This is a genomic window from Terribacillus sp. DMT04, assembly GCF_019056395.1.
GTDB lineage: Bacteria > Bacillota > Bacilli > Bacillales > Amphibacillaceae > Terribacillus > Terribacillus aidingensis_A.
Genome location: NZ_CP077639.1, coordinates 212,501 through 327,843, shown reverse-complemented (window position 1 = coordinate 327,843; position 115,343 = coordinate 212,501). Strand labels below are relative to the sequence as shown.

114 protein-coding genes, 11 tRNA genes, 2 rRNA genes and 3 riboswitches (1 of these 130 cut by a window edge) are annotated in these 115,343 nt (G+C 40.5%); of the genes, 38 read left to right on the top strand and 89 right to left on the bottom strand.

All coding sequences use genetic code 11. The features are described from left to right. Positions 1–51 precede the first annotated feature (51 nt). The 9 genes from KS242_RS01820 to KS242_RS01780 form a co-directional block, all read right to left on the bottom strand. Positions 52–1,239: a Gfo/Idh/MocA family protein gene (locus tag KS242_RS01820; protein ID WP_217322750.1), complete on the bottom strand. Its 1,188-nt coding sequence runs from the start codon at positions 1,237–1,239 to the stop codon at positions 52–54. Beyond that, positions 1,239–2,327 carry a Gfo/Idh/MocA family protein gene (locus KS242_RS01815; protein WP_254391775.1) on the bottom strand — a complete coding sequence of 363 codons (1,089 nt, stop codon included), beginning with the start codon at positions 2,325–2,327 and terminating at the stop codon, positions 1,239–1,241. The genes KS242_RS01820 and KS242_RS01815 overlap by 1 nt, the downstream gene beginning before the upstream one ends. Before the next feature lie 14 nt (positions 2,328–2,341). Continuing rightward, positions 2,342–3,160, bottom strand: coding sequence for a sugar phosphate isomerase/epimerase family protein (locus KS242_RS01810; RefSeq protein WP_217322749.1), 819 nt, complete (start codon positions 3,158–3,160; stop codon positions 2,342–2,344). After that, on the bottom strand, positions 3,157–4,332 hold the full coding sequence (locus KS242_RS01805) for a dihydrodipicolinate synthase family protein (protein ID WP_217322748.1): 1,176 nt from the start codon (positions 4,330–4,332) through the stop codon (positions 3,157–3,159). The genes KS242_RS01810 and KS242_RS01805 overlap by 4 nt, the downstream gene beginning before the upstream one ends. Positions 4,333–4,345: 13 nt before the next feature. Then, positions 4,346–5,497, bottom strand: coding sequence for a Gfo/Idh/MocA family protein (locus tag KS242_RS01800; protein ID WP_217322747.1), 1,152 nt, complete (start codon positions 5,495–5,497; stop codon positions 4,346–4,348). Between the two features lie 80 nt (positions 5,498–5,577). After that, positions 5,578–6,384 (bottom strand): helix-turn-helix domain-containing protein, encoded by an 807-nt coding sequence (locus KS242_RS01795; RefSeq protein WP_254391774.1) that lies wholly within the window; start codon positions 6,382–6,384, stop codon positions 5,578–5,580. 71 nt (positions 6,385–6,455) lie between these two features. After that, positions 6,456–7,784 carry a hemolysin family protein gene (locus KS242_RS01790; RefSeq protein ID WP_217322746.1) on the bottom strand — a complete coding sequence of 443 codons (1,329 nt, stop codon included), beginning with the start codon at positions 7,782–7,784 and terminating at the stop codon, positions 6,456–6,458. Between the two features lie 176 nt (positions 7,785–7,960). Then, complete coding sequence (locus tag KS242_RS01785) at positions 7,961–8,350, bottom strand: sporulation protein (RefSeq protein WP_179637139.1); 390 nt, start codon at positions 8,348–8,350, stop codon at positions 7,961–7,963. Between the two features lie 256 nt (positions 8,351–8,606). Next, a complete protein-coding gene (locus tag KS242_RS01780) occupies positions 8,607–9,149 on the bottom strand; it encodes a DinB family protein (RefSeq protein ID WP_217322745.1) in 543 nt (180 codons plus the stop codon). A gap of 220 nt (positions 9,150–9,369) precedes the next feature. On the opposite strand from KS242_RS01780, the gene KS242_RS01775 reads away from it, so the two are divergent. Together KS242_RS01775 and KS242_RS01770 are read left to right on the top strand one after the other, a co-directional pair. Continuing rightward, complete coding sequence (locus KS242_RS01775) at positions 9,370–10,008, top strand: protein kinase family protein (RefSeq protein WP_217322744.1); 639 nt, start codon at positions 9,370–9,372, stop codon at positions 10,006–10,008. 12 nt (positions 10,009–10,020) lie between these two features. After that, complete coding sequence (locus KS242_RS01770; RefSeq protein WP_217322743.1) at positions 10,021–10,431, top strand: hypothetical protein; 411 nt, start codon at positions 10,021–10,023, stop codon at positions 10,429–10,431. 48 nt (positions 10,432–10,479) lie between these two features. Here KS242_RS01770 and KS242_RS01765 read toward each other — a convergent pair whose 3' ends face one another. From KS242_RS01765 to KS242_RS01720, 10 genes are all read right to left on the bottom strand, one after another. Then, positions 10,480–10,752, bottom strand: coding sequence for an HU family DNA-binding protein (locus tag KS242_RS01765; RefSeq protein WP_077305575.1), 273 nt, complete (start codon positions 10,750–10,752; stop codon positions 10,480–10,482). Positions 10,753–10,995: 243 nt separating this feature from the next. Further along, positions 10,996–12,465, bottom strand: a complete 1,470-nt coding sequence (locus KS242_RS01760; protein ID WP_217322742.1) for a nicotinate phosphoribosyltransferase — start codon at positions 12,463–12,465, stop codon at positions 10,996–10,998. 162 nt (positions 12,466–12,627) lie between these two features. Then, positions 12,628–12,810 carry a YolD-like family protein gene (locus tag KS242_RS01755; RefSeq protein ID WP_217322741.1) on the bottom strand — a complete coding sequence of 61 codons (183 nt, stop codon included), beginning with the start codon at positions 12,808–12,810 and terminating at the stop codon, positions 12,628–12,630. A gap of 261 nt (positions 12,811–13,071) precedes the next feature. Next, positions 13,072–13,377 (bottom strand): DUF3219 family protein, encoded by a 306-nt coding sequence (locus KS242_RS01750; RefSeq protein ID WP_254391773.1) that lies wholly within the window; start codon positions 13,375–13,377, stop codon positions 13,072–13,074. Positions 13,378–13,445: 68 nt separating this feature from the next. Further along, positions 13,446–14,207 carry a MerR family transcriptional regulator gene (locus tag KS242_RS01745; RefSeq protein ID WP_217322740.1) on the bottom strand — a complete coding sequence of 254 codons (762 nt, stop codon included), beginning with the start codon at positions 14,205–14,207 and terminating at the stop codon, positions 13,446–13,448. Between the two features lie 89 nt (positions 14,208–14,296). After that, positions 14,297–14,731, bottom strand: a complete 435-nt coding sequence (locus tag KS242_RS01740; RefSeq protein ID WP_217322739.1) for an NUDIX domain-containing protein — start codon at positions 14,729–14,731, stop codon at positions 14,297–14,299. 15 nt (positions 14,732–14,746) lie between these two features. Beyond that, on the bottom strand, positions 14,747–15,898 hold the full coding sequence (gene eis, locus KS242_RS01735) for a GNAT family N-acetyltransferase (protein ID WP_217322738.1): 1,152 nt from the start codon (positions 15,896–15,898) through the stop codon (positions 14,747–14,749). Between the two features lie 199 nt (positions 15,899–16,097). Next, on the bottom strand, positions 16,098–16,982 hold the full coding sequence (locus KS242_RS01730) for a DMT family transporter (RefSeq protein ID WP_217322737.1): 885 nt from the start codon (positions 16,980–16,982) through the stop codon (positions 16,098–16,100). A 368-nt stretch (positions 16,983–17,350) separates the two neighbouring features. Continuing rightward, complete coding sequence (locus tag KS242_RS01725; protein ID WP_217322736.1) at positions 17,351–18,175, bottom strand: aldo/keto reductase; 825 nt, start codon at positions 18,173–18,175, stop codon at positions 17,351–17,353. 78 nt (positions 18,176–18,253) lie between these two features. Continuing rightward, positions 18,254–19,096, bottom strand: coding sequence for an aldo/keto reductase (locus tag KS242_RS01720; RefSeq protein ID WP_217322735.1), 843 nt, complete (start codon positions 19,094–19,096; stop codon positions 18,254–18,256). 181 nt (positions 19,097–19,277) lie between these two features. Here KS242_RS01720 and KS242_RS01715 point away from each other — a divergent pair, with 181 nt between their 5' ends. From KS242_RS01715 to KS242_RS01700, 4 genes are read left to right on the top strand one after another with little or no spacing between them, the layout of a single operon-like run. After that, entirely contained in the window at positions 19,278–19,727 is a 450-nt protein-coding gene (locus KS242_RS01715; RefSeq protein ID WP_217322734.1) for a LytTR family DNA-binding domain-containing protein, read from the top strand. A 4-nt stretch (positions 19,728–19,731) separates the two neighbouring features. Beyond that, complete coding sequence (locus KS242_RS01710; protein WP_217322733.1) at positions 19,732–20,172, top strand: DUF3021 family protein; 441 nt, start codon at positions 19,732–19,734, stop codon at positions 20,170–20,172. Beyond that, complete coding sequence (locus KS242_RS01705) at positions 20,159–21,088, top strand: ABC transporter ATP-binding protein (protein ID WP_217322732.1); 930 nt, start codon at positions 20,159–20,161, stop codon at positions 21,086–21,088. Before KS242_RS01710 ends, KS242_RS01705 begins: the two co-directional genes overlap by 14 nt. Further along, complete coding sequence (locus tag KS242_RS01700) at positions 21,067–21,939, top strand: ABC transporter permease (RefSeq protein ID WP_217322731.1); 873 nt, start codon at positions 21,067–21,069, stop codon at positions 21,937–21,939. Before KS242_RS01705 ends, KS242_RS01700 begins: the two co-directional genes overlap by 22 nt. Before the next feature lie 55 nt (positions 21,940–21,994). On the opposite strand, the gene KS242_RS01695 is transcribed toward KS242_RS01700, so the two are convergent. Beyond that, a complete protein-coding gene (locus KS242_RS01695) occupies positions 21,995–22,750 on the bottom strand; it encodes an SDR family NAD(P)-dependent oxidoreductase (RefSeq protein ID WP_217322730.1) in 756 nt (251 codons plus the stop codon). 542 nt (positions 22,751–23,292) lie between these two features. On the opposite strand from KS242_RS01695, the gene KS242_RS01690 reads away from it, so the two are divergent. Beyond that, on the top strand, positions 23,293–23,712 hold the full coding sequence (locus KS242_RS01690) for a universal stress protein (protein ID WP_217322729.1): 420 nt from the start codon (positions 23,293–23,295) through the stop codon (positions 23,710–23,712). A 68-nt stretch (positions 23,713–23,780) separates the two neighbouring features. Further along, positions 23,781–24,191: a GNAT family N-acetyltransferase gene (locus KS242_RS01685; RefSeq protein WP_217322728.1), complete on the top strand. Its 411-nt coding sequence runs from the start codon at positions 23,781–23,783 to the stop codon at positions 24,189–24,191. Positions 24,192–24,292: 101 nt separating this feature from the next. Here KS242_RS01685 and KS242_RS01680 read toward each other — a convergent pair whose 3' ends face one another. The 14 genes from KS242_RS01680 to KS242_RS01620 all read right to left on the bottom strand — a co-directional run bounded on the left by KS242_RS01680 (position 24,293) and on the right by KS242_RS01620 (position 35,823). Beyond that, the gene (locus tag KS242_RS01680) at positions 24,293–25,171 is read right to left on the bottom strand and encodes a sugar phosphate isomerase/epimerase family protein (RefSeq protein ID WP_217322727.1); all 879 of its coding nucleotides are present in this window, start codon (positions 25,169–25,171) and stop codon (positions 24,293–24,295) included. A gap of 184 nt (positions 25,172–25,355) precedes the next feature. Then, a complete protein-coding gene (locus tag KS242_RS17975) occupies positions 25,356–25,706 on the bottom strand; it encodes a hypothetical protein (protein WP_254391772.1) in 351 nt (116 codons plus the stop codon). Then, entirely contained in the window at positions 25,703–26,476 is a 774-nt protein-coding gene (locus KS242_RS01675) for a homoserine dehydrogenase (RefSeq protein WP_254391771.1), read from the bottom strand. The genes KS242_RS17975 and KS242_RS01675 overlap by 4 nt, the downstream gene beginning before the upstream one ends. A gap of 81 nt (positions 26,477–26,557) precedes the next feature. Then, positions 26,558–26,652: riboswitch (SAM riboswitch) on the bottom strand. A gap of 67 nt (positions 26,653–26,719) precedes the next feature. Continuing rightward, positions 26,720–27,727 (bottom strand): ThiF family adenylyltransferase, encoded by a 1,008-nt coding sequence (locus KS242_RS01670; protein WP_217322726.1) that lies wholly within the window; start codon positions 27,725–27,727, stop codon positions 26,720–26,722. Beyond that, positions 27,727–28,491, bottom strand: a complete 765-nt coding sequence (locus KS242_RS01665; protein WP_217322725.1) for a thiazole synthase — start codon at positions 28,489–28,491, stop codon at positions 27,727–27,729. Before KS242_RS01665 ends, KS242_RS01670 begins: the two co-directional genes overlap by 1 nt. A 3-nt stretch (positions 28,492–28,494) precedes the next feature. Then, entirely contained in the window at positions 28,495–28,698 is a 204-nt protein-coding gene (thiS, locus tag KS242_RS01660; protein WP_217322724.1) for a sulfur carrier protein ThiS, read from the bottom strand. Then, positions 28,695–29,813 (bottom strand): glycine oxidase ThiO, encoded by a 1,119-nt coding sequence (gene thiO, locus KS242_RS01655; RefSeq protein ID WP_217322723.1) that lies wholly within the window; start codon positions 29,811–29,813, stop codon positions 28,695–28,697. The genes thiS and thiO overlap by 4 nt, the downstream gene beginning before the upstream one ends. Beyond that, entirely contained in the window at positions 29,800–30,450 is a 651-nt protein-coding gene (locus KS242_RS01650) for a thiamine phosphate synthase (protein ID WP_254391770.1), read from the bottom strand. Before KS242_RS01650 ends, thiO begins: the two co-directional genes overlap by 14 nt. Positions 30,451–30,520: 70 nt before the next feature. Beyond that, positions 30,521–30,632, bottom strand: a riboswitch (TPP riboswitch). Positions 30,633–30,730: 98 nt separating this feature from the next. After that, positions 30,731–31,513, bottom strand: a complete 783-nt coding sequence (locus KS242_RS01645) for an SDR family oxidoreductase (RefSeq protein WP_217322722.1) — start codon at positions 31,511–31,513, stop codon at positions 30,731–30,733. Next, positions 31,500–32,288, bottom strand: coding sequence for an SDR family NAD(P)-dependent oxidoreductase (locus tag KS242_RS01640; protein WP_254391769.1), 789 nt, complete (start codon positions 32,286–32,288; stop codon positions 31,500–31,502). Before KS242_RS01640 ends, KS242_RS01645 begins: the two co-directional genes overlap by 14 nt. Before the next feature lie 110 nt (positions 32,289–32,398). Then, positions 32,399–32,947 (bottom strand): DinB family protein, encoded by a 549-nt coding sequence (locus tag KS242_RS01635; protein WP_254391768.1) that lies wholly within the window; start codon positions 32,945–32,947, stop codon positions 32,399–32,401. Further along, a complete protein-coding gene (locus KS242_RS01630) occupies positions 32,941–33,435 on the bottom strand; it encodes an NUDIX hydrolase (RefSeq protein WP_217322720.1) in 495 nt (164 codons plus the stop codon). The genes KS242_RS01635 and KS242_RS01630 overlap by 7 nt, the downstream gene beginning before the upstream one ends. Before the next feature lie 6 nt (positions 33,436–33,441). Next, complete coding sequence (locus tag KS242_RS01625; protein WP_371747580.1) at positions 33,442–34,449, bottom strand: serine hydrolase domain-containing protein; 1,008 nt, start codon at positions 34,447–34,449, stop codon at positions 33,442–33,444. Between the two features lie 213 nt (positions 34,450–34,662). Next, positions 34,663–35,823, bottom strand: coding sequence for an MFS transporter (locus tag KS242_RS01620; protein ID WP_217322718.1), 1,161 nt, complete (start codon positions 35,821–35,823; stop codon positions 34,663–34,665). Between the two features lie 77 nt (positions 35,824–35,900). After that, positions 35,901–36,000, bottom strand: a riboswitch (purine riboswitch). 137 nt (positions 36,001–36,137) lie between these two features. Between KS242_RS01620 and KS242_RS01615 the strand changes: the two genes are divergently transcribed. Continuing rightward, positions 36,138–36,452, top strand: coding sequence for an ArsR/SmtB family transcription factor (locus tag KS242_RS01615; protein WP_217322717.1), 315 nt, complete (start codon positions 36,138–36,140; stop codon positions 36,450–36,452). Between the two features lie 93 nt (positions 36,453–36,545). Further along, entirely contained in the window at positions 36,546–37,715 is a 1,170-nt protein-coding gene (locus KS242_RS01610) for an MFS transporter (RefSeq protein ID WP_254391767.1), read from the top strand. A 23-nt stretch (positions 37,716–37,738) separates the two neighbouring features. Here KS242_RS01610 and KS242_RS01605 read toward each other — a convergent pair whose 3' ends face one another. From KS242_RS01605 to KS242_RS01595, 3 genes are all read right to left on the bottom strand, one after another. After that, complete coding sequence (locus KS242_RS01605; RefSeq protein ID WP_217322715.1) at positions 37,739–38,317, bottom strand: GNAT family N-acetyltransferase; 579 nt, start codon at positions 38,315–38,317, stop codon at positions 37,739–37,741. 147 nt (positions 38,318–38,464) lie between these two features. Further along, positions 38,465–40,594, bottom strand: coding sequence for an EAL domain-containing protein (locus KS242_RS01600; protein WP_217322714.1), 2,130 nt, complete (start codon positions 40,592–40,594; stop codon positions 38,465–38,467). A gap of 255 nt (positions 40,595–40,849) precedes the next feature. Next, positions 40,850–41,098, bottom strand: a complete 249-nt coding sequence (locus KS242_RS01595; protein WP_217322713.1) for a DUF2188 domain-containing protein — start codon at positions 41,096–41,098, stop codon at positions 40,850–40,852. A gap of 199 nt (positions 41,099–41,297) precedes the next feature. Here KS242_RS01595 and KS242_RS01590 point away from each other — a divergent pair, with 199 nt between their 5' ends. After that, a complete protein-coding gene (locus KS242_RS01590; RefSeq protein WP_217322712.1) occupies positions 41,298–41,867 on the top strand; it encodes a DUF4256 domain-containing protein in 570 nt (189 codons plus the stop codon). 68 nt (positions 41,868–41,935) lie between these two features. On the opposite strand, the gene KS242_RS01585 is transcribed toward KS242_RS01590, so the two are convergent. Both KS242_RS01585 and KS242_RS01580 read right to left on the bottom strand, forming a co-directional pair. Continuing rightward, positions 41,936–42,262 (bottom strand): hypothetical protein, encoded by a 327-nt coding sequence (locus tag KS242_RS01585; RefSeq protein ID WP_217322711.1) that lies wholly within the window; start codon positions 42,260–42,262, stop codon positions 41,936–41,938. A 24-nt stretch (positions 42,263–42,286) separates the two neighbouring features. Then, positions 42,287–43,684 (bottom strand): Tle-like phospholipase domain-containing protein, encoded by a 1,398-nt coding sequence (locus tag KS242_RS01580; RefSeq protein WP_217322710.1) that lies wholly within the window; start codon positions 43,682–43,684, stop codon positions 42,287–42,289. Positions 43,685–43,795: 111 nt separating this feature from the next. On the opposite strand from KS242_RS01580, the gene KS242_RS01575 reads away from it, so the two are divergent. The 11 genes from KS242_RS01575 to KS242_RS01525 all read left to right on the top strand — a co-directional run bounded on the left by KS242_RS01575 (position 43,796) and on the right by KS242_RS01525 (position 49,200). Next, the gene (locus KS242_RS01575) at positions 43,796–44,065 is read left to right on the top strand and encodes a hypothetical protein (RefSeq protein WP_217322709.1); all 270 of its coding nucleotides are present in this window, start codon (positions 43,796–43,798) and stop codon (positions 44,063–44,065) included. 347 nt (positions 44,066–44,412) lie between these two features. Then, a complete protein-coding gene (locus tag KS242_RS01570; RefSeq protein ID WP_217322708.1) occupies positions 44,413–44,694 on the top strand; it encodes a hypothetical protein in 282 nt (93 codons plus the stop codon). A 121-nt stretch (positions 44,695–44,815) separates the two neighbouring features. Next, positions 44,816–45,112 carry a hypothetical protein gene (locus KS242_RS01565; RefSeq protein WP_217322707.1) on the top strand — a complete coding sequence of 99 codons (297 nt, stop codon included), beginning with the start codon at positions 44,816–44,818 and terminating at the stop codon, positions 45,110–45,112. 151 nt (positions 45,113–45,263) lie between these two features. After that, on the top strand, positions 45,264–45,608 hold the full coding sequence (locus KS242_RS01560; RefSeq protein ID WP_217322706.1) for a DUF1433 domain-containing protein: 345 nt from the start codon (positions 45,264–45,266) through the stop codon (positions 45,606–45,608). 150 nt (positions 45,609–45,758) lie between these two features. Beyond that, positions 45,759–46,025 (top strand): hypothetical protein, encoded by a 267-nt coding sequence (locus KS242_RS01555; protein ID WP_217322705.1) that lies wholly within the window; start codon positions 45,759–45,761, stop codon positions 46,023–46,025. Positions 46,026–46,088: 63 nt separating this feature from the next. Continuing rightward, on the top strand, positions 46,089–46,412 hold the full coding sequence (locus tag KS242_RS01550) for a hypothetical protein (RefSeq protein ID WP_179106462.1): 324 nt from the start codon (positions 46,089–46,091) through the stop codon (positions 46,410–46,412). A gap of 79 nt (positions 46,413–46,491) precedes the next feature. After that, positions 46,492–46,761 (top strand): hypothetical protein, encoded by a 270-nt coding sequence (locus KS242_RS01545; protein WP_217322704.1) that lies wholly within the window; start codon positions 46,492–46,494, stop codon positions 46,759–46,761. A gap of 330 nt (positions 46,762–47,091) precedes the next feature. Next, entirely contained in the window at positions 47,092–47,418 is a 327-nt protein-coding gene (locus KS242_RS01540; RefSeq protein WP_217322703.1) for a hypothetical protein, read from the top strand. Positions 47,419–47,528: 110 nt separating this feature from the next. Beyond that, positions 47,529–47,726 carry a hypothetical protein gene (locus tag KS242_RS01535; RefSeq protein ID WP_217322702.1) on the top strand — a complete coding sequence of 66 codons (198 nt, stop codon included), beginning with the start codon at positions 47,529–47,531 and terminating at the stop codon, positions 47,724–47,726. A gap of 158 nt (positions 47,727–47,884) precedes the next feature. Beyond that, positions 47,885–48,148, top strand: coding sequence for a hypothetical protein (locus tag KS242_RS01530; protein ID WP_217322701.1), 264 nt, complete (start codon positions 47,885–47,887; stop codon positions 48,146–48,148). Positions 48,149–48,390: 242 nt separating this feature from the next. Further along, entirely contained in the window at positions 48,391–49,200 is an 810-nt protein-coding gene (locus KS242_RS01525) for a sugar phosphate isomerase/epimerase family protein (protein WP_217322700.1), read from the top strand. 50 nt (positions 49,201–49,250) lie between these two features. Here the strand turns inward: KS242_RS01525 and KS242_RS01520 are convergent, their stop codons facing one another. Further along, positions 49,251–51,596, bottom strand: a complete 2,346-nt coding sequence (locus tag KS242_RS01520; RefSeq protein WP_254391766.1) for an arabinan endo-1,5-alpha-L-arabinosidase AbnB — start codon at positions 51,594–51,596, stop codon at positions 49,251–49,253. A gap of 307 nt (positions 51,597–51,903) precedes the next feature. Next, positions 51,904–52,323: a hypothetical protein gene (locus KS242_RS01515; RefSeq protein WP_217322699.1), complete on the bottom strand. Its 420-nt coding sequence runs from the start codon at positions 52,321–52,323 to the stop codon at positions 51,904–51,906. Between the two features lie 378 nt (positions 52,324–52,701). Between KS242_RS01515 and KS242_RS01510 the strand changes: the two genes are divergently transcribed. Further along, positions 52,702–53,919 carry an IS110 family RNA-guided transposase gene (locus tag KS242_RS01510; RefSeq protein WP_217321481.1) on the top strand — a complete coding sequence of 406 codons (1,218 nt, stop codon included), beginning with the start codon at positions 52,702–52,704 and terminating at the stop codon, positions 53,917–53,919. 159 nt (positions 53,920–54,078) lie between these two features. On the opposite strand, the gene KS242_RS01505 is transcribed toward KS242_RS01510, so the two are convergent. The 26 genes from KS242_RS01505 to sigW form a co-directional block, all read right to left on the bottom strand. Beyond that, positions 54,079–55,176, bottom strand: a complete 1,098-nt coding sequence (locus tag KS242_RS01505) for an ABC transporter permease (RefSeq protein WP_217322698.1) — start codon at positions 55,174–55,176, stop codon at positions 54,079–54,081. Continuing rightward, entirely contained in the window at positions 55,173–56,441 is a 1,269-nt protein-coding gene (locus KS242_RS01500; RefSeq protein ID WP_217322697.1) for an ABC transporter permease, read from the bottom strand. The genes KS242_RS01505 and KS242_RS01500 overlap by 4 nt, the downstream gene beginning before the upstream one ends. Positions 56,442–56,453: 12 nt before the next feature. Next, a complete protein-coding gene (locus tag KS242_RS01495; RefSeq protein ID WP_217322696.1) occupies positions 56,454–57,386 on the bottom strand; it encodes an ABC transporter ATP-binding protein in 933 nt (310 codons plus the stop codon). Between the two features lie 107 nt (positions 57,387–57,493). Next, entirely contained in the window at positions 57,494–58,126 is a 633-nt protein-coding gene (locus tag KS242_RS01490; protein WP_217322695.1) for a response regulator, read from the bottom strand. Next, positions 58,119–59,258 carry a sensor histidine kinase gene (locus tag KS242_RS01485; protein WP_217322694.1) on the bottom strand — a complete coding sequence of 380 codons (1,140 nt, stop codon included), beginning with the start codon at positions 59,256–59,258 and terminating at the stop codon, positions 58,119–58,121. The genes KS242_RS01490 and KS242_RS01485 overlap by 8 nt, the downstream gene beginning before the upstream one ends. A 55-nt stretch (positions 59,259–59,313) precedes the next feature. Then, on the bottom strand, positions 59,314–60,324 hold the full coding sequence (locus KS242_RS01480; protein ID WP_217322693.1) for a phage exclusion protein Lit family protein: 1,011 nt from the start codon (positions 60,322–60,324) through the stop codon (positions 59,314–59,316). Between the two features lie 47 nt (positions 60,325–60,371). Beyond that, a complete protein-coding gene (locus KS242_RS01475) occupies positions 60,372–62,147 on the bottom strand; it encodes a UvrD-helicase domain-containing protein (protein ID WP_217322692.1) in 1,776 nt (591 codons plus the stop codon). A gap of 6 nt (positions 62,148–62,153) precedes the next feature. Next, the gene (locus KS242_RS01470) at positions 62,154–64,295 is read right to left on the bottom strand and encodes an AAA family ATPase (protein ID WP_217322691.1); all 2,142 of its coding nucleotides are present in this window, start codon (positions 64,293–64,295) and stop codon (positions 62,154–62,156) included. Between the two features lie 720 nt (positions 64,296–65,015). Next, entirely contained in the window at positions 65,016–65,672 is a 657-nt protein-coding gene (locus tag KS242_RS01465; protein WP_217322690.1) for a GAP family protein, read from the bottom strand. A 381-nt stretch (positions 65,673–66,053) separates the two neighbouring features. After that, the gene (locus KS242_RS01460) at positions 66,054–66,203 is read right to left on the bottom strand and encodes a hypothetical protein (RefSeq protein ID WP_217322689.1); all 150 of its coding nucleotides are present in this window, start codon (positions 66,201–66,203) and stop codon (positions 66,054–66,056) included. Positions 66,204–66,352: 149 nt separating this feature from the next. After that, entirely contained in the window at positions 66,353–66,859 is a 507-nt protein-coding gene (locus KS242_RS01455) for a PadR family transcriptional regulator (RefSeq protein WP_217322688.1), read from the bottom strand. A gap of 4 nt (positions 66,860–66,863) precedes the next feature. Then, the gene (locus KS242_RS01450; protein ID WP_217322687.1) at positions 66,864–69,326 is read right to left on the bottom strand and encodes an ABC transporter permease; all 2,463 of its coding nucleotides are present in this window, start codon (positions 69,324–69,326) and stop codon (positions 66,864–66,866) included. Next, a complete protein-coding gene (locus tag KS242_RS01445; RefSeq protein ID WP_217322686.1) occupies positions 69,295–70,014 on the bottom strand; it encodes an ABC transporter ATP-binding protein in 720 nt (239 codons plus the stop codon). Before KS242_RS01445 ends, KS242_RS01450 begins: the two co-directional genes overlap by 32 nt. A 195-nt stretch (positions 70,015–70,209) precedes the next feature. Beyond that, a complete protein-coding gene (locus tag KS242_RS01440; protein ID WP_217322685.1) occupies positions 70,210–70,521 on the bottom strand; it encodes a hypothetical protein in 312 nt (103 codons plus the stop codon). Next, positions 70,509–72,851 (bottom strand): AAA family ATPase, encoded by a 2,343-nt coding sequence (locus KS242_RS01435; protein WP_217322684.1) that lies wholly within the window; start codon positions 72,849–72,851, stop codon positions 70,509–70,511. The genes KS242_RS01440 and KS242_RS01435 overlap by 13 nt, the downstream gene beginning before the upstream one ends. A 129-nt stretch (positions 72,852–72,980) precedes the next feature. Then, positions 72,981–74,513, bottom strand: coding sequence for a Tn7-like element transposition protein TnsE (locus tag KS242_RS01430; RefSeq protein ID WP_217322683.1), 1,533 nt, complete (start codon positions 74,511–74,513; stop codon positions 72,981–72,983). Beyond that, positions 74,494–76,362, bottom strand: coding sequence for a TnsD family Tn7-like transposition protein (locus tag KS242_RS01425; protein WP_217322682.1), 1,869 nt, complete (start codon positions 76,360–76,362; stop codon positions 74,494–74,496). The genes KS242_RS01430 and KS242_RS01425 overlap by 20 nt, the downstream gene beginning before the upstream one ends. A gap of 11 nt (positions 76,363–76,373) precedes the next feature. After that, on the bottom strand, positions 76,374–78,068 hold the full coding sequence (locus tag KS242_RS01420) for an ATP-binding protein (RefSeq protein WP_254391765.1): 1,695 nt from the start codon (positions 78,066–78,068) through the stop codon (positions 76,374–76,376). Beyond that, a complete protein-coding gene (locus tag KS242_RS01415) occupies positions 78,043–80,199 on the bottom strand; it encodes a Mu transposase C-terminal domain-containing protein (RefSeq protein ID WP_217322681.1) in 2,157 nt (718 codons plus the stop codon). Before KS242_RS01415 ends, KS242_RS01420 begins: the two co-directional genes overlap by 26 nt. After that, on the bottom strand, positions 80,196–81,035 hold the full coding sequence (locus tag KS242_RS01410; protein ID WP_217322680.1) for a TnsA endonuclease N-terminal domain-containing protein: 840 nt from the start codon (positions 81,033–81,035) through the stop codon (positions 80,196–80,198). The genes KS242_RS01415 and KS242_RS01410 overlap by 4 nt, the downstream gene beginning before the upstream one ends. Before the next feature lie 151 nt (positions 81,036–81,186). Beyond that, the gene (glmS, locus tag KS242_RS01405) at positions 81,187–82,989 is read right to left on the bottom strand and encodes a glutamine--fructose-6-phosphate transaminase (isomerizing) (protein WP_097043487.1); all 1,803 of its coding nucleotides are present in this window, start codon (positions 82,987–82,989) and stop codon (positions 81,187–81,189) included. A gap of 411 nt (positions 82,990–83,400) precedes the next feature. After that, positions 83,401–84,750 (bottom strand): phosphoglucosamine mutase, encoded by a 1,350-nt coding sequence (glmM, locus tag KS242_RS01400; protein WP_217322679.1) that lies wholly within the window; start codon positions 84,748–84,750, stop codon positions 83,401–83,403. 29 nt (positions 84,751–84,779) lie between these two features. Further along, positions 84,780–86,105 carry a CdaR family protein gene (locus KS242_RS01395; protein WP_217322678.1) on the bottom strand — a complete coding sequence of 442 codons (1,326 nt, stop codon included), beginning with the start codon at positions 86,103–86,105 and terminating at the stop codon, positions 84,780–84,782. Continuing rightward, a complete protein-coding gene (cdaA, locus tag KS242_RS01390; protein WP_217322677.1) occupies positions 86,098–86,922 on the bottom strand; it encodes a diadenylate cyclase CdaA in 825 nt (274 codons plus the stop codon). Before cdaA ends, KS242_RS01395 begins: the two co-directional genes overlap by 8 nt. Before the next feature lie 199 nt (positions 86,923–87,121). Then, positions 87,122–87,739: an anti-sigma factor family protein gene (locus tag KS242_RS01385; RefSeq protein WP_217322676.1), complete on the bottom strand. Its 618-nt coding sequence runs from the start codon at positions 87,737–87,739 to the stop codon at positions 87,122–87,124. 13 nt (positions 87,740–87,752) lie between these two features. Further along, entirely contained in the window at positions 87,753–88,316 is a 564-nt protein-coding gene (sigW, locus tag KS242_RS01380) for an RNA polymerase sigma factor SigW (RefSeq protein WP_217322675.1), read from the bottom strand. A 212-nt stretch (positions 88,317–88,528) separates the two neighbouring features. Here sigW and KS242_RS01375 point away from each other — a divergent pair, with 212 nt between their 5' ends. Next, on the top strand, positions 88,529–88,690 hold the full coding sequence (locus KS242_RS01375) for an aspartyl-phosphate phosphatase Spo0E family protein (protein ID WP_254391764.1): 162 nt from the start codon (positions 88,529–88,531) through the stop codon (positions 88,688–88,690). Between the two features lie 77 nt (positions 88,691–88,767). Here the strand turns inward: KS242_RS01375 and KS242_RS01370 are convergent, their stop codons facing one another. From KS242_RS01370 to KS242_RS01310, 13 genes are all read right to left on the bottom strand, one after another. Further along, positions 88,768–89,259: a hypothetical protein gene (locus KS242_RS01370; protein WP_217322673.1), complete on the bottom strand. Its 492-nt coding sequence runs from the start codon at positions 89,257–89,259 to the stop codon at positions 88,768–88,770. A 58-nt stretch (positions 89,260–89,317) separates the two neighbouring features. Beyond that, positions 89,318–90,541, bottom strand: coding sequence for an MFS transporter (locus KS242_RS01365; protein WP_217322672.1), 1,224 nt, complete (start codon positions 90,539–90,541; stop codon positions 89,318–89,320). Positions 90,542–90,779: 238 nt separating this feature from the next. Further along, positions 90,780–91,544, bottom strand: coding sequence for a cytochrome c oxidase assembly protein (locus KS242_RS01360; protein ID WP_217322671.1), 765 nt, complete (start codon positions 91,542–91,544; stop codon positions 90,780–90,782). Continuing rightward, positions 91,534–91,992, bottom strand: coding sequence for a DUF2243 domain-containing protein (locus KS242_RS01355; RefSeq protein WP_217322670.1), 459 nt, complete (start codon positions 91,990–91,992; stop codon positions 91,534–91,536). The genes KS242_RS01360 and KS242_RS01355 overlap by 11 nt, the downstream gene beginning before the upstream one ends. Positions 91,993–92,119: 127 nt before the next feature. Continuing rightward, positions 92,120–92,192 (bottom strand) — tRNA-Ala (locus tag KS242_RS01350). Between the two features lie 3 nt (positions 92,193–92,195). Continuing rightward, positions 92,196–92,270 (bottom strand) — tRNA-Gly (locus KS242_RS01345). A 19-nt stretch (positions 92,271–92,289) separates the two neighbouring features. After that, positions 92,290–92,369: transfer RNA gene (locus KS242_RS01340), tRNA-Leu, on the bottom strand. A 35-nt stretch (positions 92,370–92,404) separates the two neighbouring features. Then, positions 92,405–92,477 (bottom strand) — tRNA-Lys (locus KS242_RS01335). A 29-nt stretch (positions 92,478–92,506) separates the two neighbouring features. Continuing rightward, a tRNA-Gln gene (locus KS242_RS01330) sits at positions 92,507–92,580 on the bottom strand. A gap of 7 nt (positions 92,581–92,587) precedes the next feature. Then, a tRNA-Tyr gene (locus KS242_RS01325) sits at positions 92,588–92,673 on the bottom strand. Positions 92,674–92,681: 8 nt separating this feature from the next. Continuing rightward, positions 92,682–92,757 (bottom strand) — tRNA-Thr (locus KS242_RS01320). Between the two features lie 99 nt (positions 92,758–92,856). After that, positions 92,857–92,932: transfer RNA gene (locus tag KS242_RS01315), tRNA-Val, on the bottom strand. A 7-nt stretch (positions 92,933–92,939) separates the two neighbouring features. Then, positions 92,940–93,011 (bottom strand) — tRNA-Glu (locus tag KS242_RS01310). A 317-nt stretch (positions 93,012–93,328) separates the two neighbouring features. On the opposite strand from KS242_RS01310, the gene KS242_RS01305 reads away from it, so the two are divergent. Next, the gene (locus KS242_RS01305) at positions 93,329–94,717 is read left to right on the top strand and encodes an NAD-dependent succinate-semialdehyde dehydrogenase (RefSeq protein WP_217322669.1); all 1,389 of its coding nucleotides are present in this window, start codon (positions 93,329–93,331) and stop codon (positions 94,715–94,717) included. A gap of 37 nt (positions 94,718–94,754) precedes the next feature. Here the strand turns inward: KS242_RS01305 and KS242_RS01300 are convergent, their stop codons facing one another. Beyond that, positions 94,755–99,080, bottom strand: a complete 4,326-nt coding sequence (locus KS242_RS01300) for a S8 family serine peptidase (RefSeq protein ID WP_217322668.1) — start codon at positions 99,078–99,080, stop codon at positions 94,755–94,757. 564 nt (positions 99,081–99,644) lie between these two features. Then, on the bottom strand, positions 99,645–100,361 hold the full coding sequence (locus tag KS242_RS01295) for a YebC/PmpR family DNA-binding transcriptional regulator (RefSeq protein ID WP_217322667.1): 717 nt from the start codon (positions 100,359–100,361) through the stop codon (positions 99,645–99,647). Between the two features lie 182 nt (positions 100,362–100,543). On the opposite strand from KS242_RS01295, the gene KS242_RS01290 reads away from it, so the two are divergent. Then, positions 100,544–101,740 (top strand): cation:proton antiporter, encoded by a 1,197-nt coding sequence (locus KS242_RS01290; protein WP_217322666.1) that lies wholly within the window; start codon positions 100,544–100,546, stop codon positions 101,738–101,740. Here the strand turns inward: KS242_RS01290 and KS242_RS01285 are convergent. Continuing rightward, on the bottom strand, positions 101,735–101,947 hold the full coding sequence (locus KS242_RS01285) for a hypothetical protein (protein WP_217322665.1): 213 nt from the start codon (positions 101,945–101,947) through the stop codon (positions 101,735–101,737). The genes KS242_RS01290 and KS242_RS01285 overlap by 6 nt on opposite strands. Positions 101,948–102,083: 136 nt before the next feature. On the opposite strand from KS242_RS01285, the gene KS242_RS01280 reads away from it, so the two are divergent. Genes KS242_RS01280 through KS242_RS01270 form a run of 3 tightly spaced genes read left to right on the top strand, consistent with a single transcriptional unit; the run spans position 102,084 to position 105,393 of the window. Continuing rightward, complete coding sequence (locus KS242_RS01280; RefSeq protein WP_217322664.1) at positions 102,084–102,431, top strand: ArsR/SmtB family transcription factor; 348 nt, start codon at positions 102,084–102,086, stop codon at positions 102,429–102,431. Between the two features lie 13 nt (positions 102,432–102,444). Beyond that, a complete protein-coding gene (locus KS242_RS01275) occupies positions 102,445–103,743 on the top strand; it encodes an arsenic transporter (protein WP_217322663.1) in 1,299 nt (432 codons plus the stop codon). Positions 103,744–103,755: 12 nt separating this feature from the next. Beyond that, positions 103,756–105,393, top strand: coding sequence for an FAD-dependent oxidoreductase (locus tag KS242_RS01270; RefSeq protein WP_217322662.1), 1,638 nt, complete (start codon positions 103,756–103,758; stop codon positions 105,391–105,393). Positions 105,394–106,141: 748 nt separating this feature from the next. Here KS242_RS01270 and KS242_RS01265 read toward each other — a convergent pair. Further along, on the bottom strand, positions 106,142–107,380 hold the full coding sequence (locus KS242_RS01265; RefSeq protein ID WP_217322661.1) for a hypothetical protein: 1,239 nt from the start codon (positions 107,378–107,380) through the stop codon (positions 106,142–106,144). Between the two features lie 320 nt (positions 107,381–107,700). Between KS242_RS01265 and KS242_RS01260 the strand changes: the two genes are divergently transcribed. After that, positions 107,701–108,393, top strand: coding sequence for an AbiTii domain-containing protein (locus KS242_RS01260; protein WP_217322660.1), 693 nt, complete (start codon positions 107,701–107,703; stop codon positions 108,391–108,393). Between the two features lie 320 nt (positions 108,394–108,713). On the opposite strand, the gene KS242_RS01255 is transcribed toward KS242_RS01260, so the two are convergent. After that, positions 108,714–109,316, bottom strand: coding sequence for a hypothetical protein (locus KS242_RS01255; protein WP_217322659.1), 603 nt, complete (start codon positions 109,314–109,316; stop codon positions 108,714–108,716). 168 nt (positions 109,317–109,484) lie between these two features. On the opposite strand from KS242_RS01255, the gene KS242_RS01250 reads away from it, so the two are divergent. From KS242_RS01250 to KS242_RS01215, 8 genes are all read left to right on the top strand, one after another. Continuing rightward, positions 109,485–109,832, top strand: coding sequence for a hypothetical protein (locus KS242_RS01250; RefSeq protein ID WP_217322658.1), 348 nt, complete (start codon positions 109,485–109,487; stop codon positions 109,830–109,832). A 95-nt stretch (positions 109,833–109,927) separates the two neighbouring features. Then, on the top strand, positions 109,928–111,229 hold the full coding sequence (locus tag KS242_RS01245) for a helicase HerA domain-containing protein (RefSeq protein ID WP_217322657.1): 1,302 nt from the start codon (positions 109,928–109,930) through the stop codon (positions 111,227–111,229). A gap of 228 nt (positions 111,230–111,457) precedes the next feature. Further along, positions 111,458–111,949, top strand: a complete 492-nt coding sequence (locus KS242_RS01240; protein WP_217322656.1) for a hypothetical protein — start codon at positions 111,458–111,460, stop codon at positions 111,947–111,949. Then, on the top strand, positions 111,936–112,130 hold the full coding sequence (locus tag KS242_RS01235) for a hypothetical protein (RefSeq protein ID WP_095233735.1): 195 nt from the start codon (positions 111,936–111,938) through the stop codon (positions 112,128–112,130). Before KS242_RS01240 ends, KS242_RS01235 begins: the two co-directional genes overlap by 14 nt. After that, complete coding sequence (locus KS242_RS01230; RefSeq protein ID WP_217322655.1) at positions 112,127–112,630, top strand: replication initiation factor domain-containing protein; 504 nt, start codon at positions 112,127–112,129, stop codon at positions 112,628–112,630. Before KS242_RS01235 ends, KS242_RS01230 begins: the two co-directional genes overlap by 4 nt. Then, positions 112,620–112,841, top strand: a complete 222-nt coding sequence (locus KS242_RS01225; RefSeq protein ID WP_217322654.1) for a hypothetical protein — start codon at positions 112,620–112,622, stop codon at positions 112,839–112,841. Before KS242_RS01230 ends, KS242_RS01225 begins: the two co-directional genes overlap by 11 nt. Next, complete coding sequence (locus tag KS242_RS01220) at positions 112,838–113,128, top strand: hypothetical protein (RefSeq protein ID WP_217322653.1); 291 nt, start codon at positions 112,838–112,840, stop codon at positions 113,126–113,128. The genes KS242_RS01225 and KS242_RS01220 overlap by 4 nt, the downstream gene beginning before the upstream one ends. 82 nt (positions 113,129–113,210) lie before the next feature. Beyond that, entirely contained in the window at positions 113,211–114,281 is a 1,071-nt protein-coding gene (locus tag KS242_RS01215; RefSeq protein WP_217322652.1) for a tyrosine-type recombinase/integrase, read from the top strand. A 149-nt stretch (positions 114,282–114,430) separates the two neighbouring features. Here KS242_RS01215 and KS242_RS01210 read toward each other — a convergent pair. From KS242_RS01210 to KS242_RS01195, 4 genes are all read right to left on the bottom strand, one after another. Continuing rightward, positions 114,431–114,503, bottom strand: a tRNA-Thr gene (locus tag KS242_RS01210). 3 nt (positions 114,504–114,506) lie between these two features. Then, positions 114,507–114,581: transfer RNA gene (locus tag KS242_RS01205), tRNA-Asn, on the bottom strand. 28 nt (positions 114,582–114,609) lie between these two features. Continuing rightward, positions 114,610–114,722 (bottom strand): 5S ribosomal RNA (rrf, locus tag KS242_RS01200). A gap of 252 nt (positions 114,723–114,974) precedes the next feature. Next, positions 114,975–115,343 (bottom strand): 23S ribosomal RNA (locus tag KS242_RS01195) (it continues 2,556 nt past the right edge of the window).

Here is a 115,343-nt window from a genome sequence, read left to right as displayed (position 1 = left end):
CCACACTATAGTATAAAGCGCTTACAAAATACTGCATGTGACAGACCCGAATTAGGGGCTGCCTTTTTGCATTGTTGTGACTACATCTGCCTGTTGGGCAGGTCTGCTCCACGGAATCTGCAATTCGTTTGGCAGCTTCCCTTTTACAAAACACGTATGCAATTCTTCCTCTAACCCAGCAACCGTTCTTCTCTTACCAGTCAACTGCTGTATTTCTGCTGGAAACGTGTGACTCTGCGGTACTGCCTTATGCACAGCTTCAATAACTGCCGCATGACCGATTGCTGTTTCAAAGGTACACGGAATGTCTCTGCCATCTGTCAGAGCACCAATACAATAATCTAATTTATCAAGATGATTTGCTTGCGGATTTCCATAGACCTTCTCCTGCCCATCTTCTGTATAAGCAGTGATAACACCTTGGTCAAGATTGCAATCATATACAATATGACCTTTTTCAAACGTATACATAAATTGCGGCCCTTGTTCTTTTTCTGTTGCATGCGATCCAAGAAAGAGCATCTCACAGCCACCCTCTGTTTCTAAACGGATAGCACAAGTATCAAATGTTTCAATATTGTTTGCTCGGTAAAGTTCTGCTTCCAGACGGTCAACTTGCACGGTACGCTGCAATTCTTCTCCTAATACAAACAACATATTATGAATAAAGTGTGCAGCAGCATTATTCGCTACACTGTCACGAATCAGCTTTCCATTAGCAGATGCCAGCCTCCCTGACCATGCTGAACGAGCAAAGTAATCTTCATCCCGCGGCCACAATACTAACGTTTTCAGCTGTTTGGGTTTTCCATAGATACCTCGGCGGATGTCTTCCTTCAACTCTAGAATAGGTGCCGTGAACGACCAGTTAAAACCAACAGCTGCCCACTTGCCAGATTCTGCAATTGCCTGCTCCCATTGGTAACGATCCTGCATATCAGCAAATATCGGTTTCTCACAAAGCACATTTGATTCATGCTGAAGGGCACATATCGCCTGCTCTGTATGCAAGTGAATAGGTGTAGCGATGATTGCTAAATCAGCCTGATTCTGCTGATAGAAGGCTTCTAGCGTTGTAAATATTGGAATCTTCAGCTGCTTCACTTTTTCTAAAAATGCGCTTTTCTCCGGATGAATTTCTACAATACCAACGAAGACGACATCTTCTCGAGTCAATAGCGCTTCTAAGTAATGCTCGCCATATCCGTTCATCCCAATTAAAACGATTTTTTGTTTCATCACTTCTCCCCTGCCTTCGTCAGACTGATGGCTTTTTCCTGTGCTTGAATTGCCAAAGCCGCCGCCCGAAATGTATGTTCCTGGCTCATCGCCACTTCCGTCCCATACACACAATCACCAATCAACTGGCTGAAATAAGGGATTCCAACCTTCCCCTTTACCGGAAAGTACAATTCTTCGTGATCTGTCACAATATACAAATGCTCTCCCTCAGCAGAACGCGCAACATCTGTATACTTGCGTAACTCGATAAAACCATTCGTACCATGTAATACCGTACGGCCGTCTCCCCAGACCCGAAGTCCAGCAGGTGTGAACCAGTCAACACGGAAATACTGGCTGATACCAGAGTCTGTCACTAGCGTCGCATCGCCAAAATCCTGCCACGCTCCGTATTCAGGATGCGCATAGTTCGCTACCTTGCTGTGCAGGACGTTTGCTTCTAAAGTTCTGCTGTAATGCAGCAGCTGCTCCATCTGATGACTGCCGATATCACAGAGTATCCCCCCGTTTTTCGATGGATCGAAAAACCATTCAGGCCGCGTGCCTGCTTGCAGTCGATGCGGCCCCGACCCAGTTAGCTGGAATAGATCACCGATCAAGCCGTACTGCACAATCTCATCCGCGAGCAGTGCAGCTTCAACTGCTAAACGCTCACTATAGAAGACAGCCCACTTCTTCCCTGTCCGGCGTACAGCTTCTTTTGCTGCAAGCAGCTGATCCATTGTCGTAAAAGGAGCTTTCGCCGACAGAAAATGCTTATCATGCTCCAGCACTTGAATACCTAAATCGCATCGTTCAGATGGCACAATACTTGTCGCTACCAAATCCACTTCACTATGCAGAATATGAGACAACTCCGAAACAACTTCTCCCGTACGAAATTTCTCCACAAATGCCTTCGACTGGTCTATGTTCTTGTCATAAACATGTACAAGCTGTGCGCCTGCATCCAGCAACCCTTGTGTCATGCTGTAAATATGCGGGTGATCCAGCCCTGCCACCGAAAAAGTGAAAGGTACCGGCATCTTTTTGTCAGAAGCAGCGATATTGTGGGCTAATTCCTCTAGCTGATGCAGCAGTGCCATTTCACAACTCTCCTTTACACATGTGCCTGGTAGCATTGCTTCATTTGATGAAGGACGTCATCACCTGGCTGATCCCAGATCTCCTGATTGATAATCTCCACTTCAATTGGTCCATGATAGCCAGCTTCCTCTACCATGCTGCGCATCCCGCGCAAATCAATTACACCATCACCCATCATCGCACGGCCTTTAAACATATCCCGCATTGGCACCTTCCAGTCAGAAACATGGAAGCCCAATAACTTCCCTTTTGCGCGAGCTATCTGGTGTTCCAGCTCAGGATCCCACCAGATGTGGAAGGCATCCGCCACAACACCAAGATGATCGGATTGCAGACGCTCTGTCAGTGTATTTGCCTGCCCCAATGTATTAATAACAGAGCGGTCGGCAGCGTACATCGGATGCAGTGGTTCAATACCAAGCTTCACACCGAGTTCTTCAGCATATGGAAGAATCGCTTCGATTCCTGCCTCGACCCAATGACGAGCCTGTTTGATATTCTTGTCGGGCGCCGGTCCACATACGAGCACAAGCACATCTGTCCCCAACGCCTTTGCATCCTCAATTGCGCGCTTATTGTCGTCAATGCGCTGCTGTCTTTCCCGCTCCGTCGCTGCTGGGAACATACCGCCGCGGCAAAGACTGGATACTTGCACACCGTATTCCGTAAGCAGCTTTCTCGCTTCCTTTACGCCGAACTCCTCTAACTTATGCCGCCAAATAGAAATCCAGTGTATATCATGTCGCGCACATCCCTGAATCGCTTCCGAAAGCGACCAATTTTCTGTCGTAATCTGATTGAGACTGAGCAGCTGCAGATTTGCTTTTGTCATGTCGTCACCTTCTGTTCAATCCCAGCAATCTTTAATACGAGCTGCATACGCTCGACAGCGAGATCTGGATCTACCAGTACGCCAGCTTGATCCGCCAGTCGGAAGAGTTCGCTCAAGTGGAGAACAGACCGAGCTCCTTCTGCTCCGCCAATCATCCGGAAGTGTGATTGGTAGCCATTAAGATAGGCCAAGAAAACAACACCTGTTTTGTAAGCATAAGTCGGCGTCTCGAAAATATGCCGAGCAAGCGGTACAGTTTTATCAAAGATCTCTCGATACCCCTCTATATCATCTGCATCAAGTGCACGCAGCGCTTCGGATGCTGCCGGTGCAATTGCATCAAAGATACCAAGAAGTGCATGACTGTATTGCCCGCCGTCTCCCTGTATCAGCTCCGGATAATTAAAATCATCTCCTGTATACATACGAACAGATGCCGGCAGCTGCGCTCGCATCTCCACTTCTTTGTCTTTATCCAGCAGTGAGATTTTAATGCCATCTATTTTCGCTTTATTTTGATGTATCAGTTCCAAACAAGCATCCATCGCAGTGCTGATTGTTTCTGTTCCCCAATAGCCTGTAAGCTTTGGATCAAACATCGGACCCAGCCAGTGGAGGATAACGGGTTTGTTTACACCTTTTAGCACATGTCCATAAACGTCTTGATAGTCCGCTGCAGAACGGGCGCTTACAGCTAGGGCACGGCTTGCCATTAAAATGATACGGCTGCCGGTCCCTTCAACGAAGGCCGTCTGTTCCTCATACGCTTGCTTAATTTCAGCTAATGTATACGTCTTATCTGCCTCGAGATGGTCTGTGCCTGCACCAGAAGCAAGCAGTGCATTCTCCTTTTGCGCTTCTTGTGCACTAATCGAAATCAGTTCCTTTGCCATATCCCATGTAAGACCCATGCCTCGCTGCGCTGTATCCATTGCTTCTGCTACACCGAAACCGAGCTTCCACAGTGTTTTTCGATAAGCAAGCGTAGCATCCCAATCAATTGCTCCGCCAAGTATTGGATGTGCCGCCGACTTTGTGTCCGCCACAACATGCGCAGCGGAGTAAGCCGTCCGTTTACGGAAAGTACCTTCTGTCGGATAAGTAGAGGCGGAATGGATCATTGTGTACGGCTCCAAGGACCCCCCTTGCTTTGGTAAAAGAATTGTTGTCATGCTGCTTCCTCCTTTAGATTTCCAAGCTCGGTACAGTGACCCACTTCTTCTCATGCCACGCTTCTAACCCTAAATCAGACAGCTGGGTACCTTTCGCACCTTCAAGCAAGTCCCAAGGGAAAGCGGCATCTTCTTCTACATGTCGCAAAAACTGTTCCCACTGAATTTTGAATCCATTGTCATAGGTACGGTTTTCCGGCAGCGATTCCCACTGGGAACGGAAGTCGATCGTATTCGGAATATCAGGATTCCAAACCGGTTTTGGTGTTGATACACGATGCTGAACCTTACAATCACGCAACCCAGCGACTGCGCTGCCCAATGTGCCATCCACTTGGAATGTAACAAGGTCATCTCGATCTACTCTAGTCGTCCAAGAAGAATTGGCTTGCACCACAACACCGTTTTTCAAAGCGAAGATAGCATATGCAGCATCATCCGCTGTTGCTTTGTAGCGATTACCTGCTTCGTCAACTCGATAAGGAATATGTGTTGCTCCTATGCATGTCATGCTGTCAATCTCACCGAATAGATGGTCAATCACATAGCGCCAATGTGCAAACATATCGACGATAATACCGCCGCCATCTTCAGCCCGGTAATTCCAGCTTGGACGCTGCGCTTCCTGCCAGTCGCCTTCGAAGACCCAATAACCAAAGTCCAGCTTCACGGACAATATATCACCAAAGTAATTACTATCGATTAAATGCTTCAGCTTTAACAATCCTGGTAGGAAAAGTTTATCTTGCACCACGCCGTTCTTTACGCCGGCCTCGCGCGCCAATCTCGCTAATTCCAATGAACCCTCAAGACTAGTAGCTGTAGGCTTCTCACAATAGATATGTTTACCGGCTTGAATCGCTTGCTTAATACTCTTTTCTCTTCGATTTGTTGTTTGGGAATCAAAGTAGATAACGTTATAGTCATCTGCCAATGCAGCTTCCAGGTCAGTACTGTATCGCTCCACATTATTTTCTCTGGCAAGCTTGGAAAGCTTCTCTTCGTTTCTTCCAACTAAGATTGGATCCGGCAGAAGGCGCTCTCCATTTGAAAGAAGTACGCCGCCTTCTGCACGAATAGCTGCGATCGAACGAATTAAATGCTGGTTTGTCCCCATTCTTCCTGTTACACCGTTCATGATAATCCCAATTTTCTTTGCTGCCATCCTAACGCCCTCCTACTATTCTTTTAAGAACAGTATAAATAAAGCGTTTTCATTTATCTTATCAATCTTTTCCCAGATTCTCAATTTCGGAAGTCATCTGCCGTTCGCCGGTAAACATTTGGCGTAACGCCAACATATTTTTTAAACACCCGATAAAAGGTAGATACTGCTTCAAATCCAACTTCAAAGCAGATTGAAACAATCTCTCGGTCTGATTCTTGCAGCATTTTTTTTGCCTTTACCAGCCTCACTTCTGTGAGAAATTGATACGGCGTTGTATCATACATTTCTTTGAAAACCTGATTCATATAGCGGCTGCTCACTCCTGCTTTCGCTGCCAGTTCTTCCATACTTGCAATCTCAAAATATCGAGTTTCTAAATGGTTCTTCAGCCATTTTGCTCTTCTGGCATTCATATCCTGCGTCATATCTTCCTGCTGCATGATCGTCAGTTGATACAGAACTTGTGCCAACAATAGCTTTAAACCGATTGCATGAATAGGGTGAACTTGCGACTGCTCAAACAGCATCTTCCGCAGCAGCTGCCGAATCTCACTGCTTTCAAACAGGGAGAGATTCAACACGCGCGATACCGAGAAAACTGGCTCTACTAAATAAGCGTTAACATCCTCTGCAAGATGATGACTGTTAAACTCAAGTACAAGCACCGTCATTTTTGAAAGAGCGTGAATAGCATGCTCCGTATGCGGAGAAATGAGCACAATACAATCCCGCCGCAGCTCTCGGCTGCTATTATGCAGTTCACACCTGCCTTCTCCATCCAAAACATAAAGCAGCTGATGGGAGATATCATGCTGATGCCGGGCAACCTCATTTTTTTCTTGGTGCTTATTTTCGTAAAGTTTAATGGTATGCTTCTCACTCAACGTTTTTATACCTCCATATAAAAAGGCCAGGATGCACAGAGGCATCCCAGCCATTTTTCTTACTCATGTTTTCACGCTTCCATAACAGGAAGCTGTTTTTGTTCCAGGATGCGCAGTTCAATCATTAAGATTTGATGATTATCCATTTCGATAACCTCCCACTCATTTCCTGCTTCATCCACGACAGTTGTTTTATCCTCAACTTCATCACTCTTGACGAAAATCCAGCCGCCGATTGTATCCACATCGTTCCGATCATCGAATACAAACTCAAATTGATCTTCAAGATCGTCCAGCAGCACACGGCCATTGATATGATAAGTCAGGCCGTCGACTTCTTGAATATCCGGTACTTCATCGTCATCAAACTCGTCGTGAATTTCACCAACAATTTCTTCTAAGATGTCTTCCATTGTCAGAATACCTGCTGTACCGCCATACTCATCCACTACAAGCGCTATGTGCACACGTTCTGTCTGCATCTTAAGAAGGGCGCTCTGCAGCGAAGTTCCTTCATGAATAGTAGGCAGTTCATGGATGAAGTTAGGCAAGTTCTGCCTTCTGCCGGCAGCAAAATCTGTCAGCATCTCTTTCACGTTAACGAATCCGATAATATGGTCTTTATCTCCATCATCTGTCACTAGGTAACGGGTAAATTGATGTTCATCAATCACTTCAATTACTTCCGCAGCGGTCATGGATTTTTCCAATGTAACCACTTGTGTTCGCGGAACCATAATGTCTTTCGCTACACGTTCATCAAATGTAAAGATATTTTCCATATAACTAAGTTCTGTTTTGTTAATTTCACCACTTTGATAGCTCTGCGTCATGATAATACGCAGTTCTTCCTCCGAGTGTGCTGACTCATGAGCTGCCGGCTTCACACCAAACATTCTTAAAAACACACGCGCGGATCCGTTCAGCAAATAGATGAATGGTGCCATTAATTTACCAAACCAATACAACGGCGGTCCTAGAATTAATGTCAACTGCTCTGTATACTGAATCGCCAGTGTCTTTGGTGCCAGTTCTCCAATTACAACATGTAAGAATGTAACCGATGCAAAAGCAATTGCATACGAGAGAATGGTAGACAGGGATTCAGAGAGACCAAACTCATGGAACAGCGGATGCAGTATTTTCTCGACCGTAGGCTCACCTAATGCACCCAATACAAGGGCAGTGACCGTAATCCCCAACTGACACGCTGACAAGTAATAATCCAGGTTATCCACTAGTTTGCGGACAATAATTGCCCGTTTGTTCCCCTCAGCGACAAGCTGATCGATGCGCGACATACGCACTTTCACGACAGAAAATTCCGCACCTACGAAAAAGGCTGTAAAAATGATGAATAACACAACTAAACTTAAATTAATGACTATTGATGGGTCCAATTAGTTCCCTTCTAAACGAAGGGATTCACCTCACTTATTTGTTTGATAGTTTACAAGCAGATTAGTAAAACAGCTGCAGCACCTAGAAGAGGAGCAGCTCCAGTAAAACTTTTATTCTGTAATGAGGTTACCTTCAGCAAAGCCTTCCCAATGCAATCTCCCCTTTCATCATGTGTCTACGCTAAAATCCGAACTTGCCTATCATCGGTTGCGCATTTTTCATTTGCAAAAACAAGCTTGGTCTTCAGTTCATATCTAGTGGTTGTCGAGCTTGGTTCCAATTCTTCCGGCAAACGGAAGGTGAACGGCTTATTCAGCTGTTCATTGGATTTCAGCTGCTTTGACATAAAGATGCTAAGTACATTCTTTATATTCACTATTTTATCGTTTGCGCTGTTTTTTATAACCAAATCGCAATCTAATCTGTTTAAACTTTGGTCTTTCCAGCCGCCATGGAGCTGAAAATGCCCTTCAATTTTTTCGCCTGCTTGATAGCTTGCCTGGTCCAATACGAGCGTAATGGATGGCGCCCGCATCTGCATCATCTCTAAACACTTCTTCAACACGGCTTTGTTCCTCCATTTATCTGTACTAAATGAAAAGGACCTCCACATCATGAAGGTCCAGTCCGTAATCAGCCTTCACCAAATTGGCAAAGGTCTGGCAAACAACTTAACGTTGTCAGTTAAACCGGCGACAGCAAGCTATCACGTATTGTCGACTTAACTGGAAGCTACTCCCCTTTGGAGCAATCACAATCGTATTCTACTAATCTGAGATAAAGTCTACACCAGTTCTGTATCTCTGTCAATATACACCAGATTACATGCGATTTACGGGGTAGGTTGCGGAAGCGAAGTACCGTTCATGCAGAACATTATGGTGATGGCGCTCATGCCCAAGCAGGATATAAGCAAGCGCTCGAACAGAAGTGATGTAATTATTGGCCATGCCTTGTCTCGTCCAATCTTGGTCATTCAACGATTCTAGTAACGCAATAGTGGAAGCACGTACAGCCTTATACTGTGCCAGCAGGCTAGCAACGGTCATACCTGTAAAATCTGCCTGCTGCACGTAAGCATCTTCTTGAAAACCTGGCAGCGGCGTTACATCTCCACGGGCAATTGTCAGCAGCCGATAAGCAAGGATGCGCTCTGTATCGGTCAGATGTCCAGCAACTTCCTTAATCGTCCATTTATCTTTTTCATATGCAAAAGATGCTTGCTGATCCGTTAAGCCTTGCAGCAAATTTGTTGTCATGCGTTCTTGCTCCTTAAATAAAGCAACAATATTTCCCTCTGGCACTAGTTTCATGTAATCTTGATAATAAGCAGGGTATTCCGTTTTACTAGGTTTTTCTTGCATAACATCACCTTTTTCTTCATATAGTTTCTGCTAATGCTTTATAAATGACAATAAAGCTATTTTCCCTGAAGGTAAGGAATTCATGCCTGATTTCTGCGAAAATAGCTAGATAGCGGACTAGCTTTCTCATATTTTTATGCACCGATTTCTTGGTTTGTGCGTATAAATAAATACACTTCCTCCGTACAAGCCTTTGTTGCCTAGTAAAGGAGCGCTGAAAATGATTGATTTCAAACAGATTGCAGAACAGATTCAAATGACAGGGCCTGATTTCATGCCAAACCTGAAAGCATATCCACCTGTCCTTGAATTAATCGGGACCGGACGGAGCGCATTTGCATTTCGAATCTTGGAATCATCACTTGTAATTAAGGTATTCTTTCCAGCCTTCCAGCATATTGCAGACGAGGAAGCAGCAATCTACCAAACGTTAGCCGCAAGTTACTACTTCCCTGATCTGCACGACGCTGGTCAAAACTATTTAGTCATGGACTATATTCCCGGTCACACATTGTATGATTGCCTGCGTAAAGGTATATCAATCAAAGATAACCATATTGTGGCAATTGAGCATGCCTTGCGCTTTGCTGCTGCACAAGGATTGAATCCTTCAGACATACATCTGCGCAATATTATAATCACACCAACGGGAGACGTCCGACTGATTGATCCAGCTCGATTCCGGCAGCAGAAACAATGTACACAGTGGAAAGACTTGCACATTGCGTATGAAAAACTATACAAGAAAAAGATGTTCCCAAAGAAGATACCTAGCTTTGTCTTAGAACTGATAGCCTATTTGTACAAGAAACAAAAATCCTTCACATTTCAAGCACCGCCTAATAAAGCCATTCGATAAAGGAGACTGACGATGACCATTACTATCTCACAAGCAGAAGCATATCAAATTGAACGCATTATCCACAGCGGATTAGAACGCGGGCGAACAGCCGCACTAATTGAAGCCGGCGATATTACTGCAATTAAAACGAGCTATCCAGATGCCAACCCTGAAATACTAGAGACAAAAAAGGATAAATTAGCAGCTGCGCTCACAGAAGGCTACAGCATTTCGTTTCCTACTTTTAACGGCGTCCGCAACCTGCTTCAGCTGCGTTTCGGCAAGGAAGAAGGGAAGGATTATGTTACAGATAATAAGACCGTTCAGGGGCTGGAAACAGACGAGGCAACAGCAGCTATTTTACGCACCATGTTTGAGCCATTATGGAAAGTAGAGTCAGTTCTCGGTCAGCTAACTATTACACATATTAGTAAATTATAAAAAAACTTCCGACGCAGCGTTGCGTCGGAAGTTTTTTATACCTTATGCTTATTTTACAGCTTCTTTGAAGTCTTTACCTGCTTTGAAAGCTGGCGCTTTAGATGCAGGGATTGTGATTTCTTCACCAGTCTGCGGGTTACGGCCAGTACGTGCAGCACGCTCTCTCACTTCGAAAGTTCCGAAGCCGACTAGCTGTACTTTCTCATCGTTAGCAAGTGTTTCAGAGATTGTTTCCAGTAGTGCGTCTACTGCTTTGCTTGCTTCTTTTTTAGATAATTCTGCTTGTTGTGCTACTGCTTCTACTAATTCTGCTTTGTTCATGAAAAACACCTCATCTTATTAATTTATACAAAACCTTCACGATGATGTAAAAGCTGTATGTTCGTTTGTTTATATGGGGAAGCGAACAGTTCCCGTATTTCCTTATTATAGCATGTCTACTTGTCAGAGGAACTATTAAACTACATTCTTAACATTGCTGCAACAGCATTTTAACAGATTTTCCATGCAAAAGACAAGTAACCGATGATACAGTTATTCCCATTAACTTGATTTATAACCATATCAAATCGTTTGATTTAACGATTTCACATGCTCTTTTACTTTTTGGATATTCTCCATCTTGTTGTCCCAGCATTTCTGGCTGAGGTCTACTGGATATTCCTCTGGCGATTTTGGACGCTTGTATTCATCCCACAAAAGCGACAAATTAGCTTTCGCATATGTCTGGATATCTTCAATCTTCGGCAGCTCATACACAAGCTGGCCATCCCGGAAAATCGTTTGCTGCAAGTTCACTGCATCATAATCTGTTACAAACTTGCTCACGTACGTATGAACAGGATGGAACATCTTAAGATGATCTTCCTCCTGCGGATTCTCATCCTCCATGGCAATATAATCGCCCTCGGATTTCTTATTGATCCGATTGATAATTCGGTAGACCTTTTTCAAGCCGGGAGTAGATACTTTCTCCGGATTGCCGCTGATTTTGATTGTATCCTGCATGACACCGTTATCCTCAATGCTCACCATCTTGTACACCGCGCCTAGTGCTGGCTGATCGTACGCTGTAATCAGCTTTGTGCCAATGCCCCAAATATCTATTTTTGCACCTTGCGCTTTCAGGCTTAGAATTGTTTCCTCATCTAAGTCATTGGATGCAGAAATCTTTGTATCGGTAAATCCAGCCTCATCCAACGCTTGTCTTGCTTTCTTGGACAAATAAGCAAGGTCGCCGCTATCAAGTCTGATGGCAGTAAAGTTAATTTTGTCCCCCTGTTCCTTTGCAACGCGGATTGCATTCGGAATTCCAGAGCGAAGTGTATCGTATGTGTCGACAAGGAATGTACAATTCTTATGCCGCTCCGCATACTTTGTAAAAGCTATATACTCATCGCGATATGCTTGTATTAAAGAATGTGCGAGTGTGCCGGCTACCGGTATACCAAATTTCTTGCCAGCACGCACATTCGAGGTTGCCTCAAATCCGCCAATGTAGGCAGCTCTTGTTCCCCATACTGCTGCATCCAGTTCATGCGCCCGGCGGCTTCCCATTTCAAGCGCGATCTCTTCTCCGAGCAGCTGCTTGATTCGAGATGCCTTCGTTGCAATTAGCGTCTGGTAATTAACGATATTCAAAATTGCCGTTTCAACAAGCTGCGCTTCTGCTAATGGTGCTTCAATGCGCATAAGCGGTTCATTGCTGAACACAAGCTCACCTTCTACAACAGAATATACTGTTCCAGTAAAGCGTAAATCTTTCAGATAAGCTAGGAAATCGCCCCCGTATCCCAGCTCTTCCTTTAGATAAAGTAAATCACTTTCCGTAAACCGGAACTGCTGCAAGTACTCTATCACACGCTCCAGCCCTGCAAATACTGCAAAGCCATTGCCAAATGGCAGTTTCCGGAACGAGACCTCGAAAACCGCCTTTTTTTCGTGTATCCCATCATTCCAATAAGTCTCCGCCATATTAATTTGATACAGATCTGTATGTAAACTCAGTCCATCATCTGGATATTGCGAACTCATGCTTGAAACCTCCACTAATCAGCCCGTGCTTTTGACAGCTGTATTCCTGCATCCGTTTCCAAAGAACAGATAGCTTATTCGTTCCATCTATTGTACCGCAAAAGTTAAAAAAAACATAAAAAATTGCCGAAAAACACCGTAAGATGCTTTCGGCAGCTTCTATTAATGTATTTGCTGGATACCTGCGATATGAATTGTCATTTGTTTCTTCTCCTTATTTACCAGACAAAGCGTTTGGTCAAAGAGATTCAGATCATGATATCTTCCAGTAAACGTTTGGAGCATGCCGTTCTCATAGTAGGAGATCGTCATATCTCCATTTTCTTTTAACGCTTTTAAGATCAATCAGCTCATCTCCTTTCTGTATACCTCACACTTGCTACTGTTAGTATACAACATAAAGTAACCGCTTACACTAGACAGTGTGACCAATTTGTGAAGTTTTATACAAAAGGAAATGTATCTTTCATACAGAAGCTTTGCAGGTAAGAAATCTTTTAAATCAGCGCTGTTAGTGCGTTCTGTTCTTCCTTTTTTAAGCCTATCAGCAATAGGGGTTTATGTCGGCCTGACTACTGTCCGGGCAAAGCAATAGCTAAACGATATTCATCGCCCAGCTATTGCTTTCTCTTGCAGCACTAACACATATTCACCAACTTGGTCCGCTTCATATAAATTCGTAATGCTAGTACTGTACTGCTTAATTATTGCTTCAAATTCAATCCCATCTTCTGGTATTTCCACGTGAAAATCATTTTTGTACAAAAGCACAGCAACGTCATGATACGCTTCACTTGTCACGTGAAACTTAAAACGAATCTCCTGCTGGACGTTCCCATCCTTCGAAGCCACTTCACGCGTATAATCAAACGTATCCAGCTCCATGCCGTTTACAATTACTTTTCGGTTCATAAGATCTCTCCTTTTTCATTAAGTGTAGCACCACTTTATGTCCGAATACAAAAAGCTGAGCATATCGCTCAGCCTCTTGTGTAGTGTTGAATGCTGTCTCGCAAGAATTGGGCAGCACCTTTTTGAATATGGTTCTCATAGTAAGCAGTGAACCGCTCATCCTGGACATACATCTCAGCTAATCCGGCATGTGCTTCTTTTGAGTAAGAAGGCCAAGTAAAGGCAAGCCATTTATGATGCAGCTCTGCTGCTTGCAGCGCTTCCGTTCCGGCCGGATTTCCCGTCTGCATTGCTTCTTTTATCTTGAGAAATAACTGCTGTTCGGTTTTCTGCATATCTTTATACTGCTCTGCCGTTATATCGCGGAATTTTTGGTTAGCTGCGTATGCAGCTTCTTCCCCATGTGTTTCTCTAACTTCCTCCCCATACATCACTTCATTTTCCGCAAGCTTTTCTTCCTTAAAGCCTGCGAATTTCTCTTGATCTGACATATGTTCCTTCCTTTCTATCATTTGAATACTTTTCTCTACGTTACCGAGGAGTAAATCGATCTGCTGCTGTTTTGCTACCAACTGTTTTCGATGTTCTTCCAAAGCTTGCTTCCTGTCGAACTCCGGAGAATAGATAATCGACCTTATTGTATGAAGATCCACTCCCAATGCGCTATAAAAGAGAATTTGCTGCAGCAGATCCACCTCTTTCTCCGTATAAATGCGATACCCGCTCGCATTAAGTTCTGCTGGTTTGAGCAAGCCAATTTGATCATAATAACGGAGTGTACGCTTACTTACACCAGCAAGCGCAGCCAGCTTTTGAACGGTGTATGTCATCCTGTTTCCTCCCTTCTGTTTCTACGCTAAACGTTGACGCAACGTCAGCTGCAAGACTTTTCTCAAAGAAAAAGACAAACCGATAACCATCAGTTTGTCTTCAATGTACTCTGCCACACCGATACAGGTGGCTGTATGTGACGCAACACTTCTATTAAAGGATAAGGCTGCAAATCGAGTTGTTTAAATTCCTCTGGTTTTGCCCAAAAGAATTGTAAATGCGGCTCTTGGCTCTTAATTTCCTTGTCTTCAAGTACAACTTCAAACACATGCGTCAATTCAAAATGATCGGTGTCTGCGTGCTGCCAGCTATGCTCAAAATCACCGATAAAGCCTGTGATATTTCCCTTCACACCAAGCTCTTCCTGTAATTCTCGCAGCAAAGCCGCCTCTGCTCCCTCACCTATTTCCACATGGCCGCCTGGTAAAAAGCTGTTATGCCAGCCTTCTGCCTTGGCAAGTAAGATGCTGTCTCCTTGACGAATGACTGCCCGAGAAAGGCGATGGAATTCTCTCTTTTTCATAAACTGTTTGTCTCCTTAGAAGAAATCGTAGATGTAAGGAACACGTTTCGGGATGCTGTCCTCCAAGTTTTGGACCATCTCTTCAGGGCCCTTCAGTAAGCCTGCCTGCCAAAGTACAAGCGGACGTTTATATCCGAACATAATGGTAGATAGCAAATTAATAGATAGCTCAATTCCATTATCAGCAGCTGAAACAGTAGCTTTGCCGTCCTGGAACGTATACGTTTCGTTATTCTCGCGGATAACGGGATCTTTCACGTGCAACGTAATATTTTGAGGATCCTTTAACCACTCCATTTTCTCAAAGAAAGCTGGTATGTCTACAATTCGGGCCATAAAGTATGGATAATGCTTTACCTCAATCTGCGGGTCGGGCAGCATAAAAATGAGCGGATCATGCGGTGAAAGATCCAGTTTTACTTCCTCAAACATAGAATCATGCTGCGCAATGAAATTCCACAATCCTGCTCTTGCGTCAGCAGTCAGAGCAACGAATTCCGAGATATCCAGTTTGTCCGGTGTGCTGATCTCGTAAATGATATACCCTTGTGCTTTTCCTTTTGTATCACGGTAAAGTGCAATAAAATCATGTTCCCGATAAACACGCTGTGCCCACCAGTAATCCTGTCGTTCAAGCATTCCGCTGTAAAGAGACGCATAAGCAGCATAAACTTCTTCCATTTCCTGTCCGTGCCCGTCCTTTTTCACTCGCTCGATCGTTCCGTCAACTGGTGCCAACCTTACAAGATCCTTCTTCTTCAATGTATATATGGTACGATCCGTGAATATTTCATATCCAAAGCGGCGATAGAAGTCTACATAGAACGGGTGCAGCATGGAAACGGGCATACCTTGCTCGCGAATGTGGTAAAGTGTATCCGTTAGTATTTGCTTGATATACCCATTCCGACGGTATTCCGGATATGTTGTGACTCCGGCAATTCCGCCCATTGGAACTGTCTGCTTACCGAGTCTAATCGCAAGCGGCAGCAGCTGCAGCTTTGCGGCGAGCTTTCCATTCTCCTTGATTCCATAAAGCTGCTGGTGCTGTTCCAGCTGCTCAAGTCGAGCGTCCCTTTTCTCCTCAGGGATTCGGTACCGAAAAGCGTATTCTGACATTTGAACCGCTTCCTCCAAATCCTGTTTTCCCAAGCGTTCTGTCTGCAACTCAATCCCTCCTCTATTCCACTATAGCATACGCTTATGTACGACTGAATTAGTAAAAAAAGCTTCAGAATGAACATAGAAGTGTCCTATTACCTATAAAGAAACATCCACATAATCATTCTATGAACTGTTCTTTAACTCCTTCAAACAATACAAAATCAATCCCAAAAAGACATCCTTCTGCGATCTTCTGTCTGCACTATCCTGCCTTTCTGCTTACACTGCCCTGCTTCTTTCGCTTGGTTAGCAGCAAGATCGAAAACAGCACAATAACGGCACCAGTAACTTTTTGCCACGTTATCTCGACCGGAAAGAAAGGAAAAGATATAGCAGCGAGCAGAATCGGACTGAATGCACGAACTGTATTGGCAATCGAGAACCGCAAATATTTTAGTGCTTCATATAGAAATAGCGTTCCCACAAATCCCGTCAATAAGGACGACAAGGCAATCAATCCAATACCTGAGACAGGGTATCCTCCTTCGAACAGCTGGCCTGTACTAATCGCATAAATGGTAACAAAGATCAACGCAATGCAGTTATTCGTAAAAAGAATGGAATTCGAATCTTTATCTGCAGCTGTCGCTCTCTTTATGAACACATTTGAAAGCGCAAAACAGAATGTCTGAAGCAAGGCGCACACGCTTCCTATTAAACTAGCACCATACACATTGCCGGTATCAATAAATAGAAAAATGCCTACCATCGCAAATAGAATAAAGATCGTCTCATTCTTGGATAACCGCTCTTTTAGAAGCAGTAAAGACAGCAGAATAGCAAACACCGTGTAAAAACGTCCAATAAAGCCAATCTCTACCGGTGATAACAAATTGGTACTAATATACATTAGAATGACTCCGAGTGAGTTAAGCACACCTAAAACGATCATCGCTTTATCTTTGTAAAACGTCACTTTTTTCCTCTGCATTAATCCAAACAGATAACTTGCAGCAATAATCACCAATACATTAATGATAGCAGCCTTAGCCGGACTGATTTCCAGCACACCAAACTTAGCGAGTAGAGGCCCAATAGCCATCATGAGAATCGAAATAAAATTAAGGACGTGACCTTTTTTCTCCATAGAAGCCTCCCTCGAACTAGTAATGACGAAAATTCGAATTATGTAAATAATATCCTTTTTATTTCTGGAATTAAATAGTTAATGTTACATATCTCCATCTGTAAACCGGATAGAGCGGGCTCCTTCTGTATGTTTACCTTCCATCACGATGAAGCAGATTCAACAGTCAATAAGGAAGGAGGCGGTCCCTTGGGTATTTTCTAAGAAGTTTTTCCGCCAAATAAACTTTTTACGGGTACACCAATCCACGATTATAAAAATATGTGCTAATACATTCACCCTTCCTTCCTTAAACTTCATACTGCTTTTACACCTCAGATATAGCTGTAAACACAAAAAAGAGCGCCGTATCGGCACTCTTTTGTCTCTTATCGCTTATTCATTTCATTTGGATTTGGACCCTTGCGGCGTCCTGCATCCAATTTGTTGATTGCATCCATATCTTCAGCAGAAAGCTCAAAGTCGAATACTTCGAAGTTTTCTTTGATACGGGATGGTGTAACAGATTTTGGAATAACAATTGTGTCATTCTGAAGATGCCAGCGCAAGACAACTTGTGCAGCTGTTTTGCCAAGCTTATCTGCAATGTTTGTTACAACTTCATCTTTTAGTACGTCGCCGCCTTGATCAAGCGGGCTCCAAGCTTCCACAAAGATATCATGCTTCTTACAGAAGTCTTTTAGATCGTTTTGTGCCAAGTATGGGTGGCATTCTACTTGGTTCAGCACTGGTTTGATTTCTGTTTCTTTCATTAGACGTTCAAGATGCTCGATTTCGAAGTTACATACGCCAATTGCTTTCACGCGGCCGTCTTTATACAGCTTCTCCATCGCTTTGAACGTATCCACATACTCATCATATTCTGGTGTTGGCCAGTGGATAAGATAAAGATCCACATAATCCAAACCAAGGCGCTCCAGGCTTGCTTCAAAAGCAGCAATCGTGTTGTCATACCCTTGATCGGAATTCCATACTTTTGTTGTGATAAAGAGGTCTTCTCTGTTCACATTTGCTTCTTTAATTGCTTTGCCGACGCCTGCTTCATTTTTATAGATCATTGCAGTATCGATACTTGTATAACCGACCTCAAGCGCTTTTGCTACTGCTGCAGTTGCTTCTTCATCTCCAACTTGCCATACTCCAAAACCAAGCTGTGGCATTTTCAAGTCATTATTCAAAGTTACGTGGTTCATCTAAAGCACTCCTTTAGTCGTTTTCTTCTTTTAGTATATCGCTCTCAAAATAGGCTGTCATGCGAAATGCCTCTGCACTCACACTACCTCCAACGGTACTTTCGACGTCGGCGGCGGGAATTCCTTGTTTAATTTCTGCATATCTTCCTTCGTTAAGATTATATCTGCCGCTTTAGCATTTTCCATCACATGAGCTGCCTGTCCGGCTTTCGGAATGCTCAATACTTGACCCGACTGAATTGTCCAAGCAAGTGCAATCTGAGAAACTGACACATCATACATCCCAGCTAGTTCACGAACCACATCGTTCTGCAGAATTTCTTCCCTGTCACCTTGAGCTAATGGGCAATATGCCATAACGGGAACACCTTTGTCATGCAGCCACGGCATTAAATCATACTCAATGCCACGCACGGTAAGGTTGTAGAGTACTTGATTAACAGCACAGTTACGCCCGTTCTCTACCTCCCACAATTCTTTCATATCATCTGTATCAAAATTTGAAACACCCCACCGCTTTATCTTCCCTTGCCGCTTCAATTCTTCGAAAGCAGCAACAGTTTCTTGAAGTGGTATACTGCCGCGCCAATGCAGCAAATATAAGTCCAAATAGTCCGTACCTAGTCTATCTAAAGAACGATCACAAGCCGCCAATACATCATCAAAACTTGCATTCGTTGGCAATACTTTTGAGATGAGAAATACCTTCTCTCTCCGGTTAGCTATCGCCTCTTGCACTAGTCGTTCTGATTTCCCGTCTCCGTACATTTCGGCTGTATCTATAACCTGAAGGTTCTGGTCAATGCCAGTACGCAATGCTTGAATCTCGTCATGCCGCTTGGCATCCTCATCCCCCATATACCAAGTGCCTTGTCCAATTGCTGGCAACTTTGTTCCATCGGGTAGTGTAATCATCTTCATTACCGTCTCCTCCTTTATCGGTATTTTTCCCTTCACGCTCACTTAATCAAACGTTTGTTTTATAAGGTGGAGATGGCAGCTTACCTGCCTTTGTTGGCAAGATAGCGCATCTAGTCTTGTTTTTCTGTTTCTGAAAGCTAAACTGGAAATTACAAGCAGTACTTGAGAACTGAGGTGAGCTATGAAAATCACAATTCAAGAAGATGACAAATGTCAGGAAACAGAAGTTCAAATAATCTGCCGTCGGGCGGATGCTGATGTAGTAAAGCTCGTGAAGCTTTTGTCCGGGGCAAATCAGGAAAGGCTAACAGGTGAGCAGAATGGCGACCTGCATCTCCTTCATCCTGAGGATATTTATTACTTCGAATCAGTTGATAATACTGTGTTCCTTTATGACGCAAAAGCGGTCTATCGCAGCAGTCTCAAGCTTTATCAAATCGAAGAAGCTAATTTTAATCCTGACTTCATCCGTGTATCAAAATCCGTCATTGTTAACTTGTCCAAAGTAGAGAAACTCAAACCCGCTCTTGGGCGAAAGTTGATTGCTACACTCAACAATGCGGAAAAGGTGATGATTTCGCGGCAGTATGTCCCTGCTCTCAAGCAGAAACTAGGCATCAGAAAGGATTAAAGATATGAAAATCTTTGTAAATTTCATCCAAGCATGGGGCATCATGTTTATGTTCGCTCTTTTTGCTACTAGTATATATATTTATTATTTCATCGGGAACACAGAAATGGATATTGCGCTTGTCCCGCAAAACGCACTTATTACCTTTATCCTAACCTGGCTGATGGACTTTATGTTTAACCGCATCCGCATATCCAGCATCTTCGTTCGTTCTCTCTTATTCCTTGTCATTGTTCTAGTTGCCTTCACTGCAGCAGCTATCTTATTTAATTGGTTTGATACTGGCAATTGGAAGCTGCTCGGGTTATTGTTTGCACTTGTTTCATTTATTTATATGATCCTGTGGTCCATCTACCACCTTATATATACGTTTGAAGCAAAGCATCTGAATGAAGAACTGAAAAATTACAAAAGGAAGAAGCGTGACCCTAATGAAAATCATTGAGATAAAACATTTGTCCAAAACCTACGGAAAATCAAAAGCCGTTGATGATTTATCCTTTGATGTGGAAAAGGGACACCTCTTCGCATTTCTCGGTGTGAACGGTGCCGGCAAGTCAACGACTATCCACATGATTGCTACACGCCTGCAGCAAACAGCAGGCACGATCTGCGTTGACGGTTATACAGCAGGAAAAGATGATGCCGATATACGTCGGCGGATTGGACTGGTGTTTCAGGATAATGTGTTAGATGAAATGCTTACGGTTGAGGAAAATCTATACATGTGGGGGCGTTTCTACACCTTATCCAAAGCGGAAACAATAACAAGTATCACTTGGGTAACCGAAAATTTACAGTTAGAACCTATCTTGAAAAAGCAATTCCGTCACCTGTCCGGCGGCCAAAAACGGCGCGCCGAAATTGCTCGTGCCCTTCTTCACCGGCCAGCGGTTCTTTTCCTGGATGAACCAACAACTGGACTGGACCCTCAAACAAGAGTGGATGTTTGGAAAACAATCACAGAGCTGCAGCAGCAACTGCAAATGACTGTCTTCTTGACAACGCATTATATGGAAGAAGCAGCTCAAGCTGATCAAATTGTCATTATTGATAAAGGCAGGATGAAAGCACAAGGAACACCGGCCACACTTAAAAATCAGTATACTGCTGATATGCTGCGTCTGCTCGCAGATAAGCCAGAAATCGCTGCTTCCTATTTAACAGAGCAATCTTATAACTTTAACAAGAAACACGGTTATTTCCACATCTCCGTTTCGAACAGCAAGCAAGCGTACAGCATTCTTAAAAACTTAGAAGAGCATGTATTAGACTTTGAACTAATCAAAGGCAGCCTTGATGATGTATTTATTCATTTAGTAGAGGAGGATACCAAACAATGCACACAATCTGGCAGCTGACAAAGCGCTCTAATCGACTTTTTTTCCGTGACAAAACTGCTGTTTTCATGTCTTTGCTTTCTATCGGCATCATCATTATGCTTTACCTGCTGTTCTTAGCGGATGTGACAACAGAGACGGCACAGGAAGCAGCAACAGGTGCCAGCGGTATGAAGGCTCTGATACAAAGCTGGCTTTTGGCTGGAATCATTGTCGTCATTTCCCTAACAGTTACCTTATCCGTACTAGGAACGATGATCGAAGACGCTGCCAGCAATCAGCTGCATGCCCTGCTTATTACCCCTATTACACGAACGCAGCTTGTGGTCGGCTATTTGTTATCCGCTTGGTTTATTGCTGTACTCTTTTCAGTAAGTTCCCTGTTCCTGGCACAAGGATATTTTTGGCTGACCGATAAACCTACTGTAGCTTGGGATGGCTTGTTGACAGCTAGTGGTCTGATTATGCTAATTACCTTTAGTTCCGCTGCATTTCTGTTTGTTCTGCTTGCACCAATTAAATCAAGAAAGTCTTTTTCTTCCTTGGGAACCATCGTTGGAACGCTATCCGGATTTTTGCTGGGAATCTACATCCCTATCGGACAGCTGCCCAGTTTTGTCCAGGAGATTACGAAATTCTTCCCGCCAGCATATGGCGTTGCTGCACTTCGCGATGTCTTAATGACGCCGTCTATGACAGACACTTTTGCCGGCGCACCCGCTGCCGCATTAGACAGCTTTAAAGACACGTTCGGCGTGCATATCACCTTATTTAATTCGACCGCTCAACTGCCAGTCATATTGGGTATTCTGCTTCTGACAGGAATTATTTTCTTAAGTTTAGGCGTTTGGCTTCGATCCGCAAGAATGTAATTTTATCTTAAAAAGACAGTACACACATGGAATGTGCACTGTCTTTTTAGGTTCTTTATAATGCTCCCATACCGCCATCAACTAGATATTGTCCCCCTGTGAGGAAATCACTCTTATCATCTGCCAGGAATAAGACCATATTGGCAACATCTGAAGACTCAGCGTATCTGCCTAGCGGAATTGTCTTAGAAAGCGTGCCCTCATCTGTTCCCATACCGCCTTCTAGAGAACGCATCATTCTTGTATTCGCAGGAGAAGGATGTACACTATTTACCCTGACGTTATAAGGTGCAAATTCAACTGCAGTTGCCTTGGTCAAACCTACTACAGCGTGCTTGGATGCAATGTACGGTGTTACACCAGAACTGCCATGCAGACCTGCTACAGAGGATGTATTAATAACCGTGCCATACTTTTGTTCTTTCATAACAGCAAGCACATGCTTTAACCCTAAGAAAATACCACGTACATTAACCGCTAACACCTTGTCCAAATCCTCTGCTTTTTGTTCTGTGATTGGCGCCACCTTGCCCTCAATGCCTGCATTATTAAAGAAAACATCAATTTTTCCATAACGATCCACTGTTTCACGGACATATTTTTCTACATCAGTTTCATTTGTAACATCAGCTTGAATGGTATGAATCTCACCTCTGGATTGTAAATCTTCTTTCACCTCATCCAGCTGGTCTGCAGCTAAATCGACAATAACCACTTTCGCACCTTTAGCTAAAAACTCCTCAGCTGTAACTTTCCCTATAGCTCCTGCTCCTCCAGTTATAACGACTACTTTATCAGTAAAATGTGCCATGGTACTTCTCTCCTTCATTCCATATTTAATGCGCTTACATTTCAGATTCCACATAACCTGCCTATATAAACAAATAAGTCAAACTTTTCTAACAGGAAGAAATACCTGCAGGGCTGCATACATTCCTTCATTTTTTGTTTAAACAAACGTTTGATTACAAGCCAACTTCCGACATAATCTAACCTTAACGATAATGGCACAACATCGTCTTGCTACTGCCTGTTTCGTTATCGCTGTTAATTGTGCTTTCTTACTGCGGTGCCTATCAGTCGGTTTGGCTACATTGAGGAGCAGCTTGAATTCTGACAAATGTCGATTGTTCGCTTTGTCGAATTGGTGAAGGTATAAAACAACCAATACTTCCACAATCAAGATGACTCCGCAGTGGCAATGATTAACAAAATCATGCTAAAATTTAAAGAGAAGGGCACTTCCATTACTTTGGAGCGATCGAACAAACGCAGTGAAGCCCTTGCGAACAGATTGACAGCGCACGATTCAGCATATGTGAACGTATCAAACCATTAAAAGGCGGTGCACCCATGTATAAGAAAATCGTAGTAGCAATCGATGGTTCTGATCATAGCTTCCTTGCCACAGAGCATGCGATCGAGTTAGCAAAGCTGCAGCCGGCAACACAAGTGGAAGGCATACTTGTCCTTGAATATGAGAAGACAAAAGCAGATGTGCTTCACAGCAGTGATCCGATTCAGCTGCAAATGCAGCGAGAAGAGAAGCTCCAGCGTTTTCGTGATGCTTTTGAAAAAGCTGCTGTGCATTACAAACTAATCATGAAGCACGGCGATCCCGCTCCAATGATTCTAGAGCACGCACGCGATACCAGTGCAGATCTTATTATCATCGGCAGCCGCGGGTTGAACCCACTTCAGGAAATCGTTATGGGCAGCGTCAGCGGTCGTGTAGCTAAACGTGCAAAATGCCCCATCATGATTGTAAAATAATAAGCAGCAACAAAGGCTGCCGGCAAACACCGGCAGCCTTTTTATCTACTCAAAAAAGGAGAGATACGGTGAATATAAGAAAACTTCTTCCTTCCGAAACGCCTCCCATGGAGCTCCTGCTTGAAGCAGATCCATCCGAAACAAAGGTTAAAGGTTATCTGAGTGAAGGAAGCTGCTTCATTGCGGAAGAAAAAGAAGAAATTATGAACATAGTCGTTCAGGCCTCAAGCCGAGGAAAAGGAATCGGTAAACAACTTATAAGCCATGCCATTCATCAGGCCAACAAAGACGGCTTTCGTTCACTGGAGGTTGGCACAGGAAACTCCAGCATTGGCCAACTGGCTTTCTATCAGAAATGTGGCTTCCGTATAGCAGCCATTGAGCCTAATTTTTTCCTGCATCATTATGATATACCTATCTATGAAAATGGGATTCAATGCCGGGATATGATTCGGTTAGTTTACTCATTGTCCCCATAAACGTACATCACCATAGCTGTTTATGAATGAAGAGACTAGATTTTCCAAGTAGGTTATAACTCTAAGTCGAAAGATGATCATAGAGATGCGACAACCCATTTTCAACAGAGCTTTCTTTGTGCTTCATTCTCTGCTAGAAACCGTTTGACTGTCTCGATATTGTGTTTGATAGATTCCTTTGTAGGCAAAGACGTACTAAAGTCTTCCATGCCAATAAACCCTTCATAACCAACAGCTTGCAGGTCTAAGAGAACTTGCTTCCAATTCACAATCCCTTTTTCAATTAACGTCCACTGCACTGACCAATCTGCAGTCCCATCCGTATGCTGCTGTTTCTTTTGCCAGCCTGCATTTTTCACATGCACATGAGCAAGATAGTCTCCTAACAATTCCAATCCTATGCGATGATGCTCATATCCTTCATGCACCATATTGCCAGGATCATACAAAACACCAATGTTCGCTGGATCACATGAACAGACAAGCCGATGGGCTAAACTCGCACTAGGCGCAATCGTACCGTGATGTGTTTCAATTAAGCCTTTTACTTTGTATTGCTTGCACATTTGTTCTACCTCATTCAAGTAAGCAGTCGCAGCACGAAACAGGTCATTATAATGTTGAGACCGATCATAAGACGGTACACCAATACGTATCGTGGCAGCACCAAGCTTTTGCGCAACCTGCAATGTTTGTTCGGTAGCTTTTAAATCTCCAGTAGTTAAGTATGGAAGAACACTTAATATGTTAATTCCATTATGGTTCGCAGTGCTTTTTAAATTCTCAATCTCTTGATCCGTTATTGCTGGTGATATGGTACACAAGTTATTTCTCCAAAAGCTAGGTGCTTCCTGTCTTAACTCTGCTGCTGTGTCTTTGAACCGCCATTCTACAGCGGAGTAGCCAGTTTCTTTTAAATAACCAATAAGAGCTTCCGGCGTCATATCTGGTGCCATTACTGAATACAGAGAGAATTTCATGTTTTGCACTCCTTCTACTTATTCCAACAGATAATTAAGAGTAATACCTACCCCTTCATAAATATTCAACTATTATCTTTTAAACTCAGCCAATTCTGCATAACGAGAAATAAATCTACACAAAAAGGAACTAACATAGTCAGTTCCTTTTTAATCTTCTTAGACCGAAGCACTTGTCACATTGTCAGGCCTCCGCTACTAAACGTTCGGTTTTACCAACCACCCGATAGTAGTTCTCCTCCGCGGGTTTCTCTTGAACTACAACTTGGCCCGAAGGCAGATGCACGTACGGCGCAGCTTCCCTTTTCTCCGTGAATTGGAACTGTCGTTTTACACTGAGTTCCTTGCGCTGGTGCACAAGATTGGCTAAATCTTCTACGATGGCACTTGCAGTTGGCAGCGCACCAGCACCTGGCCCTTGCAGTTTCAGTTTTCCGACAAGATCACCCTCGATACAAACAGCATTATCTACTCCATCTACACTGTAAAGCGGGTGCGCAGCTGATAATACAACCGGCTCCACGTATACTGTCACTTCTCCCCCGTATTTTCGAGCGTCGCAACGTGTTTAATTTTCCATCCTCGTTCGGCAGCTGCATGAATATCCTGCGAGGAAACGGAACGGATGCCCTTGCGTGTCACTTTTTCCCAATCTGGCTGTGCTTCGAATAATAAATCACTTAGGACCATCAATTTATAAAATGCATCCCAGCCATCTACATCATTAGCTGGATCAGCTTCTGCAAAACCTGCTTCTTGCGCAAGCTGTAATGCCTCTTCAAACGAAATGTTTTTATCGGCCATTTCGCTCAAGATAAAATTTGATGTGCCATTTAAAATAGCCTCTACTTTAACAACATGGTTAATATGCAGCAGTTGTTTTAGCGTGCCAATAACTGGTACACCGCCTGCTACTGCTGCTTCATATTCGAGACGTACACCTTTTTCTTTCGCTAATGCCTTTAGCTCTGCTCCTTTAGAAGCAATCATTTCCTTATTGGCAGTGATAATGTGACAACCGCGAGATATAGCTTTCGTCAAATAGCTGTACGCAGGCTCGATGCCTACACTCGCTTCAATAACGACATCCAAATCTGTTCGTGCAAAGAATTCCTCTACATTATCTGTAAGCAGGACATCCTGTACTTCCTGTTCATATTTTTGTTTATCCCGGACTAACACACCTGCCACTTGTACTTCCTTACCGAATACTGTCTGCAGATTCTCCTGATGAGAACGAATTGTTCTGCCCACTGCACTGCCCACTGTGCCGTACCCTATTAATCCAACTCTTACTGCTGTCATTATTTTTGCCTCCTCGGATGATTTTCTGCATAAAAAAAGCCTCCCTGAGAGGACAGGGAGACGTAGGATCCGTACTGTGTCTTCTCATCTACAGGAATTAGCACCTTTACAAGTCAGATAAACTTGCAGGTTGCCGGGCATCGTCGGGCCAGTCCCTCCGCCGCTCTTGATAAGAATTTTATATTTGTTATGGAGAATTTTAACATTGCGTTACCAATGAGTCAACAGAAAATTCCAACACTATCAGCCGACAAGACTGTCATAAAGAGAGCGCGCTCGATTAATATCATCTATGCCGTGAATAATTGCTCGCCCGTCTGCAAACAGTACAACCCGATGTCCTCTGTGATGAAATGCCAGCAAGTATTCGTTGGCGGTTACGGGTTCCACTGCAGAAACCCATTGTTCAGATAAAGCTGTTAAATCCAGTGATTTCTTTGATCCTGGCCGTATGTGAACAGCTTCTCTGCCACAGAGTACATCCAGCTTTGTCTGCGTGGCTCCATTTAGATATGGCCGCTTAGCTTCTGTACTACAGCTTAGACAGTTCGGATCCTGAAGACGTTGCACGTTCACTGTTGTATAATCTCCCGTCCATATATCAAATGCGCGCAGCTCAGGTGCTACTTCCTGACGGCATAAAATCCGTAATGTCTGCGTCACTTGCATGGCTGCCACCCATTGTACAATTGGGCTGATAATTCCGGCTGTATCACATGTTTCACTTTGCTGCGGAAGCTGTTCCAGAAGACAATGCAGACATGGTGCATCCTTCGAAACAACGGGATATGTTACCCCATAGCTGCCAACGCATGCTCCATAGATGTATGGTATACCGTATTTTGTGGCTGCATCGTTAACAATCAGTCGCGTTTCAAAATTATCGGTAGCATCTAAAATCACATGCGCTCCCTCTACCAGTTGTTCGATATTATGATGATCTATGTTCTCAATCACAGCATGCAGCTTTACATGCTGATTGATTGCTTGCAACCGCTCCGCTGCCGCTAGCGCTTTCGGCAGATAAGCGGCAGCATCTTCTTCCGTATATAACTGCTGACGCTGCAGATTGTGTAGTTCTACATAATCCCGATCGATAAGCACGAGCTCCCCAATACCCGCACGCACAAGCATTTCTGCAGAAGCAGAGCCTAAAGCACCCATTCCGATTAAAACAATCTTACTGTTTTCTATCTGCATCTGGCCTTCTTTACCGATAAACAGCTCTTGTTTACGATAACGATCTTGCATTACGTAAACAACCCTTCACCCGGGCTGCTAGCTTCCGCGTAATTTTTCTCTGGAATTCTTCCTGCTTCAAAACCTAATCTGCCCGCTTCTATTGCTAGTTTCATAGCATGTGCCATCCGGACAGGATCAGCAGCCCCAGAGACCGCTGTGTTTAGCAGCACACCGTCAGCTCCAAGCTCCATCGCGTACGCTGCATCCTTCGGTGAGCCAATGCCAGCATCAACAATGACGGGTACATTGCTTTGTTCAATGATCACGCGCAGATTGAAAGGATTTATGATTCCTTTTCCTGAACCAATAGGTGATGCTCCCGGCATGATAGCATGCACGCCCAAATCCACGAGACGTTTGGCTAATACAACATCATCTGACGTGTAAGGCAGGACAATGAACTCCTCTTCTAACAGCATTTCTGTTGCCCGTAACGTTTCAACTGGGTCTGGAAGCAATGTCTTATCACAGCCGATCACTTCTACCTTCACCATGTCACATAATCCAGACGCTTTAGCTAGCTTGGCAATACGGACAGCTTCTTCTGCTGTTTTTGCGCCTGCTGTATTTGGCAGCAACGTATACCGACTCAAATCCAGCTGTTCCAGAAAATTCGGCTGTGATGCCTCAAATATATCCATCCTCCGCACTGCGAATGTCAGTATTTCAGCATTTGATATATTTACTGCTTCCTTCTGTTCTTCAAATGATGGGTACTTGCCTGTTCCTAATAGCAAACGGGATGTAAATGACTTATCAGCAATTTGTAACATGTTTCATCCTCCTCCTACGAAATGGATTAATTCTACTTGATCGCCATCTTTTATCGGCTGGTCGGTATAAGCAGCCTTATTGATAATCTCTTTATTCAACTCCACAATTACTATTCTATTTTCTAGGGACAGTGACGCTAACAGCTGTGCAATTGTATGAATCTCACCAGATAATTTCTGCTGCCTGCCATTTAGTTGAATTGTCACACCAATACCTCCTCATTGGAATACGGCCGATCCACCCGAAACGCTTCCTTCCATTGATCCGAAACGTCATTGCCGCTTAGCAAGTCAGCAATCATTTTCCCAGTTGCTGGTGCAAGCAGAATACCATTGCGCTGATGTCCAGCAGCAATAAACAACCCCTTCATTTTCGGGTGTTCTCCGATGATCGGCTTCCCATCGAATGTTTGTGGTCGGAGCCCCGCCCAGCTTCTGAGAAAAGGCATCTCATCAATATCCGGCAGCATCTGTCTCGCTTTTTCCATAACTGCCTGTATACCTCCAAGTGTCGGCTTGGTGGACCAATCATTCTCGACTTTTGTCGCTCCGATGATTAGTTCGTTGTTGTTTCGAGGAACAATATAATGCTGATCATGGAATAAGCTGCATGTGAGCGGAGCTTGTGTATTGGTAACAGCAATGCATTCCCCCTTTACAGGAAAGATTGGTGACCCCAAGCCTGTTTGCTCCAAGATAGAATTACTCCAAACGCCACTAGCAATAACGACGCGCTCTGCCTGCCATTTTCCCATGGAAGTTTGTAACTGATAGTGCCCGCCTTCCCGCTCTATCTTCTCAACGCGCGTATGCGTGTGAATTTCGGCACCGAGTACTTGCGCTGCAGAATGAAATCCGCTGCAGGCGATTGCAGGCATGACGTGCACATCTTCTTGCATATGAACAGCACCTAGAACGGATGCTGCTAATCTAGGGGTTTTATCTGTTAAAGATGCACGATCCAGCCACGTTACCCCTTCTAAGGAACACAATTTTAACAGGCTCGCTCTTTCTTCTTCTGTGAAGACAAGCTTTAACAATCCACCTGTACGGCGCTCTATATCTATTCCTGCTAAGGAGCGAATTTCTGCTTCTGCTTCTTCGTATAACTTTTGACTTGTACGCGCAAATGGATAAAGCGAAGTACCGAATTCCTTGTATTCCGAATGAGCGCCAAGCATACCCGCAGCTGCCTGCGTGGAACCTGACCCAATCTCGCCTGCTTCAAGCACATCAACCTGGTAACCTGCTTTCACCAAATAATAAGCAATTGCACTGCCGATGATGCCCCCTCCAACGACCGCTACTTCAGATTGCTTCAAGACGCAAACACTCCTCTTTTAGTTTCTTTACAGCTTCTACTGGATCTTTTGCTGAAAAAATACCACTCATAACAGCAGCACCATCTAGTTCAAGCGCTTTCAATTCTGCTAGCCGGTCTACGGTAATTCCTCCAATTCCAAACAACGGAATAGCAACGCGTCGCTGAATTTCAGCTAAATCGGATAATGGCAGCGGGTCTTTGCCTTTTTTACTGGCTGTCGGAAAACAATGTCCGTATATACTGTACGCTGCTCCGGCAGCCTCCGCCTGAACAGCTTCCTGAAGAGAATGGACCGGTACACCGAACTGAAAACCAGGATATTGTTTTTGTAACTCGAATAACGGAAGTCCGTGTCCTGGTATATGCGCCTGTTGCAAACCAAGCAGCAACGCCACATCCACCCGATCATTAATCCATAACTTGTGACCTGGCAATCCTTCTTTTGCTAACTCTCTGCAAAGCTGATAAATCACGCCCGCAGGTTTGCTTTTCTCTCGAATCTGTACATAATCAACATACGGGTGCACCTTTAACAAGATTCGAAGCAAGCCAGCTGCATCGTGCGCACCATCCGTTACTGCCATCAGTTTGATTATCATCACTCCTTGAATAGGAACAAGACCGGATGCACACAAAAAAACCACTCCCCCGTAGGAAAGTGGTGTGATATCTGCGAATAAATACATACAGAATGCATGCATGTAAAATCGAATGTCGACACTTTCCTACGCAGGTCCGAACCTGTTCAGGTTATGAGGGTTTAAAGAGTCATTACTCTTTGTCTCAGCCCTTATGAAGGGCTCCCCTAGTGTGAAACTTATGAACTTATCCATATCGTAACATAACTAACATATTATGCAAGATGTTTAGCAGAAAAGCAGAGACCATCAAACCACTCTAATGGTCGTCATCTACTTAGTATTTATAAGACTGTCCGCCATCAATCGGAACAACAGTTGCATTGATGAAATCTGCCTGACTTGAAAGAAGGAAAGCAACTAGATAACCTACTTCTTCTGGCTTTCCGAAGCGTTTCATCGGGTTAACACTGACAAATTCTTTACCTGCTTCTTCCCAGTTATCTCCGCCAATCTGACGTAAGGAACCTTCGACCATTGGTGTCATAATTGCACCTGGCGCAATTGCTTTGATACTGACACCGAACTGGCCGTATTCAATACCAGAGTTACGAGTCAAACCAACAACACCATGCTTGCTCGCCGCATAACCAGACTGATTGCCGACACCGCGAATTCCGCCAACAGAAGCAGTGTTAACAACAGAACCATAGCCCTGTTCCTTCATCACTTTAAGGACATGCTGCATACCATAGAAGACACCATTCAAGTTGATGTTAACAACACGATCGAACTCTTCTGTACCGTATTCTTCTGTTAAATTCTGTTTTCCTTCTACACCTGCATTATTAAAGAAGCTATCGATCTTGCCAAATTGCTCTACCGTTTGTTTCACATAAGCCTCAACTTCTGACTCATTCGCACAGTTCGCCTCAATCGTGATGACTTCAGCCTCAGGCGCTGCTGCCAAAATAGCTTGCTTCGTTTCTTCCATTCCTTCTTTATTCAAATCAACAAGCGCAAGCTTCGCTCCTTCTTTTGCTACCTGCACTGCTGCCGCACGACCTAATCCAGATCCTCCACCTGTTATTAAGACAACTTTCTCTTCAAAACGCTTCATGAAAATCTCTCCTATTAGTTTTTTTGATTGCAGTAAATCCGCCATCAATTGGCACAACCACACCATTTATATAAGGTGCATTGCCTGTCAGTAAGAAAGTCACAAGCTCAGCCACTTCCTCCGGCTTGCCTAGGCGCTTCTGCGGAATAGGTTCTGATGCATTGACAAATGCATCAGGATTTTTCTCCTTATATGCACGTACCATCGGCGTTTCAGTCGTACCAGGTGCAATTGCATTCACTACAATACCTTGTGCCGCATATTCCGCAGCCAATGTCTTTGTAATGCCTACCATCGCATGCTTCGTCGCCGAATATGTACCAACAGTTTCCTGGCCAACTACACCTGCTGTCGAGGATGTATTAACAATACGCCCTCCGCCATTGGCAAGCATCACTTCTAACACATATTTCAAACCGTAAAGTGCACCATTAAGGTTAATACCAAGTACCATATCAATCTGTTCAATCGTATTTTCTGCAAATTTAACGCCAGGACCAGAAATTCCCGCATTATTGTAAAACATATCAATAGTTCCAAATTCCTCTATCGTTTTATCTACATAAGCTTTCACTTCTTCAGCTTTGCTGACGTCTGCTTTTACAAATATTGCTTTTGCACCTATTTCTTGAACGAGATGAACTGTCTCCTGTCCAGCGCCATTAGATATATCAACTACAACGATGGAAACGCCTTCTTTAGCAAGTCGTAATGCCACAGCTTGTCCAAGTCCGCTGCCGCCACCTGTAATAACCGCCACTTTCCTTTCACTCACTGACAATCCCCTCCCCAGCAATAAGTATTAGGTTTATTTACCTATCCTACTCATAAAGATTACACCTATTCTGAAAATATAGTCAAGTCATACCTTCTCACTAATCTATACTATTTGATTTTGTAGTACTTTTCGCAAAGATTAAAATGATGCTGTTCATGAATTCCAATTAAGTGAATGCTCTGGATTAAGTTGGGGTAATGCGCAAGTGGGTCAGGGTAGCGGATATGACCGGCAGTCTCATTATCTATACTGCCGACCATTCTTTCTAAGCGATTCGTTTCATGATGAAGGTCTTGCTTTAACTGTTGGAACTGCAGCTTCGTGTGTATATCTTTAGGTGGCAGTAAGATGGAAGGAGCTCTCATCGGTTTACCGTGTTTGTTCCGATAAGCTTGATAAATATCTGCTATTTCTGTTTTATAAGGCCTGCGTTTCCCGGTTCTGATGAATCGTTTTGCCAAGGGGATATACGCTAAGTTAAGCTGTCGAAACCGCTTAAGCAGTAGATACAGATGGTAATACGTCTCGCCGATTGACCATTTATCTGGTAAAGGCCGCACCCACTCTTGATGCTGTTCAGCAAGGGTATGACCTCCGAATGCTTCTCTCTGCCAGTAAATACTTTCGAAGTGTCTTTTCATATAACTGCTTAACATAAGCTTGCCTCCTGCGCTTCGCTTTCCTTATAAATCAGGTGCTCCGGTACTGTTGGCAGTTGCAGCAGTCTTTCTTGCAGAAAAGCTGGTTTCACAGTTAATTCCTTCATTTTTTCAATAGGAATCCATTCATATTGGAAATCTGCCTCTTGTGACGAAACGACTTCAGCAGTTCCCGTAAGCTTATCTTCTGTATCTTGAATCAAATATATAAAGCTGAATTCATGAAATTGACGAAACCGGTATGTGAAGAAATTTTCTACCATCCAAAGCAACCGTTCCGCCTTAACTGTAATGCCCAATTCTTCTTCAAATTCTCGCTCAACCGCCTGTGCGGAATCCTCACCCAGCTGGATGCGTCCGCCAATCAGCGTCCAGAATGAGTCCTTCTTATTTTTATGCAGCAGTATATGATTATCTTTTACGATAATGCCTGCTGTCCGGCAGTTTAACGTTTGTTCTCCCAACGCTATTGTCAGATCCTGCATGTTTGTTTACCCCCACTGTGCTTCTAATGCCTGCACGATATAATATGGACCTGCATCATGGTTGGATGACACAACTACTTTTTGTTCTGTGTCCGGGTAATAAGCGCTGTGAAAACTCACTCCTGGGTCAAATCCAACTACATAATATTTCTTGATTTTAGCAGCATTTCTTTTCATCCAAATACCATATCCATATGAACTCTCTTTATCTACTTCAACATGAGGATGCAGCAATTGCTCTGTAACCTCGGCAGACAGCAGCTTATGCTGGAACAGAGCGTCCCAGAAAAGCACCATATCCGACACACTAACGTACACACCGCCATCTGCCCCGCCTCTTACAGGCAGTGCATAAATGTTCGACCGATAACCATCTTCTTCTTTTATATAACCAATCGCTGTGTTTCCTGGTAATTTATCAAAGGAAAAGTAACCGGCATCCGGCATACCAGCCGGGTTGAAGATATGCTTTTGAACAAATGCAGCAAAAGACTCCCCTGACAGCTCCTCCACTACTAAACCCAAAACAATAAAAGCAGCATTGTTGTAATAGAACCGGTCACCAGGAAAGAATTTCATTGGCTTCTCTTGGAATAAAGGCAAGAAATCTGAACCTGATCTCACGCGGTACATAGGCAGCTGCTCCCACAATGTCTCATAATCATCCATCTCTTCCTCATCAAAATAATCCGGCATGCCAGAGGTGTGTGTCAGCAGGTGGTGAATTGTAATATTTGGATGAAAATTAGGAAACTCGACTGTTGCCAAACACTCTTTTAATTTCTTGTTAAATGTCAGTTTTCCTTGCTCCACTAACTTGGCAATCGCTACGGCTGTGAAAATCTTTGCTCCTGAAGCAATACCAAAGCGTGTATGCTTATCAAACAACAGCTTTTCTTGCCTATTTCGATATCCGTTTTGGAAGAACTCCTGCCCATGCACACTCTTTACATAAGCAGCTCCAGAAAAATCTACTTTCTCTGCCGTCTCTTGCAGCCAGTGCATCTCTTTCATCTGTCTCATCCTCTCCTACTTCCATGTCATGTTATCATAATTGGAAGTATATTCTGGATATAAAAATAATGAATGAGGTTGCTTTTATGCGTAAAAGGCTATGACATCTTAAAAGTACCTGATTGTCATAACATATTAAAATCTTTCACAGAAAATCACCTGCAATTATAGAGAAAAGCGGACAAATCACTTGTCCGCTTTTCTTATTATCTATTAACTTTGTACCGCTTTTCGAACCGTGCTTCGCAAGGACCATACCCCGAAAGCAAGGGAGATAATAACCAACAGGCTGCCAACGTGAGCTGTTGTCTGCATAGAATGGGTAGCTCCATTCACAATGCCGCCTACTAATGATCCGAGTGAAATACCAATTTGCAATGCTGAGTTGTTAAAACTCTGATGGATACCTGCTGATTCGGAATCTGTTTCAACAATATAATTCTGTAATGGCGGTGCCAAACTCCAACTTAATGCGGCCCAAATTATCATCACGACAATAAATAATGGGAATGATACCGTAGAGAACGGAAGTGCAAATAAAATGACGGCAAATGATGCGACAACTAGAATGATGCTGACTTTGGAACCAAAACGGTCTGCCAAACTGCCGCCAAAAGCTCCTCCGCCAACTGCTGCGATACCAAAGATAAAGTAGCAAATACTAATCCACTGTGTATTCAGCCCTAGCTCAGATTCGAGGAAAGGTGTGAAATACGCATAGATTGTGTAATGACCTGCCAGCATAAACAGCATCGTCAAATGAGCTGTCAGCATCTTTTTGTTGCGCAGTGCTTTCAGCTGTGACTTCAAGGACTGCACTTGTTCCACTTCAATACGCTCAAGCGTGAAAGCAATCAAAACCATAGACAATAATGCCATTAAACCAATAAATAGGAACAGCATGCGCCAGCCAAATGCATCACTGACAATAATTCCAATTGGCACGCCAAGTACGAGCGAAGAGCTGATCCCCATATAAATAAGTCCAATCGCTTTGGCACGATGCTTGGGCTGAACAATTTTCGCTGCAATCGTTAAAGAAAGCACAATAATCAATGCTGTACTCATCGCTGTCAGAACACGCGCAATCATGACAAACAAGAAAGACGGGCTAATGTAGGTAATGATATTTCCTAAAACAAATATACCTAACGTCAGCAGCAGAAGCTTCTTTCGTTCAATATTTGCTGTTAATGTATAAAGAATTGGACCAGATAGTGCATAGACCAAAGCAAATACCGTAATCAACTGACCTGCTTGTCCAATTGATACGTTCAGATCATCCGCAATAGTCGGCAAAATCCCTCCAACAATTAATTCAACTAACCCTACCGATATAACGGAAATAGCTAATATAAAGACTCTGAAATTCAATAGATCAATTCCTTTCTATACGGAATACGAAGACGAACATGTTAGTCGTTTGCCTTTTTACACACAAAAAACTCCCTCATAACAGATAAAAAATCTGTAATCAGGGAGTTATGGCTCCTGGTAGAAACCCTCAAACCAAATTATTGAGGTTATACAGTGCAAAACGAACATATTCCATTTTCTTAAGAAATTATAGCAAGATACAGACATAACTGCAAGATGAACTGAGCAGTTCAGAATACAACACACCTTTTCCATAAAGTGTATACGTTTTTTGTTTGCTTTATCGGAAAACCTCGATATACAATAGACTTATGGATACTATCGATCTATTCAAAGCTTTGTCTAATGAGAAACGGTTGCAAATATTGCATTGGCTGAAAGAACCGGAGAAGCATTTTCCGAAACAGCAGGCGCATCTGCCAAAGGAGGTTCATTACAAAGGCGGTGTCTGTGTCGGCGACATTCAAGAAAAGGTCCAAGCTTCTCAATCCACGGTCTCCCAATACCTTGCCATGATGCAGCGCGCTGGATTATTGGAATCTATTCGTTATAACCAATGGACGTATTACCGCAGAAATGAAGAAACAATTCAGAAGCTAGCTGCATACCTAAATGAAGAATTGTAATATATTCCAAGAGATCCTATAGGGATTTCTTTTCTTTCCACTTCGAATATCGTTTTATTCCGATATATAAATATTAGAAAATGGAGTGACATGATGACTTTAACTAAAAAACAAACGTTCTTAGCATTTACTTTAACATTACTGACATTCGTAATGGGAACCAGTGAATTCGTTATCGTTGGCTTACTGACAGAAGTAGCGTCTGACTTAAATGTAACTGTCGCATCTGCAGGAACACTTGTGTCAGGATTTGCTATTGCCTATGCAATTGGTACACCTCTTTTAACTAGCTGGGTTAGTCGGTTTCCGAAATATCCCTTAATGCTTACACTTATTGTTGTCTTTATTTTAGGAAATGTCATTAGTGCATTAACATCTTCCTTTGGCGTATTACTAGCAGCACGTATTGTCACAGCAGCAGCAAGTGGTGTCCTTACTGCACTAGCAATGACAGTAGCGAGTGATACAATGCCCGCAGCGAAGCGTTCTTCTGTTATTGCTCTTATCTTCGCCGGCTTCACAATTTCCAATGTCCTAGGTGTGCCGCTTGGAACATTCATCGGGCAATTAGGCTCTTGGCATCTGACATTCTGGACAACTGCATTACTCGGGGTCATTGCTTTTCTTATCAGTTTGTTCATTTTACCAAAGACCGCAGCAAGCGAGAAAAGTTCCATATGGAAGCAGCTTGTACTATTCAAGAATCCAAAAATCCTAGTCGGCTTCTTCATCCCGACGTTCAGTATCGCAGGAACTTATACAATCTACACGTATATTACGCCCATCATTGAGGATGAATTAGGCATTGCATCCAGTTCTGTCGGTCTCGTCTTGCTGGCATACGGCCTATTTTCCATCGGCAGTAACTTTTTAGCTGGTAAAATTGCCGGCAGAAACGGTATCGGTGATCTCCGTTATGCGTTCATCATCCAAGCAATCATCATTGGATCCTTATATGTGACAATGAACATGACAATTGCTGGGTTGATCAGCATTATGCTCATGGCCATCATGATTTACGTTATGAATGCAACCATTCAAATTTATCTTATGGACAAAGCGGCAGCCTATTCTTCCGCAGCCAGAGATTTTGCATCCTCGCTGACTCCTGTATCAGTCAATATCGGTATTACACTTGGTTCTGCGCTAGGCGGGTTGGTATTTGCCTACGGGACCCTTCCGAACCTTGCAATCGTAGGTGGAATATGTGCCCTTATTGCCTCTTTACTATCATTTATCAGTTATCGAATAGAGAGCGAATAACGAAAAGACAGGTTGAATTAACTTCAACCTGTCTTTTTTGTATGAAAGAAATCAGATTTCGTTATGGCGTACATCTTTACATCACGCTGCTTTCCTTTTAAATAAAGCAAACTGCGTAATGTACCTTCAACTAGCATACCGGCTTTCTGCATCACTTTTTCTGACCCTTCGTTTTCAACCATGCATTTCGCCTGGATTCGTTCTAACTCCATCTTTTCAAAGCCAAACCGAATGACTTCCTTCACCGCTTCCGTCATATAACCACTGCCCCAGTATGGGCGAGCCATCACATAACCAATTTCTCCGACATGATCTTTCTGGTTCCAAGACACATAATTAATAGTACCTATCAGACGCTTGTACTCCTTATGTTCAATTCCCCAAAAGACAGCCTGATGATTTTCATATAAACTCAAGATAATATTCAAAAACTGCTGCGTATCGTCAATCGATTGATGCGTATTCCAAGTCGTAAATTCCGAAACAGCAGGATCAGAGCCGTAAGTAAATATTGCATCCACATCAGTAGGTGTTACTTTACGCAGGCGCAGACGCTCGGTTTCAAGAGCTGGCAGGTCCTCTAGTATATGTTCCGTTGGCATAATGATTTGTCCCCTTCTAAATAGATAAACAAACAAGTCTTTTTTATCACCATGCCACGATATGGATAAACTTTCAATAGTTCTCTCCCCATACCAGCAAAAAACTTCCTATGCACAGATGCTTACTGTACACGGGAAGTTAGATTTTCATTTTAACTTCGCCCGATACCTATTCTTTCCATCCTTTTTGGCTTGGTACAAGGCTTCATCTGCCCGCAGCAGCAGTTCGCGTTCTTTTGTACCATTTGCCGGATAAAATGCTAAACCGATACTAGAGGTTGTCTTGAATCTGTCTCTCCCTATACACCATTCATCTTGTATAGAGGCAAGCATACATGCTGCCATGCGTATGGCATCTTGCTCCTCCTTGATTTCCGGCAATAAGATAGTAAATTCATCTCCTCCTTGTCGGGAAAACACATCACAAGACCGTACACACCCTTTCACTCGGCGTGTAAATTCGACCAACAGCTTATCTCCAATTTCGTGGCCAAATGTATCGTTAATAGATTTGAAGTTATCCAAATCCAGATACATCAGCGCCATTTTATTGCCGTTCCGCTTCGCTTCTTCCAGTGCTTGCTCTAGTTTCTCTTTAAACAGACGACGATTTGGCAAGCCTGTCAATGTATCATGATAAGCCATATGCGTTAGCTTCTCCTCATAAACCAAACGCTCCGTTATGTCTCTGGAGACAACAAGAAAGTGTTCAAATCTCCCATTTTCGTCAAAGATCGGATTAGCCTTCGCCTCCAGCCAAATCCAATCGCCACTTACATTTTTAAATCGAAACTGAAACACCCCTCCTTGTTTTGTCTGTACCATCTTTCCCAGCTGCTGCCGTACCTTTTGCCGATCATCTGCATGCATGAATACACTTGCATGCTGCCCCTCATATGCTTCAGACGGAAAACCAAGAACCGTCACATGGGATGGCGAGGCATATTTGAAATTGCCGTCCCAATCTATCAGGCAAACCAAGTCTGTCATGTTCTCCGCAATTAAACGATACCTAGCTTCACTCTGTCGCAATGCCTCTTCAGCCTTGTTACTCCGGGGAAACTCTTGCTGCACTTCATCTGTATCCGTTATATCAACAGAGCATCCGATTACTTCAACAACCTTTCCATTCTTTGAAATTGGCCGTAACGAAGTAATATATTGGATGCCGTCTACATCCGATTCATACGAAACATTTCTTTCCCCATTCCATGCGCGCTGATAATACGTTAACTTCCTGGCTGCTTCTTCAGCCGGGAGAAAGTCCTGCAACTCTCTTCCAACGAGCTGCTCTGGCGTGAACTGCATTCGGTAAAGAAGTTCACCTTCACTAAACGTATGAACAAACCGTCCATGATCATTTACATACTTAAAAATCATCCCTTGCTGCTTTCGCATCGCTTCCTGCAACTCAAGATTTGTTCTTTCTATTCCCCATTGGAACCACATCTGCCTGCTCGACTCTTCCGAAAGACCTTCTGATAAGATAATTCGTTCAAAAGTTTGCATGTTTTTGGCAAATCCGGCTGCAGAAACAGGTTTGCTAAAGAGATAGCCTTGCCCTTCATCACACAAGTTCTGCTGCAGAAAAATCAAATGATCCTTGGATTCCATGCCCTCTGCAATCACTTCCAGTTTCAGTTGATGCGCCATTGCAATAATTGTTTTTACAATCGTAGCGTCTTTGGCGTCGATGGTACAATTCCGCACAAACGAGCGGTCTATTTTAATAGTATCTATCGGAAACTCTTTCAAATGATACAGAGAACTATAGCCCGTACCAAAGTCATCGAGACTGATGCAGACTCCAATCTGCTTTAACTTATGCAGCATAGGCAGGACAAACTCCACATCCATCGTCATAGACTCTGTAATCTCGAGTTCTAAATATTCCGGTGCGAGCCCCGTTTCTTTTAGAATGTTCTCTACTTTTTCTGCTATATCACCTTGATACAGCTGACTAGCGGATAAGTTGACCGCCATAATCAACGGTTCAAGCCCCATCTCCTGCCACATCTTATTCTGTTTGCACGCTGAATGAAGCACCCATTCTCCAATCGGCCGAATCAAACCTGTTTCTTCAGCAAACGGAATGAATTCCAACGGCGATATTGTTCCCATAATAGGATGTTCCCAACGCAGCAACGCCTCTGCACCGATGACTTTGCCCGTCCGCAGCTGAAGCTTTGGCTGATATAGAAGATAAAACTCATCATTCTCAAGGGCCTGAAGCAGCGCCGCTTTTCTATCTGTTTCATTCATATTCGTTAAATCCACTATCGCGACACCTCATTCTGCTAAGTCTTTTTCTAATGATGCTGGTTTGCATTGCGATATGTTTTTGCTAACTAATACGGCTGATAGAGCCGCTATATTTCTAATGATTATACAATCTAATCCGACAATATACGATACTTTCTGCCATAACAAATAAAGGAATCAATAGAAATCCTACTGTATTTATACCCGATAATACGCCGTGAAATTCTATGTATGGAAAAACCGCCAGCATTCTATACTGACGGTTTCTCTTTACGATTCATAATTATGCTGTTCTTCAATCTGTCCATTATCATCATGGATAATCGCCATCGTACCAGCATCTTTTGCCCTCTTCTTCGCCTCTTTTACCACATCGGACTTGGAGCTGGCTGTATATTCATGATTGTCACTGTCTTCACGCTTTATTCCCCAGCCTTCATCTAAGCTTGGCACAACATGGTATCTTGCTTCATCAGAATTTGCTCTGTCTTCGAAGTATTGATCACTTTTCTCTGTCATGTGAAACGCCTCCTTTTGTTTTCTTTAGCTTATACAGTTCTTTACCCACTGAGCTTATATAGAAACGTTAGAGAAGTTTAATACACGGATACTAAAAGCCATTTTTCATTCTATCCTTTTCATCTTGCAGAGCTTGCGTTTATTCTATAATCTTAAAGTTAGACTTCCACCCTTAACTAAGTGAAAAAAGAAGAAGGGAATGAACTTAGCCGTTATGAAAAAGCTGACACCCGAACAAAGTGAAGAATTACTGCACATTTTAGAAGATCGCTTTGAAAAGAACATGCACCGCCATGAAGGACTTGACTGGTCAAACGTGCAAGCAAAGCTAGAGGCTGCGCCAGAAAAGCTTTGGTCGCTGCATCAAATGGAAGCAACCGACGGCGAACCCGATGTTGTTGCTCATGATCACGAGAAAGATGAATACATGTTTTGTGACTGTTCAACCGAAAGCCCTAAAGGCCGCAGAAGTGTTTGCTACGACCAAGCAGCATTGGAAGCAAGGAAGAAACACAAACCCGAAAACAGCGCTATCAACATGGCAGCTGCTATGGAAATCGAGTTACTGACAGAAGTACAATACCGAACGCTTCAACAACTAGAGAACTTTGATAAAAAAACGTCCAGCTGGATTCAGACACCCGCTGACATCAGAGAACTCGGCGGAGCTTTATTCTGCGACTATCGCTTTGGTCATGTGTTTGTCTATCATAATGGCGCAGATTCCTATTACGGTGCAAGAGGATTTCGAGGTGCACTGTTTGTCTAAGATATGTAAAAAGGGTTAGAGGTAATATCCCCCTAACCCTTTATGATTTTCCGTACTGTTTCGGCACTCTACCACCAGCCGCCGCTTTTCACCCTAATACTTTCTCTTAATAAGAAAAAGGAGTGGTTTACAGCTCGAAGCTTTATAATATTTTCATCCAACCTTAGCATTAACGCCTTACTAGCCTCTCCATCCGTACAATCCTTTAAGGCATCTTTAAGTTGTGTATGCTCTTCTGACAGTGATTTTGCATGATTATAGTGCTTCAAGTATTCTTTATATTGCTTCGCATCTTCTTCTAAGCTGTCTTTTATACTTCTCTCTAACTCTTTCTTTTGTCCTTGTCTTTCTAGGTATTCATCAAATTCATCCCACATATCTTGGAATATACTCACTGTTTTACCAGCCCTTCCTCCATATCAGAATTGCAGCCACCCTGCCAGCAATTTGTCCACCTTCTCAAAATCCTCACTCATCTTGTTCATGTTGTGCGCAATCTCACCTGTGTCTGACTGTACATCTTTTAACAAATGCATTAGTTCATCATAATATTCCATACCAAAAAGCATCGGTATTCCATCTACCGTCTCAACAGCAAGCTCGCGAAATACCTCATCCACATCAGCACTCGTCAGCTTATCAAAGCGCCCGAACCCTACTTGGCTTCTAAACTTTGCTCTAGAAGACTCCGCTGTCGCCATACAATCATCCAAGAATTGCATCATATCTTTTTTTGTCTTCGCGATAAGATCTTCACTTGCTTCTACTCTTCTAGCATAAGCTTTCATTAATTCTGTTTGAATAACAATTGGAAAATTGGAGACACCGCTGTTTTTTAAGAAGAGCGGCGAATCAGGTATAGCAGCCCGGAGTTTTTCATCATACAGTAAATCTGCTTTATAATACCCGTCCTCATTATAAAGACTAGCATCCGTGTAGTTCTTAATCCCATGGGATCCTAGCATGTCGGCCAATTGATCACCTGTACTATCCTTCCCCTCGGGATCCTCCATATAATAAAGCGACCCAATTGTCCGATCATGAAACATGGACACTGCATCAGTCGGGTACGCATATGTAATAATATTATCTTTGTACGCACCATTCTTGACATCCTTCTGCTGTTCTTCATTCAACAATCCATAAGCATCTGCCGCAGCGAATGTCACCGCATTGGAATCATACGTAACGGCACAATATTGAGCAAGTCCCCCACCAAGAGAATGTCCAGTAAATGTGATGTTCTTCGCCCCGTACTTGTCTACGTATTTCTTCACAGCAGCTTTTGCTTCTGTAAATTGATTCTTATTCGTAAAAGTAATCTTACCGTTATCATTCAGCTTTGCATTCCCCGTCTGTAGTGCCGCATCCTGAGAAGGTGTTGCCAAATAGTCTGTTGTGCCATACTCTTTTTTACTGTAATCGGCATCACCACCGACCACACCAAAAATATCCTCATAGGCGTCCTTAACGAAACCAGAATAATCAGCTTCTCTATCTTTATATATGAGTGCATCTCCTTTTTCCGTCACTCTGTCCCCGAGTTCTGCTTCAATCGCATTTTTCGTAGACTCACTCAGTCCTTTTAGTTCCGTTTCATTTGTGGTAAATTTAGGGGGTTCAGTGCCGCGGAAGCTGATGACGATTTCTTTGGTTTTGGGGTTTTCTAGTACATAACCGTATAGACCGGTTTCTTCGTCTTCAATAATATCCAAAGTCCCCCACCTAAGGCCTTTAATTCGAATGTTTGTTTGATCATCATCATAAGAAACATCAGAAATAGTACTTGCTTCAAAATCAGTAATTCCTCGACTCATTCTAAATTAATCCTTTCTTTGTTATAATAAAAAAGAGGTGTTTATGTGAAAATTTACAAGATAGGTTATATTTTAACTATTATTTCCATTGTACTACTAGGGGGTTGTGGTGTGAAGGATAATTATGATGAAGAAACTATTACAAAAGCTCAAGATGTCACTAAAAGATATATCGAAAATAATTACGACAATATAGAATCAATTGAAGTGGATGAACCAAGAGAGTCTCCAATGGGCAGTATTAAAGTCGACGGTACTGTTAATGGTAACGCTGAATTTACAGTTAGTTTAAGTGAAGACTTCTCTGTGAATTCAATTGGTGAGAAGGAAGGATTCCCAGATAGAAAAAACGAGTGCCAAGACAAAGATTGTTCGTACTGATACATATTTATAGATACTATTAAAAAAGGCATCTCCCGCTTTGACAGGGGATGCCTTTTTTAGCACTTCAAAGGTCTCCTACCAGTTCTTTCTCAAATGGCTTACAAAACATGAACAATACTAATTGCTGATAATCATCTAATTTAGATGAAACCTGTCGAGATCAAATATTAAAAGATAGATAGAATGAAATTAGTCTCCAATTATCATAACACTTAATAAGGCACTTTCACTTGTAGCGCTTCGGGTATTCTTTATATTGCTAACGATGAGGTATTTCAATGAATAAAATCTGCTTAAATATAATCCTATTAATTATTTTCATTTTATTGATAGGAGGATATAATGTGAAATCAGAAAATGACACTTATAATGCTAAGACACTAACAGATACCAAATCAAATGTGCAAAGCTATTTAGAAAACAATTATGAAGATATTGAGAAGATAGAGTTGAGCGACCCATACCAAGCTCCATTGGGTAGCATGACAATTGATGGAACTGTTAATAGTGATAAATCGTTTTCTGTAAGCTTGAATAAAGATCTAACTATAGCTAGCCTTGCCATCCAGAGTGATGATTTTCCAGCAGAGAAAGATGAATGTAAAGAGAAAACATGTGATTACTAAGAAGAAATATTAAAGACCGTAAACTTCCTATATCGCCTATTTGCGAATTGATTAAAAAAAGAGTGTGAAAAAACGACACTAGATGAAGATTCTACTAATTCAAAGTAGGGAGTGCGAATGAATGAAGAAGTATGCTTTATTTTTTACTACCTTAACTCTAATCTGTATGGTTAGTGGTTGTTCAAAAGAATTTGAAGACACAGTTAGAAAAGCTAACCAAGCCACAAAAGCATATATTGAGAATGATTATGAACACGTTAAAACAATTGAATTAGATAATCCATTTCAATCTCCTATGGGAGGCATGTCAATCGATGGAACTGTAAATGATGGTATGGCAGGCTTTTCAATTAGTTTTAACAAGGATATAAGTATTTCAAGTATAAGTACTGACAAGGGGTTTCCAAGCAGAAAATGATTATGTAAGTTAGAATGTAAACGAAGTTGTTAGCATTTCTTTTCTTTTTTATAAACTAACTCAATAAATTGTAACTATTTAAATACTGCTACTGCTGCTAGATTACTTGCTTCACAACCAGCTTGGTATGATTCTTTTAAGAGGTGTTATTATGAAAAAAATATATTTATCAACACTATTGTTAATTATCTCTATTATACTATTAGGAGGTTGTAATGCGAACGGGGAAAGCGGTACTTATGATGCGGAAACAACTAAAAGAGCAAAGCGAACAGCTGAAAGTTATATAGAGAATAACTACATTGGCATTGAATCGGTCGAGCTAAATGAACCTTATCAATCACCAATGGGCAGCTTATCAATTGATGGAACAGTAAATAATAAGTATGGTTTTACAATAGATTTAAATAAAGATTTTACAGTGAGCATGATTGGTACAAAAAAAGGTTTCCCAGCAATGAAAGATGAATGCAAAGAAAAGGACTGCAAATACTAATTAGTCTGATACGGAGTTCGTTAGCAGCCTTTTTAGAAAAATACAATTATCTAACACCTCTCCAATAAGCAAGGTGAACTCATGAATAGATTAAAATCACTAAATATAAGTATCTTTATCACCACTACTTTATTTCTAGGAGGCTGTGGTGTGAAGGATAACCTTGATAATAAGACTGCTAGCCAGATAAAAGAGAATGCTACAAGCTATATAGAAAATAATTACAACTCTGTTGAAACAATTGATTTAAATGAACCCTACCGGGGACAAATGGGAAGTCTGAAAGTAGATGGATCAGTGAATGAAGTTGGTTTTTCAATTAGTCTTAATGACGACCTTTCATTTAAAGGTATAAGTACTGAAGAAGGGTTTCCAGAGCGGAAAGATGAATGTAAAGATACAAGTTGTGATTACTAGGAAGAAAATATTCTTTTTTAGGTGGAGTAATACTACAGACAACTATTTAAGCGAGGTATAATGTTGCATAAAATCTTAATTACTATATTTCTCATCCTGTTGATTCTGATTAGTGCTGGATGTTCAGAGCAGTATGATGAAGAGACCATTATGAAAGCTGAAGATGTCACGAAGAGTTATATTGAGAGTAATTATGCAGAAGTAGAATCTATAGAACTAGAAGAAACTTACCAATCTCCTATGGGAAGCTTAACAGTTGATGGAACTGTTAATGGTGCTGGATTTTCAGCTAGTTTGAATAAAGATTTTTCGATAGCAGCTATAAGCTCTGAAGAAGGTTTCCCAGAATCAAAAGAAGGTTGTAAGGAAAGAACTTGTGATTATTAAAAAGAGGTGTTTATGTGAGAAAACATATATCCGTTTTTATTGTTACTTTTTTTCCTTTATACTATTAGTAGGTTGCGGAGTGAAGAATAATTACGATCAAGAAACTGTCACTGAAGTCAGAGAAACTGCAAGAAGTTACATTGAAAACAATTTTAAAGATGTAGAAACTATAGAGTTACAGGAACCTCGAAAATCTCAAATGGGTAGTTTAAAGATAGATGGAACTGTTAATGAGAGCGCCGACTTTACTGTTAGCTTTAATAGAGACTTTACAGTTGCTTCAATTAGCCTTGGAGAAGGTTTTCCTGACAGATTTGAAGAGTGTAAAGAGAAGAGTTGTGATTATTAGAGAGGACGTTTCCTTCTCTATTTGGAGTAACTTTATGGAAGTAGTTCCAAAGGGCTATCTATTAATAAATGCTTTCCCATCACTTCGAATAATAATCTAACCATAGCTAGCCTCGCCATCCAGAGTGATGATTTTCCCGAAGAGAAAGATGAATTTTAATGAGAAAACATGTAATTACTAAGAAGAAATATTAAAGACCATAAACTTTTATATTGCCTATACCTCCAACAATAAGCTGTTGGAGGTTATTTGTGAATGATAAAAAAAGAGCGCGGGAATAACGATACTAGATGAAGATGCTATTAAATCAAAGAAGGGAGTGCGTATAAAATGAAGAAGTTTGCTTTAGTATTTTTGGCTACCTTAACTCTAGTTTGTATGGGTAGTGGTTGTTCAAAAAAATATGATGATGAAACTGTAGTTAAAGCAAAAGAAGCCATCCAAAGTTATATAGAAAACAACTTTAAAGATATTGAATCCATAAAGCTTGAAGAACCATATGAATCACCAATGGGTGGTATGAAAGTAGACGGCACTGTAAATGGAGGCGCTGAGTTTTCAATAAGTTTGAACAAAGATTTTACAGTAGGATCACTAAGCTTGGATGAAAGGTTCCCAGAACTAAAAGATGAATGTATAGAGAAAAGTTGCGAATAAATGCAGCAAACCTTTCGTTAATATTGACATTAAGGAACCTAGCGATGTGAGACACAATTAAAGCATTATAATTTTTGACTATGCAGAAGCTCCATCCGAAATTAAAGAGCATGCAAAACAAATTAGAAGAAGCTGCACAGCGTCACGATATCAGCTTGAAAGCAGCAACTCTGCAATTCTCAACAGCTCTTCCAACTTTAAAAGCTGTAATCCCAGGTTCTACACGCCCTGGCCTTATCAAAGAAGATTTAGCAGTAATCAATGAAAGCAGAGATACCAGGTGTGTTCTGGCAGGAGCTGTTGGATAGAGATGCTATCTGCTAAGGAACCTTTAAGAGCCAGATAAGAAATCTTCCAAGGCAGCTATCCAATATTAGCTGCCTTTCCTATGTATCGAAATCCCTAATAATATTCAAATATGTTAGAATTAAATAAGATTAGTTAGATAGATAAGGAATGGGCCCCGATGAACTTATTGTTAGAAATCATAGGAGAATTTGTATTTAGTCTGATTTGGGATCTAATCCCCTCTAAAAAAGGAAAAATATATAGAAAGAACCTAAAAATCTTAAAACAACAAGATTGGTTCCGTCAATTAATGAAGAAGTATAAACCAATATTTTTAATGAATGAATCGGTACGAGCAAAGATTTTCGAGTATAACAATAACGTCAACCTCGCTAACTACAGAACTGATTTAGAACAGCTAGCAAAAAGAGAGCTTGGCTAATATCATTCTATCCCCACTTTAACCAAGAAGGAACAATAGGTCATGAATGGCTGTCTTCATTTAATTGCCTCTCTATGCATACAGCAATCCAAAACGAACAATTGACCCGCAAAATGATAGGGCTTACAATTTCAATTAAGGAGTGTCACTTCTCAAAAGACTTGTACTTAAGTATGTCTATTACAGCAAACTCAATTAAGATGCTTTCCATGTTCCGAACTGACGAAATGGAGGAATTCAAAATGAACAGAGAGTACGGTCTTTCTTTATGGACTTTCGGAGACAACATATCCTTTGAAGCGAAGTGCGAAATCGCAGCAGATATCGGCGTCGATGGTGTAGAAATACAAGGCGACATGACCCAGGATCCGATTCGTTTTAGAAAGATACTGCAGAATCATAATTTGAAGGTATTATCCGTCACACCAATTGATGCTGATATCTCCAGTAACAATACGGCAAAGCGTTCCGAAGCTGTTCAATACTTTTTGGATATGATGGATTGGGCTAAGGCGCTTGGTTCTGAACGTATTTGCCTGCATGGAAAAGTAGGAAAAACGAGCGCAAATGAAGATTATGAGCAAGACTGGATGCTGTTTGTAGATAGCACAAGAAAAGTGATGGAAAAAGCCGAGCAGCTAGACATTGAGGTTGTTGTGGAAGTGCTTAACCGTTATGAAAGCTACCAAGTCACTACAGCAAAGGAAGCTTTGAAACTAGTTGAAACTGTTTCTAGTCCGAATCTCTTCCTTTTACTAGATGCCTATCATATGAATATTGAAGAACCTAATCCAGTACAGGCACTAAGAGCAACAGCCGGTAAATTGCGTGTGTACCATATTGCGGATTCTAACAGACAAGCTATCGGGAACGGGCACGCAAACTTGCAGGAGCAAGTGAACACCCTTTGCGAAATTGGTTACCAGGGACCAATTGTTATGGAAATGACTGCGTCTGATTCTAATCATGAAGAGCAAGATTCCTTAGACATCGTTACTTCCTATTATAAGCGCTCCCTCCGAACGTTAAAGACATGGGAAAGTAATTTTTAAGGATACATAAGAGAACCCGACACAAGACGGTCGGGTTCTTTTTCACTTTATTATTTAACTAGAGATTCAATTTCCGCATTGTCTAGCGCCTCTCGATAAAATGCTACATCATCCATCTCTCCGCCAAAGAACGGATCTGCACTATAACGGCTTCTGCCTATATAGTTTGTATTCCCCAATATCTCGGATGGATTCGCTGTGATATTCTCATTCGTTCCAGCTAACTCTCCATTCACATACAATTTCCCTGTATTACCTTCAAGGGTCACCGCAAGATGCACCCATTCGTTCACTGGCAGTGCTGTATCAGCTGTAACACTCTGGTCCACACCATCATGAATCGTAAATCGCAGCTTGCCGCTTCCGTCAGATGGGGTGAGGAACATATTCTTGCCGTTGCTGGCGCCGATATCAAAGATTCGCTGCCAAGCTGCTCCGCCTTGCCAATTCACCAAAGCTGAGAATGTGAAATCTTCTGCGTCCGCTGCAAGCGGCGACAATTCTACATAGCTGTCTTTGCCATCCAATGCCAGCTTGCCATCCGCTGTTTGAGCTGCATTACCTTTTAACAGAGCGTGGAGAGTATTTCCTGAAGTGTCTGTTGCTTCTCTGCTACTGGGATTACCGAAGTTGTACTGCGTGATCTCAGGCTCGGCTGCTTGCTGCTTTACCGTCACTTGGAAGGGTTTCGTCGCTTTCTTTTTACCTGATTGGATCTCTGCTGTTAGTGTTGCTTTTCCATCACCGCTTCCTGCTTTTGGTCGATGAATAGTGCCGTCTGTCTCGATTACATTCGAATTGGAGGAAGTCCATGTAATGGCAGCCTCGTGCGTGCCTTCCGTTGCCAGCTCCACATTTTGATACAGATTATCGCTGTTTGGAATCGTCAGGTCTTCTTTCACTGCAGCCAAAACTTCCTTATCCTTCATGTCTTCCATTCGATTACCCCAGACAGCTACACCTTTATCAGATAAAGCGGTGAACGTTGTATCATATTGCTGTGCAGCTTCATCCCATTGTTTCAGGAAGAATCCGCTATATTTCTCACCATCAATCGTTAGCGTAATCTCGTTATTCTTACCGCGCTTCCACTTTCCTTCTACAGCACCTTCAACTTTGCCATTCTGTCTTAGCGTTATCTGCTCAGATATTTTCACATCAGCAGAAATATCTTTACCATGATTCACATATTGATAATCCCCAGCCATATCCTTCAGCTTGATTTTTGCTTCCGTCTCATTCGTATTACGGGATGGAGCCACAACAGGCCAGCCGTCATTGTTCATATGCATTTGATGTACTCGCACTTCATGCTCTTCCCCACGGTCAGGGAAGCGAGAGTGGAAAATCAAGTAATGATTTTCCGTATCTTCATCATAGAAAGCTGTATTATGACCCGGCGATACATAACCGATACCTGGCTTCTCACCCGGATCACCAACTTTTTTCTCAAACAGATTATTCCCAAGCAGCTTCACGCCATAGGGCTCAATCGACTTATCATCAAACAGCGGCAAGTTCGGATCTGCCTTTACATCAATCATGTCATTTCCTTCTGCATCATAAAACGGTCCATCTGGAGATTCAGAGCGCACTACGCGAATATTATAGCCACCAAACGAATCCAATCCGCCGAAAGACAGGAACATATAATAATAATCTGTTTCCGGACTGTACATCATTGCTGGTCCTTCAATACGGCTATGATTGCCGCCCATCAGCTTTTTCCCATACCCCTGATCTGGAAGTGGCTTGCCGGTCTTCTCATCCATTTCCATAATAAAAATACCGCCAGAATAAGAACCATACACCATCCACAGCTTACCGTCTTTATCATAAAATACATCAGGATCTATTACATTCGGATGCTTCGTCGCATCGTAAATCGTACCGTCCTCACTCGGCTCATCCCACATACCCGACTTCAAGATAATACCCGTATCCTCATAAGGGCCCTCGATATTATCCGCCACCGCTACTCCCATTGCAGACCGCGGTGAATCACCCTTACACGCATTGTAGTACATATAAAATTTCCCATCCGCCAACTGAATCACATCCGCCGCCCAAAGTGTATCCGACTGCGCCCAATCGAGTGTCTCTCTGAGTTCCTCCGTCACATTAGGAATTAGCTTATTGCCATCTCGCACACCCGAGTCAACCATCTTCCATTTCATAAGATCGTTTGTTTTTGCTGCAGCTAAATGAGAGCCGAAAACATAGTATTGGTCATCTACTTCAATGACAGATGGATCATGTACAGAAGCGTTTTCAAAGACTGGAACCACATCCTGTCCACCTTTTGCTTTCGCAAAAGTATCAGCACCTGGCAAAGCTGGGATGAGCATAACTGCAGACAGCATCGAAACAACAAGCAAACGTTTTTTAGTTTTCATATCTTTCCTCCCCACTAATGATAACGCTTACATATTACTAATTTAAGATTAGGAGGAATAGAGAAAGTTGTCAATAAGTATAAAATCCTTATTTATTAAATAAATTATTTATGAGTTTATTGATTTGGAGAGCTCCATCTTCACAAATATAGCAATATGTACGTACAAGTTTTAATTAGCTTTTACTTATCAAGTAAGCACCAGATCCTTTTCATCTGTATATTCTCCCCTAATAAGTGTCCTGTTGCTATATCCACAATTCCGGCAGGCTAGCTAACACCTACTTTCTTATGGATGTACGTGCTATCTAATAGTTTTTTCTTTTAACCTTGTACAGCCTTACTACATATCTAATTAGCAAAAACAACATACCAGGGGGAGCCAAAAACATACTCAAGGCAAATATAAAGAAACCATGCATTGCAAACTGAAATTGTTCTATCTCTCTTTGCAGCACCCAATTTTGTGTTTTCTTTATTCTACGAGCGAGTCTGAAACCCAAAAGCACATCATAAAAGAACTTCGCAAAAGGAAATAATACATACGAGATTATAATCACAATAAACATTTCATAATCATCCGTAAAATAAAATATTAGCGAAGTGGCGACGCACCCTAACAGCCCCATCAAATAAGCTTTCCTTACATATTTTCTATCAAATGGAGTGCTAATCGGTTTGGGTTCCCTTCGTTCTGAACGCCGTAATCTTGTTCCATGTACTTTCATAAAACTTTCCCCTTTATTAAGCAGATTACTAACAGATAGAATATAGCAGCACAGCTGTATTTTCCTCTTACATTCAAGATTAATATGTAAATTATCTATTTATCAAGAAAAAAAGTATAGCAAAACATACTAAGATTAGTGGGTAAGGTCATCGACGGATGACTTTGCCCACTATTTTTCTTTTTAGGAGTATAGTGAGAGGTGAAAGAAAGCTCGATCAGCCTCTGGGATCTTGAATCCGAATTTAAAACCGAGCTTCTTCACTTTCATTTCTGAATCAGATTTAAGTATGTTGGGGCCAATGGAGCTCGTGTATAGGAAATTGGAATCGAAATGAAAAAGTGAAGACCTTTCAAAACACGTGAGAGGAGATATAAATTGGAGTATGTAATTGCTTTAGATGTATCAATGGGGAAAAGCTATAAAGTCATTTATCAGGGTGAAATCTGTTTAGCTGAAGGGGAACTAAGACACACGCAGACAGGCTTTAACACCTTACTTGAGGAAATCCGGAATCTCCCTGGTGACCCGGTTCTTGTGTTTGAATCCACCGGCATTTATTCGAAACCAGTGGAAACCTTCTGTCAAAAGAATCAGTTACGTTATTGTCTGTTGAATCCCCTTGCGGCTAAAAAACAGCTCGAAATGGCTACTCTCCGAAGCTGGAAAACAGACAAAAATGATGCGCATAAATTAGCGCAAGCTCACCACCTGCACTCCAGGGAAGAAAAAGTTCAACAGCCCGACCTTTATCATCGACTCCGTGATTTTGCGCGTTTCTATCAAGAAATAGAGGGTGAGATAAAGCGTATGCGTATGTATCTGCACCATGCCCTTCAATTAAGTTTTCCGGAGCTGGAACAATTCTTCTCAAGCAGGATTACACCTTATGCCTTAACACTTATCAGTTTGTTCCCTCATCCTGTGCTTGTTTTGAAATCGAGCCAGACCAAGATAAAAAATCTATTGATTAGAAGTACCACTAAGAAAATTTCCGAAAATCGTGCAAAACAAAAGGCTGTTCAAATAATAGATTATGCCAAAGAATCCTATCCTGCAGTATCTCCAGATAGTATTCAAACCCAAAAAGTGCAGTACTATGCGCTCCAGCTACTTCAACTATTAGAGGAAAAAGAGAAAATTTCTAATCAAATGATTGATGGTTCAAAAAAACTGCCTGAGTTCGAGTTACTAACCAGCCTTCCAGGAATTGGAGAAATTAGCGCAGCGCTTTTTATCGGTGAATTTGGTGACTTGTCTCGCTTCCCAGATCATAAGAAAGTCAACGCTTTTGTAGGAATTGATATCCGAAGATATCAATCTGGAAAGTATCATGGCCAAGATCACATTAATAAACGAGGAAACCCTAAGGGAAGAAAAATATTATACTTCATTGTCCGAAACATGATCCGCCAACAAAAAGCAGCTCCCAATCACATTGTCGACTATTATTACAAACTAAAAAAGCAACCTGTACCCAAGAAGGATAAGGTTGCCACCGTAGCTTGCATGAACAAGCTTCTCAAATGTATTTATTCCATGATCAAGAATAATACATTGTACGATTACTCGTACACGGTCTCTATGGACCACTAACTTCATTGTATCACGAATTCTCCCTCGTTTTAAAAATAAATACAACGAGGTTTATTTCCTATACCCAAAAAAGGCTATAACCTATATTAAAAAGCTATGAATAAGTACTTGACTAAACGTAGGAAAAGAGGCTGAATCACTTATTCAGCCCCATCGTAACTAATTACTTCTTCGCTCAACCAGATTAATCCCCACCCCCATAGCTACTATGCCGATGAGCAGCATATACAACAGCGAGATAATAACATCTTGCAGACCGGCACCATAGAACACAACTGACATGATCGCTTCCATCGCATGTGCCAGCGGGAATAGATCTGCAATAAACAGCAGCACCGGATTCGTAATCGTTCCTGGCATCATATAAACACCGCTGACGAGAGGAATCACCGGAATGACGGACGGATAGATAGCATAAAACTGCTCCGGCGTCCTGACAAGTCCGGTAATCAGCATGGCAATACTGATCATGCCGAATGTAAAGCAGGCAGCGATGAGGATTATCAGCCACAAATTATCTCCCACCTCGTATTGTAAGACATACTTAAACACGATTAGTACGACGACAATTTGAAACATCGTAATCAGAAAGCTATATAACAAATAACCACTATACATATTTGTTTTCTTCAAGGGGGATAAAATCATTCGATCCCAAATACCTGCGACTTTATCTTGTGTTACGTTGTTAACCTTGAATCCAAGGAGGAACATCGAGATCAAGAACGTGAAAGCAAACAGCAATTGCGTACGAATGTTATACGTTGGAACCTGTTCACTATCCAATCCTTGCGTTTCCATTTGAAACGGCGGCTCGTCTAGATAACTTTTTATTCCCTCTCGCACATCTCCTCCCTCTTGTGACTCCACTGCACGGATTTGTGCTTCTTGTTGAAATACCTTCTTAACATGTTGTTCGACAGAGGAAACGCTCGGCATATTTTTGGAAACCAGCAGTCGATAATCATCTTCCATGAGCTTTACAGCCACATCGCTATTGCCTTTCTTTATGTTTTCACGCGCTTTGTCTGGGTCTACAACTTCAAATGTAAAAGAGTCATTCGTATTTAATAACCCTTCCCACTTCTTTTCAATTGCCGCGGCATTAGCTTCCTCACTGAAAATAGCAACTCTTGTCACAGACTGAACGCCGCCACCAAATAAAAGCGTTGCGGCAATACTCCCCGCAATCAATAATAATATGAGCAGCGGTTTTCGTTTGTCCTTTGCGAATTGCGCCCATAATACATCCTTCATTGCGCTTTCCCCCTTTTCGGAAACAAAGCTAAGCCAATGAACGTGAACAAGAAGAAAAAGCCGATCATATATATGCTAGGCTGGACAATAGTGGATGGATCTTCAAATTGAATCCACTCTGTCAGGATGGCTAGGAATAGACCGTTCGGCGTCCATTCTCCGATTTGCTGCAGCCAATCAGGCAGCATATAGATGGGAACAAATCCTCCTCCTAGTGTACCGAACAGCAACGTAGCCAACATAAAAATCCCATTAGCCGCATCAACACTAGTCATCCGCAACAAAATTGCCGTATAAATTGCCGCTAAGCCCGACAGCACGAAAGCGAGCAGAACAATCATCAACAAGATACCAACCCAAAAGATGAACGATCGATCCGGAAATACGCCCATCAGAAAATGAGATACAAGCAATACAAACAGAACCTGCAATACAATCAGACAAACCGCAGCAGCCATCTTACCAATTAAAAACCGTATCGGATGGCTATTTGCTAATAAGATGCGGTTGAATATGTGGTCCCTGATTTCCACTCCTGTTTTCATAGCTACTGTCGCTACGACAAACAAGGCAAATAGCGCTCCCAATGCTATCGTAAAATACTGGGTCATATTGAAATCGTATGCAGTACCTATATCCTCCAAACCGCCTTTAGGAAGAGCTGCCTCTATTCCTGTACCATCCGTTACTTCCTGTATGGCAAATTGATAATTTAATTGTTCAATAAATCCTTGTATGAACTGCTGCAGTGCACTGCTAGTTGTTGTTTCTTCTTCTATCTTATAAATTAAAGATGAAGTTGGAGGTTCGCCTGTAAAGCTCGCATATAAACTATCCGCGGTATATCCTTGAGGAATGATCAGCATACCATCGAGGTCGCCCTCTTTCACTTTCTCGGCAGCCGCTTTTTCCTCCAGATGATGAATCGTCACCCACTCCTTTACTTCATCACTCTCCAAATAATCCGATAGCAATTGAACAGGCTGTATCCCCTCTGCAGCCGCCGCAACCGCCTTTGCCTCCTGCTCCTCAAAGGCTGCATCACGAACCAATCTTTCCTTCAGCTGCCCCAATACCTCTGACTCGTTATCTTGATTCACGACGGCTAACTGTAAATCCATCGTTACTTCGTCATCACTATCAAACAACCCAGCAAAAGCGAAATTTAGCACGACAACCAAAACAATCGGAAGCAACAGCACCGTAAGCAGCTCTTTCCAGTCTCGTAAAAAAATCAGCAAATCCTTTTTGATAAAGCTTCGCATCATGACACCCCCTTAATCTCGCAGTGTGCGACCCGTTAAGTGAAGAAAGACATCTTCCAAACTAGGCGTTTCTGTCTGGAAATTAAGCAATTGGATTTGATGCTTTTCGGTAAGATGAACTAATTTACTGATCAAGCTGCTGCCCTTCGCAGCGATAATCTTCAGCTGTAATTCCGTAACTTCAATCTTATGAACTCCTTCAATTGTTTTTACCTGCTCGACAAAGGCTTCATCCAGCTTGTTTACCTCCACCTTTATCTTATCCTCGGTCGACAAGATGCGCAGTAATTCCTCTTTTGTACCTGCTGCAATAATCTTGCCATGGTCCATAATATATAATCGATCGCAAAGCTGCTCCACTTCTTCCATGTAATGGCTCGTATAAAGAATTGTCGTTCCATCTTGCTGATTCAGCGCGCGAACAGCTTCCAGAATATGATTTCTCGATTGTGGATCAATACCAACTGTCGGTTCATCCAATATTAAAATCTGCGGGCGATGCAAGAGTGCGGCTGCAATGTTCAGTCTGCGTTTCATCCCGCCGGAATAGGTCCTCACCAAATCCTTTTTGCGATCATTGAGCCCGACAAACTCTAAAGCCTGCTGAATAGCTTTCGCCAGTTCTTTGCCTCTCAACTTATAAATCGATCCAAAAAATTTCAAGTTCTCATAAGCGGACAGCTCCTGATACAAAGCCAATTCCTGCGGTACTACGCCTGAAACACTCCTAATCTCGCCTGGTTTATCAATCGCGTTCACACCATTCATCGTGATTCTGCCGCTCGTCGGCTTAATCAAAGTAGATATCATCGAAATGGTTGTAGATTTACCGGCACCATTTGGACCAAGTAAACCGACTGATTCTCCATCTGCCAAATACAAGTTAAGATCCTGAACGACATTTTTGCCTTTAAAGGACTTGCTTAAGTTGATTGTTTCAAGCATGTTTTTGCCCCCTATAATGTTGTTACTTGCATCATAAATAAAAAAGACCACAGCCACTACTGACTATGGTCATTCTGCAATTGGTCACTTGTTACTTTCGTCACTTTTTATACAAGGCGGTGGCGAATTGCATAAATGGCTAGCTGTGTCCGATCCCTTAACTCCAATTTATCCAGCACGTGACTCGTCTGATTTTTAACAGTACCAACAGATAAACCTAAGCGCTCGGCCACTTCCTTATTATTCAGTCCTTCACCGATGCACTTCAATATTGCTCTTTCTCTAGGGGTCAACGTCGCGTCAATTTGCCGCTCTTCCTGGTTTTGCAGTAAAATCGGCATCACTTTCGAAGCAACCTGATCCTCCAAGGATAAGCCGCCGCTCAATGCGCTTTTAATGGAGCGAATGAGAGATGCTGTATCCCCGTTTTTCAGCATATAACCGCTGACTCCCAGCCTTAAGGCACTCAATACATATTCATTATCGTCAAATGTAGTCAGCATGAGGATCTTGATATGAGGGAAGCGCGAGCGGAGGATTTTCGCTGCTTCAATGCCATCCATCACAGGCATACGGATATCCAAAATGGCCACATCGAAAAGCCGCTTCTCACATAAGCTGACCGCTTCCTTCCCATTATCCGCTTCCCCGGTGACGCGAATCTCGTCATCCGTTTCAATCATCATCTTTAAGCCTTGGCGAACCATCACTTGATCTTCTGCCAGCAAAATTTTAATCATCAGAACCGCCCCAGTCTGCTAATCTTATCGTGCCTCTCACCAAAAAGCGGTGCGTCTCATAATCGATCTCAAGCGTTCCGCCCACTTTCTCTAAGCGCTCCCGCATCGCCTTCAACCCGTACCCTTCTTGAAAGTAACGATCATGCATCGCAGCATTGATCACCTCAAACCGAAAAATACTGCCTCCAGGAGCTTCGAATATGACTTGTGCCTCTCTTGAAGAACTATGCTTCATAATATTCGTCAATGCCTCCTGTACAGCACGAAAGATTGCAAATGACTGCTCACCCGTCAAAGGAGCCGCAAACGCACCATGCTTTACAGAAAAATTGATCTTCATAAAACTCTCTATCTCTAATTTCCGAATAAGTCGGATCACACCCTGCAAACCGCCCACTTCATTTTGCTTGAATGACCGCACCGCCTGCCGCGTCTCCTCCAAGCTCTGTTCAGCCAGTTCTTTCAGCTTCCCGACCATCTCCTTGTCCTTCTCAGCCGCCGTTAACCGAAATGCCTCAAACTGAAACAGCAACGCCGTCAGCTTATGCCCGACCGAATCATGAATCTCATGTCCAATTAGCATCCGCTCATCTTGTCTTGCTTGTTGCTCCTCTACAAGAAGCTGTCTTTTCATTCTTCTGTATTCTTCGAGTAAGGCCTCATTGCTTAAGCGCGCCTCTTTTTCTCTGTTATGTATAACTTGATGATAAAGCAAGGCGACTACTAGTAAAAGGTAATATAATGCACACCATACTAATTGAGTAATGGTGGGTGTGGATAATATTAAAATCACTGCAGCACTCGCAATTTGAACAGCAATTACTATTAAACTTTTAGTACGTGAAAGATAAAAGACTGCTTCTGCCATAATTAAGGATTGTATGAGAACTGGATATGGGCTTAAGTCGTTGCTTATAGGATAGAAGATGAAGATTGTCAGTAGAGCTTGTGCACAGAATAATAGGGTTTGTATCAGTGGTTTTTCTTTAAAGAGCGGAACAATGAATAACAGGATAAGGAACATACTTATACCTGTTAGTTGTCTTGTGTTTAGATCGGTAGCAATTCCCCAGAAAGGTAAGAGCCAGACAATAAAGTAGATAGCAAGCCAGATGAAATATGTATCCTTCATATTTATGAACTTCCTCTCGATAAAAAGCACCATACTATTGGAGATGTATGGCGCCTTACTGTTTTAATGTATTTATGAGCCCAATATAACTTGATATGGATTCATCTATAATATTTAGAATTTGATCACTAACAAATTCCTCTAAAATAGTGTTCACATTTTTTAGTCTCTCTTCAATTGGTGGGTGCGTTGAAGAAGCCTCTTCATTTTTAGATAATACTGAAATTATTTCCAAAGTGAAAATGACACCAAAAGACATCTCAAAGCATAATTGTTTCTCTATTTTAAGCTTTTCTTTGTAATTCTCAGGAGTAATACCTAATAGTAACAGTATTGCAAACGCGTCTGCTTCAAACTCATTTTTAAAAGATTGATTAGTGGATTTACCCCAAATTGAACTTTCTTTAGGGATTATTTCCAAGTAATTCTGAAAATCATGACTTCTACCCGTATGATTCAACAAGTGATGTGAGATTTCATGCGCTAAAATAAACATATCCATAAACGTTGCTAAAGCCGCTGCTTTGTTTTCTATATTTTTGCTATATCCTTTTATGACTGTATTCACATCTAATTGGATATACTTATCATTTTCTCTCCATTTTACACAGTTTCCTACTAAGTTAGAGGAATCCTTAAAGAACTTAGCTTTAAAAAGAGCATTCTCATTTATGTGTGTATCTATTCTTTCTCTTATTAGGTTAAATTCTAGATAGTTGACACAGAATTGAAAACAGACATCTGACAAACCCACATGAAAAAAAACTAAATCACTCCAGTATCTTTTTTTAGATTCAAGAGCAAAAGCATTTGCTTCAAAAGAATTAATTTTTGCTATAAACATATTATTAATTCGTAACATTATATCTTCTGAGTTACGACTAGCAATTTTATTCACTAGTTGTTCAATTAATCTGTCGTTACTTTGATTAGGTTGATGATTATATATTTTCCTTATATTTTTCACACTTAAATCAGAGTATAAATTTTCTTGATGAACCTTCTGATAACTTTTCCCTTTTTCGTTTGGAGCAAAGTTATCATAATAAAACTTTCTAGCCCTCAATAAAACATCTCCTTTTTCTATGTAAAAAACCTCTTAATTTTCACAAGTTATATATTCATAAAGTTAATGGTACTTAATTGCTTATTGACCTCGTAAGGCCTTCTTTTTACTGTAGTTCTACCATTTTCAGCAAATAAATACAGATTTTTTTTAGCTCTAGAACAAATGACGTACAATAACTTGTTTGATTCTTCTATTTCATTAGTGATAGGTTGATTAATTATCTGATTCCAATGTGGTAGATATCCTCTTAATAATCCAAATGCAATTACTGTATGAAACTCTTCACCTTTAACACCTTGACAAGTATTTATAACAAGACCTTCTTTTGTATTAAACATTCTCTTCATATAGTTTATATCTTTAGGGATATCGCGAAAATCTGGACTTTCATATCGTTGCCTTAATCCATTAAAGAAATTATCCCATTGTTCCTTTAATAATTCACTTGAACTATAATCAAATTTCAGCTTTTCGAACAAATACTTAAAACTCTCTTTTAAATATTCGATTGCATTTTCTTCTTTAGTATCTGTTGAATTAATCTTTTTTAAAAATATCCTGCAGGTATCGTTATTAACTTCAATCATGATGCCACTTACAGTAACTAATTCTTCTAAAATCTCGCGCGCCCATTTCATCCTTACTAAATACTTATTTGGTTCTTTAGTTATTAAAAAAATCCTTGCTAGCTTAAACCAAAAATTATCACGATCACGTGGTAAAGGAGTTAATCCTGGAGCATCTAATTCTATATATGGTAGATTAGCTTTTAACCTTCTGGCCATAGCGGATAGGAAACTCCATTGTGGAGCTAGAATACAAATATCATTTGGAGAGACACCGTCTGAGATTTCTTTTTTTATAATCTCTGCAATTCTATCTACTAAATTATCCTTATGAGTATTTTCATCAAATTTAACTATTCCTTCTTCATTACAATAGTCTGCTAACGATTCTATTACTAAGCCTGTACTTTGAAAGTTGCTATATAAGTTTATTAAGCGTTGAGTCGATCTATAATTATTACTTAATCCTAATTGCTTTATACTATAACCTCCAATATCTTCGCTTATCTCCATAGGGTCTTTCACAATTCCACCTAAAGATTTAAATATTGCTTGGTCTGGGTCCCCGACCAAGAAAATTTTACATTTACCCTCTGCCGCTTTGATTATCTTTCCAACAATTGCATATTGGAGATCTTGAGTATCCTGATATTCATCAATAAAAAAGTATTTAAAAATATTTGAAAGGTTACGAGAGATTTTAGGATGTTTTTTAATTAAATTGTATGAAAAGTACAAAATCAGATCGAAATCTATTAACTTATTCTCTAATATAAATTTATGATAAGCTTTAGCTGCATTATTATATTTTTCTTCACTATTTATGTAATCCCCATTTTTATCTCTTCTAGTGATAAAATCATTGAATCTAGGTATATCAAACTTCGATTTAAATGTCTCCTTTAAATCTTGAGCTTTTAATTCATCTAGGATTGAATAACCTCTTTGTAGTTCTGGAAGATAAATACCATAAGGTCTAATAATCCATTGCAAACAAAAGGAATGAATAGTACCTGTCCATAATTGATTTACATCTATACTCATAGAATTAATTCTTTTATCGATCTCATCAGCAGCCCTATTAGTAAATGTAAGTGCTGCAATTCTATGAGTTCTTTTATTTAATTTCTCCAACTCGTTTGCAATCTTTAATGTTAATATTCGCGTTTTCCCGCTACCTGGACAAGCTAGTACCAGTGCATTTTCTTCTTCATCTATAGCTGCCTGTTGCAAAGGATTTAAGTTAATGTACATTTTCAGCTAGTTCACTCCTAGAAGTTTCGTTAATATGATTAATGCATCTTCTTTGTCTTCTTCACTATCTCTACTTAATAGATCAGTTAATTGTTCAAAGTTCTTTTCATCAAGGTTACAATACTTTTTCTTATAGAGTTTCCTTATTCTATACTTCGCCATTGCACTTAAATGTTCTTCTGTTATATGTGCAGAGGTAAATGCTATTGCATTTAAAATATATTGAGGAATATACGTTTCAAAAGAAAGAGTTTCTGAAACTAATAAAGCAAACCATCCTTTACCTTCCTTATTAGCAAGTCTCAGCGCTTCCTTCCCAACACTTACTTTATCTTTTGAACACAGCTTAACGATAGAATTATCAATATCAAATTGACGATTGTAAATCTTTGGTAAAACCGTTCTTATTTCATAAACATTTGAATTTAACGTAAAGTCAATTTCAAATGTATGTCGCGCATAAAAAGTATCTAACCAAATGTTATCTCGATATCTTTTATTTAAAGCGTCCGCCCTTTCTTGACCTGCAGTTTGTGAATCTCTCATTTTCTTCTGCTCTTTAGTGTCATCATCCGGATTGTATGGCAGCACTTCTATTGATTTATCAAGATCTGTTATAATAGCACATTTCCTATGAATTCTTATGTCATCAAATAAGCTTGCAACATGTTCAAAAACGGTACTACTCATATTGATTACACTTACACCTATTTCATCAAGATTGAGTCCAAAAACAGCTTTAAACATAGCTGGAATTAATATAAGCTCTGCATCACCTTCAACTAAAATTACACCTTTAGCAAATAATAAATTTGACCTTGTTGCATCTAAGTACCTTTCAATTCTTTTGCAAGTGTCTGAATCCAATCCGTTACTAGGCTGACAAACTTGTGTATAGCCCTTTTCTTTTATTAATATATTCATCGAATCTATTTTACTTGCAGAAGAAATATGAGTTGAATGTGTAGTTATAATTACTTGTGTATTTTCAAAATGATATTTTTCAAACAATGTCTTTTGCACATGTGTATGAATATGAGCCTCTGGTTCCTCAATTAATAGGAAATGTGCTGCTTTTTCTTCTTGATCTTGATAAAATTCATACTCTAATAACTTTAAAGTGATATAAATTAAATTTGCACCACCTAAACTCAAATCATCTAATTTTCCTTGGTTACTATTAGAATCATCCCCAACCCATAATGTTAAGGATTGGAGTAATGTCTCAACTTCCTCTGGTAATTCAGATTTAATATTTACATTAGGCGAATATGTATATCCTAAAGTTCTATTTAAAGAAGCTTTTATTTTATTTGTTAATAAACTTATTTCATCTAATTCGCTTATATCACTATTCAAATCTTGTACTTGTTTTTTTATCTTTTCTGCTTCTATAATTTCAATATCTTTAGTTGTTCCTCGCAAGAGTTGTAATAAAGGGCTACTCTTCTTTTGCTTTAATTCCGCTATAACATTTCTAAGTGCCTTAACAAAAGTGCATGAAATCTCTTTTTTTATCAACGTAATATGTGGGGAGATATTGCCAAGAGCAAGATTATTGTCCTCTTCAGGGTTCGGAAAAATTCCATTTTCAAAATCTCCAACTAAGTCTTTATATTGTTGCTCATCATTAAAATCTGCATTTATTCTGCATGTAAATACACTTTCATAATCTTTTAAGGTAATCTCCTTTAAAAAAAGCTTAAGATCACTTTTTACTTCTGTGATATCTTCACCAGTTTGTTGAAGTTTCTCAAGCCTTTTAGTAAACTCATATAACTTATTTCTCACTGATTTATTCGGACGATAATACAATGCATATGTCCCAACCGATTCTTCATCAGCTCTGACATCTTGTGAATGGTGAGCCAGAAAGCTTGCTGCTTCACTAACGTCCAAATCTTTAAAAGTAAGTTTTAAAACTATCCAATGCCCTTTCCATTCAGTAATATTTTGATTAAAATCTTGTTCCAAAAGTTTTGTCGCGTTAATAGGTAAACTTTCATCTAAAAGCAGTCGAATTGCATATAGCGCATTAGATTTTCCGGAACTATTTTCACCAATTAATGTGTTTATTCCTTGTTTAAACTTAAATACGGCATTATTGAAGTTCCTAAAATTTGTAATCTCTAGTTGAGAAATATACATATAGCCCATCCTTCTTCATTTTAATTACTTCAATCAGTTAAAAGTATTAGTTGTTAGTTTCTTTCAACCATAGTTCTTTTTATTTGGACCACTACTTGTTATACCTAAACTCCGATTTGAAATAAGCTCACCTATCAGCTAATATGTTTGTAAAAAACCATGTAAACCAATATTATGTAATAAATTGTTCTTCACAAAAAAATCCATTTGCTTATATCAATTATAAGCAAATGGATTTTAAACTTCCATATTTAAACAACTTTATTATAGGCTGAAACATAAATGTAGTTGTTGGTTTGGAATAAAGTTTGATTAAAATTATCTCACTAACACGCATTTTGTGTTAAATAAATAAAAGCCGTTTTGAAAAAAGATTGATCAAAACGGGGTTATTATTTGTATAGTATTATATGTTTTTTATAAAAAAGTTTGATCAAAAACACATCATAAACCTACATTTTTCAATTATAGGATCATTAAAGGGGTTTTCCTCAAAAACCGATTGGGCTAATATTGGAAACCAACAGAATTGGCATTGGGTAATTCCTGCTATTCTACCCGAATACTCTGCCGGTCGGGATACTGGCTATTTAACAGTGGATACCGACCTTTTTAGAAGTAGGGAAAATAAAAATTGAAAGTCTTAATTACCATTCCCGGCCAGCATTTTTAGTTACAATCTGAATATCTTTTGATTTAATAATATATTCTCAAGACTAATTATAGATAATCTATGGTGTAAAATATTAATATCAACCCAACTATACACATTATCCAAGATAGGGCTGAATTTGAACTGCTTGATATTTTATTCCGAAGATTAACTAAAGTGGAATTTATCCACTTTCCAAACAATTTATATCCAAAGAAGATAAGCAGTGCTGGCAGAATCATAATAATATTGTATGCGGCTATAATTGGAATCCATTGATAAAAAGGTATATCAATTGTAGTTAATAAACCAATTGCGGCAAAATACGGTAAGGCTGTACCAGCCTCAATGAAAAAAGTAGTAATACCAATAAATATAATTGATAATACGCTTTGAGTTTTAGGCTTTGGAATATTACTTTTTTTATTTTCGGGAATAAAAAAACTAGCCGTAAATAAGATCCCCCCTATAATAAAGACAACCCAGCTAAATATTTTATTTTGAAAAATATTTGAGAATGCTTCAATAATATAATTTAAGCCTAACATCATTATTATACCTAATGAAAAATACAATAGCACAACCGTAAATAGATATGTCAATAATCTTGATGTTAAATTTTTATTATCTGTTAAAATCAGAAATAACGTAACACCAATTATTGTAGGGCTTAATGTATCTAAAAGAGCTAAGCCGCCCAAATAAATTAAAATATCTGTTCCCATCTTTTCCTCCTCATGAACAATTGTGTTCAAAGGCTAAAATTTATTATCGAGATAATCCATAAAGTTAAGAACCTCTTGATCAATTGGATACAGGTTATATTTTTTGACTCTCGGGTGACATTCTAATATCCCAAAGTTTATTTAAAAATGCATCTTCGTCATTAAAATCATAACTTTTTTACATCCATTCTCTTAATAATATTTTGTATACGTGTATTACTATGACCAAGGTGCATATATTTTTTAATTTGGCCTACTCTAGCAATCTACTCTAAGGAATCTGAATCACTACTATCCATATTTGGAAGTTTTTCTAGTACTAACTGATACACCGCTCAACTTTTTAATTCGTTAATAGGAAACAATCTAATACCTAATTCCTTATTTATTTCTATTATTAAAAAATAGGATTTTAAATACGTAGCCAATTCCTAAACCAATTAGCACCCCAGGAAAAGCATTATCAAATAGTAAACCTACTCCTGCCCCAATAATAACGCAAGCATAAATAATAATATCGTCTTTCTTCAAAATAGGATTCCCCCTTTATTCGTAAAAGTCTAATAACAGTATAAAAGATTACTTAAGGTCACTTTTAACTTATTTAAACATTGCACTGCATAAAATTTGAACATGAATAGTAGCAAAGGTTTTTAAAAAGAGAAAACCTTTGCCTAGAATTATGATCGATTTCGATTTTCAACTTGATTAATCCAGTTTAAATCTGCTTCTAAATGCAAGAGTGTACCAGTGATTAATAAATACCTATTCTCGTCACCTTGAAGAAGAAATTCAGTTTTTAATTTAGTCAATTCCATGACATCTTTCATTATCATTGCTTTTTGCTGATCAAGCATTTTCTTTTCCTGTTTAAAACAAATGTTACGAGCACAGCTCCATTTTAAATGGAAGTCGTCTTTAGTAGAATGATAAGGTACAGGTTCTAACAACCAATTTTCCAACTCATTTTTACCTTCTGTATTTATTTTATAAAGTTTTCTTTCTTGGTCATCCATTCCTACGAATGAGACAAGTTGGTCACGGATTAGACGATCGAGAGTGGTATATATCTGACCAGGATTAATTTTACCTTTAATTCCAAGAAGGGAATCTAATTCTAATTTCAATTCGTATCCATGATGTTTCTGCAGGAATAATAACGTTAAAATCCCATATTTTACTGACAATTTATCAACCTTCTTTGAGTGATGACTGAATATCCAATTTACTTGCAGTTTTGCTAGAAATCCAGGCTGCACAGAGACTTAGAGAAATTCCAGCAATTATTGCAAATATAATATTACCAATAGGGAGTTGGAAAGAAATAAATCCTTCCATCAGTTTAGATTTACTTGTTACATAAATTAAAATTACACCAGTTGCAATTCCGCCTATAACTCCTGATAATCCAATGAGCAAACCTTCAGCTAATATCATGTTTCTAATTTGTTGTTTAGTAAAACCAAGCGCCCGCATCGTTCCAATCTCGAACTTTCGTTCATAAGTATTCATCAATAATGTATTAACTGTACCAATACTAGCTAATCCAATGAATATAAACAACATAACTAAGAGAAGTTCATTCATACCAGAAATTGCTGAAGTAGTAGATTCAATTTCATCCTCTGCCGTTTGGACCTTTGATAGATGATCACCAAAATCAGACCATAACTGATCACGTATGGAATCATTCGCTTGATTGTTCAAGGTAAGTAGCAAATCGAAGCTATTGGTCCATCCAAATTCATCACGAAGATTGGTCGTGTCCATAAAGGCGACATATCCAGAATAATGCGATGTGTTGACGACTCCAATAACTTCAAAATACTGTTCACCATTGGGGGTATTCATTCGTATGCTTTGCCCAATATTTCCACCCCATTCTTCAAAGGCTCGTTCGCCGAGCAACACAGAAGATTTCTGTTTTAATTTATTATACAAATCTTTTTCACGAACATCCGCAAACAATGAAGGACCATTTTCACTTACCGAAATAACGGAAAATTGCCTTCTTTCTTCATTAACTGTCTCCCATGTAATTGGTGTAGCTTCAGTTAATGACTTAACGTCTGTGACCGCATGATATGAAAGAAGTTTTGTTACATCTTCTGTAGACCATGGTGCTTCAGACGTAACTCTCATATCTCCCCCATACGTATTTTTAATTTCTTTTTCATACCCTTTAGGTGCTGACTCTACCACTGCACCAAGTAATAATATAACTGATATACCAATAGCTAGAATAGTAGCTGTATTTGAATTGCGATTTATTTGCTGGAAAAGATTTTTTATAGCCATGGTACCAGAATAATTAAAAAGAAACTTCAAAAGAGGCTTTGTTATTTTACCTAAACCCATCAATAGTAAAGGAAATAGAAGAATGACACCTACTATTACAGCTGCATAAGCAACAGGGTGATTTATAAATACAAAACATAGAAGCACCACTCCCACAATAGTTCTAAGAATGTACTGTCTTGATGATGCATTCGTATTGTTTTCCTTTTTTAATGTCAATAAAATTGATGTCTTACCTGCATTGTAAATAGGGAAAAGCGAAAAGACTATAGGGAATAGCAATCCAATCGTGATAGCCATCATCGTTGGCAGCTTCCAGTTTAAAGTGTAGACCATATCAAATTCGAATACACTAAGAAGCGCTTGCATAAACATATCTCCAAACCATATACCAAGTGGAATGCCAATAGCTGTACCGATTAATGCTAAAAGTGTCATTTCAATAAGTACGAGCTTAGAAACCGAACTTTGTGTATATCCTAAGCATTTCATTATTGCAAATTCCTTTTTCCGTTCTATAACGCTTGTATAAATCATATTAAAAACAATAAATCCGCTAATAAATAGCGCCAATCCAGCAATTATATAGAAAAAGGTATAAAGACCACCTATATCGTTGCTCTGAAGGTCATCTGCAACAACGGGTTCTATATATACACTAGAACCATGGAACTTTTGTTGAAATGAGTGAAAGAGATCCTCACCATCACCTTTGGTTTGAAAACGCATATAGGAAATCTCATCATTTTTTCCTGTCCACTCTCTTAACATATCAAGTGGAGCCATAATGCGAAAACTGGTTGATTCAGCACTTTCCCAATTACTTGGGCTTGCAAGCAGTTGCGTATACTCAACAATGGCGGAAACTTTTGCTTCTCCCATATCGGTAAACCGAACCGTATCTCCAACCCCTTTTCCTAAAAGGTTTGCGATAACTTCTGGTAATATTATTCCTTTATTATCTAAGCTACCTTCAATAACTGGAAGCTTCAGCAAGGGGCTATTTTGATCATTTACTCCTGTAATTCGTACAGATCTTTCATTCAGAGAGTGATCGCCTTCTAGCTCAAAGAAAGCTTGCTTATCAAGGGCAAGCAATGCATCTGTAACAGTGGGATCGCTTTGAATAGACGAAATCATCTCTTCAGAATAGGTATGTTCATCACTTAAAACCCAATAATCAGCATTGGCTACATACATTTGCTCATAATAGTCAAAAACGTCATTTGTTGTTTTATCAGCTATTAGCATAGATGTTACAAAAGACGTCCCTAGTATAATAGCAAGCAGTGTAAAGAGAAACCTCTTTTTGTTAAGTATTATATTACGCCATGAAATTCGCCAAATATTTAGCATAGTCACTATCCTTCCTAGATATAACTTTATCTATAACCCCGTCTCTAAAAAGTATGATACGATCTGCAAAACCAGCTGCAAAAATATCATGTGTGACCATCACAATGGTTTGCTTGTTTTCACGATGGAATTTTGAAAATAGTCCAAGAATTTCCTCTGCCTTAGCCCTGTCTAAATTCCCTGTTGGTTCATCAGCTAATAAGACAGTCGGGTTATTAACAAGTGACCTAGCAATAGCTACACGTTGTTGCTGACCACCACTTAGCAGATTAGCTCGTTTGCGATTAAGCCCCTTTAATCCTACAGATTGAATTAATTCATGGATCATTTTACTTTTTTCATTAGTCAATTTTCCGTCAGCATGGAGAGGGAATGCAATATTTTCTTCCACAGTTAAAGTATGCAATAATTGATAATTTTGAAAAACAAATCCTAGTTTTTTCCTCCGAAATATCGTTCTTTCTTTTTCCTTCATTTTATTTAAAAATTTATGATTAATTTGTATGTCTCCATTGGTAGGTACATCAAGTCCTCCTAATAATTGAAGTAAGGTACTTTTTCCAGAACCACTCGGTCCCATTATAGCCACGAATTCTCCTTCTTCAATGTTCAAATCAACACCTTTCAGTACTTGAGTTCTTTGTTGACCCTGTAAAAATTCCTTTGTTAGATTGTTAACTTTAATCATATTAATAACTCCTCCCGTTCTTTACCCATCTTATTATATACTAAGTATATAATAATATAAAGCGTAAATATTTAATTACCCCTGATAATTTACGCGTTATTTTAAAATACAAATAATAAATACCCCTAAACAATATATACTTAGTATATATTGTTTAGGGGTATTATGTTAAGTATTTTATTTCAATAAACCAACCTATCTGTTCATTATAGTATCATCAATTTGTTCTAATAATTCTATCATGTCTTTGACAACTGTCCTATCAAATTCTTCCATTCTCTCCTCTTCATGCGTTCCTTTATTAAGATAGTTCCATTCGAAAGGATGCTTGCTTTCCATCCCCAACAAAACCTCCAGTGATGAAACCACATTTTCATATCCATCTATTGTATGCTTGGAAATAAATTTTCTTAGCGCTTGAGCAGTTGACATTAATTCCGGCGGTCTCTCGGGAGATCGCATTGCTACACTTAATTGAACGTTGTATTTTTTCGCTAACTTTTCCAAAGTTTATTCATTAAGTTTTCAAGTGTTCTCCGTCCGTTCGCTAAACTATCACGAAGTTGACCTTCTTCTAACCTTTGTTGAGCAAGGACTAAATAATTTCGTGATAGATTTAATTTCACTGTAATTTTCTTTGGTTCATCTGTTTTAAGAAAGTCTATTCGTGTTACCTTTTTTTCATAATCCTTTTTAGAGATATTATTTTCTAATTGTTTTACAAATTCTTCTCCGTGAGTAGTAATAATAAGTTGCTTATCACTTATATAATCATTCTCCAATATAGTTTCAATAATTCCTCGCCTGTGCTCATCGTCAATTGCGTTTACCACATCATCAAATATAAGTATTGGTAAATTATCCTGTACATTCTTGGCTAAGAGGATAGATAGACCCAAGCACCTTATATGCCCCTCACTTAAAACATGTAATGCATTTAAGTTTCCTCCATTTTTAAAGCGGATTTCTATCTTTTCGCCAGAACTAGAAGGGAGATTGATCCCTTCCAAAAGATCATACGGATGATCATATCTGTTGATTGCGTTATAAAACTCCATTGTTTTAGCATTCAAGTTAGATGCCAAAACGGATGGTAACTGACGGTTATATTCTACTAAACGGGCTTTTAGTAAAACATATGCATCATGGTATTGGCAATTACGTGCTACTAACAGCTTTTCCTTTTCAACCTGCTTAATTAATTCTTTGTTTTCTTGGGTAAATTTCTCCACAGCTTCATTTGCCTTCTTTTCACCTTCATTGATAGATTCTATTCTTGTCCGAATTCTCGATAGCTCTTCTAGAACTTCGTCTAATCGTCTATTTTCCGCTTTTAGATTTTTAATTTCATCCTCAGCTTCGGTGACTTTTTTGTTGTAAATAATCAGATGTTCTTTAAAATCATTAAAAACATCAAAATAATAGATAGTCGTTGCTATTGCATCACTTAAATTTTGTTCAACTTCCTTGGCATCCAATATCTGTTGATTTAAAGCGTCAATGGTATCTTTTTTTGGGAATTCTATTGATTCTACAAGCGTTAAAATATGCGTGAGTTTGGTTTCAAGAAACGTGAGTTCTTTAGGTATCTGCTTATCTATTTCAGTTACTCTTGTTTCAAGTTTTATAGCTATCTCAAATTCTTGTACTTTCTTAGCGGCATGGGAATAAGGGTTTAAAGGAACTGCAAGATTCCCGTCTATATATAACTCTGATTCACACGCTGGACAAACATCATGAAATTTATCTTTATTTTGTAAAATAGCGGTATACAGATCCTTTAAAGATATTTGATCTTTATAATCCTGTAAAGACTCCATTGCCTCATTACGCTCTTTTATTAGCGAGTCTACACGTTGGGTACTTTCCATCAACTTTTCAATACCAGGGTCTGGTATACTTTTTAAATTCCCTAAACTCGCAATTCGTGCATTATTTTTTTGTACAAGTCCCTCTGCCTCTTCCGTTCCTGATAAATTTTCTTTTAATTCTTCTAAAGTATTAACATCAGGATACTTGCTAAGTAATTCATCTGTCTGTTGCTGTACCTCTTCTCTTTTTTGAGGCAAAGTTTCTATATATTGTTTATGTAATTCGATTTTCTTCTCTTCTTCAGAAAGTTTCTTTGCAAGCTTTCCTTCACAATCAAGGTAATTATCAAACCATTCATTAAAATTCGCAACAAAGGTATTAAAATCCTCTAATCCAAATAAAGCAGCAAGTCGTTGTTGCTGAGCCTGTGGTGAATTAGCGGAGACTCGGGCAAACCCTTCTATACGATTTCTTTCTATAAAACAAAATTCATTAACTTGGGGCATTGGATGTACAACAACTTGACTATCCTTCGAATTTACACCTTTCAAAATAGGCAGTTCGGATTGCCCTGTATATGCATTCTTAATATATTTATCAAGGCCAATTCGCTTTGCATCCGCTTCATGAATTGTCCCTAAAAGTGCATATTCAAGGGCTTCACAGAAACTCGATTTTCCACTTCCATTAGGACCGTAAACAAAAGTATAGGGTTTTTTAAATTCAAAGATATGTTCATCAGAGAATCCCCTAAAGTTTTTTACAGTTAATTTTGAAAGACGATTGATTTGATCTTCAGTTATTGCTTCAGAGGTTTCATCTAATAAAAACTCTCCATCGACTGAATCACCATGCTCGGTTACTAAACTAGCGATAAGTTTACCCCTTCTTCCCCCAGCGCTACTAGATTTTTCAATAGAAGTAAAATTGTCTAAAATAATCCTTGCCAATTTCATTTCATAATTAGACAAATCCCCTGCGTATTTCTTTAGAAATTGTTTATACTCTCTTAATGCCTTGGACATTAATCTTCCCCCTTGTTTTAAATATATTTTCAACTCTTTAATTCCAAATCTTCAAATCCTGTAAAATGTACCATTTAAGTAAAATTGTTGAAAGTTAGTAAACCTCTATTTTAAAAATATCATCAACGGTTACAAGACTTTACTTAGTAAAATTCTTGCTCTATGTTGAATTCCTTTACTACTATGTCTTGCTTTAACAATACTAATTCCTTTAGTTTCAATAGATCTTAATGAGTTACCAGTCCATGACCCACTGGCATTGACAAGATCCATAAGTACATGATTATAGATCGTACTCCAATCTTGTTTGGTAGGCGAGGATAAAATAAGTGTTGATAAGGAACGATGCTCACGTTCTACCTCTATAATATTGAACCGTCCCCCATTCATCATAAATACTTCTGCAACTACATAACTCCTTTTGGTAATGCCGTCACTTAACTTAGTGAATTTTCTCTCTCCTAAGCTCCACGGTAACACATCAGTAAATGCTCGAATTGCTTTGACTTCCAGGGATTGTTCCAATATCTTTAAGACATTAATAAAACTCCGCAACTCCCCTTGAGCTTGGACTTCGTACAGCATTTGATGTTCCAAACCTCTTGCCAAGTGCTGCCCACCACTGTCTGCTGTAGAACGAATAGACCTATTTTCGCCATAGTATTTTTTTGTATTTTCGTCTTCTTCTGTTCGTTGCTTGGAAATCCCACGTTTTACCCGTTTGACTTTTGGCACCGATGTATATTCATGTCTCAACTTATTCATTTGCACAAAATCAAAATCCTCTGCGGATCCGTCAACTTGTTCATCTAATGTAAAGCCTATTTTGTCACCGTTTTTATTTAGGGAACGATATGTATATTTCTTTGCTTCTTTCGACTTCTCTTTATCTTGTATTTCTGGATGTGAAATCGAGATATTTTCATATGGAATATGCTTATTTTTTACATTAACAATTTGTAAAACCGTCCATGTATTATCTTTCTCCTTTACACGAGCAGTCACAGTGATTGGTTCTGTAAATTTCCATTTAAACTTCAATGCCTGTTCCTGCAACCAGTTGAAGGAAATACTTTCATAGGTTTGTCGCAAATCACGGTTGGTTAGTAACCAAACTAATTGATAAATAAATGCTGATTTGGTGTACTTCAACTCAAATAATGACGAAAAGCTAAGATGAATTTTATTTGGTTCATATGTTTCAGTAAAATACTGAGGAAATGAATTTGATTCAAACAAACGATACAAAAGAAAACTATTTGGCGCTAATATACTTCGCAGCACTTCAATGACTGGCAGAATGACATTCCTGCCATCGAAGAAGAAAATGAAGCTGCGAGAAGTTGAAGGGTCATCAATACCTTGGATGTTCCATGACCTCTCGTAATACTTAACTTTATTTGGGTCAATTGTAATATCTACTTCCCGTGCTCCTTGCGGTGGCTGACTTGTGGTAATCACTCCGTCACTATAAAAATGCTGGATGGCTAAGCAAGGCAATGTACCCCAGTCCAATAGTATTTTTTCTGTTACTCTCTTTGCCCGGAAGTATGCATATATCATTATTTTGTTTTCATAACGGAATGGATCGCCAATCCAAATTAGTCTTGCTCTTTCTCCTTTTCCGAATGGCCACTTAATTTTAACTTGTTGTGCACTCATAATCGTCCACTTCCTGTTTCATTTGTATATATGACTCTAAATGTGGTCTTATTTCACGAAAATGATGTGATTTGACAGCACCAATTCGTTGCACCTTCCATGGCCTTACAGGTTCTTGCTCCCGCAACATTTGATCTATAACTTTACAACAACGTCTAATTTGGAATTGCTGTACCGTTTCTGTAATTTCATCAAGAAACTGTTTAGTTTGTGGCAGCTTATGAAGATGTTTTTCTAAGTTCGATAATATTCCAAGACGTTTTCCAATAATCGAAATAGTAATTCGAGCAGGCTTACCTAGCATAATAAGTTCTTTGTAAAGTTCTTTCACCTTTGAGAAATATTGAAGATCACGGGCTTCCCAATCCACACTTGCTTTTGGTTTCCCCATTGTCCGAATGTTAGGCAACTGTTTAAATAACCATTCCTTATCATGGCGATACAAGTAGGTATATTCCTTTTGAAAGCACCTTCTAATTTGAGTTCTTGATTCATTAGGATATCGCTTTATTCCTTTAAGTAGTTGCTCACGGTATCGCAGTAACAATGGAGAAGTTTCATTACTTTTAGCCTTTTCGTTTTGCCCATCCATGGATGAATACTTTTTTACTGTCTTAGAATCAACGCCGAGTATTTCAGCTATTGCCCTTATGCTAAGATCCCCATTGTTTGCTAGGACTTTTAATTTATCCATCCAGACATCCCCAAAAGCTTTTATACGACCAATACGGTATTTATCTTCATTCGATTTATCAGGACCCTTTCTAGCATAAGTGAAGCCACAGGAACACTTAAACGTACCAATGGGGGCAATTGATTTAAAATCCCTAGTAATCGTTACATTTTGGATTACCAGTTGCCTATAATGGTCTTCAGCCTTATTTAGGCATGGCCATGGACCTTTACCAAAAGGACCTTCATCTTCTCCAATATCCAAAAGCTCCTCTATATCACTATCTAAAAAGTATAATAGAAATAGATGACGCGAAGGGTGCACATGACGCCTTTTATTACGGGTTAGTACCTTTAACCAATTATATTCATCTTCCTCAACTAAAGCCGAATCATAGCTATCTAAGTACCCTTTTGGGAACTTTGCCTGGAATGCATCAAATAACTCCTTTTGTCTTATTCGATTTGATGTAGTAAGTAAATTCTTCTCTCTGAGGAGCAATCGGTACCTTTTAAAGATATCCTCCCGTGAGATTGCATTTATACCAATATTTAATAATTGATATGCCATTTTTGCTAGCTTGACTTGAATATCAAAACGATCAGAAAATTTCACTTCCTGTAGAATAGAAAAATCCATTCTTTTTGCCTCAAACCGAATAAATTTGATTCTACTTTGCTCGGTAAAGTCTTCTGGATATTTTTTCAGTTGTAAATAATGATGTGCACACAAATCTATACCTTGCAATTGGTGTTCCCTATGTATGTATGGTTCACCGTAGTTATCAATATCAGACTGTGCACATTGCGGACAATAGTATAATCCATCTTTCTTACAAATACCTCCTGCAACCATACCTAACCTTGTGTACAGACCTCTGCCATCACCTTGGACGTCCTGCATAATCTTTTGCTGTCGCTGTTTGGAAAGAAACGGGGCATAAAACGGGTAAATGGTATGTTTCGCTAACAAATTCTCCACTAAATAATGATTTCCCATCTGTTGGACAAAGGCATGAAAATGGCTACCAATCTCTACACTCGGTATCACAGAGCGACTTTGAAATACCTCTTCCAACGTATCTTTATAATTAATATTTCCACTGTAAAAGTGGTAACGGGCAATCGCCGAATAAATCAACTCATCTGGGTAAGGATCTGTAAAGAATGGCAGCATTGAATTACCTCCTAATAGAATTCCTCCAAAGGATTTTTAATGTACCCGTTTGCCTTCAATAATTCATGTGGATGTTGTTTTTTGTCCAATGCTCGCTCTCTTAGCTTAAGTAATGGTAGAACCTCTGCCTTTTTCACATTTGCCTTTGCTTTTTGCTCTTTCTTTTGTTGATTTAATGCAATAGCCTGCTGAATCACATCTGATTTAAGTTGAAGAAACTCCGTATCTATTGGATTTTCTTCTACTATATTTTCTACAATTTTTTTAATATCTTTTTCTTTTAAACTATCAAAAATGCCTAAAGAGGCAACTTCAACACTTAAGTTTTCAATTGTATCTTTTCGTTTGTATTCAATTGTATTTTGGCGTTCTTTAAAAGCCTCGCGAATACGTCCTTCCATTTCTGTCTCTCGTTTATGATTCAGCATGGCTTCATCTAGGTTGATCATGATATCTTCATATTTTATCATGTCAGCCCAATTGTCCGTCCGAATAGCTGTCATCATTGGTTGAATCGTTTGCATATCTCCTTTCGCAGTCTTTTTTAATACTTGTGGTGTAATGGTTTCATTTGGGTTATCCTCATCAAATAATGCTCGTTCTTGCGCTAAAATAAATAGGTTCACAGCAACAGCAGTAATTCCTTGGCATTCATAATAAAATGCCTTCTTTAGTTCCTCAGTAAGTTCAGAATAAGTTTTTAAACACTGTAATTCCCATAGGGTTTCTAGGAAAAACTCCCATTCTTCACTATCCTCCGATATACGATCCCAAATAATTGCTCCATCACTTGCAGCCCTTCTTGCCTGCCTAAAGTTCCCTTTAAATAGCTTTTCTGCCTTAGAAGTACCAATCAAGACGGTGGGAATCCCAACTGTATTGGACAGTGTTACAAAAAAATTCAACATCTCCTCCTGATCATTTTTTGAATGTAGTAAGTGCTGGATTTCATCAATCACTAGAACACCAATGCCATACATACTTGCTAATGATGTCATGTGCAACAACATGGTCGATGTTACACGGTTTAAATAGCCATACTTTTCTAGATATCGAGTACCTAGTAAATCATCAATTGCTTTGAAAAAGCTTTTGCAAAGTGTAGATAAACTTCCATCATATGGGCAATCAATTTTAAGCCAAACAATTTGAGTTCGATTAAACGGTTGCCCTTTGTATTCTTCATGCTTGATCACTTGTGGATACATAAGTAAAAGACGTTCAATTGCCGTTGTTTTACCAATTCCCGAAATACCAATGATTGATAAGCTATCGGCAGTTGACCGAATATAATTCAGTCGCTCATCAATATATTTATGGGATGTATCCTCTTCCTCACGCAATTCATGCAACACACGAACACGTTCTAGAAATGTAATATCTAACGGATTTCGTGCTAAATACCCTCTTCGAATCAATGTAGACAATCGACGTTCTACCTCAAAGTGAATCGGTAACGGCTGAATAAAATTCCTTACACGTTTTAATACGTGATAACGAATATTCATTGCACTTTGTTTGTCTTGATCTTTAATTCGTGGGGTTACCATAAATCTATCTAGTACATCATCTTCACTAAAAATCGGTGGAAGGGCTTCGATGAAAGGATTGTTGGTATATTCACTTAAAGGTTGTTCCTTATAGATGCTTCTTTCGAATTCTCCTTTTAAGACAACCATGTCATTTGTTTTTCCCAAATTCCTCATCTCGTTTCTTCTTTAACTTTTGCATTAGACGTGATGGTGATTTCTTCGGTGTGTTATCATCGATTTTCTCTTTTGTAGCGAAGTCGATTACTTCAGCTGATTTACTAACCTTATCAGGTGATAAATCAAATTTTTCAGATTCACGGTTTAATAGTTTTTCAACATCCTTGTTATCACGAATAGAAGCTATTTTTGCTTTCTTACTCGTTGGTTGATTGTAAGATTGCTTTTTGTTTCTCACAGCTTTTTTAATGATTTCTTCCATTGCCGCATCTGTATTTACTGTGAGTTGAATTTGATTTCTACGTTCTATTTCTTCTAGTTCATTCCGAAGTTGTTGTTGAAAGACAATTTCTTCTAAGAAATCTTCTTTATATTGCTGACTTGGTTCTAACAAAATACACGTTTCAAAGTCCATTCCGTCATCGTGGGGAATATAGATTTTTTCAACGTTTCGTGGATCATAAACAACTTCTACACTTCTATTTTTCAACTTCAAATACCAATGTTCTTCAATCGCTCTTTGAGAACCATATAAGAGATTTTTAAACTTGATACCAGCTCTTGAAATTGTCGCCTTTCCTCGTGGTAGAACATTCAGGCGAAGAATATTTCTATCAATTGTTCTTAGCCTTCCTGTGCGATTTTGAATACCCCAATTCCATAAATTAATCGGCGTCGGAACTAACCCTTCTGTAACCATTTCTTTTTCAACAGGGTATTTATCAATGACTTTTTGATTGTGATGCAGTGCCATTGTAATAATAAGAGACGTAAACTCCTTTAAATTCAACGTGGCATTTAAACGATAATCCTGATCACCACGTTCCCGATATTCCTTTTGAATTGCTCCTGGTGCTTTTTGCTTTACCTTCCCGTTAAATGTCCGGAACTTTCTTTCAACAATTCCTTTTAAATCTCCGCGATAAGCTGTAGTGTTCTCAATTTTAATATTTAAATTGTTAATAAGGTTGTCTACCGAATAACCTTCAAACTCACCTCGGTCAGCAATAATAACTTCAGGCAAATGATGTGTTGGCCATTGCTCAGATGTAATATCAATACCATATTGCTTACAAAATTCTACTTTGTCTGCGACCATATTATCTAAAGCCATCATTGCACCAACCCAAGATGGACCTTCTAGTCCAACGTAGAGACCTGTGATAATGCGTGAATATACATCCAATATCGCATAAATAACTGGTCGTCCAATTACTTTATTCACATCAAGTGAACTAACTAAGTATATATCCGCAATGGTTGCGTCAATCTGAAATCTAGTCCCAGGACCATTTGTTTCCAATGTAGAATTACTTAAAATCGGACGATGCTTCAACTCATACTCTTTCGTACTTTTACGAAATTGAATATCTTTTTTTGGATCTTCAAGCTTTTTAAACCAATAGTAAAACTGATGATATGAGGGAGTTCGGGTAACATCCCAAATACGGTATTTCAGCTCGCCATTTTCTTTATAGCGATCAGAGTAGAAATCACGTAGCATAAAATTATAGACATCTTTCAATGAATAGTTATTTTTTTTCCTGTAGTACTTATTGATAACGTGTTCAATTTGGACCTTTACTTCTTCTGTAATGTTAACACCAGTTTGATATTCATTATTTATAATTACTCTTCTAGGACGACCAACTTTTTCTTTCGTTAAAGCTTTCGTTTTACCTTTACCACCTGAATTAGAGTAGTCAGGTAACATGGCGTTTTTATTCATGCCACGCTGCCAATATCGGCTCAGTAACTTCTTAATTCTTGTAGAGCTTGTTCCACTCTCATCTGCAATTTCTTTTATTTTCTTTTCCCTACCTCGTTTTTGAAGCAATGCTTCCATGTGTTCTATACAATAACGCTGAATAATCCACCAACCCTCATCTCTTTTCTGAATTTGTCGGGTGGTTAATTCGCTATCTTTTATTACTTTTGCAAATGGGTCGCTAATCACAAGCAATTCCTCTTGTTGAATCTCTGCTATGAGGTTTGAATATAATTCCTTTTTCGGCATCGAACTAATCCCATCAATATTTACAATAAAAACATGGGACTCTTCTATTTCGATGATACGAATACGTTTAGAATCGACAACATATTGAAGAACCTGATTAATATAAATCATCCATATTTCACCTTCTTCAAGCTACTTTCATCAATATACTTAATTTCAATTGACTGCTCTAGATTTATTGGTTTATGCATATCAATGACAATAATTTTTCTAGCAAGCAAATGATAAAGAATTGTAACACCACTACCAATTGGAAGGTGTGTATCTATATCAAATTCATTCGTAATGGTTCTTATACTTATTGAACTATCTAGCAATCTATTTAACAAAGACATTGCCAAATCCTCAATATGTTGAGCGTTCAGCTGTTGAAACATATCGTAATCATTGATTTCGTAATAATCATGGATATAGCTAATATTTCTCGCCATTGTTTTATCGACTTCTTCTTCCGTTACAATGCCCCATTGGATACCTTTTCGATCCCAATATTCACGTTCAATTTCAAATTTCTCTAACACTCGTTCATCCATTAGCTTATCTTTCATTTTGATAGTACGAGCAACTTCAAATATCTCTTTTCCTTTATTAACAGTTAGCAGGAAGTCTGTTGTCATTACAATAGACTCTCCTGTCTTGGGGTCTTTAGGATGTTTAATACCTAGTTCCTCTGCAATTAAAATCGTTTCTTCTTGTGGTAATAGAGGAAACTGTTCACGAATATCAGTAATACCATTTGAAAATTCAGTCAAGTAAAAGTAGTTTCGTTCCAAGTCTGATAAAAACTCATGCTGTCTGCCCGTTTTTATACCTTTTAATCTTGTTGACCGACCTAGTGAGGAAACATCTTGAATTTTTAGCCATGGCTGATAATCTGCCCCACTGCCAGTTCCTCTACCTTCTTTAATCCACTTTTCGACTTTAGATGTTCTTTTCCTTTTAGACATAAAAACACCCCTTTAGACAATCATATCCAAAGGGGTTAAACGGTGCAACTTTTTTATAAACAGTTAATCTTTTTTATAAACGGTCGAACTTTTTTACAAACGGTTAAACTTTATTTCAAAGCCACAGTAGTCTTTTTCTTATACTATTAATTTATTCCACCGTAACACTCTTAGCCAAGTTACGTGGCTTATCAACATCCGCACCGCGCTGAACTGCTGCATAATAAGCAAGCAATTGAAGTGGCACGACACTTACTAGTGGTGACAATAGCTCATTTACAGCTGGGATAACGAAGGCGTCTTCGTCATGTTCTAGGCCTTTCATGCTGATGAGCAGGGTGTTGGCACCGCGTGCGTTTACTTCTTGTACGTTACCACGGATCGAGTGGTTAACGGAGCTTTGTGTTGCTAGCGCGATGACTGGTGTGCCTTCTTCGATCAAGGCGATTGTTCCGTGTTTTAGTTCCCCTCCAGCGAAGCCTTCTGCTTGGATGTAGGAGATTTCTTTTAGTTTTAGTGATCCTTCGACGCAGACGAAGTAATCGACACCACGGCCGATGAAGAAAGCGTTGCGTGATTCACTTAGATAATTTTGTGCTAGTGTTTCGAATGTTTCTTTTTGATCTGTCAGTACTTCCATTGCGTTTGCTACAATTGCAAGCTCTTGCAGCGGGTTGAAATCAAGTTTGATTTCTTTGCCATTTGCTGTGTCTACAGCAAGTAATAGCATAACGGCCATTTGAGCTGTATATGCTTTAGTAGAGGCTACCGCGATTTCCGGGCCTGCATAAAGCGGCAATGTGAAGTCTGCTTCACGAGAAAGGGTGGATCCTGGCACGTTTGTGATTGTTAGTGCTGGGTGTCCAAGTTCTTTGACCTGTACCAATACGGCTCTGCTGTCGGCAGTTTCACCGGATTGAGATAGGAAGATGAATAATGGCTTCTCTGATAGAAGCGGCATATTATAAGAGAATTCACTTGCGATATGCACTTCAACTGGAATCTTAGCCAAGTTTTCGATAAATTGTTTACCAACTAGACCAGCATTGTAGCTCGTTCCAGCTGCAACAATATAGATACGGTCTGCATCTAACATTGCGTTACGGATAGCAGGGTCCATTTTGATTTCTTCAGCTTCATTCTGGTAGTGCTGAATGATTTTACGGATAACAAACGGCTGCTCATCCGTTTCTTTTAGCATGAAGTGATCGTATGTGCCTTTTTCTGTATCAGCAGCATCGATTTCTGTTTTGAACGTTTCGCGCTCTACTTTTGTGCCATCAAGCAGCTGGATTTCCACGCTGTCACGGCGCACGATAACGATCTCTTTATCACGGATTTCTTTGTACGTATCTGTTTCGCGAAGTGTTGCCATCGCATCACTCGCTACGACGTTAAAGCCTTCACCAATACCAACTAGCAATGGGCTCTTGTTTTTCGCTACATAGATTGTCTCGTTATCTTCTGCATCAATCATTGCAAGTGCATAAGAACCAGTTAGCAAGCTTACCGCTTTGCGGAAAGCTTTTGCTGTATCCTGCAATTCATCATGCATCTTTTCAATAAGCTGTACAACGATTTCTGTATCTGTATCACTTTTCAATGTTACGTCAGAAAGGTATTCTTTACGGATTTCCACATAGTTCTCGATTACACCGTTATGCACGATAGTGAATCTGCCAGAAGCGCTTTGGTGCGGGTGCGCGTTATCTACGTTCGGTGCACCGTGTGTCGCCCAGCGTGTATGACCAATTCCCATAGTGGATGAAACGTTGTGATCTACTTTTTCACGCAATGCAGCAATGCGGCCTTTCACTTTGAAAAGGTTCACGCCTTGCTCGTTCTCAATTGCGATACCAGCTGAATCGTATCCGCGATACTCCAGCTTCTCTAGTCCGTTAAGCAATACTTCCTTTGTATCATTCTGTCCAATATATCCTACAATTCCACACATGTCGTTGTTGTCCTCCTCAAGACAGGAAGGGGCAAACGAACGGCCTGCGCTCTAAAAGCTCGGGGCGTTGTTTGCCCCTTTCTCGTATATCTATTATTTTTCACATCTTGTTCTGTCCTTATCCAGAAAGTCGCCTCTCTGCTTTCGGCTCTTGAACATAACGACTGAGATGTGTGCAATCGGGAGGCATCCGCCGAATAACTCGATAAACCTCCACCTCGTCAACTTATCCCCTCGCTCGGGATAAGTCCTGGCGCTTTAATTGTTGATAACCTCTATCCTCACTTTCCTGCTAGAATGACTAACTTCTCCATTTTACATGAAGCTATTCCAGTTGGTCAATTCTTTCTTGTTACATAAATTAACATATGCGCAAAGGGGATGTTCCGTTCCTTTGCGCATATGTTCTTTTTACTTCGTTCCTAATACTTGTTCAATAACAGCGACAACTCGATCTGCGTAACGCTCGCAATCTTCTTTTGTCGGTGCTTCGACCATTACACGCACAAGCGATTCTGTTCCAGACGGGCGTACAAGCACACGGCCCTGATCACCAAGCTCCTGTTCTACTTCCGCAATTGCGTCCAGAATTTGCTGATTCACAAGTGCTTCCTGTTTATCTGTTACCGGGACATTTTTAAGAACTTGTGGGAATATCTCAACTTCGTTAGCAAGTTCGGATAGCTTCTTGCCAGTCTCTTTCATCACATTAACGAGCTGCAGTGCTGCAAGCATACCGTCACCAGTTGTCATGTAATCTAAGAAGATGATATGTCCAGACTGCTCACCACCAAGATTAAAGTTGCCGCGGCGCATCTCTTCCATTACGTATCTGTCACCAACAGCTGTCTTGTTACTCTTAATGCTGTGCTGATCCAACGCACGGTAGAAACCAATGTTACTCATGACAGTGGAAACAACCGTGTTGTGACGCAAGCGTCCGTGGTCATTCAAGTATTTGGCACAGATGTACATAATCTTGTCCCCATCGACAATCTGACCTTTCTCATCAACAGCAATCAAGCGGTCGCCATCACCATCAAATGCCAGTCCGATATCCGCCTCTTTTTCCAGAAGGAAATCACGTAACGTTTCTGGGTGCGTTGAGCCAACGTTTTTATTGATATTCAGTCCATCAGGAGATGTACCAATCGTAGAGATATCTGCTTCCAGATCTGCAAACAAGTGTGTAGCAATGGAAGAAGTTGCTCCATGGGCACAGTCGATTGCGATATGAAGTCCTTCAAAATCATTATCTACTGTCTGCTTCAAATAACTGATATATTTCTGACCGCCTTCAAAATAGTCATTGATTTGGCCTAGGTCCGCTCCAGATGGACGAGGCAGTTCATCTGTCTCTGCATCGATCAGCTGCTCGATTTCATTCTCTTGTTCATCGGAAAGCTTGTAACCATCCGGACCAAAGAATTTGATTCCATTATCCTGAACTGGGTTATGAGAAGCAGAAATCATAATACCTGCAGCTGCTCCCATGTTCTTCGTTAAGTAGGCAACACCTGGTGTGGAAATAACACCGACTCGCATCACTTCCGCGCCAATTGATAGTAGACCGGCAACTAAAGCGCCTTCTAACATTTCACCAGAGATACGTGTATCCCGCCCAATCATTACTTTCGGTCGATCTTCAGACGTTTTTGTCAGCACATAGCCGCCATATCTTCCTAGTTTGAAAGCAAGCTCAGGGGTAAGCTCCTCGTTCGCAATCCCCCTAACACCATCTGTCCCAAAATATTTTCCCATTTGTTACCTCTCCTTCACATGGCTCACAGTCACTCTGTTTGTGTCTGTGCTTGTGTATCTGTATTTGATTCTTCTTCTGTATTCGTTTCTTCCTCAGCAGTTGTTTCTTCAGCCGTCGATTCAACAGCCTGCACAGTAATTGTCGCCTCATCTTGGCTTAGCGAAAGCTCGGTATTATCCGGACCTGCCACATCAATCGGCACGGTCTGCTCGCCCTCTTCCAAGTCGGCTGCATCAATTGTAGCCGTAATATCTTCAGCTGAAAGACCTTCAATCACTTCTCTTGCACCACTTACTGTCACATCGAGCTGCTCATTCTGCGGATCATTGAATGAAGCTTCCAAGTCTTCCGGCAAGTTCTCAATTGTTATGGGCACATCATCGATTGTCGTCTCGCTCGTCTCTTCCAATTCAACAGTGACGGATACCTGCTCGTCACTTACAGCGCGCACGTCCTCCGGAAGGGTAAGTGTTGCGTCTACTGTTTGATTCTCTTTAATAGCAGACAAGTCGATAGCCTCTGTACTAATAGAGTCAATCCCATCCAATGCATCCTGCGGTCCGTAGATGGTTACTTCATTCTTCTCCGGTGTCAGAGAAGCGACCGAGATATCTTCCGGTACACTGCCTTTTGTTTTCACTTCTACCGGAACAGTCTTACTTGGATTACTCACCTGTACCGATACTTCTACCGTCTCGGGTTCTACATTCACACTCAGCTCGTTCCCTTGCGCATCATACACTTTAACAGGTGCTTGCTTACTTGTGATATCCCCATCAATACCCGTTAAATCAATATAAGCCCGTACACTGCTAATTTGATCAATGATCTCCTGTGTACTTACGATTGAAACTGTCTGAGGTTCCACTGTAGAGCTATCCACTTGATAACCTGCTGCCATCTGATCTTCATTGGTATAGCCTACGTTCACATTAAATTGCTGTGAAGCTTTTTCTTCAATTGTCACTTCAACCGATGCTGGCTGCATATACACTTGCAGGTTGTCCGATACATTCTCATACTGTAATTTCACCTCATGTGTTCCGGTATTCAAATCTGTCAGATCCACATAAGCTTGATAGTTTTTCTGCTGGATAGCAGCGCGTACGTCACTTGCCGGACCGACAAGCTGCATCGAAATATTCTCCGGTACGCCGCTCACAACATATTTTGTATCGTCAATACGAATGCCAACTGGCGCACTAACCGTATTCGTTTCATCAGAGCTTGTGACTGGAACAGATCCAGCCCGATTGTTTACATCGGCTTCCGCACTCACGTAGGCATAGAGAAGGACAGCAAATACGAGTGCTACAACACGCAATGTCCATGGACTTTTTAGCCATTTATCCATTCTTACCCCTCCATCTCCTAGCCTTAGAACCGGAAGCAGGAACACCAATTTCTTTTGTTAAGATTTCCTTCAGTCCGTCTGAAGTGATATCACGGAATAACTCACCATTCTTCGTGCAAGAAATAGCTCCCGTCTCCTCTGAGACGATGATTGTCAATGCGTCCGTCACTTCACTGATACCCATCGCTGCACGGTGGCGCGTTCCTAGTTCTTTGGAAATAAACGGACTCTCAGACAGCGGCAAATAACAAGCAGCTGCCGCAATCTGGCTTTCTTTTAATATTACAGCTCCGTCATGCAAAGGTGTATTTGGAACAAAGATATTCGTCAGTAATTCAAATGTCAGATGTCCATTCACTGGTATACCAGTTTCAATATAGTCTCCCATACCCGTTTCACGTTCCAATGTGATAAGTGCACCAATTCGCCGTTTTCCCATATAGTTACACGATTTCACAATTGCCTCGATCTTCCTATTCGTTTCTTCTTCCTCAGAACGTACGTTACGGGAGAAGAAGCTGCCTCGGCCAAGCTGTTCCAGCGCACGCCTTATCTCCGGCTGGAAGAGAACGACGATTGCTACAAACCCCCATGTAATCGCCTGCGAACTCAAAAAGGCGAGCATCGGGAAGTCGAGTATCTGCTCACTGCTCAGGAAAGCAATAATAACGACGATGAAAATTCCCTTTAAAAGCTGAATCGCTTTCGTTCCCCGTATGAGCATCAAGACTTTGTAAAAGATGAACCATACTGCTGCAATGTCCACGATAATCCGCAGTATGGATATGATGGAAAGTTCACTTAATCCCCCAAACATGGATACACGTCCTTTTATATATGAATAGCTCAAATTTCTTCGTTCATTATAGCACAGTTCCCCGGCCACAGTCGCTTCCGAACAGGAGGGCTGTTTCTCCTTTACTGTACCCTGTTATCTTACCGTAATACAGGCCTGTCCCGCCAATAATTCGGGCAAAAAAAAGAGCGCTTCAAAAAAGCAGCTCTGGAATTACGTATTAAAATGTAAAGACTTGTTTCATGTGAAACCATAACCAGCCAAACATCCGGTCTATCTCTTGGTATTCACCTGTTATATTATCTGCCGCTGCCATATTTGCTTTCGCACCGGTGCCTTCTACAAGATCTCCATTGAGGATCGTGACATCTCCGTTAACTTCTCCTCTAATATCCAAATCGCCATTCTCCACGACTAGGTCCCCCTCGACCGTCACGCCTTCTGGAACAATAACGAGATCATTTTCTACAATTAATCCTTCTTGTTTCGAAACGCTAACACTAGCATCATTATTCCAAGCAGAAAATAAGCTTGTGAACATGAACAGGAAGAATACCGCTGCTGCAGTGAGGACAGGATGTGTCCGGAACCATCTCATATAACCGACACGTTTCTTTTCCTTCGGTAATTTTGCCATCACACTGGCTGTGAATCCAGCAGGTGCACTTAACTCATAGGCAGCTCCGCTGAGCAGACTCTCTGTTTGTTTGAGTTCCTGATAATGCTGTTGGCAGTCTGGACATGCGTGCAGATGCTCTCGAAGAAGCTGTGCTTCCTCTTCAGATGCATCACCATCCAGATATTGATGCATAAGCTTCTGGCTTTCTTCGCAATTCATGTGTTTCCCCCCTTTACACGTGGCGCAATTTTTTCCTTAACAGCTCTCTGCCACGATGGATTCGGGTCTTCACTGTTCCGAGTGGAAGGTCCAGGATTTCGCCGATCTCCGCTAATGACAAGTCATCTAGAAACCGCAGCACAATAACACCGCGATATTTGGGCGGCAGGGATAGAATTTCTTTATGAATATTACTCTGCAGCTCCATGTTCTGCACTTCTTCCTCAGGAAGAGCTTGATCTGCAGCTAGCTGCGAGTACATATCCAAACCATCCGTTCCCTTTACCTCTGCATCTAGATGATAATCCGGCTTTTTCTTCCGCAAGCGGTCAATACTTAGATTAGTCGCAATCCGGTAAAGCCATGTGGAGAATTTCCGGTTCTCATCAAAAGAATGAATGTTGGTGTAAGCACGGATAAATGCCTCCTGGGCGATATCCTGTGCTTCGTAACTGTCTCCTATCATGCGGAATACAATATGGTATACCTTGTTCTGATAAAAGGAAACAATCTCCTCAAAAGCAGCTTGGTCACCCTTCTTGACGTTCTTTATATGATGTTTTATGATGTTCTCCATGAAAATCCTCCCGCCAAACTGCGGCTTCTTAATAACGAATGACGTTCTGAAAAGGTTTCACTTTCACAAAAAAAATCTTAAAACCCTTAAATGATGCCCGCAACAGTTTTTTTATCTTTTTTCGATTTTTTATGTATTTAATGTTTTAATTAAAATAAGACAGGGTATTCTCTACTTAACGAGAAATAGTATATCAGATTATGGAGGTAAAAATGATTACTGCAGACAATATTTTGGAAAAAATTGAACAAACCCGCAGCCGCATGCTTGATTTGTCCCGCCGTCTTCCGCTAACATCTGACGCCGTCATCACCGCAAGTGTTCAGCTGGACCACCTGCTAAACGAATACGAAAAACAAAGAAAACATGTTTAGTGAATAACAGCCTGCTCTGCAGAAACAAGCTGTTATTTTTTTTGCACAAAAAAGCACGTACTCCAAGTACGCACTTTTTAACGGCGATCTTCCGCCCACTCTCCACGCTTAATGAAGTAGGCCTTTACGTCGTCATGAAACCCTACACTGACCTCTAATGAAAACGCCTCTCCGCCGGCTCGCTTATAACATTCACTAAACCAAGCAATCATCACTTGTTCATCCGCTTTCTCCACAGCATCTTCCTGCAATTCACGAAAAGCTTCAAAGCTGTCAGTTGCATGATCAGGAAGCTGCAAGTAAGGGATTTCCTCGGCTACTTCTTCACTGCCGCCAGCATATTTGTCGCCCATTTCTTCGTAATAACGCTCCTTGCCATCAGCATCAAGTGCATAATACATAATGGACAGTTCAAATGCCATTGGCTCTTTGAAAAATCGAAAGGCTATCTTCTCTACTTCCGGAAGAAACGGCAGCTGAAATATCTGTTTTAATTCAGCTATCACATCTTCTGCATGTTTTTCTAATGAAACACTTACCGCCTCGGTATAATCTTGTATAGAAAACAAAGCGTCAACCTCCTTCGTGCTCTCGCTCTACTTTACCATACAGGAGAGAAATAACGCATCAAGCAAGCGTCTTGCCTTTCGTCTCTTCTCCAAGAAACCAAACAGCTGCAACTGCAATCAAAACGGTCACACAAAACAGAAGAAAAACAGCACTTACTGACAAACCAAGTGTTCCTCGATAGCCGATTAACAGCGGTCCGAGAATACCGCCAATTCTTCCGGCTGTAGCTGCAATACCCGACCCCGTCGCCCGAACAGCCGTTGGATATTGCTCCGGTGTGTAGGCGTAAAGAATGCCGTACGCTCCAAGATTAAAGAAGGAAAGCAGCATACCTGAAATCAACAGCATGGCAGCCGATTCTGCATTACCAAACAACACCGCACTGATTGCTGTACCGATTAAAAAGATAATCAAAATTGGCTTGCGTCCAACTTTCTCAATAAGCCATGCTGCTGAGAAATAACCCGGAAGCTGCGCAAGCGTCATAATCATCACATACTCAAAGCTGCGTACCATATCAAATCCCTTTTCCACCATTACACTAGGCAGCCATAAGAACATGCCATAATAACTCAGCATGATACAGAACCACACTATCCACAGCATCGCGCTTCTTTTCGCAAAACCTTTTGCCAGCAGCTGACGAATCCCTGCCACGACTGATGTCTTCTCCTTTAACTTTGTATAGGAAGGTGAATCAGGGAGATTCTTGCGAAGCAGCACGGCAAAAAGAGCTGGAATCGCTGTCAGCAGGAGCGCAACCCGCCAGCCGAAAGCTGGGATGACAAAATAAGAAATTATGGCTGCTGCCAGCCAGCCGACTGCCCAGAAACTTTCCAGTAAAACAACCATGCGTCCGCGTCTTTCCGGCGCTACGGACTCGGATACAAGCGTAGAAGCTACCGGCAGCTCTCCGCCAAGTCCTGCACCAATAAAGAAACGAAGGACAATAAAAATGAGATAAGACGCTGCCAGAGCTGACAAGCCGCTACAGATAGAAAAGATTAAGATTGTGATCATAAATACAGTCCGGCGGCCAATTTTATCCGCCATAATACCAAATACAAAAGCTCCAACAGCCATACCGATACTATTGACGCTGCCAATCCAGCCCGCTTGCTGCGGGGTTAAACCCCAATCTAGTGTTAGCGCAGTGATAATAAAAGATAAAATCCCCACATCCATTGCATCAAATAACCAGCCAGTACCAACAATACCAAGCAGCTTGCGTTCGGACATAGGCTTACTTGTCGTTTGACGCCCCTCTACTGTATGATCCATTCCAGCACCTCTACATTCTAGTATTTAACATCACTAGTTTACATGTGTCTTGACACTATGTAAATCGTTTACAGAAGTATTTTGCCGAATAGTTTGCAAAACATGAAAAGATTCTAGAACAAACCAAGATTATGCATACTAAAAGCGAACAATTACTAAATCCATACTCTTTCATGCAAAAAATCCAAACAATGCTGCTAATTGCAGTATTGTTTGGATTTTCATATAGCTTAAACAGTTACGTCCTAGCCTCGCTTGCAGATAATTTATGCTCCGGCGCTGCCGCCCGATACCATTGCCAGCACAGAATCACAATCAAGATAAGATCAACAAGGTCACCGCCATAGTACATCAGTATTGCTCCTTCTTGCGCTTCATCAGCATCTACACCAGTCGGCGGATTAGCATAGAGGTACTTGGACAATATGCCGTGTCCTGCCAGCGCTCCGACGAACACAAAAGCGCGGAAAAGATAGCTTTTTCGATAAGGAACTGGATCTGTATACAGCATGGCCATCGTAAACAAGTATCCCGCTGCAAATACATGCACATGAACCAAGAATGATACCCAATTTACTTGATGCATATAATGATACAAAGAAGTCGTATACAGAACCCATAGACCGCCGATATTCAATACAGCGGCAGTAACAGGATGAATTAGAAACCGAGCATACATACTGCGAAATAGACGGGATACAGCTTGCCCTCGCCTTTGCGGCAGTGCACGCAGAAGCAGCGTAAGAGGACGCGACAAAACGATTAGCAGCGGAGCAAGCATACCAAGTAGCAAATGACCCAGCATGTGGAAAACAAAACTATGATGTGCATGCATCGCTACTGGCCCAGCAAGCGCCTGAATCCCAACTGCAACACCAGCCCCAAACAGGAGCAGCCGATAAATTGGCCATGCCTCAAACTTTCTCGCTGAAAATTTCATTGCCAGCAAATAGCCAAGAATCGCTAAGAAAGCTATGATTAATGCCAGTTTATCATTGTGCATGCTTTTTCCTCCTGGATAGCCAGACAAGCAATACTCCAACAATCAGCAGCACTGCTCCTATTCCATTCCAAACCAAGTCATAATAAAAAATATTGTCTACACCATAACGAATTTGGTGAAGTCGCATCACCTTATGCTGGATGATACCATCATACAACTGAAAAACACCACTTCCTAAAAGAACCATTCCCCACCATAGCATAGGTATCATCTTTTTGCGTCTGCGCAAGTCTGCCAGCAAGAACAAACCGCCAACAGTAGCAAACCAGCTGAAAGCATGGAAAAAGCCGTCGGAGATCAGCCCCCAGCTCGTAGTAGACAAATCATAAAAATGATGCCAGTGCAGCAGTTGATGAAAAACAGCTTCATCAACAAATGCAGCTAACCCAAAACCGAATAAGATACCCGAAAGACAATTTCTTCGATTATATGTATGTTTCTCTTCCATCTTCATCCCTCCAGTTAGCATCTCTTCTGCTATTTTTCCCCAGAGATGCTGGGATAAACAAAAAAAGCACAGGAGTATGTCTCCTGTGCAAATAAAAAAAGCCGTCCTATTGGACGACTTATATGGATGGAGCCTAGCGGGATCGAACCGCTGACCTCCTGCGTGCAAAGCAGGCGCTCTCCCAGCTGAGCTAAGGCCCCATGTGGAGCGGAAGACGGGATTTGAACCCGCGACCCCCACCTTGGCAAGGTGGTGTTCTACCACTGAACTACTTCCGCCCTGCAGAAGTATTTATGATGCGGGTGGAGGGACTTGAACCCCCACGCCGAAGCACTAGATCCTAAGTCTAGCGTGTCTGCCAATTCCACCACACCCGCGCAATAGAAGCAGTTACAAGAACTGATCTATAAAGTGAGCCATGAAGGACTCGAACCTTCGACCCTCTGATTAAAAGTCAGATGCTCTACCAACTGAGCTAATGGCTCAAAAACATTCTATTGTGTAAGAAATCAAATGGCTGGGCTAGCTGGATTCGAACCAACGATCACGAGACCAAAACCCGTTGCCTTACCGCTTGGCTATAGCCCAATATAGATGGTGGAGGGAGTAGGACTCGAACCTACGAACCCGATGGGAGCGGATTTACAGTCCGCCGCGTTTGGCCAACTTCGCTATCCCTCCAAACTATCTGGTGCCGGCCAGAGGACTTGAACCCCCAACCTACTGATTACAAGTCAGTTGCTCTACCAATTGAGCTAGACCGGCGTGTTATTAAATTTGTTTGTTTCAACCGCCACGAATGATATCTTAACATGTGGGATTTAGCTTGTCAACATCTTTTTCAATGTTTTTTTATCAAGCAAGTGGTGGAGGATGACGGGCTCGAACCGCCGACCCTCTGCTTGTAAGGCAGATGCTCTCCCAGCTGAGCTAATCCTCCAACTTGATGACCCGTACGGGATTCGAACCCGTGTTACCGCCGTGAAAGGGCGGTGTCTTAACCGCTTGACCAACGGGCCAGATTGTCTGTTTGTCATCGTTGTGTTTTTCGTAACTCGAAACTGACAAGAGTTATTATATACAGGGATGCAACCATTTGTAAACCCATTTTATAGATTTCTTTTTATTCTGATAACTACTCTTCTCTCTCACTCCCCTGAATGGCTATATAAACCGCGTCATATCAACGTTTTCAGCCTCTATAACATTCTCTGATATTCTTGCATATTTTGTTCTAAAAACAGGAATATAGAGAAAAAGATATAATTTCTTTTGTAAGATAGAAAATTTAATTGCTAGTCATTTGCTATAAAAAGACGAAAAAGGAGCATACAAAATGACACAAACTTTCGATGTAACAAATCCAGCTACCGGAGAATTAATTGAAAAAGTGCAAATTGATTCAGACAAAACAATCAATGATAAAATCGAGAAAATTCATCAAGCTTTTCCTGACTGGTCCAAAACCTCTGCTACACATCGCAGCAAGCTGCTTCGTGCCTGGCATGACTTGATCATCGAAAATAAAGCGGAGCTTGCTGCCTTAATGACAGCCGAAAACGGTAAACCGCTCAAAGAAGCTGAAGGGGAAGTATTATACGCTGCCGGTTATATTGAATGGTTCGCTGAAGAAGCTAAACGTGTTTACGGCCGCACAATCCCCGCTTCTACTACAGATAAGCGCATGCTCGTCACGCGAGAGGCTGTCGGTCCCGTTGCAGCGATTACACCATGGAATTTCCCTGCAGCAATGATTACAAGAAAAGCTGCACCCGCACTAGCCGCGGGCTGTACATTCATTATAAAGCCAGCTCCAGACACACCACTAACAGCTATCCGCCTTGTGGAATTGGCACATGAAGCTGGCATACCAGAAGATGTTATCCAATATACAAATGCTGACGGTAAAAAAGTTGGCAAAATTTTCACCGATCATCCGCATATCCGTAAAATTTCCTTTACTGGGTCCACTCCTGTAGGGAAGCTGCTCATAAAACAAAGTGCTGATAGCGTGAAACATGTATCAATGGAACTTGGGGGACATGCTCCGCTTATTGTCGATGAACATGCAGATATTGATAGAGCCGTAAATCATGCTCTAGCTTCCAAGTTCCGCAACGCCGGTCAAACGTGTGTGTGCGCGAATCGGCTGCTCGTTCATGAATCAGTCAAAGAAGCGTTCACAACTGCATTCACAAAAGCAGCAGCTGATTTAAAAGTCGGCGCAGGCACAGAAGATGATGTTGCAATCGGGCCAATTATCAATAAAAAGGGCTTTGATAAGATCACAGCTCAAATCGAAGATGCCAAGTCCAAAGGTGCAAAAGTACTTACCGGTGGTACCTTTGATGCCGATACCGATAAAGGCTGCTTCTTCGTCCATCCAACTGTCCTGGACCAAGTAACAGATGACATGGATATCATGCACGAAGAAACGTTCGGACCCGTCGCACCGATTACAACTTATTCTGACATTGACGAAGCAATCCGTTTGGCAAATGACACGCCATTCGGCTTAGCAGCATATTTCTTCACTGAAAACTACCGCCGCGGTCTGTATATCGCAGAGAACTTAAAATACGGAATTATCGGCTGGAATGATGGCGGTCCATCCGCTGTACAAGCTCCGTTTGGCGGCATGAAGGAAAGCGGAATCGGCCGCGAAGGCGGGATTGAGGGCATTGAGCCTTATTTAGAAACAAAATATATTTCCATTGGCATATAAGAAGAAGGACCCGTCGTGATGACGGGTCCTTCCTTGTTTATTCTACAAATACCTTCCCTGACGCTGTTGCCTCCGTCTTGTTGCCAAATGCATCTGTTGCTTTCACAACAATGTCCGCTCCATCCAGTTTCGCAGAAGACGTTGCTGTCCAGTAGCCTACATAATGACCATCTTCTGTCTCACGCATCGGCAATTCTGTTGCTTGTGCTGTTGTCCGGAAGTTCGTTAGCGGCGCCTTCAAATAGAAGGTCGCATCTTCTAGTCCAGGCTCTGACTCGAAGGAAATGACAACAGTCTCCCCAGGCTGCAAGTTTGTATCTTGAGCTGGCTGCACATTTTCCAGCACTGGTGCTGTGTAATCCGCCTCTAAATGGATCACCTGTTTCGTTTTGTTACCCGCTTGGTCTGTTGCAACTACCTTTATTTTATTTGCACCTTCCTCCAAAAGAATACGCTTAGAGAATGTGCCATCTTCTTTCACATTTGCTTTCGCACCATTGATTGTCAGCTTATCCAAATAATCATCTGTCACGGTACCTGTCACAGTGACAGTCTCCTTATTGGTTTTGCTAGCATCCTCAGGAGCTGTAATGCTCAGTTCAGGTGCTGTTAGATCATGAATAACAGTAACAGCTTCTGACGGTGCAGTACTGCCGTTTTCTAGCTTTGTCACAGCTGTTAAGCTGTTTTCCCCTTCTGCCAGCTCCACTTCAGCAGTAAATGCCCCTTTCTCTGTTGCTTCAACAGATGCAGCGACTTCTCCGTTATTGCTGACTTCTACGGTCCCGCCTGGTAAAGCGGTTCCTTCCACCGTCACTTTGTTATCCTTCGTAACTGTATCAGGTGAAGGAGATGTAATCACTGGCGCTTCTGCCTCATAATCAACAAGCGCGCGGATCATATAATTTCCTTCTGCTTCAGGCACAGAACTCCATTCTCCGCCAACGTATTGCAAGCTGCGGCCGGAGAATTCACCATCTTCATCGGTTGCCAACGCCGGCGTATTTGGATTGGCTTCAGTCTGGACATATTGGATATAGAAATCAGAATTGACTACTACTCCTTCTCCTGATAGATCAACCTGCGTCCATTCTCCGTTTCGAAGTGCTTCCCCAGCTATTGGTCCGGCCAGCTTCTTACCTGGCGCTCCATCTTCTCCGGAATCATCATATATCTCGACTGCAAAATCAGTGCCGCCTGGTGTTGGAAAACTTTCATCCCAGAATCGGAACAAGCCACCCGTCACAAGTGCAGAAGACTGCCCTTCCGCCAGCGTAAATTTCACAGCCCAGCCATTACCTGCATCATAATAGGCTTTGGCATTCTCAGCCGTGCCATCGTCATAACCAATTTCACCGGCGAAACCGATAAATGGCTCTAGTTTAACATTCTCCTCCGCTGTCTCATCCGCTGTTATCGTTACTTCCAATTCTGCGCCTTTAAAGGATGCAGCAGTTATTTTGAGTGTGTATGTCCCTTCGTAAGCAGATAGCGTGTATATGCCGTTTTCATCTGTTTCAACTGGCTGCACGGCAGCATCTTCGACTACATATACTCTTGCTCCTTCAACAGCTTCTCCAGTCTTGGCATTCGTGACTTTACCTGTTACCGTCCCCTCTGAAATTGGGTTTAGCGTGAAGTTCTGCGTAACAGCTGTCCCCTCTGAAACTGTGACAGGAGCTGTACTGGAATGGAAGCCATATGCAGAAGCTTCTAATGTGACATCCCCTGGCGCCTGCATTAAACGATAGCTGCCGTCTGCCGAATCTGTTTGGACGCTTCGTCCCGTTTCCTGCACCGTTACCGTCGCATCAACTGGCAATGCTGTAGGGCCTATTTCTGTATAATCTGCCTGCCCATCTGGCAGCGTTGGGCCTTGTACATTTCTGATTGGTGTTGGAGCGAGTTTTTTCGCCTTCACTTTTTTCTTACCCTTCGCACTTTCGGTTATTTGCTTCGCATCCTCTTTTACCTTCTTCGCGTCTTTCATAATTGATGCAGAAGCATTAGAAGTGTCTGAAATGGCTACGTCATCGATATACCAGCCCTGCTTGCTGATACTACCATCTGATTCTATATGGAAACCAACGTAAACTGTCTGTCCCGCATAATCACTCAAATTCACTTCATCTGCGGTCCAAGCACCATTAGCACCATTGTATGAACCTACCTGCTCCCAGTTTTCCTTATCTGTTGAAACAACAACGTGCCCGTAATCATAGTTGCTCTCCAAATCAAACCATGATTGGAACTGCAAGTATGTTTCTCCCTCTTCTGGGACTGCCACCGGCGGAGCAAGCAAAGTGGCATCTGCATTGTTTAGGTAAGCACCTGTACCATAAACCTTCTCACCTGAAGCCGCTGCTTCAGGTCCAGCAGCTGGCGCTCCCCATTCCCAGGAATTCTGATCGCCAAATGATGTCCAACCAGCCGGCTCTTCTTCAAAATCCTGCGTATACCCTACATTTAATGGTATAAGCAGCTCCACATTATATACGTCTGTCTCTGACGTATTACCACCGAAGTCTGTCGCAACAAATTTATAAGCTAACGCAGAACCTGTTGTCGCTTCCGCTGGTAGTACTGCTTGATATGTTCCGCTTGCTGCATTTCCCTCTACAAGTGCCGCCTCAACTGTTTGCCATTCTCCTTCATCTTTCTTATATTGAAGTGTCACCGTATCAGCACTCACATTATCCGTGACAACTGCGGTGAGCGGCGTTGCTGCACCTTGATACACTTCTGTGATTGCATCATGAGCAATAACTGCCGCTTCTTGGTCCTCTCCATCTTGATAAACACTTCCGTTAATCTCGCCAACACCGGAAGTGATAGAAGATACAGCCAAATAAGCATTCACAATACCATGACCAAAGCCTTCATTGATTTCATCTGGATAATCACTGTTTGTTTGCCTTTCCGCTGTATCATACAGAATAGTCTCAATCTCATCTATAGTGAGCGAGCTATCGGCCTGCAAAAGCAGCGCAATTACACCGCTCACATGCGGAGCTGCCATCGATGTTCCACTGAATGCAGCACTATAGCCACTGCCGCTGACGGAGGAGTAAACATTTACTCCAGGCGCTGCAATATCCGGCTTAATTTCACCTTCATACGGAGATGGCCCGCGAGAAGAGGTATTTGACAGTCCATCTTCGCTATTTGTAGAAGCTACTGAAATTGACTCTGGATAATTGGATGGTGCCGAAACGGTTGCATCTCCGGCTTCGCCATCATTACCCGCTGAGAAAACTGGAACAATTCCCGCACTGCGCCATGTCTGCACAACATCCCGGTACCACTCATCCAAGCCTGGACCGCCGCCCCAAGAGTTATTGATAATATCAGGTGCCTTTTCGGGATGCGGTGTACCTGCCTCATCCTTAGGAGCCAGCATCCACTCAGCTGCATCCAAGAGAATAGCGTCCGTCGTCTGCCCTTGGCCAGTATCAGGATGGAAAGCTTTTACTGCAATCCATTTTGCACCCGGCGCCACACCGATATCAGCAGTGCCATCTGCTGCTGCACCGACTGCTGAACCAATTGTATGTGTACCATGATCCAAGTCATCGTACGGGACAGCCTCTCCGTCAACCGCATCATACCAGTTGAATTCATGCGTCACGTTATCTGGATCAGCAGGATTATAGCCGCGGTATTTTTCCAATAACGCTGGATGATCATACTGGACACCCGTATCCAAGCCGCCAATCACAATACCGGAACCATCCAATCCCGTTTCCTGCCATACTGCAGGTGCTCCAACCCTTTCTACACCCCACGCTTCCACTTCCTCAGCTAAAGCAGCGACCTTCTCTTCTTCAGCCTTCGTTGGTTCAAGGATTTTACGCTCTCTATTCGGAAGGATTTTCTCCACTTCCTCCGAAGCAGCTAGATCTTCCATAACACCTTTCGTGCTCGTCACTTTCAGCGCATTCACGATATAATAAGCGTCATACGCCTTTACAACGCCTTTATCCTTCGCTTGCTTTAAATAATCGAGCAAGTTCGCTTGGGAAGCATCCGCTGTTGCACGCAAATTACTTACAACAGCAGAATTCTGAATCCGTTTCGTCTCTTCTGCTGATAGATTAGCAGACTGCTTTTCCGCCTTCTCAATCGCTAATTCAGCAGCTTTCTTCGTATTTGCCTGATCCTTTAGCTTCACCAAATAGGTCACTTGTTCATCCGCTTTGAATTGCGACGTAACATCTTTGTCCACTTTCGCTGCTACACCTTCACTCGCTTTTACAGAAGTTCGCTCAGAAGACTGTGCTCGTGAAGCTGTAGGAGAAAACAAAGACAAAAGAAAAATCCCGATTGCCAAAATACTGAGCCACTTTGTCATACGTTTCTGCATATTCTCACTCGCTCCCTTTTTAATTGATTGCTTCCCGACAGAAACCAATCACACCTCCATTCCTCGAAATGACAGATTGTGTAAAATCGCTCAGATGTTATAAACTAGCTTACGAGAATATGTCGGTTTCGGGAAGAGAAGGCGGGAAAATGAGGAGCATATACATAGAAACCCAGATATCCTGCGTGATAATAGTAATAATTTTCAGTTAATTGGGTGTGAGGCGTCCTAAAGATCCAAGAATAGAAACTATAGTAACCGGAAGATAGTCCTTGAACATAGATGAGCAGCTTGCAAAGTAGTGAAGATTATCTTCCTCAACTTGCGCATATTTACTGCCTTTGTCTTCCCATAATCGAACGATATGAATAGCATACCGCTAAATTATGGGAATGTTCCTTTACTAGGATACGAACGGAGCCTATTACACTATTTTTTCTGCAGAAAATAGCCTAAAACCAACTTATTACCTAAACATCATACATTGGATTTAAAGAAACAGGATAGAAGTCCTGTAAACGAAAAAAGCTTAGAGCCTCTGTATGGCTCTAAGCTTTTTTCCTGTTAACCTAAATCGACATTATGATAAACCTGCTGCACATCCTCAAGATCCTCAAGGGCATCGATTAGTTTCTCAAACTGCTCCTGTGTTTCCGCATCTAGTGTGACATCATTTTGTGCCAGCATGGAAAGCTCTGCAACTGTGAACGCTTCGATGCCAGCTCCTTTGAGCGCTTCCTGTACGGCGTGGAATTGGTCTGGCTCTGCGTAAATGATAACTGCTTCGTCTTCTTCAAGAATATCACGCGCATCCACGTCAGCTTCCATTAGAATTTCCAGTACCTCATCTGATGATTTACCTTCAATTCCGATAACAGCTGTAGCATCAAACATGTAAGCAACGGAGCCGCTGACACCCATGTTACCGCCGTTTTTACCAAACGCAGCACGAACCTCTGGCGCTGTACGGTTTACATTGTTTGTCAGTGCATCGACAATAATCATAGAGCCGTTCGGACCGAAACCTTCATAACGCATATCGTCGTAGTTTTCTTCGCCGCCGCCTTTTGCTTTCTCGATTGCACGTTCGATAATTGCTTTTGGCACGTTATACGTTTTTGCACGCTCTAATACAAATTTCAGCGCTTGGTTCGCCTCCGGATCTGGTTCGCCTTGTTTGGCTGCCACATAGATCTCACGGCCGAACTTGGCATAAATTCTACTCGTGTTGGCATCCTTTGAAGCTTTTTTCTCTTTGATATTGTTCCATTTACGTCCCATTGATGAACACTCTCTTTCAATCTATTTTAAAACTGTTTGTGAAATGATAATTGCTTATACCATTATAACGCAAAATACAGTGTACTAAAACTAGGGGCGCCTGACATGAATGGTTAACATAGTCGTTTTCCGGTTATGTAATAAGGTGAAGCAATACAAGAAGTATAGAAAGGCGGCTGGCCATGACACCAGATCATTTAATCATTTTCCTTGCAATAGGCTACATCTTCTTTTCACTGGATAAAAAACAGCAGAAGCTGCCTGTGCCGCTGCTTTTAGTTGTAACAGGAGTTATTTTATCCTTCATTCCTTATTTTTCAGATGTAACCATCAGCCGAGAACTAATTTACAAAGGCTTCCTGCCAGCACTTTTATTCATCTCGGCATATCGGTATTCATTTAAATCAGTAAAGAAATTCGGTCCTTTTTTTGGCCTCTTGAGCACTTTAGGATTATTTATCACAGCCTTGCTGCTCGGATTGGCTGTCTGGGGCATTGGCTCATTATTTACCACAATCTCTTTGATCGGCGCACTAGTTATCGCCTCTATACTCACACCTACAGATCCTGTATCCGTAGAATCTGTTTTGGAGGAGTCAGATATTAATAAAAAGTACACAGCCAATCTTGAAGGCGAATCTATGATTAATGATGGCACAAGCGTTGTCATCTTTACAATCGTCTCTAGCATGTATACAGCAGGAAAGTCCTTTTCTTTCATGCATCTATCGAAGGAATTTCTTACTGTATCCTTAGGCGGTATCTTAATCGGTCTCGTGTTAGGCTGGCTGTTATCGAAGAATATTCATATCTTACAAAACCATACGTATCAGGTTATGGTAAGTATCATCGTTGCTTACGGAAGCTTTTATTTGGCTGAGGTCTTCGGTTTTTCCGGAGTATTAGCGACTGTAACAAGCGGTATTATGTTTTCTTATGAGCTGCAGAAGACAGATGATGAAGAACAAAGCCGACACATTCAAGGTGGCTTCTGGAGCATTATTGAGCCAACCATTCTCTCTTTGGTATTTATTGTACTTGGTATTGTGTCCATGCAATATATCCAATGGAAGCATTTTGGCTTATTCCTGCTAATCTTCTTACTATCCATAGCAGTAAGATTTGTTGTATTAGTATTAATTGCTTTACCAAAACAGAAATGGCGCAAGCTGGTCTACTGGAAAGGAGCGACTATCCTAACATTTGCAGGAGTAAGAGGAACGATGAGCATCGTACTATTGTTAACGCTGCAAGCAAAGCTGTCATCTGATCACTATATATTGTCTCTATCATTCGGTGCTGTACTTCTATCACTTGTCGTGCAGACTATCATTATCTATCCGCTATCTCTCATTCTTAAAAAGTCGGGATCCTCATAAGGATTCCGACTTCTTGCTGAACTGCGTATATGCTGTTTCAAAAGCTTGATAGGTATCAGGTCCAAGTTTGTTCTTATCTTGGTCAAACAATCGAGTAAAAACAATCTCACGGGCTTCAGCTCTGCTGCATTGCCTGGCGTTCATTACTAGTTCTAAATAAGACAGAAAATATGCCGTACTCAGCTTGCCGCCTTTATTTAAAATCACGTGATCGCCTCCTCTACTTTTCCTTTTTTCTCGTCTTTACCCATTCTTCGTGTTTATCTTTCCTGTATTTTAATATATAACAATTGCTTTATATAACAATATGCTTATATACTGACAGAGAAAGGAGGTATTACATATGGTAACTGCAAAACCTTTGTCTATGGAAACACTATCAGAAACCCTGAAGATTCTCCATGACCCGACACGACTGCTATTATTAAAACTGCTTACGGAGAAGGAATACTGTGTGTGTGAACTTGTGGAGATGTTTGACATTAGCCAGCCTGCTGTGAGCCAGCATTTGCGCAAGTACCGGAAAGCTGGCCTTGTTATCGAAGAAAAGCGCGGACAATGGCGCTATTATCGATTTGATCCATCCTGCCCGCAACACGCTCTCGTAAAAAATGTCCTGGCGCAGCTGGACTCGCAAGATGAACAACTACTACAACTTCGGCACAAAGCAGAAGCAATTACTTGCAGTTAGGAGCAATACACAAATGATAACAACTGTTTTAGCGTGCCTTATTTTTTTCATTACCCTTGTACTCATAATCTGGCAGCCGAAAAACCTGAATATCGGCTATAGTGCTTGCGCTGGTGCTATGCTTGCTTTGCTACTCGGTGTCGTTGATTTTAGTGATGTATGGGAAGTAACAACAATTGTCTGGAATGCAACTTTAGCCTTTGTAGCAATCATCCTTATCTCGCTTATTCTGGACGCCATTGGTTTCTTCGAATGGGCTGCCTTACATATGGCTGCAGCAGCCAAAGGAAACGGCACGAAGATGTTCGTTTATGTCTGTCTGCTCGGTGCCGCGGTTGCTGCTTTCTTCGCCAATGACGGAGCGGCATTAATTTTAACACCAATTGTATTAGCAATGGTTCGGGCGCTGCGCCTTGATGAAGCGCTTGTCTTTCCCTTCATCATAGCGAGTGGATTTATTGCAGATACTACATCCTTACCGCTTGTTGTAAGTAATTTGGTGAACATCGTATCTGCCGACTTTTTTGATATTACGTTCCTGGAGTATGCCTCCCGAATGATAGTACCGAATTTCATCTCGCTTGGTGCGAGTATCCTTGTGCTTTATTTGTTTTTCCGGAAACGTATACCAGCTGCCTATGATGTATCGGCAGTAAGAGACCCAGGATCAGCAATTAAAGATAAGCAATTGTTCAAGCTATCTTGGTACGTATTAGCGTTGTTGCTAATTGGTTATCTTGTCTGTGAATTCATCCATATTCCAGTATCCTTTGTAGCTGGAGCTATTGCGATTGTCTTCCTGCTTATTGCACGCCGCAGTCCAGCAGTGCAAACAAAAACGGTAGTCAAAGGAGCACCGTGGAATATCGTATTCTTTTCAATTGGTATGTATGTTGTCGTATATGGCTTACGTAATGCAGGTCTGACAGACGTACTAGCAGATAGCATTCAATATGTCGCTGATGAAGGGCTGTTTATTGGAACACTCGGCATGGGCTTTATTGCAGCTATGCTTTCTTCTGTTATGAACAACATGCCAACCGTTATGATAGACGCAATCGCTATCTCGCAAACAAATACGACTGGTGTGCTGAAAGAAGCTCTTATATACGCGAATGTAATTGGATCCGATTTAGGACCGAAAATCACACCAATAGGCTCTTTGGCTACGTTGCTTTGGCTGCATGTCCTTTCACAGAAAGACGTCAAAATTTCATGGGGCACCTATTTTAAGACAGGTATAATTTTAACTATTCCTACCTTGTTCTTAACTTTAACAGGATTATATATTTGGTTACGCATTATCCACTAAAGGAGAGATATGATGAAAATACGCATTATCGGATCTGTGGCTGCCGGAACTTCTGTCGCAGCAAAAGCACGACGCAACAATGAAGACGCAGACATTTGTATCTACGACCGAGATTATGACATATCCTACAGTGTTTGCGGCATTCCTTATTTTATTGGAGAGGAAGTCGAGGATTTAGAAACGCTCAATCCGCGTGATGCTGCCTTCTTTAAGAAGCGCTATAATGTCTCTATCCAAACTAGACATGAAGTAGTTTCTATTAATCATGACAGCAAGACGTTGACAATTAAGAACTTACATACTGGAGAGACAATGACAGACACATATGATGTGCTGGTATTTGCTACTGGCGCCACACCGCTCACACCTGTTATCGACGGAACAGAGCTTGAGCACGTCTTCCACGTGCGCACTATCCAGCATGCAAGCGCTATTGATACATTTATTGACTCCAGAAAGCCCAAAACAGCCACTATCATAGGTGCTGGTTACATCGGATTGGAGATGGCCGAACAGCTCACGCACCTCGGTGTAGAAGTGAACCTGATCCAGCGCAGCAATCAAGTTATGAAGCATTTGGATAAAGATATAGCTGACCAAATTGCAGATACACTGCAAGCACATGGTGTAAAGCTGCTGCTTGAACAAGAAGCAGTGCGTATTACCAAGTCAGACGTTGTGACTTCTAAAGGAGAAACAATTGCTTCTGATATTGTCTTCCTAGCGGTTGGCGTAAAACCAAATACAGCTTTAGCCGAATCAATTGGTGTAGAGATTGGTGACACAGGTGCAATTGCAGTAAACGAGAAAATGCAGACGAACTTGCCAGATGTGTATGCAGTGGGCGACGTTGCCGAGAGCTTCTCGGTTATAACAGGAAAGCCCATCTATCGTCCCTTAGGTTCCACAGCCAATAAAATGGGCCGCATCGCAGGGGATGTCATAACCGGCGGGACTTCTGCCCACCGCGGCATATTAGGCACTGGTATTGTCCGTGTATTTGAGCTAGCCATCGGGCAAACAGGTATGAATGAAAGAGAAGCTCTGAGCTATGGCTACGATATTGAGACACTGCACAATATTAAACCTGCACGCGCTCCTTACTTGGGCGGGAAAGAACTGACTATCAAAGCAATTGCCGATCGAGCTACTGGGCGTCTGCTCGGGGTTCAAGCAATCGGAGGAGAAGGCGTAGATAAACGCATCGATGTATTTGTAACAGCTATGACCTTTGGTGCAAAAGCAGAAGATCTGTTTCATCTGGACCTAGCCTATGCACCACCATTCAGCACAACAAAGGATCCTGTCATGTACACTGGCATGGCATTGGATAACGCCATCAAAAAGCAAAACAAACTGCTAACACCAAAGCAGCTGCAGGAAAGGCTCAAAAAAGGTGAACAGTTCCAAGTCATTGATACCCGAGCAAAAATGCAATACGATACATCACATGTAACTAGTGCCATCAATATCCCGCTAGCAGAGCTTCGGGAAAAAGCAAAACAACTCGACCCCTCAAAACCAACCCTTTGCTACTGCAACAGCGGCGTAACGGGAAACGCAGCACAGAACGTTCTGCGCAATATGGGATTTGAAGAAGTATATAATCTTTCTGGCGGGAATAAAAACTATCAGAAATACCGGAAGTAAGAATAGCCGCATACAAGCTGTATGCGGCTTTTTTAGTTCGCTCATTATGGTAACCGTAATTGCCCTCGTACTTACCCATAAGCAAAGTCACCATCCTCCTAAAGAACGTCAGATAAACTCCATTGACCGAGTAAAGACTTATATAAGCAACCATATCAAGTCAAACCACCCTAAGAACAACGGTATGTCAGTAAACTAAATAGATAGTTTGACTTTAATAGTTATCAAAAGGCCAGGTAAGACTCTTGGCCTTACTTAGTGGTGAAAAGGTAGTTATTAAACAACGAGAGTTACCATAGTATATAGCATGAGAAGAAAAGGTTAATTACATATTGAACAATAAGAAAACGACAAAGAAATTGCAGTATTCAAATAGGCATCAAAAAACCCTAGAGTTTTATACTCTAGGGTTTCGTGTTAAGCTTCCTAGCGGACTTGAACCGCTGACCCCCACCTTACCATGGAAATACCGAGAAGATATAAATGTTATATGCAGCTATATCCTAAGAAAATCACTATCCTTTTAAGTATTTACTGAACATAAACATCATATAGAATAACAAAATCGTCACTATTTCGTCATTGAAAATAAGTAGGAGAACAGTCACATACAATCTATTGATAAATTTAGTTAGAATTATTTTCGTTCATAAACCTTCTTTCATTATTGAACCTAAGTAATAAAGCGACCAAAAAAGTATGGTCGCTTTATTTTTTAGTATCCACTTTTTTAATGAAGGTTTACCTTTTATTTTAAGTTATCGGTTATCTTATAAAGAAATTTTATTAATACTGCTTGCACTTGTTGTAATAGTTCTAAAGCTTCTTCAATTGATTTAATATTGTATTCTTCTCTTATAAATACTTCTAATTCACTACCGCGCTGTTCAAATTTTGTTATAACCTCATCCAATTCACGAGCATGCCTTTCACTTTTCGCTGAAAACAAAAGACCAACAAATAACAAACCCATAATTAGAGCCAAAAATGATTCAATCATGGATACTGATTGCGCAAAAGTATTAGCAGGTTTCATTTCATCTACTGCATTAAAGATTAAATTATTAAAGCTATAATAAAAGAAAGTAAACAATGAAGGTGCTTCACTTACTCTAAATGCATTAATGTCAATTTTATAAATTGCCATATTTATTAATGTAAAAGAAAGCGTAGTAAGAATTAGTAAGAATACAGTAGTAATTGCAAAAAAAGCATAATTTAATTTACTTTCTTGATAAATCTTTAATTTTCTTGCCATAAAAAGAAAGAGTCTGTTATACATTACTGTATTCTGTAAATTACCAACCCATGTTTTTAATTGCTGTTCATTAAGCTGATCATAAGGTAATTCTTTTAGACTTTCATCTAAAGTAATATTCTTTAATACATTCTCATTAAAGGGTTTAGATAGAAAACTAATATAGAACCTATTGACCTTAGATGTTTTAAATATCATTATATATCTATTTAGCACGATAAGAATTAGTGCAACTAAGATTACAAAAGTAGAACTATAAAGAATGTAGATATTAGAGGCATTAAATATAATAACAGTAGAAAGTATAAAAATAGCCAAAAAAATAATTGCGTATTTAATTGATACAATAAAAGCTATAACAGAATTGATAACAGCAACAGCAAGAACCCAACTTTTTTGTTTAAAAATAAAATAAGGAACCTTCCAGAATACAACGATAAACGGAAATAATAGGATATAGATTGTCCAAAGGAGAACAACCCTCCTTCTTACTATCGCTAACACAAGAGCAAATAAAGAAATACCAATGACAAATTTATAGTTCAGTATATTTACATATTCGGGTAAGAACTTATTGAACAAATAAACATCTATATCAAAAAAGAATAATTTTAAGATTATGAAACACCAGAATAAAATCGAAAACCCTTTCACGAATTTATTTATAACAGGAATTTTTGGTGGTTCTTTCACAGACGCATCTTCGGTAAGCAAGGGTATATTAGACATTCACATTCTGAACTCCCTCTGATTGATATATATAACCTAATTGTAAAACTATATAACTGAAGATGTCTATATAATAGTAGTCAAATTATTAAAAAAATACTATTAAAAACAACTAGTTGACTCCTATGGAATCATATACGCTATTAAAATGGATAAGTAAGTGCTCTAGTGATAATATGGGAATATATAGAACTATTTAAGAACTATTTACTATATAACTAATGTACTAGTAGTAAAAAGATTTACGCTAATTATTTTTTGCACTTAGTAAAAGCTTATAACATGACTAAGTCTAAAGTTAACACATAGGGGGAATTTATATGGCAAGAAGTCAACTATTGAAAGATATAGTTAGCGGGAAAGAAAATATCGAAAATATTCTGCTACGATTAAAGGTTATTCTATCCGATCTAGATAGTAAACCTATAATTAATTGGGTAAACGGAGAATTGGAAGGTTTTAAGGGAGAACACGACATTCTTCCACAATACAGAATTTTAAAAGGTTCTCCTACCGGTACTTTTGTTGTAAACTATAATGTCCAATATACAGATTCTCCCGTGCCCCTAAGAACACTAATTCCAGATGACGAAACTTATGATAGTATTACTACTTTAGAAATGACTGATAGTCTTTCAGCAATTCAAAATATACTCAACGGTGAAAACCGAGATAATTATGCTAAAGTCATTAGTACCGATTTTTGTCATCATATCTCAAGAGGCGAACTACAAATTGCAAGGATGAGAATAAGGGTTGGATCGAATCAACTTGATGGGATTATTTCCAAAGTGAAATCTAAGCTCATAGATATCATTATGGAACTGGAGAATCAATTTGATAACTTGGATGAATTAGATATACAGGAACAAGTGGAAGAAGATACATCTAAAAAAGATAATGCAGTCTACAATATTGAAAATATTATTTATGACGGTTCGCTTAAAGTTGGAGATAAAAATAAAGTTGTAAAATCTAGACTTGGACACTTCTTTGGTGGTGGGAAAGATTGAATATTAAAATTGGGGATAAGAATAAAATTAAAAAATCCCATATTGGTCATCAGAACAATTCACCAAATCGCGGCAAGAAATCCTTTATTGAAAGACACCCAATCCTAATTTCGTTTATTATATCAATGATAACTGGATTTATTTTGCTTTTCTCATTTTGGGATAAGGTTGTAAATTGGATAGAAGGCTCTTTCTAGCTTTAGATAAGTATTCATAATTTATATCATTGGCTTTAAATAGCTTATTTTGCTGAACATTTGAGTAAATCTAATTCACTAAATATGCTGATATTAAAAAGCACAGAATAAAATCTGTGCTTTTTATTCTTTAATATCATAATAATAAAGGCTTTCTGGAGAACGATTTTCTGCTACTTCATCATAGTCTTTAATCATTTTATCAAATGTTTCTCTACTTTTTAATTCTAGTTCCATTATGGTTAGTTTCATTTTTAGATCTTCAGTTGAGTCCCCTTTTATCTCTTCATAGAATTCTTTTCGCTTGGTATCTTCGATAATCCCATTCAACTCTGCAAATAAATATTCGCTAACAACTTTAGGCATAGACTGTCCTTCAATCATGACAGTATTTTTTTCAAGTTGGCTTTGTAACAACTCTTTTATTCGTCGATCTTCTAACATCAGAATAATTCCTTCTCTATCATACCTCATCCCTTTTGTTGATCCTTCAATCTTTATAATAGAATCTCTTTCTTCCATATCCATAGGCGGTCTGTTATTTTTCTCTTTATACTTACGCTCAATGTAACTTTCTATATATCGACTCATGTTTTTATGAGTAGTTACGTGCTTCCTTTTATCTCGTTTACTTAATGTTTGAAGAACTCTTCTTGAATAATTATCTACTCCATATCCTGTAACTAAATCAAATAATTCCAAGACTTCTTCTGCTTTTATCATCATCTTAACTCCTCCTTTCTCAAAGAATATCACATAACCTTTTAAGTGTCCAAATTAATTTTACCCTTTTTAATCCCTAATATATGCTTCAAAATAGGGTTTGTGAATGATTTAAGAGTTCTTTCATTCACAAATCATATACAGTGTCTAAATAAAAGGAGGACGATACACATGAAAAAATTAAGACAGTTTAACAAGTTCGACGCTGAAGAATTCTTCAAGGATAAAGATATACGAGTTGTAGCTCAAGAGCCTTGGTATGAATATGCAGACAAGCAAAAGACGAAGCAGATTGGCACAAAGTATAAATGCGTTATTGCGACAGATAAAACATTATACGAAGGTAATGACGTAGAACCAGACCTCAATGCAGGTGAACAAATATTCGTTAAAGTACCCAAACCGCCTAAGAATTTCAAAAAATTCAGTAAGATACTATTCGTGAATCCGACAGCCTCCATATACGGAACATTCATGAGTGAACTAGCTGTTAAAGCTGATGACGTAGATATCCAATAATAAGCTAAGATACTTCAATACTCACCTTACGCATCAGTCATGGGTGTGACCGCCCCCAGATGGGGGCGGAATAACAATGTTAGGAAGTGATCTATATGAAAAGAACCTATAGAATGCAACGAGGTTTCATTTCATTTTCTATTGTCGGGATCTCTCTGATTTTATGGGTATTTTTTCATAAGCCATATCCATTACTTGTGGAAAAGATTAACCTAATTCAACTGCCACATGTTGAATCAAACATCTTCTTAACTCTAGCCGCTTTAATGTTATTTGGTTTATTTGTTTGTTGGTCAGTACGCAACAAACTATGGTTAGGTATGTTTTATTCGTTACAACATTATTCATTGGTAAAAAGAATTAGAAGGCACATTAAAGATGCTAGATTTGAAGATGAACGAGAGTTAGACCATCGATTTGTTATTCTTCCTAAGATTAATATTCTGTTTGACGATAATCGAACAAGGAAATCCGGAAAAGTATTTATTCGGAATTCGATTAAATTCGACAAAAAACTAGAAAGTATGCGTATTGATTCTGCTTTAAGCGGATATGTATGCGAACGTAATTACTTATCCAATGATCGAGACTACTATATCTTCGAGTTCTACTCAAATGAGCTAGAAAAACAATCTGAAATAAAAACAATAAACGATTTAATAGTATGGGCTAATAAGACAGGTAATGAATACGAGTTACGCTTAGATGAAAGGACTACTGTACCTTTTCATCATATGGGATTAGTCGGGCAAACAGGTTCAGGTAAGAGCTTTTTTATACAAATGTTATGTGAGCAGACCTTTTCTAAGCAAGTTCAGCATGAATTATTTATTGTCGACCCTAAACGCTCTGATGTTTATCAAATGGCAGAACGTATTGTTGGTAAACAAAGAACAGCCGACAAAACAAATGCAGTTGAGTTAATTAAGAATTTTCATCAAAGGATGACAGAAAGACAGAACGAGTTACAGAATTATTTTAGATTAAATCGCAACAAAACGTATAAAGAAGCTGGTCTTCCTGCTTTGATTTTGCTTATTGATGAATTCGGGGCATTAAGAGATTCTTGGAAAACCTTATCCAAAAAAGAGCGTGATGAAGTCGATAGCATACTAGCTGATGTGGCTTTTATGGGTCGTCAGCTTGGCTGCATACTTTGGATTGCGACTCAGCAGATGAACGCACAGACTATGCCCACAGCAATAAGAGAGCAACTAGTGTTAAAGATTGCTCTAGGTGATAGTGATGAACAAACCTACCGCACTTTGTTCGCTTCTAGTGTAAATATACCACCTGTCCGCTTTAGTGCTGGAAAGGGCATATTTAGTTATCCTAGTTTGGCAAATGTAGAAAATCCACGGCTATTAGTTGTACCTTATTGTAGCTTCTTGAAATGAATCACCTAGCTTTAATAAAGGAGCAGCGGCACAGAGAGCGGAGGGGACCCGCCGATCAAGGCGGGGAGGAGTCCGCTCCGTGCAGCTCTCCTTTGGGTAAGCTGGGGTGTTGGTAATCACCCCAGCTCCAGTCATGATTAAAAACCCTAGTAAAGTCTATTCCTATAGGCATTCATCTCAAGAAAATAATACTTAATGTATTCCCTACTATAAAGGAGAGACTAATACATGATTAAACCGGATATCGACCAGTTTACACTCGTCTTACAGTCAATAGATGTATTTTCTTTTGACGAGTGGCGTGAATGGGTAGCAACTAACCTAATAAACTCATTCTTAATAAAGTCTAAAATGCTTACACTATTCGATAACTTTGGGAAATCTGACGTAAAATTACCAGAAGGCTATACCGAAGGCTATTCATTCATTAATGCACCATTCTACTTTTGTATTGCTTATCACGAAGCATTTTCCAAGATGGGTGTAATTGTGAAATTTAGTGCATACGCATGGCATGAGTATCGAAAACGATACGAGGAATATTACAACGAACCAATCCATCTGCATACCTTCTTCAAGTTAATAGATTCAAATGAGTATACATTTAGGTTGTCTAGAATCGATATATGTTGTGATTTCTTCAATGAAGGCATTAACATCGCCAAACTAAAAAGATCAATTGAAGATGGAAGGACTGAACTACGATATGGGAAATATTAAAAAAAGCTACTTACAAAAAGTTATTGAAGATAATCAAAATAAACCATATAAGATCAACCATTCTAAGGTTTCAGACATATCGAAGAACTTTAACGCTCAAACATTATATATTGGAGCAAAAGGCAGAAATACAAAAGTCCATCTTCGCATTTACGATAAAAAAGAGGAACAGCTTTCATGAAGCACATGCGACATATTGCCAAGGTTGTAGACGATTGGACACGTGTTGAGGCAGAGTTTTCTGGTGAATATGCTCATCAGATAACAAATGCAATTAAGAAATGCAGTTCTGATGATGACCTTAAAAACATTATTATCAGTTCTCTAATTGACCGTTATATGTTTTTTTACGTAAATTCAAATCGACCTCATAAGATTACTAGGTTGATGCTTGAATTACTAGATTCAAAGAATTTTCTTTTCGAATCTCCCTCCCCACGCAACAACTTGTTAGAGCAATCAATTGAACATCTATATAAAGGGTCAGGTCTTCTTCCTACACTGTGGAAGGTTCAGCAAATATGGGAAGATGAGTCTGCACGAGAATTAATAGAATATCTATACGAACAATTCGAAAACTTTGAACCTAATGACGACCATATTAGCTGGTTAAACAAGTATAAGAACTACTATATTAATCAAGGTAAACCATGGGAGGAGAGCGATTCTTATGACGATTAATCGCAGCTTAAATGATCTAAAAGAATTAGAAGTACACCTGAAAAATATAGAAGGCTATATTTATTCACACCTAGGATTGTTAGATGATCGTACCTTATCTAATAAAGAAAACGAAACTCATAAAAAATGCAAAATTGAATTTGAATTGTTAAACGCTCGATTAACTGACATACGAATCGATTTAATACAGAGAAAGGAGAGATCTAAGTGATTGATACATCTCTTATTAATATTCAGATTGATAATGAAGCATTAGAACAGCACATTCTTAAACAGCTCGATGAAAAGATGCAGGAACTCGGAAACGATAAAATATTTTATAGTCTGGATGATTTGATGCAAGTCACATCATTCTCGAAAGGTCACATTATAAATACATTCTTCAACGACTCACGATTTAAACAAATAAGACGTAAAGTGGGTCGGAAGTGGGTATTCCCTGTTATTGAAACGAATGAGTTCCTAAAGACGTGGATTCGTGAACAACCGAATGATTAAAATTGAATGTTGGAGAACAGTTTGCTATCTTAAAACATGTATGTAACTGTTCTCCTTTAATTTGAAAGGATTGAAGGAAAATATGGCGATAGAGAAAATTAAAGAAAATGGGATTGTCGTAGCTTATCGTTCCAATGTCTACTATAAGGGTAAAAGATACATTGGAACACGCAGACGATTAAAGAGAGAAGCTGAGTTCGATGAATTAGAACAGAAAAGAGACTTACTAACCGGCAATCATTTAGTAGAATCTAGAAAGACTTTAGAGCACGGTTTTGATGATTATATTACACTGGTTGCCCCGAAGAGTTTAGGTACGAGCGCTTTACAGAATGCAGAATCCAACTTTAAGAAACACATTCAACCTGTGTTTGGATTTAGAGAAATGGCAAGTATTAAATCGATTGAGATACAAAAGTTTCTTGTTCAAAAAGAAAAAGAATTAGCTAATTCAACCATCATCAAATTGTACACCCTAATGAACCAAATCTACAAAATGATGATAAGGTGGGATGAATTAAAGACTAACCCTTTAGTCGGTGTTCAGAAGCCACAGCCTAATTATAAAGAAAAAAACACTTGGACAAAAGAAGAATGCCATAAGTTCCTATCTGTCGCACGTGAGTATCAGAGTTATATGGCATTTTGGCTTGCACTACAATTTGGCTTGCGTTTCTCAGAGATTCTTGGGCTCCAATGGAAAAATATTGATTTCTCTAATAAAGTTCTACATGTTCAACAAGCTTACCACGAAGATGAAAAGAAATTAGGAAGATTAAAAACAGATGCATCTCGACGCTCTATTCCTATATCAGATCAACAATTGGCATGTTTAAAGGAACACAAAGAGAATCAATCACCAAAATGTAATATTGTTGTCGCAAATTCATACGGTGACTATATGATGAAACGAAACATTCGGCGCTCAATGGATCGTATTTGTGAACGTGCAGAAGTCAAAAAGATTACATTTCATGAGTTAAGACATACACATGCCACCTTACTTCTAGAAATCAATGAGCACGTAAAAATTGTTCAGCAACGATTGGGACATGTAAAAGCTGAAACAACCATCAATATATATTCACATGTTCGACCACAAGTTCACAAAGATTCTGCTCAACGTTTCTCTAGTTTCTTTGATGAAAAATAAAACGACAATGCGAGTCAAACTCACATTGTCGTTTTGGAAAGATATCTCTTTATTAAGTTTTTATCGGCAATACTATAAAGACGTCACTGTTTCGTCACTGAAAACATACTGTTTAAAAGAGATAACCTATAAAACTGTTGCTGTAATTAAGCTTCCTAGCGGACTTGAACCGCTGACCCCCACCTTACCATGGTGGTGCTCTACCGACTGAGCTAAGGAAGCAAATGGCTCCACAGGCAGGATTCGAACCTGCGACCGATCGGTTAACAGCCGATAGCTCTACCACTGAGCTACTGTGGAACAATATAAATATGTATACAAAAAAATTGCCTGGCAGCGTCCTACTCTCACGGGGCGAACCCAACTACCATCGGCGCTGAAGAGCTTAACTACTGTGTTCGGCATGGGAACAGGTGTGACCTCTTCGCTATTACCACCAGACAATTCAAAGATTCAATTGAATGAACCCTCAAAACTAGATAAGAAACTTCATGCTTTTACATCTCATGCGCTGCCAAGCACCGAAGTGCTTGGTCTTTGGCGTTGACTTACTAAGTTCTAGCTGCGTTGAGCTAGATCCAGCTCCAAAGGCCAGAAACTCCAGTATAAGCAATAGCCCTTCAAGAGAAAATTCCCCTTTACGGCCTCTTGCTTATCCTTACGTTTCTAAACGGCCTTTTCCGCTTTTCGTTTTTAGTTAAGTCCTCGATCGATTAGTATTCGTCAGCTGCACGTGTCACCACGCTTCCACCTCGAACCTATCTACCTCATCGTCTCTGAGGGATCTTACTCATTTAAAATGATGGGAAGTCTCATCTTGAGGGGGGCTTCATGCTTAGATGCTTTCAGCACTTATCCCTTCCGCACGTAGCTACCCAGCTATGCTCCTGGCGGAACAACTGGTGCACCAGCGGTGCGTCCATCCCGGTCCTCTCGTACTAAGGACAGCTCCTCTCAAACTTCCAACGCCCACGACGGATAGGGACCGAACTGTCTCACGACGTTCTGAACCCAGCTCGCGTACCGCTTTAATGGGCGAACAGCCCAACCCTTGGGACCGAC

What these genes read in the sequence shown, in the direction of transcription:
- KS242_RS01820 (WP_217322750.1), bottom strand. Translation starts at nt 1,239, where the DNA reads ATGAAACAAAAAATCGTTTTAATTGGGATGAACGGATATGGCGAGCAT.
- KS242_RS01815 (WP_254391775.1), bottom strand. Translation starts at nt 2,327, where the DNA reads ATGGCACTGCTGCATCAGCTAGAGGAATTAGCCCACAATATCGCTGCT.
- KS242_RS01810 (WP_217322749.1), bottom strand. Translation starts at nt 3,160, where the DNA reads ATGACAAAAGCAAATCTGCAGCTGCTCAGTCTCAATCAGATTACGACA.
- KS242_RS01805 (WP_217322748.1), bottom strand. Translation starts at nt 4,332, where the DNA reads ATGACAACAATTCTTTTACCAAAGCAAGGGGGGTCCTTGGAGCCGTAC.
- KS242_RS01800 (WP_217322747.1), bottom strand. Translation starts at nt 5,497, where the DNA reads ATGGCAGCAAAGAAAATTGGGATTATCATGAACGGTGTAACAGGAAGA.
- KS242_RS01780 (WP_217322745.1), bottom strand. Translation starts at nt 9,149, where the DNA reads ATGCAAGAAAAACCTAGTAAAACGGAATACCCTGCTTATTATCAAGAT.
- KS242_RS01775 (WP_217322744.1), top strand. Translation starts at nt 9,370, where the DNA reads ATGATTGATTTCAAACAGATTGCAGAACAGATTCAAATGACAGGGCCT.
- KS242_RS01770 (WP_217322743.1), top strand. Translation starts at nt 10,021, where the DNA reads ATGACCATTACTATCTCACAAGCAGAAGCATATCAAATTGAACGCATT.
- KS242_RS01765 (WP_077305575.1), bottom strand. Translation starts at nt 10,752, where the DNA reads ATGAACAAAGCAGAATTAGTAGAAGCAGTAGCACAACAAGCAGAATTA.
- KS242_RS01760 (WP_217322742.1), bottom strand. Translation starts at nt 12,465, where the DNA reads ATGAGTTCGCAATATCCAGATGATGGACTGAGTTTACATACAGATCTG.
- KS242_RS01750 (WP_254391773.1), bottom strand. Translation starts at nt 13,377, where the DNA reads ATGAACCGAAAAGTAATTGTAAACGGCATGGAGCTGGATACGTTTGAT.
- KS242_RS01745 (WP_217322740.1), bottom strand. Translation starts at nt 14,207, where the DNA reads ATGACATACACCGTTCAAAAGCTGGCTGCGCTTGCTGGTGTAAGTAAG.
- KS242_RS01740 (WP_217322739.1), bottom strand. Translation starts at nt 14,731, where the DNA reads ATGAAAAAGAGAGAATTCCATCGCCTTTCTCGGGCAGTCATTCGTCAA.
- KS242_RS01730 (WP_217322737.1), bottom strand. Translation starts at nt 16,982, where the DNA reads ATGGAGAAAAAAGGTCACGTCCTTAATTTTATTTCGATTCTCATGATG.
- KS242_RS01725 (WP_217322736.1), bottom strand. Translation starts at nt 18,175, where the DNA reads ATGAACCACGTAACTTTGAATAATGACTTGAAAATGCCACAGCTTGGT.
- KS242_RS01720 (WP_217322735.1), bottom strand. Translation starts at nt 19,096, where the DNA reads ATGAAGATGATTACACTACCCGATGGAACAAAGTTGCCAGCAATTGGA.
- KS242_RS01715 (WP_217322734.1), top strand. Translation starts at nt 19,278, where the DNA reads ATGAAAATCACAATTCAAGAAGATGACAAATGTCAGGAAACAGAAGTT.
- KS242_RS01710 (WP_217322733.1), top strand. Translation starts at nt 19,732, where the DNA reads ATGAAAATCTTTGTAAATTTCATCCAAGCATGGGGCATCATGTTTATG.
- KS242_RS01705 (WP_217322732.1), top strand. Translation starts at nt 20,159, where the DNA reads ATGAAAATCATTGAGATAAAACATTTGTCCAAAACCTACGGAAAATCA.
- KS242_RS01700 (WP_217322731.1), top strand. Translation starts at nt 21,067, where the DNA reads ATGCACACAATCTGGCAGCTGACAAAGCGCTCTAATCGACTTTTTTTC.
- KS242_RS01695 (WP_217322730.1), bottom strand. Translation starts at nt 22,750, where the DNA reads ATGGCACATTTTACTGATAAAGTAGTCGTTATAACTGGAGGAGCAGGA.
- KS242_RS01690 (WP_217322729.1), top strand. Translation starts at nt 23,293, where the DNA reads ATGTATAAGAAAATCGTAGTAGCAATCGATGGTTCTGATCATAGCTTC.
- KS242_RS01680 (WP_217322727.1), bottom strand. Translation starts at nt 25,171, where the DNA reads ATGAAATTCTCTCTGTATTCAGTAATGGCACCAGATATGACGCCGGAA.
- KS242_RS01675 (WP_254391771.1), bottom strand. Translation starts at nt 26,476, where the DNA reads ATGACAGCAGTAAGAGTTGGATTAATAGGGTACGGCACAGTGGGCAGT.
- KS242_RS01670 (WP_217322726.1), bottom strand. Translation starts at nt 27,727, where the DNA reads ATGCAAGATCGTTATCGTAAACAAGAGCTGTTTATCGGTAAAGAAGGC.
- KS242_RS01665 (WP_217322725.1), bottom strand. Translation starts at nt 28,491, where the DNA reads ATGTTACAAATTGCTGATAAGTCATTTACATCCCGTTTGCTATTAGGA.
- KS242_RS01645 (WP_217322722.1), bottom strand. Translation starts at nt 31,513, where the DNA reads ATGAAGCGTTTTGAAGAGAAAGTTGTCTTAATAACAGGTGGAGGATCT.
- KS242_RS01635 (WP_254391768.1), bottom strand. Translation starts at nt 32,947, where the DNA reads ATGTTAAGCAGTTATATGAAAAGACACTTCGAAAGTATTTACTGGCAG.
- KS242_RS01630 (WP_217322720.1), bottom strand. Translation starts at nt 33,435, where the DNA reads ATGCAGGATCTGACAATAGCGTTGGGAGAACAAACGTTAAACTGCCGG.
- KS242_RS01625 (WP_371747580.1), bottom strand. Translation starts at nt 34,449, where the DNA reads ATGAAAGAGATGCACTGGCTGCAAGAGACGGCAGAGAAAGTAGATTTT.
- KS242_RS01615 (WP_217322717.1), top strand. Translation starts at nt 36,138, where the DNA reads ATGGATACTATCGATCTATTCAAAGCTTTGTCTAATGAGAAACGGTTG.
- KS242_RS01610 (WP_254391767.1), top strand. Translation starts at nt 36,546, where the DNA reads ATGACTTTAACTAAAAAACAAACGTTCTTAGCATTTACTTTAACATTA.
- KS242_RS01605 (WP_217322715.1), bottom strand. Translation starts at nt 38,317, where the DNA reads ATGCCAACGGAACATATACTAGAGGACCTGCCAGCTCTTGAAACCGAG.
- KS242_RS01595 (WP_217322713.1), bottom strand. Translation starts at nt 41,098, where the DNA reads ATGACAGAGAAAAGTGATCAATACTTCGAAGACAGAGCAAATTCTGAT.
- KS242_RS01590 (WP_217322712.1), top strand. Translation starts at nt 41,298, where the DNA reads ATGAACTTAGCCGTTATGAAAAAGCTGACACCCGAACAAAGTGAAGAA.
- KS242_RS01580 (WP_217322710.1), bottom strand. Translation starts at nt 43,684, where the DNA reads ATGAGTCGAGGAATTACTGATTTTGAAGCAAGTACTATTTCTGATGTT.
- KS242_RS01565 (WP_217322707.1), top strand. Translation starts at nt 44,816, where the DNA reads ATGAAGAAGTATGCTTTATTTTTTACTACCTTAACTCTAATCTGTATG.
- KS242_RS01560 (WP_217322706.1), top strand. Translation starts at nt 45,264, where the DNA reads ATGAAAAAAATATATTTATCAACACTATTGTTAATTATCTCTATTATA.
- KS242_RS01540 (WP_217322703.1), top strand. Translation starts at nt 47,092, where the DNA reads ATGAAGAAGTTTGCTTTAGTATTTTTGGCTACCTTAACTCTAGTTTGT.
- KS242_RS01535 (WP_217322702.1), top strand. Translation starts at nt 47,529, where the DNA reads ATGCAAAACAAATTAGAAGAAGCTGCACAGCGTCACGATATCAGCTTG.
- KS242_RS01530 (WP_217322701.1), top strand. Translation starts at nt 47,885, where the DNA reads ATGAACTTATTGTTAGAAATCATAGGAGAATTTGTATTTAGTCTGATT.
- KS242_RS01525 (WP_217322700.1), top strand. Translation starts at nt 48,391, where the DNA reads ATGAACAGAGAGTACGGTCTTTCTTTATGGACTTTCGGAGACAACATA.
- KS242_RS01520 (WP_254391766.1), bottom strand. Translation starts at nt 51,596, where the DNA reads ATGAAAACTAAAAAACGTTTGCTTGTTGTTTCGATGCTGTCTGCAGTT.
- KS242_RS01515 (WP_217322699.1), bottom strand. Translation starts at nt 52,323, where the DNA reads ATGAAAGTACATGGAACAAGATTACGGCGTTCAGAACGAAGGGAACCC.
- KS242_RS01505 (WP_217322698.1), bottom strand. Translation starts at nt 55,176, where the DNA reads ATGAAGGATGTATTATGGGCGCAATTCGCAAAGGACAAACGAAAACCG.
- KS242_RS01500 (WP_217322697.1), bottom strand. Translation starts at nt 56,441, where the DNA reads ATGCGAAGCTTTATCAAAAAGGATTTGCTGATTTTTTTACGAGACTGG.
- KS242_RS01495 (WP_217322696.1), bottom strand. Translation starts at nt 57,386, where the DNA reads ATGCTTGAAACAATCAACTTAAGCAAGTCCTTTAAAGGCAAAAATGTC.
- KS242_RS01490 (WP_217322695.1), bottom strand. Translation starts at nt 58,126, where the DNA reads ATGATTAAAATTTTGCTGGCAGAAGATCAAGTGATGGTTCGCCAAGGC.
- KS242_RS01485 (WP_217322694.1), bottom strand. Translation starts at nt 59,258, where the DNA reads ATGAAGGATACATATTTCATCTGGCTTGCTATCTACTTTATTGTCTGG.
- KS242_RS01475 (WP_217322692.1), bottom strand. Translation starts at nt 62,147, where the DNA reads ATGTACATTAACTTAAATCCTTTGCAACAGGCAGCTATAGATGAAGAA.
- KS242_RS01470 (WP_217322691.1), bottom strand. Translation starts at nt 64,295, where the DNA reads ATGTATATTTCTCAACTAGAGATTACAAATTTTAGGAACTTCAATAAT.
- KS242_RS01465 (WP_217322690.1), bottom strand. Translation starts at nt 65,672, where the DNA reads ATGGGAACAGATATTTTAATTTATTTGGGCGGCTTAGCTCTTTTAGAT.
- KS242_RS01450 (WP_217322687.1), bottom strand. Translation starts at nt 69,326, where the DNA reads ATGCTAAATATTTGGCGAATTTCATGGCGTAATATAATACTTAACAAA.
- KS242_RS01445 (WP_217322686.1), bottom strand. Translation starts at nt 70,014, where the DNA reads ATGATTAAAGTTAACAATCTAACAAAGGAATTTTTACAGGGTCAACAA.
- KS242_RS01435 (WP_217322684.1), bottom strand. Translation starts at nt 72,851, where the DNA reads ATGTCCAAGGCATTAAGAGAGTATAAACAATTTCTAAAGAAATACGCA.
- KS242_RS01430 (WP_217322683.1), bottom strand. Translation starts at nt 74,513, where the DNA reads ATGAGTGCACAACAAGTTAAAATTAAGTGGCCATTCGGAAAAGGAGAA.
- KS242_RS01425 (WP_217322682.1), bottom strand. Translation starts at nt 76,362, where the DNA reads ATGCTGCCATTCTTTACAGATCCTTACCCAGATGAGTTGATTTATTCG.
- KS242_RS01420 (WP_254391765.1), bottom strand. Translation starts at nt 78,068, where the DNA reads ATGAGGAATTTGGGAAAAACAAATGACATGGTTGTCTTAAAAGGAGAA.
- KS242_RS01415 (WP_217322681.1), bottom strand. Translation starts at nt 80,199, where the DNA reads ATGATTTATATTAATCAGGTTCTTCAATATGTTGTCGATTCTAAACGT.
- KS242_RS01410 (WP_217322680.1), bottom strand. Translation starts at nt 81,035, where the DNA reads ATGTCTAAAAGGAAAAGAACATCTAAAGTCGAAAAGTGGATTAAAGAA.
- glmS (WP_097043487.1), bottom strand. Translation starts at nt 82,989, where the DNA reads ATGTGTGGAATTGTAGGATATATTGGACAGAATGATACAAAGGAAGTA.
- glmM (WP_217322679.1), bottom strand. Translation starts at nt 84,750, where the DNA reads ATGGGAAAATATTTTGGGACAGATGGTGTTAGGGGGATTGCGAACGAG.
- KS242_RS01395 (WP_217322678.1), bottom strand. Translation starts at nt 86,105, where the DNA reads ATGGATAAATGGCTAAAAAGTCCATGGACATTGCGTGTTGTAGCACTC.
- cdaA (WP_217322677.1), bottom strand. Translation starts at nt 86,922, where the DNA reads ATGTTTGGGGGATTAAGTGAACTTTCCATCATATCCATACTGCGGATT.
- KS242_RS01385 (WP_217322676.1), bottom strand. Translation starts at nt 87,739, where the DNA reads ATGAATTGCGAAGAAAGCCAGAAGCTTATGCATCAATATCTGGATGGT.
- sigW (WP_217322675.1), bottom strand. Translation starts at nt 88,316, where the DNA reads ATGGAGAACATCATAAAACATCATATAAAGAACGTCAAGAAGGGTGAC.
- KS242_RS01375 (WP_254391764.1), top strand. Translation starts at nt 88,529, where the DNA reads ATGATTACTGCAGACAATATTTTGGAAAAAATTGAACAAACCCGCAGC.
- KS242_RS01365 (WP_217322672.1), bottom strand. Translation starts at nt 90,541, where the DNA reads ATGGATCATACAGTAGAGGGGCGTCAAACGACAAGTAAGCCTATGTCC.
- KS242_RS01360 (WP_217322671.1), bottom strand. Translation starts at nt 91,544, where the DNA reads ATGCACAATGATAAACTGGCATTAATCATAGCTTTCTTAGCGATTCTT.
- KS242_RS01355 (WP_217322670.1), bottom strand. Translation starts at nt 91,992, where the DNA reads ATGGAAGAGAAACATACATATAATCGAAGAAATTGTCTTTCGGGTATC.
- KS242_RS01305 (WP_217322669.1), top strand. Translation starts at nt 93,329, where the DNA reads ATGACACAAACTTTCGATGTAACAAATCCAGCTACCGGAGAATTAATT.
- KS242_RS01300 (WP_217322668.1), bottom strand. Translation starts at nt 99,080, where the DNA reads ATGCAGAAACGTATGACAAAGTGGCTCAGTATTTTGGCAATCGGGATT.
- KS242_RS01295 (WP_217322667.1), bottom strand. Translation starts at nt 100,361, where the DNA reads ATGGGACGTAAATGGAACAATATCAAAGAGAAAAAAGCTTCAAAGGAT.
- KS242_RS01290 (WP_217322666.1), top strand. Translation starts at nt 100,544, where the DNA reads ATGACACCAGATCATTTAATCATTTTCCTTGCAATAGGCTACATCTTC.
- KS242_RS01280 (WP_217322664.1), top strand. Translation starts at nt 102,084, where the DNA reads ATGGTAACTGCAAAACCTTTGTCTATGGAAACACTATCAGAAACCCTG.
- KS242_RS01275 (WP_217322663.1), top strand. Translation starts at nt 102,445, where the DNA reads ATGATAACAACTGTTTTAGCGTGCCTTATTTTTTTCATTACCCTTGTA.
- KS242_RS01270 (WP_217322662.1), top strand. Translation starts at nt 103,756, where the DNA reads ATGAAAATACGCATTATCGGATCTGTGGCTGCCGGAACTTCTGTCGCA.
- KS242_RS01265 (WP_217322661.1), bottom strand. Translation starts at nt 107,380, where the DNA reads ATGTCTAATATACCCTTGCTTACCGAAGATGCGTCTGTGAAAGAACCA.
- KS242_RS01260 (WP_217322660.1), top strand. Translation starts at nt 107,701, where the DNA reads ATGGCAAGAAGTCAACTATTGAAAGATATAGTTAGCGGGAAAGAAAAT.
- KS242_RS01255 (WP_217322659.1), bottom strand. Translation starts at nt 109,316, where the DNA reads ATGATGATAAAAGCAGAAGAAGTCTTGGAATTATTTGATTTAGTTACA.
- KS242_RS01250 (WP_217322658.1), top strand. Translation starts at nt 109,485, where the DNA reads ATGAAAAAATTAAGACAGTTTAACAAGTTCGACGCTGAAGAATTCTTC.
- KS242_RS01245 (WP_217322657.1), top strand. Translation starts at nt 109,928, where the DNA reads ATGAAAAGAACCTATAGAATGCAACGAGGTTTCATTTCATTTTCTATT.
- KS242_RS01240 (WP_217322656.1), top strand. Translation starts at nt 111,458, where the DNA reads ATGATTAAACCGGATATCGACCAGTTTACACTCGTCTTACAGTCAATA.
- KS242_RS01235 (WP_095233735.1), top strand. Translation starts at nt 111,936, where the DNA reads ATGGGAAATATTAAAAAAAGCTACTTACAAAAAGTTATTGAAGATAAT.
- KS242_RS01230 (WP_217322655.1), top strand. Translation starts at nt 112,127, where the DNA reads ATGAAGCACATGCGACATATTGCCAAGGTTGTAGACGATTGGACACGT.
- KS242_RS01225 (WP_217322654.1), top strand. Translation starts at nt 112,620, where the DNA reads ATGACGATTAATCGCAGCTTAAATGATCTAAAAGAATTAGAAGTACAC.
- KS242_RS01215 (WP_217322652.1), top strand. Translation starts at nt 113,211, where the DNA reads ATGGCGATAGAGAAAATTAAAGAAAATGGGATTGTCGTAGCTTATCGT.